The 115343-nt window shown below is 65.0% G+C and carries 88 protein-coding genes (1 of these 88 running past the window's edge); 54 read left to right on the plus strand and 34 right to left on the minus strand.

Annotated elements, in window-relative coordinates; translation table 11 throughout:
• Window positions 1-181: 181 nt before the first annotated feature.
• Entirely contained in the window at window positions 182-2200 is a 2019-nt protein-coding gene (locus ABIE56_RS14985; protein ID WP_429244586.1) for an FAD-dependent oxidoreductase, read from the minus strand.
• Between the two features lie 322 nt (window positions 2201-2522).
• On the opposite strand from ABIE56_RS14985, the gene ABIE56_RS14990 reads away from it, so the two are divergent.
• The 6 genes from ABIE56_RS14990 (at window position 2523) to ABIE56_RS15015 (ending at window position 7691) form a co-directional block, all read left to right on the plus strand.
• Entirely contained in the window at window positions 2523-3455 is a 933-nt protein-coding gene (locus ABIE56_RS14990) for a hypothetical protein (protein WP_429244587.1), read from the plus strand.
• An 87-nt stretch (window positions 3456-3542) separates the two neighbouring features.
• Window positions 3543-3908 carry a hypothetical protein gene (locus tag ABIE56_RS14995; RefSeq protein WP_429244588.1) on the plus strand — a complete coding sequence of 122 codons (366 nt, stop codon included), beginning with the start codon at window positions 3543-3545 and terminating at the stop codon, window positions 3906-3908.
• Window positions 3908-4591 (plus strand): C39 family peptidase, encoded by a 684-nt coding sequence (locus ABIE56_RS15000; RefSeq protein ID WP_429244589.1) that lies wholly within the window; start codon window positions 3908-3910, stop codon window positions 4589-4591. Before ABIE56_RS14995 ends, ABIE56_RS15000 begins: the two co-directional genes overlap by 1 nt.
• Complete coding sequence (locus ABIE56_RS15005) at window positions 4588-5175, plus strand: hypothetical protein (RefSeq protein WP_429244590.1); 588 nt, start codon at window positions 4588-4590, stop codon at window positions 5173-5175. Before ABIE56_RS15000 ends, ABIE56_RS15005 begins: the two co-directional genes overlap by 4 nt.
• A gap of 3 nt (window positions 5176-5178) precedes the next feature.
• Entirely contained in the window at window positions 5179-6579 is a 1401-nt protein-coding gene (locus tag ABIE56_RS15010; RefSeq protein WP_429244591.1) for a coiled-coil domain-containing protein, read from the plus strand.
• A gap of 257 nt (window positions 6580-6836) precedes the next feature.
• A complete protein-coding gene (locus ABIE56_RS15015) occupies window positions 6837-7691 on the plus strand; it encodes an outer membrane protein (RefSeq protein WP_429244592.1) in 855 nt (284 codons plus the stop codon).
• A gap of 75 nt (window positions 7692-7766) precedes the next feature.
• On the opposite strand, the gene ABIE56_RS15020 is transcribed toward ABIE56_RS15015, so the two are convergent.
• Complete coding sequence (locus ABIE56_RS15020; protein ID WP_429244593.1) at window positions 7767-8453, minus strand: TerC family protein; 687 nt, start codon at window positions 8451-8453, stop codon at window positions 7767-7769.
• 290 nt (window positions 8454-8743) lie between these two features.
• Between ABIE56_RS15020 and ABIE56_RS15025 the strand changes: the two genes are divergently transcribed.
• A complete protein-coding gene (locus ABIE56_RS15025; RefSeq protein WP_429244594.1) occupies window positions 8744-10195 on the plus strand; it encodes a bifunctional 2-methylcitrate dehydratase/aconitate hydratase in 1452 nt (483 codons plus the stop codon).
• Window positions 10196-10393: 198 nt separating this feature from the next.
• Window positions 10394-11491, plus strand: coding sequence for an OmpA family protein (locus ABIE56_RS15030; protein WP_429244595.1), 1098 nt, complete (start codon window positions 10394-10396; stop codon window positions 11489-11491).
• An 84-nt stretch (window positions 11492-11575) separates the two neighbouring features.
• On the opposite strand, the gene ABIE56_RS15035 is transcribed toward ABIE56_RS15030, so the two are convergent.
• Genes ABIE56_RS15035 through ABIE56_RS15045 form a run of 3 tightly spaced genes read right to left on the minus strand, consistent with a single transcriptional unit; the run spans window position 11576 to window position 13641 of the window.
• On the minus strand, window positions 11576-12262 hold the full coding sequence (locus tag ABIE56_RS15035; protein ID WP_429244596.1) for a MarC family protein: 687 nt from the start codon (window positions 12260-12262) through the stop codon (window positions 11576-11578).
• Window positions 12259-13239: a formylglycine-generating enzyme family protein gene (locus tag ABIE56_RS15040; protein WP_429244597.1), complete on the minus strand. Its 981-nt coding sequence runs from the start codon at window positions 13237-13239 to the stop codon at window positions 12259-12261. Before ABIE56_RS15040 ends, ABIE56_RS15035 begins: the two co-directional genes overlap by 4 nt.
• Before the next feature lie 9 nt (window positions 13240-13248).
• Window positions 13249-13641, minus strand: coding sequence for a DUF1622 domain-containing protein (locus ABIE56_RS15045; RefSeq protein ID WP_429244598.1), 393 nt, complete (start codon window positions 13639-13641; stop codon window positions 13249-13251).
• 266 nt (window positions 13642-13907) lie between these two features.
• Here ABIE56_RS15045 and ABIE56_RS15050 point away from each other — a divergent pair, with 266 nt between their 5' ends.
• From ABIE56_RS15050 to ABIE56_RS15095, 10 genes are all read left to right on the plus strand, one after another.
• Window positions 13908-14849: a SphA family protein gene (locus ABIE56_RS15050; protein WP_429244599.1), complete on the plus strand. Its 942-nt coding sequence runs from the start codon at window positions 13908-13910 to the stop codon at window positions 14847-14849.
• 11 nt (window positions 14850-14860) lie between these two features.
• Complete coding sequence (locus ABIE56_RS15055) at window positions 14861-15535, plus strand: response regulator (RefSeq protein ID WP_429244600.1); 675 nt, start codon at window positions 14861-14863, stop codon at window positions 15533-15535.
• A gap of 21 nt (window positions 15536-15556) precedes the next feature.
• Complete coding sequence (locus ABIE56_RS15060; RefSeq protein ID WP_429244601.1) at window positions 15557-16132, plus strand: hypothetical protein; 576 nt, start codon at window positions 15557-15559, stop codon at window positions 16130-16132.
• Window positions 16133-16153: 21 nt separating this feature from the next.
• A complete protein-coding gene (locus ABIE56_RS15065; RefSeq protein WP_429244602.1) occupies window positions 16154-17212 on the plus strand; it encodes a haloacid dehalogenase-like hydrolase in 1059 nt (352 codons plus the stop codon).
• Between the two features lie 12 nt (window positions 17213-17224).
• Window positions 17225-18370, plus strand: a complete 1146-nt coding sequence (locus ABIE56_RS15070; protein WP_429244603.1) for a hypothetical protein — start codon at window positions 17225-17227, stop codon at window positions 18368-18370.
• 127 nt (window positions 18371-18497) lie between these two features.
• On the plus strand, window positions 18498-28481 hold the full coding sequence (locus ABIE56_RS15075) for a VCBS domain-containing protein (RefSeq protein ID WP_429244604.1): 9984 nt from the start codon (window positions 18498-18500) through the stop codon (window positions 28479-28481).
• On the plus strand, window positions 28456-30039 hold the full coding sequence (locus ABIE56_RS15080) for a TolC family protein (RefSeq protein ID WP_429244605.1): 1584 nt from the start codon (window positions 28456-28458) through the stop codon (window positions 30037-30039). Before ABIE56_RS15075 ends, ABIE56_RS15080 begins: the two co-directional genes overlap by 26 nt.
• Window positions 30020-30784: an efflux RND transporter periplasmic adaptor subunit gene (locus ABIE56_RS15085; RefSeq protein WP_429244606.1), complete on the plus strand. Its 765-nt coding sequence runs from the start codon at window positions 30020-30022 to the stop codon at window positions 30782-30784. The genes ABIE56_RS15080 and ABIE56_RS15085 overlap by 20 nt, the downstream gene beginning before the upstream one ends.
• Complete coding sequence (locus ABIE56_RS15090; RefSeq protein ID WP_429244607.1) at window positions 30781-32124, plus strand: efflux RND transporter periplasmic adaptor subunit; 1344 nt, start codon at window positions 30781-30783, stop codon at window positions 32122-32124. Before ABIE56_RS15085 ends, ABIE56_RS15090 begins: the two co-directional genes overlap by 4 nt.
• Window positions 32124-34220: an HlyD family efflux transporter periplasmic adaptor subunit gene (locus ABIE56_RS15095; protein ID WP_429244687.1), complete on the plus strand. Its 2097-nt coding sequence runs from the start codon at window positions 32124-32126 to the stop codon at window positions 34218-34220. The genes ABIE56_RS15090 and ABIE56_RS15095 overlap by 1 nt, the downstream gene beginning before the upstream one ends.
• Window positions 34221-34232: 12 nt before the next feature.
• Here the strand turns inward: ABIE56_RS15095 and ABIE56_RS15100 are convergent, their stop codons facing one another.
• From ABIE56_RS15100 to ABIE56_RS15125, 6 genes are all read right to left on the minus strand, one after another.
• Window positions 34233-35204 (minus strand): hypothetical protein, encoded by a 972-nt coding sequence (locus ABIE56_RS15100; protein ID WP_429244608.1) that lies wholly within the window; start codon window positions 35202-35204, stop codon window positions 34233-34235.
• Window positions 35194-36870 carry a mechanosensitive ion channel family protein gene (locus ABIE56_RS15105; RefSeq protein WP_429244609.1) on the minus strand — a complete coding sequence of 559 codons (1677 nt, stop codon included), beginning with the start codon at window positions 36868-36870 and terminating at the stop codon, window positions 35194-35196. The genes ABIE56_RS15100 and ABIE56_RS15105 overlap by 11 nt, the downstream gene beginning before the upstream one ends.
• Window positions 36871-36883: 13 nt before the next feature.
• Window positions 36884-37705: a transporter gene (locus ABIE56_RS15110; RefSeq protein WP_429244610.1), complete on the minus strand. Its 822-nt coding sequence runs from the start codon at window positions 37703-37705 to the stop codon at window positions 36884-36886.
• Window positions 37706-37722: 17 nt separating this feature from the next.
• Entirely contained in the window at window positions 37723-38199 is a 477-nt protein-coding gene (locus tag ABIE56_RS15115) for a hypothetical protein (protein ID WP_429244611.1), read from the minus strand.
• 21 nt (window positions 38200-38220) lie between these two features.
• Window positions 38221-39750 (minus strand): arylsulfatase, encoded by a 1530-nt coding sequence (locus tag ABIE56_RS15120; RefSeq protein WP_429244612.1) that lies wholly within the window; start codon window positions 39748-39750, stop codon window positions 38221-38223.
• Between the two features lie 105 nt (window positions 39751-39855).
• Window positions 39856-40287 (minus strand): YidH family protein, encoded by a 432-nt coding sequence (locus ABIE56_RS15125; RefSeq protein ID WP_429244613.1) that lies wholly within the window; start codon window positions 40285-40287, stop codon window positions 39856-39858.
• A gap of 238 nt (window positions 40288-40525) precedes the next feature.
• On the opposite strand from ABIE56_RS15125, the gene ABIE56_RS15130 reads away from it, so the two are divergent.
• A complete protein-coding gene (locus ABIE56_RS15130; RefSeq protein ID WP_429244614.1) occupies window positions 40526-41359 on the plus strand; it encodes a hypothetical protein in 834 nt (277 codons plus the stop codon).
• Between the two features lie 11 nt (window positions 41360-41370).
• On the opposite strand, the gene ABIE56_RS15135 is transcribed toward ABIE56_RS15130, so the two are convergent.
• Complete coding sequence (locus ABIE56_RS15135) at window positions 41371-43809, minus strand: TonB-dependent receptor plug domain-containing protein (protein ID WP_429244615.1); 2439 nt, start codon at window positions 43807-43809, stop codon at window positions 41371-41373.
• A 297-nt stretch (window positions 43810-44106) separates the two neighbouring features.
• On the opposite strand from ABIE56_RS15135, the gene ABIE56_RS15140 reads away from it, so the two are divergent.
• Window positions 44107-44568 carry a DUF3574 domain-containing protein gene (locus ABIE56_RS15140; protein WP_429244616.1) on the plus strand — a complete coding sequence of 154 codons (462 nt, stop codon included), beginning with the start codon at window positions 44107-44109 and terminating at the stop codon, window positions 44566-44568.
• The gene (locus ABIE56_RS15145) at window positions 44568-46157 is read left to right on the plus strand and encodes a hypothetical protein (RefSeq protein ID WP_429244617.1); all 1590 of its coding nucleotides are present in this window, start codon (window positions 44568-44570) and stop codon (window positions 46155-46157) included. Before ABIE56_RS15140 ends, ABIE56_RS15145 begins: the two co-directional genes overlap by 1 nt.
• Window positions 46158-46179: 22 nt before the next feature.
• Here ABIE56_RS15145 and ABIE56_RS15150 read toward each other — a convergent pair whose 3' ends face one another.
• Window positions 46180-46620 carry a hypothetical protein gene (locus ABIE56_RS15150; RefSeq protein WP_429244618.1) on the minus strand — a complete coding sequence of 147 codons (441 nt, stop codon included), beginning with the start codon at window positions 46618-46620 and terminating at the stop codon, window positions 46180-46182.
• Between the two features lie 316 nt (window positions 46621-46936).
• On the opposite strand from ABIE56_RS15150, the gene gloA reads away from it, so the two are divergent.
• Together gloA and ABIE56_RS15160 are read left to right on the plus strand one after the other, a co-directional pair.
• Window positions 46937-47467: a lactoylglutathione lyase gene (gene gloA, locus ABIE56_RS15155; RefSeq protein WP_429244619.1), complete on the plus strand. Its 531-nt coding sequence runs from the start codon at window positions 46937-46939 to the stop codon at window positions 47465-47467.
• Between the two features lie 25 nt (window positions 47468-47492).
• Complete coding sequence (locus tag ABIE56_RS15160; protein WP_429244620.1) at window positions 47493-48143, plus strand: rhomboid family intramembrane serine protease; 651 nt, start codon at window positions 47493-47495, stop codon at window positions 48141-48143.
• 5 nt (window positions 48144-48148) lie between these two features.
• Here the strand turns inward: ABIE56_RS15160 and rapA are convergent, their stop codons facing one another.
• The 3 genes from rapA to ABIE56_RS15175 form a co-directional block, all read right to left on the minus strand.
• Entirely contained in the window at window positions 48149-50980 is a 2832-nt protein-coding gene (rapA, locus tag ABIE56_RS15165) for an RNA polymerase-associated protein RapA (RefSeq protein ID WP_429244621.1), read from the minus strand.
• A 101-nt stretch (window positions 50981-51081) separates the two neighbouring features.
• The gene (locus ABIE56_RS15170) at window positions 51082-51759 is read right to left on the minus strand and encodes a Fe2+-dependent dioxygenase (protein WP_429244622.1); all 678 of its coding nucleotides are present in this window, start codon (window positions 51757-51759) and stop codon (window positions 51082-51084) included.
• 20 nt (window positions 51760-51779) lie between these two features.
• Window positions 51780-54080 carry a catecholate siderophore receptor Fiu gene (locus ABIE56_RS15175; RefSeq protein ID WP_429244623.1) on the minus strand — a complete coding sequence of 767 codons (2301 nt, stop codon included), beginning with the start codon at window positions 54078-54080 and terminating at the stop codon, window positions 51780-51782.
• A gap of 703 nt (window positions 54081-54783) precedes the next feature.
• On the opposite strand from ABIE56_RS15175, the gene ABIE56_RS15180 reads away from it, so the two are divergent.
• Window positions 54784-54915 carry a hypothetical protein gene (locus ABIE56_RS15180; RefSeq protein WP_429244624.1) on the plus strand — a complete coding sequence of 44 codons (132 nt, stop codon included), beginning with the start codon at window positions 54784-54786 and terminating at the stop codon, window positions 54913-54915.
• Window positions 54916-55382: 467 nt separating this feature from the next.
• Here the strand turns inward: ABIE56_RS15180 and ABIE56_RS15185 are convergent, their stop codons facing one another.
• On the minus strand, window positions 55383-57509 hold the full coding sequence (locus ABIE56_RS15185) for a M13 family metallopeptidase (RefSeq protein ID WP_429244625.1): 2127 nt from the start codon (window positions 57507-57509) through the stop codon (window positions 55383-55385).
• Window positions 57510-57750: 241 nt separating this feature from the next.
• Here ABIE56_RS15185 and ABIE56_RS15190 point away from each other — a divergent pair, with 241 nt between their 5' ends.
• Together ABIE56_RS15190 and ABIE56_RS15195 are read left to right on the plus strand one after the other, a co-directional pair.
• On the plus strand, window positions 57751-59433 hold the full coding sequence (locus tag ABIE56_RS15190; protein WP_429244626.1) for a phospholipase C: 1683 nt from the start codon (window positions 57751-57753) through the stop codon (window positions 59431-59433).
• Window positions 59426-61048, plus strand: a complete 1623-nt coding sequence (locus tag ABIE56_RS15195) for a multicopper oxidase family protein (protein ID WP_429244627.1) — start codon at window positions 59426-59428, stop codon at window positions 61046-61048. The genes ABIE56_RS15190 and ABIE56_RS15195 overlap by 8 nt, the downstream gene beginning before the upstream one ends.
• Window positions 61049-61123: 75 nt before the next feature.
• On the opposite strand, the gene ABIE56_RS15200 is transcribed toward ABIE56_RS15195, so the two are convergent.
• Complete coding sequence (locus tag ABIE56_RS15200) at window positions 61124-62908, minus strand: M14 family metallopeptidase (RefSeq protein ID WP_429244628.1); 1785 nt, start codon at window positions 62906-62908, stop codon at window positions 61124-61126.
• Between the two features lie 81 nt (window positions 62909-62989).
• Between ABIE56_RS15200 and ABIE56_RS15205 the strand changes: the two genes are divergently transcribed.
• The 5 genes from ABIE56_RS15205 to ABIE56_RS15225 all read left to right on the plus strand — a co-directional run bounded on the left by ABIE56_RS15205 (window position 62990) and on the right by ABIE56_RS15225 (window position 66846).
• Window positions 62990-63520, plus strand: a complete 531-nt coding sequence (locus ABIE56_RS15205) for an RNA polymerase sigma factor (protein WP_429244629.1) — start codon at window positions 62990-62992, stop codon at window positions 63518-63520.
• On the plus strand, window positions 63510-64127 hold the full coding sequence (locus tag ABIE56_RS15210) for a hypothetical protein (protein WP_429244630.1): 618 nt from the start codon (window positions 63510-63512) through the stop codon (window positions 64125-64127). Before ABIE56_RS15205 ends, ABIE56_RS15210 begins: the two co-directional genes overlap by 11 nt.
• Window positions 64128-64189: 62 nt before the next feature.
• Window positions 64190-64855, plus strand: a complete 666-nt coding sequence (locus ABIE56_RS15215) for a response regulator (protein WP_429244631.1) — start codon at window positions 64190-64192, stop codon at window positions 64853-64855.
• The gene (locus ABIE56_RS15220; protein WP_429244632.1) at window positions 64852-66246 is read left to right on the plus strand and encodes a sensor histidine kinase; all 1395 of its coding nucleotides are present in this window, start codon (window positions 64852-64854) and stop codon (window positions 66244-66246) included. The genes ABIE56_RS15215 and ABIE56_RS15220 overlap by 4 nt, the downstream gene beginning before the upstream one ends.
• An 81-nt stretch (window positions 66247-66327) precedes the next feature.
• Complete coding sequence (locus ABIE56_RS15225) at window positions 66328-66846, plus strand: Dps family protein (RefSeq protein ID WP_429244633.1); 519 nt, start codon at window positions 66328-66330, stop codon at window positions 66844-66846.
• Between the two features lie 207 nt (window positions 66847-67053).
• Here the strand turns inward: ABIE56_RS15225 and ABIE56_RS15230 are convergent, their stop codons facing one another.
• Window positions 67054-68928, minus strand: a complete 1875-nt coding sequence (locus ABIE56_RS15230) for a M61 family metallopeptidase (RefSeq protein ID WP_429244634.1) — start codon at window positions 68926-68928, stop codon at window positions 67054-67056.
• Window positions 68929-69059: 131 nt separating this feature from the next.
• Here ABIE56_RS15230 and ABIE56_RS15235 point away from each other — a divergent pair, with 131 nt between their 5' ends.
• Window positions 69060-69509 carry a DUF4442 domain-containing protein gene (locus ABIE56_RS15235; RefSeq protein ID WP_429244635.1) on the plus strand — a complete coding sequence of 150 codons (450 nt, stop codon included), beginning with the start codon at window positions 69060-69062 and terminating at the stop codon, window positions 69507-69509.
• A gap of 57 nt (window positions 69510-69566) precedes the next feature.
• Entirely contained in the window at window positions 69567-71591 is a 2025-nt protein-coding gene (locus ABIE56_RS15240; protein ID WP_429244636.1) for a beta-L-arabinofuranosidase domain-containing protein, read from the plus strand.
• A 284-nt stretch (window positions 71592-71875) separates the two neighbouring features.
• Here ABIE56_RS15240 and ABIE56_RS15245 read toward each other — a convergent pair whose 3' ends face one another.
• From ABIE56_RS15245 to ABIE56_RS15255, 3 genes are all read right to left on the minus strand, one after another.
• Window positions 71876-72289 carry a response regulator gene (locus tag ABIE56_RS15245; RefSeq protein WP_429244637.1) on the minus strand — a complete coding sequence of 138 codons (414 nt, stop codon included), beginning with the start codon at window positions 72287-72289 and terminating at the stop codon, window positions 71876-71878.
• 83 nt (window positions 72290-72372) lie between these two features.
• Window positions 72373-73026 (minus strand): response regulator, encoded by a 654-nt coding sequence (locus ABIE56_RS15250; protein WP_429244638.1) that lies wholly within the window; start codon window positions 73024-73026, stop codon window positions 72373-72375.
• Window positions 72996-74567, minus strand: coding sequence for an ATP-binding protein (locus tag ABIE56_RS15255; RefSeq protein WP_429244639.1), 1572 nt, complete (start codon window positions 74565-74567; stop codon window positions 72996-72998). Before ABIE56_RS15255 ends, ABIE56_RS15250 begins: the two co-directional genes overlap by 31 nt.
• Before the next feature lie 239 nt (window positions 74568-74806).
• Here ABIE56_RS15255 and ABIE56_RS15260 point away from each other — a divergent pair, with 239 nt between their 5' ends.
• A complete protein-coding gene (locus ABIE56_RS15260) occupies window positions 74807-77041 on the plus strand; it encodes a patatin-like phospholipase family protein (RefSeq protein ID WP_429244640.1) in 2235 nt (744 codons plus the stop codon).
• 13 nt (window positions 77042-77054) lie between these two features.
• Here the strand turns inward: ABIE56_RS15260 and ABIE56_RS15265 are convergent, their stop codons facing one another.
• A complete protein-coding gene (locus ABIE56_RS15265; RefSeq protein WP_429244641.1) occupies window positions 77055-77543 on the minus strand; it encodes a YidH family protein in 489 nt (162 codons plus the stop codon).
• A gap of 271 nt (window positions 77544-77814) precedes the next feature.
• Here ABIE56_RS15265 and ABIE56_RS15270 point away from each other — a divergent pair, with 271 nt between their 5' ends.
• Entirely contained in the window at window positions 77815-79404 is a 1590-nt protein-coding gene (locus ABIE56_RS15270) for an arylsulfatase (RefSeq protein ID WP_429244642.1), read from the plus strand.
• Between the two features lie 66 nt (window positions 79405-79470).
• Here ABIE56_RS15270 and ABIE56_RS15275 read toward each other — a convergent pair whose 3' ends face one another.
• The 4 genes from ABIE56_RS15275 to trxA all read right to left on the minus strand — a co-directional run bounded on the left by ABIE56_RS15275 (window position 79471) and on the right by trxA (window position 83043).
• On the minus strand, window positions 79471-79704 hold the full coding sequence (locus tag ABIE56_RS15275) for a hypothetical protein (RefSeq protein WP_429244643.1): 234 nt from the start codon (window positions 79702-79704) through the stop codon (window positions 79471-79473).
• Between the two features lie 38 nt (window positions 79705-79742).
• Entirely contained in the window at window positions 79743-80633 is an 891-nt protein-coding gene (locus tag ABIE56_RS15280; protein ID WP_429244644.1) for a DUF2950 domain-containing protein, read from the minus strand.
• Between the two features lie 9 nt (window positions 80634-80642).
• Window positions 80643-82043: a DUF3300 domain-containing protein gene (locus ABIE56_RS15285; RefSeq protein WP_429244645.1), complete on the minus strand. Its 1401-nt coding sequence runs from the start codon at window positions 82041-82043 to the stop codon at window positions 80643-80645.
• A gap of 121 nt (window positions 82044-82164) precedes the next feature.
• Window positions 82165-83043, minus strand: a complete 879-nt coding sequence (trxA, locus tag ABIE56_RS15290) for a thioredoxin (RefSeq protein WP_429244646.1) — start codon at window positions 83041-83043, stop codon at window positions 82165-82167.
• Window positions 83044-83215: 172 nt separating this feature from the next.
• On the opposite strand from trxA, the gene ABIE56_RS15295 reads away from it, so the two are divergent.
• Genes ABIE56_RS15295 through ABIE56_RS15310 form a run of 4 tightly spaced genes read left to right on the plus strand, consistent with a single transcriptional unit; the run spans window position 83216 to window position 86707 of the window.
• Window positions 83216-83827 carry a paraquat-inducible protein A gene (locus ABIE56_RS15295; protein WP_429244647.1) on the plus strand — a complete coding sequence of 204 codons (612 nt, stop codon included), beginning with the start codon at window positions 83216-83218 and terminating at the stop codon, window positions 83825-83827.
• Window positions 83824-84444, plus strand: a complete 621-nt coding sequence (locus ABIE56_RS15300; protein ID WP_429244648.1) for a paraquat-inducible protein A — start codon at window positions 83824-83826, stop codon at window positions 84442-84444. Before ABIE56_RS15295 ends, ABIE56_RS15300 begins: the two co-directional genes overlap by 4 nt.
• Window positions 84441-86120: an intermembrane transport protein PqiB gene (locus tag ABIE56_RS15305; protein ID WP_429244649.1), complete on the plus strand. Its 1680-nt coding sequence runs from the start codon at window positions 84441-84443 to the stop codon at window positions 86118-86120. The genes ABIE56_RS15300 and ABIE56_RS15305 overlap by 4 nt, the downstream gene beginning before the upstream one ends.
• Entirely contained in the window at window positions 86117-86707 is a 591-nt protein-coding gene (locus ABIE56_RS15310; protein ID WP_429244650.1) for a PqiC family protein, read from the plus strand. Before ABIE56_RS15305 ends, ABIE56_RS15310 begins: the two co-directional genes overlap by 4 nt.
• A gap of 379 nt (window positions 86708-87086) precedes the next feature.
• Here the strand turns inward: ABIE56_RS15310 and ABIE56_RS15315 are convergent, their stop codons facing one another.
• Window positions 87087-87218, minus strand: a complete 132-nt coding sequence (locus ABIE56_RS15315) for a hypothetical protein (RefSeq protein WP_429244651.1) — start codon at window positions 87216-87218, stop codon at window positions 87087-87089.
• A 584-nt stretch (window positions 87219-87802) separates the two neighbouring features.
• Between ABIE56_RS15315 and leuS the strand changes: the two genes are divergently transcribed.
• The 9 genes from leuS (at window position 87803) to ABIE56_RS15360 (ending at window position 99720) form a co-directional block, all read left to right on the plus strand.
• Window positions 87803-90550 carry a leucine--tRNA ligase gene (gene leuS, locus ABIE56_RS15320; RefSeq protein ID WP_429244652.1) on the plus strand — a complete coding sequence of 916 codons (2748 nt, stop codon included), beginning with the start codon at window positions 87803-87805 and terminating at the stop codon, window positions 90548-90550.
• Window positions 90551-90552: 2 nt separating this feature from the next.
• Complete coding sequence (lptE, locus tag ABIE56_RS15325) at window positions 90553-91092, plus strand: LPS assembly lipoprotein LptE (RefSeq protein WP_429244653.1); 540 nt, start codon at window positions 90553-90555, stop codon at window positions 91090-91092.
• 14 nt (window positions 91093-91106) lie between these two features.
• Window positions 91107-92117: a DNA polymerase III subunit delta gene (holA, locus tag ABIE56_RS15330; RefSeq protein WP_429244654.1), complete on the plus strand. Its 1011-nt coding sequence runs from the start codon at window positions 91107-91109 to the stop codon at window positions 92115-92117.
• On the plus strand, window positions 92114-92755 hold the full coding sequence (nadD, locus tag ABIE56_RS15335; RefSeq protein WP_429244655.1) for a nicotinate-nucleotide adenylyltransferase: 642 nt from the start codon (window positions 92114-92116) through the stop codon (window positions 92753-92755). Before holA ends, nadD begins: the two co-directional genes overlap by 4 nt.
• A 74-nt stretch (window positions 92756-92829) precedes the next feature.
• Window positions 92830-93219: a ribosome silencing factor gene (gene rsfS / locus ABIE56_RS15340; RefSeq protein WP_429244656.1), complete on the plus strand. Its 390-nt coding sequence runs from the start codon at window positions 92830-92832 to the stop codon at window positions 93217-93219.
• A 7-nt stretch (window positions 93220-93226) separates the two neighbouring features.
• On the plus strand, window positions 93227-93697 hold the full coding sequence (gene rlmH, locus ABIE56_RS15345; RefSeq protein WP_429244657.1) for a 23S rRNA (pseudouridine(1915)-N(3))-methyltransferase RlmH: 471 nt from the start codon (window positions 93227-93229) through the stop codon (window positions 93695-93697).
• Between the two features lie 11 nt (window positions 93698-93708).
• Entirely contained in the window at window positions 93709-94266 is a 558-nt protein-coding gene (locus ABIE56_RS15350) for a Maf family protein (RefSeq protein WP_429244658.1), read from the plus strand.
• A 54-nt stretch (window positions 94267-94320) separates the two neighbouring features.
• On the plus strand, window positions 94321-95808 hold the full coding sequence (gene rng / locus ABIE56_RS15355; protein WP_429244659.1) for a ribonuclease G: 1488 nt from the start codon (window positions 94321-94323) through the stop codon (window positions 95806-95808).
• A gap of 15 nt (window positions 95809-95823) precedes the next feature.
• On the plus strand, window positions 95824-99720 hold the full coding sequence (locus tag ABIE56_RS15360) for a YhdP family protein (RefSeq protein ID WP_429244660.1): 3897 nt from the start codon (window positions 95824-95826) through the stop codon (window positions 99718-99720).
• 91 nt (window positions 99721-99811) lie between these two features.
• Here ABIE56_RS15360 and ABIE56_RS15365 read toward each other — a convergent pair whose 3' ends face one another.
• Entirely contained in the window at window positions 99812-100984 is a 1173-nt protein-coding gene (locus ABIE56_RS15365) for a sterol desaturase family protein (RefSeq protein ID WP_429244661.1), read from the minus strand.
• A gap of 201 nt (window positions 100985-101185) precedes the next feature.
• Here ABIE56_RS15365 and ABIE56_RS15370 point away from each other — a divergent pair, with 201 nt between their 5' ends.
• The 4 genes from ABIE56_RS15370 to ABIE56_RS15385 all read left to right on the plus strand — a co-directional run bounded on the left by ABIE56_RS15370 (window position 101186) and on the right by ABIE56_RS15385 (window position 110858).
• Window positions 101186-101464, plus strand: coding sequence for a type II toxin-antitoxin system RelE/ParE family toxin (locus ABIE56_RS15370; protein WP_429244662.1), 279 nt, complete (start codon window positions 101186-101188; stop codon window positions 101462-101464).
• 11 nt (window positions 101465-101475) lie between these two features.
• A complete protein-coding gene (locus ABIE56_RS15375) occupies window positions 101476-101823 on the plus strand; it encodes a HigA family addiction module antitoxin (RefSeq protein ID WP_429244663.1) in 348 nt (115 codons plus the stop codon).
• 85 nt (window positions 101824-101908) lie between these two features.
• On the plus strand, window positions 101909-103348 hold the full coding sequence (gene tldD, locus ABIE56_RS15380) for a metalloprotease TldD (protein WP_429244664.1): 1440 nt from the start codon (window positions 101909-101911) through the stop codon (window positions 103346-103348).
• 427 nt (window positions 103349-103775) lie between these two features.
• A complete protein-coding gene (locus ABIE56_RS15385; protein ID WP_429244665.1) occupies window positions 103776-110858 on the plus strand; it encodes a beta-1,3-glucanase family protein in 7083 nt (2360 codons plus the stop codon).
• A gap of 88 nt (window positions 110859-110946) precedes the next feature.
• Here the strand turns inward: ABIE56_RS15385 and yjgA are convergent, their stop codons facing one another.
• Both yjgA and ABIE56_RS15395 read right to left on the minus strand, forming a co-directional pair.
• Window positions 110947-111483, minus strand: a complete 537-nt coding sequence (gene yjgA, locus ABIE56_RS15390; protein WP_429244666.1) for a ribosome biogenesis factor YjgA — start codon at window positions 111481-111483, stop codon at window positions 110947-110949.
• A complete protein-coding gene (locus tag ABIE56_RS15395) occupies window positions 111480-111704 on the minus strand; it encodes a DUF1653 domain-containing protein (protein ID WP_247434137.1) in 225 nt (74 codons plus the stop codon). The genes yjgA and ABIE56_RS15395 overlap by 4 nt, the downstream gene beginning before the upstream one ends.
• A 120-nt stretch (window positions 111705-111824) precedes the next feature.
• Here ABIE56_RS15395 and pmbA point away from each other — a divergent pair, with 120 nt between their 5' ends.
• Together pmbA and ABIE56_RS15405 are read left to right on the plus strand one after the other, a co-directional pair.
• Window positions 111825-113174 (plus strand): metalloprotease PmbA, encoded by a 1350-nt coding sequence (gene pmbA, locus ABIE56_RS15400; RefSeq protein WP_429244667.1) that lies wholly within the window; start codon window positions 111825-111827, stop codon window positions 113172-113174.
• Window positions 113175-113280: 106 nt separating this feature from the next.
• Entirely contained in the window at window positions 113281-113685 is a 405-nt protein-coding gene (locus tag ABIE56_RS15405) for a DUF4870 domain-containing protein (protein ID WP_247434143.1), read from the plus strand.
• A 448-nt stretch (window positions 113686-114133) separates the two neighbouring features.
• On the opposite strand, the gene ispA is transcribed toward ABIE56_RS15405, so the two are convergent.
• The 3 genes in view from ispA to tilS are tightly spaced (at most 32 nt apart) and all read right to left on the minus strand, a layout consistent with a single transcriptional unit that may run on beyond the window.
• Window positions 114134-115036: a (2E,6E)-farnesyl diphosphate synthase gene (gene ispA, locus ABIE56_RS15410; protein WP_429244668.1), complete on the minus strand. Its 903-nt coding sequence runs from the start codon at window positions 115034-115036 to the stop codon at window positions 114134-114136.
• Window positions 115017-115277 carry an exodeoxyribonuclease VII small subunit gene (locus ABIE56_RS15415; RefSeq protein WP_429244669.1) on the minus strand — a complete coding sequence of 87 codons (261 nt, stop codon included), beginning with the start codon at window positions 115275-115277 and terminating at the stop codon, window positions 115017-115019. The genes ispA and ABIE56_RS15415 overlap by 20 nt, the downstream gene beginning before the upstream one ends.
• Window positions 115278-115309: 32 nt before the next feature.
• On the minus strand, window positions 115310-115343 hold the 3' portion of the coding sequence (gene tilS / locus ABIE56_RS15420) for a tRNA lysidine(34) synthetase TilS (RefSeq protein ID WP_429244670.1). Its footprint extends 1256 nt past the window's final position; the window shows 34 of its 1290 coding nt (coding positions 1257-1290); its start codon lies off the right edge, out of view; the stop codon is at window positions 115310-115312.

Consider the following 115343-nt stretch of genomic DNA (forward strand, 5'->3'; position numbering starts at 1 on the left):
GACCAACGGACAGGTCCCGCCAGCCATCCACGAGCTACAGGCGGCGCGATAAACCACCCTATCGGGTGTCTAGAAAGACTTGACCACGACAGGGCACCGAGGGCTCTCCGCCCATACGCTCAAGTGTACAAGGCGATGGCAAAGCCGAGCCCCCAGAGCGATGCCGAAGGCGAGCCCTTTGTCAGAGTGCCGCAGCGAGGCGCGTTGCCTGGTCGATCGCGCGCTTCGCATCCAGCTCGGCCGCCACATCCGCGCCGCCGATCAGGCGCACATCAACGCCACGCGCCACCAGGCCATCGTGCAACGCACGGTTCGGCTCCTGACCCGCGCACACGATCACGTTATCCACCGGCAACACATGCTTCTCACCCGCCAGCGTCACATGCAGGCCCTCGTCATCGATGCGCTCATACGACACGCCGCCGAACATCTGCACCTTCTTGTTCTTCAGCGTCGCACGATGCACCCAGCCCGAGGTCTTATTCAGGCGCCCGCCCGGGCGGCCCTCCGTACGCTGCAGCAACCACACCTGGCGCTCCGGCTTTTCAGGCGTTGCCGGCATCAGGCCGCCCGGCGTCGCCATCGTCATGTCCACACCCCATTCCTTCGACCAGCGCGCCACGTCGGTGGTGGGGGAGGGTGCTGCTTCGGTCAGGAATTCCGCCACATCGAAACCAATGCCACCTGCGCCGATGATCGCCACCTTCGCGCCCACCGGCTTATTGCCCTGCAGGACATCCAGGTACGACAGCACCTTCGGATGCGAGGCACCCTCGATGCCTAACCCACGTGGCATGACGCCCGTTGCCAACAGCACCGTATCGAAGCCACCACCGGCCAGCGATTCCACGGACGCCTCGGTACCCAGGCGCTGTTCCACGCCCGTCGTATCCAGGCGGTGGCCGAAGTAGCGCAGCGTCTCGTGGAATTCTTCCTTGCCCGGAATCCGCTTGGCCATGTTGAACTGGCCGCCGATTTCCGTAGCGCGATCGAACAGGGTCACGGCATGGCCGCGCTCGGCGAGTGTGGTTGCAGCGGCGAGCCCGGCGGGGCCTGCGCCGATCACGGCCACGCGCTTTTTCGTCGACGTGGGCAGGATCTTCAGCTCGGTTTCGTTACATGCGCGCGGGTTTACCAGGCACGAGGCCTTGCGGTTGGCGAACACATGATCCAGGCACGCCTGGTTGCAGGCGATGCAGGTGTTGATCGAGACCGCCTTGTTCGCCGCGGCTTTGTTCACCCACTCCGGATCGGCCAGCAACGGCCGGGCCATGGAGACCATGTCGGCATCGCCGTTGGCCAGGATGCGTTCGGCCACGTCCGGCATGTTGATGCGGTTCGTGGTGACCAGCGGGATACCCACGTTGCCCTTCATGCGCTGGGTCACCCAGGTGAAGGCGCCGCGCGGCACGCTGGTGACGATGGTGGGCACGCGCGCTTCATGCCAGCCGATGCCGGTGTTGATGATCGTCGCACCCGCGGCTTCGATCTTCTGGCCCAGGGTGACAATGTCATCCCACGGCTGGGCGTTATCCACCAGATCGAGCATGGACAGGCGGTAGATGATGATGAAGTCCTTGCCCACCGCCTCGCGCATGCGCCGCACGATCTCGATGGGGAAGCGCATGCGGTTCTCCGCGCTGCCGCCCCATTTGTCCTTGCGCTGGTTGGTGCGCGTGGTAAGGAACTGGTTGATGAGGTAACCCTCGGAACCCATCACCTCGACGCCGTCGTAGCCAGCGTCGCGGGCTAGCTTCGCGCTGCGCACGAACGCCTTGATCGTGCGTTCAACCCCGCCAGCGCTCAGGGCCCGCGGCGTGAACGGCGTGATCGGGGATTTGATGGCCGAGGGCGCGACCGATAGCGGGTGGTAGCCATAACGGCCGGCGTGGAGGATCTGCATGCAGATCTTGCCGCCCTCGGCATGCACCGCCCGGGTGACCTTGCGGTGGCGGGCCACCTGCCAGGGCATGGCCAGCGTGCCGGACATCGGCTTCAGCCAGCCGCGCAGGTTGGGCGCGATGCCGCCGGTGACGATCAGGCCGACGCCGCCCGCCGCGCGCTCGGCGAAGTAGGCAGCGAGCTTGTCGAAATCGGCCGCCTTGTCCTCCAGCCCGGTATGCATCGAACCCATGAGCACGCGGTTGCGCAGGGTGGTGAAACCGAGGTCGAGCGGGGCGAGGAGGTGCGGGTAGGACACGGGCGGCGGCTCCGGTTCAAACGATCGTTCGAATCATCCGGGTTGGCGGCCCGCAGGGCAAGGGCTGGCGCAGCAAAGGCTGCCGCGACAGCCAGCGAGACCGCCGCCCCAAGGGCGTTACGGCGTGTATCAGGCCCTTTACAAGGGCACCGATCCATTCAGTTTGCGAAAACCGCGCAAACCGCGCTGCGGCGCGATCTCGCCCCCTGAAAGACCGAAGGCACGCAACTTGCTCCCTCCAGTGACCCGGCACGTTGGCAGGACGTCTGGGTTTCCGGAAAGAAACAGGGGTTCACGTCGCTCGCTCACAGGAGACTCTCCCATGCGTAAGACCCTCATCGCTTCGGCGATCTGCCTCGCCATCGGATTCGCGCTGCCGGCCATGGCCGACGATACCCAGACCGGAGGCGCAGGTCCTTCGGCACAGCGCCACTCGGTCGCCAAGGCCTGGACCGATAGCAACAACGACAGCTCGACGAACACGAACACGAATACCAGCAACTACACCGCTACCAGCTCGTTCAACACCAGCACCAGTAATGCGGTAAACGATGTCACGCTGAACGGCGCGGTATCGGGCAACGAGACTTACAACTTCGGCAACATTGCCTCGAATACCGGTAATGCGAATGGTGGACGGGGCGCATCGGGCGGCGACGCCTGGGGTGCCAACGGCCGCGGCGGCAGCGGCGGTGATGGCGGTAATGGCGGACGCGCGACGGCGCGCGGCGCGGTGGGTGGCGATGCTGACAGTTCCAACGGCGGATCACTGGGCTCCAGTTACGCTGATGGCGGCAACACCAACGGCGATGGCGGCAACGCCGGACGCGGCAATGCCAGCTCGCGTGCGAACGGCCGCGGTGCTGATACGTCAACGGGCGGCTCCACGGCTAGCACCGGTGGCGCATCCGCCAGCACGGGCGGCTCGACCGCTTCAGGCGATTCCTCGCCGACATCGGCCGGTGGCGCAGCAACGGGTGGCGCAGGCGGCATGGCGTCGGCAACCGCAGGCGCAGGCGGCTCCGCAGGTGCGGGCGGCGCGGGTGAAGGCGGCGCGAATGCCGGTGGCAGTGGCGGTAGCGGTGGCATGGGCGGCTCGAACGCCGTAACCACGGGCGACTTCAACATGTCCAACACCATGAACGCGTCAGCGTCCGGTGCGGCGGGCGTGCTGAACCTTGCACAGAGCTCCGGTGCGAATGCGTTGATCCAGCAGGCCGTGAACGTCCAGGCGAACCTAAGCGTCGGCCCATAAACGGTTAGTACGTCGCATAAAGGAGCCACGAGGCGCTAACGGCGCCTCGTGGCACACGAAGGGGATCCCCACCTCAGGAGCACACCCATGCTGATGTTCCGACCCCACGCCGCTTATATCGCACTGGTATGCCTGGTTACTGCGGCTGCTGCCTGCGCGGTGCATGCGACGCCGCCGGGTGACCAGCCGCCGCCGTCGTTCGGCGCCGCCACCCCCGTGGATCAATTGCAGGACATGACGGGCGGGACGGATACCCACGTCACCAACAACAATCTCACCAAGCAGGAAAGCAATGGCACCGTCGATAACAACACAAACTTCAGTATCGGCAACGGCGCCAACAACATGGGCGATGCGGCCCTGAGCGGGACCGGGATCATCACCGGTATCCAGAACTCGGGGAACAACGTCCTCATCCAGAACAACACGATCGTGACGGTAAGGATGCAGTGATGAAGGCAGCCTGCGTCCTCGCTGTCGCACTTGCCCTGGCGAGTCCACTCGCCATCGCTGGCAAGGCCGAGGTGCAGACCAGCCCCAGCGTGTCATACCCGATAAAGATGACCAGCCTCAAGGAGGCCCGGTTCCGCAACACCATTCGGCAGAAATACGACTTCAGCTGTGGCTCCGCCGCAGTTGCCACGTTGCTTACCTATCAATATGCCTACCCGATCGACGAGCAGTCGGCGTTCGACATGATGTATGCGAACGGCGATCGCAAAAAGATCGCGCACGAAGGGTTCTCGTTGCTGGATATCAAACGGTTCCTGGCTTCGCGCGGTTTCCAGGCAGATGGCTTCGACGTGCCACTGGAAAAGCTGGATGAAGAGGGTATTCCCGCAATCGTCCTCATCAATGAGCGGGGCTATCACCACTTCGTCGTCGTAAAGGGCTACAAGAACGATCGTGTGCTGATCGGCGATCCCGCCCGTGGTACTCGATCCATGTCCAAAAGGCGCTTTGATGACATGTGGAAAAACCACATTGTCTTTGTGATTCATAACGAGCGCGACCGCGCCATCTTCAATAGTCCACGCGATTGGGCCGTCGCCCCGGCGGCGCCGATTTCCGAGGGAATCGAACGCAATAGCCTGGGGCCCATCGTCATGCCTAAACGCGGACCGGGGGATATATGAACGCCCGAAGATTCCTGATCGCCACGGCGATCGCCATGGCTGCGTGCGGAAGTGCGCACGCAGCCGACTTCCCCGTTAACTATGCCGTGCCGGATTCGCGGTTGGATGCCATCCGCGGCGGCTTTGATGTTGGCTCGTTGCAGGCATCGCTCGGGCTGGAACGCACGGTAATGATCAACGGCGTAGAGGCGATCCGGCAATCCATCAACATCCCCGATGTCGCGAAGATCACGGCCGACCAAGCCAGCGCACTCCGGGCATTGATGGCCACCACTATTGTTTCGAACAACGCGGGCAGTGCCGGTGGCATCAGTACTGACGCGGTTGCCAACGGTAGCCAGGCCATACCGGCCATAACCGTCGCCAGTTCCAACAGCCAGGCAGCCCTGTTGCCGTCATCCCTTACTAGCGTGACATCGCCTTCGGGCCTTTCACCCGGGCTGGTGGTGCAGAACTCCCTGGATAACCAGGCCATCACGGCCACCACCAAGATCGACGCCTCCGTAAATACCTCGCAGATGTTGCAAAACATGCGCATCGACGAATCGATAAAGGATGCGGTGATCCAGTTCCGGGGGAACTAACGCATGTATCGCAATGGCAGGGTGATGCAGGCAAAGGCATGCGTGGGCGCGCTATCGCTCGCGGTCTTACCCATGTGGATCGGTGCATGCCTCGCGCAGGAATCCGCGACGGTGGATCCCGCACTACGCGAGAAGATCGAGGCGCAGGGCCGCAAGATCGACGCGATGCGAAGCCGGATGGCGGAGCAACTCGCCGAACTTGAGCAGATGAAGCGTGAGCTTGCGTCGCAGGAGATCGCTTATAACGACCTGCGCAAAGCCGTAGGCATGACAGCGCTGGAGGAGGCGCGCGCCACGGGATCGCCCGCGGTCGCTGGCGCGCAAAGCGCCGCCCCGCCACAAGACCAGGTGCCCCCGGGCACGCCAGCGCCAGGCGCACCTAATGCGCCGACGTCGCAGCCGGTCGCGGCCACGCAGCCGGTGGGCAAGCGTCCGGAGGAGGACGAACGGCCGCCGGAAGTGGCGCCCATCTTCGACCAGCCGGGCGTGCTGACGCCTCGCAACAAGCTAATTGTCGAACCATCGTACCAATACGGGTATTCGTCGAGCGATCGCGTGGCGCTGGTAGGTTACACGGTCATTCCGGCCATCCTGATAGGTCTGGTAGACGTGCGCCAGGTCAAGACGACGACGCAGACCGGTGCGGTGGCGTTCCGCTACGGCCTTACCAACCGCATGGAACTGGAAGTACGCGTCCCCTATGTGGATACGCACACCGACACTATCAGCCGCGAAATCTTCACGGGGACGGCGCAGGACAACCTGTTCACTACGAGCGGCAAGGGCCTTGGCGACGTTGAGGCGACGCTGCGTTATCAGATCAACGACGGCGGTGCCGACAAGCCGTATTACATCGGCTGGTTCCGCGCGAAATCCCGCACCGGCGAGGATCCGTTCGAGGTCACCAGTGATTGCGTGACGCGTTGCCTTGAGAACGTGACAGGTACGGGCCTTCCTCTTAAGAGCCCCACGGGCTCGGGCTTCTATTCGGCGCAGTTGGGTCTCACCTGGCTATATCCGTCGGATCCGGTCGTGTTCTTCGGCAACTTCAGTTACCTGCATAATTTTGAACGCAAAGATGTAAGCCGCAACGTACTTGGTTCAGGCAAGCAGTTCCTCGGTGACATCAAGGCGGGTGATATTGCCGACATAAGTATCGGCATGGGCCTGTCCCTGAACGAGAAGGCGTCCATCAGTATTGGCTACGACCAGGCCTTCGTAGGTCGCACGCAACAAAACGGTCATCCGCTTGCCGGTTCTGCACGCTCAACACTCGGCTCGCTTCTGATCGGTGGTTCCTATCGATTCAACGACAAAGAAACGATGAACATCACGCTAGGCGTGGGTGTGACGCGCGACACACCTGACACCACCGTGACCGTGCGTGTGCCGATTACCTTGTAGGCAGAGCATCGCCGACAGGGTCGCTCTCACCAGGGGAGCATGCAGAAGGGCCAGGATCCTCGCATCCTGGCCTTTTTGTCTGGTGAGTCCGGCCCTGTCGGCGATGCTCTTTCACCGCATGTTGATTGTTGTGATGATGAACACGTTTCAAACATCCGAGAGTTCCCATGCACGCTCTGCACACACAAGGCGTCGTTAAGATTTCAAACGGGGGTTTTACTTAACGACTATAAAAGCTGCAGGGAGTTTTTCTTAACATGCGCATTCGCAATTTCCGTTACGGCAAGGCCGCCACGGGCCTCGCACTTGCATCGTTCGCCTTCTTCGGTGTTGCCGCGCATGCGCAGGACAGCACGAAGAAGTCCCAGTCCCCCGCGCTCGACAACATCAGTGTCTGGGTGGGCGGCTACTACACCAACAACGACACCACGCTCGGCGGGCAAACGCCGATCCTGAACAGCAGTGGTGATGTGAACCTCGAGAAGGATCTCGACTTCAAGAAGCACAAGACCGTGCCGCGTGTTCGCCTGGATTTCCTGATCGGCGAGCACCAGGGCTTTGCATTCGACTGGTACGAGGTCGATCGCTCGCACTCAAAGACGTTCGACGAGTCGGTGAATGTCCTTGGCCAGCCGGTTACCGCCTCGGCGTTCGCCAAGGGTGACCTGAAGTTCAGCTTCGGCAGCGCGGCATACAAGTGGTGGTTCGGCACGGGTGATGACGTGTTCGGCGTCGGCCTGGGTGCCGCGTACTACAAGGTGCGTGGCAGCATCGATGCGTCGCTGACCGCGCTGGGCCAGACGCAATCTCAGAGCTCGTCCACCGATCTCGATGCGTGGGCGCCCAACCTGCAGCTCGGCTGGCGCCACGCGTTCAACGATCAGTGGCGCATGTACATCAATGCCTCGGGCGTGAAGAAGAACGGTGGCCAGCTCAACGGCCATATCTACGATACGGCGATCGGCCTGGAATGGTTCCCGTGGCAGAACGTCGGCTTCGGCGCCGAATACGCGTATACCCGCATCAAACTGCACCAGGACAAGAGTCGCTACGATCTGGACCTGGACATGAAGCTCAACGGACCGGCCGCGTACGTACGCTTCCGGTTCTGACCAGCCGGTTGGCGGCGGGCCCATGGCCTGCCGCCTTGCCGGGGGGAATCCGAGGCCGCCCACGGGCGGCCTTTTTTATGCGCGCTCGGAAAGCGCGGCCGGGCGTTTGCGCTGCGAGAACCAACCCAGGGCGATGACACCCACCACGAGCACCGCATCGAGCGTCCAGGGCGCCCACGGGCGGGCGTCGAACCACGGGGCCAGCAGGTGGTCGTGGGCGATCATGCGTGCGGCGGTCCAGGCGATGGCAGCGGCACCCACGTAGATCACGATGGGGAAGCGCTCGATCAGGCGCAGGATGAGCGTGGAGCCCCACACCACCAGCGGCACGCTGATGGCGAGGCCAAGCACCACCAGCACCATGTGACCCTTGGCGGCTCCGGCGATCGCGAGGACGTTATCCAGGCCCATCAGGGCATCGGCCACCACGATGGTCCGTATGGCGGCCCAGAAGCCCTTCGCCGGGGCGATATCCGGATCGTGGTCTTCGTGCTTGAGCAGCTTCCACGCGATGGGGATGAGCAGCAGGCCACCCGCCAGCATCAGGCCGGGCAGTTTCAGCAGCCAGATCACGGCGAAGGTCAGCAGGATGCGGATGGCCACCGCGCCGAAGGTGCCCCAGAAGACGGCTTTCTTCTGCAGGTCGCGGGGAAGGTTGCGAGCCGCCAGGGCAATGACGATGGCGTTATCGCCCGCCAGCACCAGGTCCAGCAGGATGATGGCCGCGAGGCCGGAGAAGAATTCAGGGGTGAGGAAATCCATGGGGCTGCCTTAGCGCGTGTGGGCGGACCAATGCGGCGGCGACGGGTACGCGCGCCCGTCGTCACCACAAAAGTCTCGTTCCCGGCGCTGGCCGCCGCGACGCCCGGGGTGCTGTGGCACCCGTATTGACGATACGTCGCGCACGGGGCCGAACTGCCCCGCGGAACTACTCCCTTTTGGGTTGTAGTGGGGCCATTCTCCCGTTTCAGCTGCGGCGCGGCAAGACACCCCCGGGGGGTGACCGGTTAAAATCACCGGCTTTCCCAACCACCCCCTCGCGAGTGAAGCCCATGAGCGCACACGATATCCGTTCCGCCACGCGTCCCGACCCGGACCAGCCGATGGTGGACATTGCCAACTACGTGGCCGATTACCAGATCGACTCGCAGGAGGCCTACGACACCGCGCGCTACATGCTGCTCGATTCGCTGGCGTGCTCGGCGCTGGCCATGAAGTTCCCGGACTGCGTGAAGCACCTGGGCCCCATCGTGCCGGGTATCACCATGGAAGATGGCGTGCGCGTGCCGTTCACCTCGCACGTCCTGGATCCGGTCCAGGCGGCCTTCGCCATTGGCACCCAGGTCCGCTACCTCGACTTCAACGACACCTGGCTGGCCGCCGAATGGGGCCACCCCTCGGATAACCTGGGCGCCATCCTGTCGGTCGCCGATTACCTGTCGCGCAAGGCGGTGAAGGAGGGCGGCAAGGCCCTCACCGTGCGCGATGTGCTCGGCTACGCCATCAAGGCCCACGAGATCCAGGGCTGCTACGCCCTCAAGAACAGCTACAACCGCGTCGGCCAGGACCACGTCATCCTGGTCCGCCTGGCCTCCACGGCGGTCACCACGGCCATGCTGGGCGGCAACAAGGAGCAGATCACCACCGCGGTCTCGCACAGCTGGATCGATAACGGCGCGCTGCGTACCTACCGCCACGCCCCGAACACCGGTCCGCGCAAGAGCTGGGCCGCCGGCGACGCCTGCCGCCGTGCCGTCACCCACGCCATCAATGCGGTTTACCGCAACGTGGTCGGCTACCCCTCGGCCCTGTCGGCCAAGACCTGGGGCTATTACGACGTGGCCTTCAAGGGCAATGCGTTCGAGTTCGAGCGCCCGTTCGGCAGCTACGTGATGGAAAACGTGCTGTTCAAGATCAGCTTCCCGGCTGAATTCCACGCCCAGACGGCCGTGGAATGCGCCATGAAGCTCCACGCCGAGGTCGGCTCGCGGGTGGACGAGGTGGAGAAGGTGGTGATCGAGACCCAGGAAGCCGGCGTCCGCATCATCGACAAGACCGGCCCGCTGGCCAACTACGCCGATCGCGACCACTGCATCCAGTACATGGTGGCCGTGCCCCTGATCTTTGGCCGTCTCACGGCCGATGATTACAATGACAATATTGCCGCCGATCCGCGTATCGACGCGCTCCGCGACAAAATGACGGTGGTCGAAAATCCGCAGTTCACCAAGGATTATTTCGACCCCGAAAAGCGTTACATCGGCAATTCGGTGCAGGTTTTCTTCAAGGACGGCACGAGCACGCAAAAAATCTCGATCGATTACCCGATCGGGCACCGTAATCGCCGGGCCGAGGGCATTCCGGTTCTGCTCAAGAAATTCGAGTCCGCCCTCCGCGCCGAGTGGCCGGCGGAGCGGGTTGAGAAGGTTCTGAGCGTCACCCAGAACCCCGAAAAACTCGATGCCATGCCCATTCACGAGTTCATGACGCTCTTCACGGCTTGATAATGGCCGTGACTCAAGTATGAACGGCTGGCGGCGGCATGCGCTCAATTGTTGGATTTTTGCTAAACTGCCGCCGCCCGTTGAAGGGGTAACAAAAGCGAGGGACAGCAGAAGTCCCCGGATTCGACAAGAGTTTTGACGCGCGATTTCCGTCTGGGGTGGAGCGCGGACGCGAATACCAATAATGAGGAGACACCGATGAAACGTAAGGGCTTGTTTTTGCTGATCGGCTTGGCCCTGGGCGGCGTGGGTGCCGTTCACGCGCAGGAGTCCGCTGACACCGCGGGTAACGGCTATGACGGCCGCTGGTACATCGCCCCGACGGTTGGCGGTTACTACAACGACACCGACCGCAACACCAACAGCCGCCAGGTCTACTACGGCCTCGGCGTTGGTAAGTTCATCTCCAGCAACGCGTCGATCGATATCTTCGCTGATCGCACCAAGCGCGATAACGATGGTACCGGCCACTGGTCGAACAACAGCTACGGCGTTGCCGCTCGCTTCTACGCTGGTGCGTGGGACAGCTGGCGTCCGTACCTGCTCGCTGGCGTGATGGGCTCGTACCACCACAACCCGTCCGACAACGGCTGGTCGCCGGCTGCCGAACTGGGCGTTGGCGTGTCCAAGACCATCACCGACAGCTCGGACTTCCGCGTTGAAGCCGGTTACCGCTATGACTTCGACGACAAGTCGCAGGACAGCGAGAACGGCTACGGCGACTGGTTCCTCGGCTTCTCGATCGTTTCGCGCTTCGGCGAGCCGCCGGCTGCTCCGGCTCCGGCCGCTGCTCCGGCCCCGGCTGCTCCGGATTGCTCCACCCTCGACAGCGATGGCGACGGTGTGAACGATTGCGACGACAAGTGCCCGGCCACCCCGGCTGGCACCATCGTCGGCCCGGATGGTTGCCCGCAGAAGGTCGTCATCGACCTGCGCGGCGTCAACTTCAAGTTCGACCGTCCGAAGAAGGGCGAGACGAACATTGGCCCGACCCTGCAGGAGCCGACCAGCGAATCGCTGGGCGTCCTCGACCAGGCTGTCGACACCCTGCAGCGTTACCCGCAGGTCAAGGTCACGGTTGCCGGTTACACGGATAGCGTCGGTAAGGATGCTTACAACCAGTCGCTCTCCGAGCGTCGCGCCAAGATCGTGTTCGATTACCTGACCTCGCACGGCATCACTGCCGATCGCCTGGAAGGCCCGATCGGCCACGGCGAGAACAACCCGATCGACACCAACGACACGGCCGAAGGCCGCGCTCGTAACCGTCGCACGGAACTGCAGGTTCAGCAGTAATCCGGTCCTGATCGGTAGCAACAAAAAGGAGCCCGGCGAAAGCCGGGCTCTTTTTTTGTGCCCATGAGGCGCTGGCGTGTGGCGCTACGGGTTCATGGCCGTGTGGAACGCCAGGATCAGCATCTGTATCGACAAGCCGACGGTCAGCGAGCCGATCACCACGCCGAACAGCCGGAACGGCATGGGCCCGATGCCGCGCACGATGGGGCCGGCAAACAGCATCGCCAGCAGGTGCAGGAAAACCACCAGCAGCACCAGGGCTACGATAGCCAGCGTGCGTTCCAAGGAGTGGCTGGAGCCCAGCAGGATGATCAGGCCGGCAAGCCCGTAAGGCGTCACGATCATGGGCACCGCCAGTTCAAACGCGGTAGGCAAGGCGGGCTTCTCAGGCACCGTGCCGGGCGGCACCGGTTGCGGATGGGCGGGTGCGCTGTACTGCTCAAGTACCGTGCGCAACGACACGATGAGGAAGATGATGCCGCCCGCGAACAGCATGGCCGCCGGCGATATCTGCCAGTTGTGCTGTAGCGACAGGCCGAGGAAGCCACCAATGAGTATCGCGACGGCTGCCAGCGCGGCACTTTTGCAGGCGAGGCTTCGCCGGGTGGGGTGGTCGTACGGCAGCATGCGCGCGTAGTACACCAGCGGCGTTTTCAATGGCGGCCCCATCACAACGAACAGCAGGACGAACACCTGCATGAGGTTGAGCATCGGTTGCGGCGCACCGTCCGGCACAACGATCGCACCCTGGAGGAAGGCAAGCGCACTCATGGGCTTTCGCCGTTGGGCATATCAGCCACGCAACGGAAACCGACATGGCTGGTGGAGGTATCGACCGGGTGCGGATAGCGCGCGGCGGGCCGGTAACGCTGGCAATAGTTGGGCGCGCACAGATGCGAGCCGCCCTTGAGCACGCGGCGTGGAATCACCAGCTCGCCCGGGCGCGGGTCATGGCTGTTTTCCATGCAACCGCCCCGTGGGTTCGCGGGCACGCAGCAGGCGCGGGCTACTTCATCAGCATGCCGGGCGCTGTACCAGTCGGCTGTCCACTCCCAGGTATTGCCGATCATGTCCATGAGCCCGTACCCGTTCGCCGGGTAGGCGCCTACCGGCGAAGTGCGCTCATAGCCGTCGTCGAGCGTGTTCTCGTACGGAAAACGGCCCTGCCAGTAGTTGGCGAGCAGCGCGCCATCGGGCGCGAGGGCGTCGCCCCATGCGTAATCCTCGCCATCCAGCCCGCCGCGTGCGGCGTATTCCCACTCCGCTTCAGTGGGCAGGCGCTTGCCGGCCCAGTGGGCGTAGGCTTCCGCATCGGCTGCCGCCACGTGCACGACAGGATGATCATCCAGGCCGTCCAGGCTACTGCCCGGGCCGGTGGGGTGCCGCCAATCGGCACCGAATACGTAGCGCCACCAATGGCCCAGTTGCATCGGTACCGGCCCATCGGGTTTGACGAATACCAGCGACGCGGGCTGGAGCATTTCCGATAGCGCACCGGGGTAGTCCTCGGCGCGCGGTGCGATCTCCGCGACCGTGATGTGGCCCGTTGCGTCGATGAAACGGGCGAACTGCGCGTTGGTCACGGGTGTGCGATCGATCAGGAAAGGATCCACGCGCACGCGGTGCACGGGGCGTTCCTCCGGGTAGAAGTTCTCCGAACCCATCCGGTAGGTTCCGCCTTCCATCCGCACCATGCCCTCGTGGCGCGTACCGTGGTCGAGGGGGCGGGCCGGGAGCATAAGGGTCATGGGTGGTCCTCAGGGTGGGTGGGGCGGGGTTTTAGGGGCGTCATCCGGCTCGCTCTTCCAGGGCCAGCGGCCCTCTACTTCCAGGATCAGCGACCAGCTGAGGAAGGTGCGAACGACGACGAGCAGGCCCAGGGCGACCACGCTGATCAGCGTGCTGTCGAGTGCGATGGTGCGGACGATATCCGCTGCCACGAGGATCTCCAGGCACAGCAGCAATGCCCGGCCAAGGCGTTGCTTGTACTGGTTGTACTCGTTGGGATGATCCAGGCCCTCGCGGAACAGCGTGACCAGGTACATGGCCGTGGCGGCGAGGATGGCCACGATGATCAGGACCGTTGCCAGCAGCTCGACACCCAACGCAGCCATTTCGATCCACGCGTGGGCTTGTTCGGTGAAATCCATGCCAGTGCCCCTCGATCGCGCGGCGGGAAAGATTCAAAGGCATGGTGCGGCGGGTACCGAAGGGTCGCGACCGAGGATCTACGGCATGCCCTTGAGTAGATCTACGGAGAAGGCCACGCCGGGGCGCAAGCGTGGACACGGGCGGCGGCTATCGCCCTCTCCGCGCAGCGTAGTTTTACCTACGGTTACTGGGTGGAAATTCGCTTAACGCCGTGATGCGCGAACCGCACTCTGCAAGAACTTGCCATCCCGTGCGGAATGCCATCATGAAGGGTCGATTCGCTTGCGCACTGATCGCGTGCCTTGGGTTGGGCAGCGTCCATGCCACCGAAGGGGCTATGGGCCGGTCCATCACGGGCTCGCAGATCACGCCCTATGTCGGGATCATCCCGCCAACACCGGGCCTCAACGTATCCGTCAGCTACATCAACTACGACGGCGATATAGGCCATAGCAGGCAAGTGCCGATCGCCGGCACGGCCGCCCTGGACCTGCACGCAAAAATCGATCTGTTCGCCGCGACCTTCGCGTACATCTGGGATACCGGCAAGGGGCGCTGGAATTTCGCCAGCATGATCACGGTGCCGTATATCCGGCCCACGGCGCGGGCATCGCTTGCCGTAGGGGAGGCGCAGCGTACGGTGAATGATCGCGCATCCGGCCTGTTCGACCTGTACTTCGCCCCCGTGATCGCCAGCTACCACGTCAGTGAAGTGGAGCACTGGTCGTTCGGCGTGTATGTGTACGCGCCCACCGCCGATTACCAGAAAGGGCGCCTGGCGAACAAGGGTCTCAACGTGTGGACCTATTCGCCGGCCGTGGGCTATACCCACCTGTTCAACAAGGGCACGCTCGAATTCAGCGGCCTCGCCGGGGTGGATTTCTATTCGAAGAACCACGCCACCGATTACCAGAACGGCTCGGTGTTCCGCCTCGACCTGATGCTCATGCAACGTACACCGTCCGGGTGGGGATTTGGCGCAGTCGCGGGCTGGATCCAGCAGCTCGAGGACGACGATGGCCCGACCGCCGATCGGCTCGGTGGCTTCTCGGGACACTCGATGGGCGTGGGCCCCGCCATCGCCTACAAAAAATCCTTCAGCAAGGAGAGCAGCATTGATTTCACCCTGCGCTGGGTGAAGGAGTTCGACGTGAAGAACCGGCTCGAAGGTGAGCCGCTTGTCCTCAACGTCGCCTTTGCGTTCTGACCTGCCTTTGCGTGACGACTCGTATGGGCCCCGCTGAGCACGAACGCCTTCCGGTCCATGTCGTGGTGGCCGACCACCACCGCATGGTGGCCGAAGGCGTGGCGGCATTGCTCGAGCCACACGTGTTGACCGTGAAGGTCGTGCACTCGGCGGAGCGGCTGTTCGAGATCGTGGAAAGCGGCGACATCGTGGTGGGTGATATCGACCTGCCTGACATGCCCGGCCTGGAGCCGCTACGCCGCCTGCAGATGCGCGGCGGCATTCGCTTCATCGTGCTGTCGGCGCACGAAGAGCCGTTGATCGTGCAGGACGCCATGCAATCTGGCGCGTGGGCCTATGTCCAGAAGCAATCGCCCCGCAACGAACTGCTCGATGCCGTCGGCGAAGTGGCGCGCGGCCTGCGTTACGCAAGCCCGGGCCTCATGGCCGCGCTATTGAATGCGCCGGCGCCGGCGCAGCGCCTTACACCGCGCCAGCGCCAGGTGCTCGAGCGCATGGCCAGGGGCATGCGTGCCAGCGAGATCGCCGCCGATCTGGCGATCTCCGTGCGCACCGTCGAAAGCCACCGCCAGTCGCTGCTCGATCTTTTCCATGTGCACAGTGGTGTTGCCCTGGTGCGCGAAGCCATACGCGTCGGCCTTATAAGCGAGATCTCGCCGGGGCCGCCTTCCAGTAGCAGTAGCTGACCCCTCGACGAGGACGTTCCCATGAAAGCGTTGCTCTCCGCCGCCACCGTACTGCTGGTCGCCTCATGCGCTTCCGTCAGCGTGACCAACCAATGGAAGGACCCCAGCTGGTCAGGGCCGCCGGCAACGAACGTGCTGGTCATCGGTGTATCCCGCAGTGACACCACCCGGCGGCTGTTTGAAGACACCTTCGTACGCGACCTGACGGCAGCAGGCGTTCGCGCATCGGCAAGCTACGCGTCGATCCCGCCGGGAGATGGCGGCTCGGCAAAGCTCGGCGATGTCGTGAAAAGCACGGGTAGCGATGCGGTGCTGGTGACGCGTGTGCAGCGTGTGGAGGATCGGATCAACGTGACGCCGACCGGGCCGGGTTACGGTGGGTTCTATGGCTGGTACGGCGGTGCGTGGGCCAGCACACCCGAGGTCACCCAGACCACCCTGGTGACGCTTGAGACCAGCGTGTGGGATCCACGCACCGAGAAGCTGGTGTGGACCGTGACGACGCGCGGCGTGCTCAGCAGCGATATCCCGCGTACCACCCAACAGCTCTCCGCCACGCTCATCCCGAAGATGAAAGCGGACGGCATCATTCGCTGATCCGCCACGGAGGCATCCCACATGCTTGGTTACCGTTGGGAATGGCGTCACACGTTGGCATCGACCGTTGCACTGGTTGCGCTGGCGACGACCGGCCGCGCGCATGTCGATCCGGCCGCCGAGGTCCTGCCTTCGTGGAGCGATGGCCCGACCCGTAGTGCGATCGTCGCCTTTGTCACGGCCGCGACCCAGCAGGATGGGCAAGGCTACATTCCGCCCGAAGCGCGGGTGGCTGTGTTCGACATGGATGGCACGCTCATGACCGAGCGCCCGCTACCGGGCGCGGTGCTGCCGGTGGTAGCCGACGTCAAGGCGGCGGTCGCGAAACATCCGGACCTGGGTGAGCAGCCCGCGGTGGCGGCGCTGCTCCGTGGCGATGTGCACGCCGTGCTTGCCCAGGGCGAAACCGGCCTGGCCCAGGTGGTGGCCGCCGCCATCGACGGCCGCGACGCCGACCAGGTCGCGGCGGACATGGCGCGTGAAGAACGCAGCCTGCCGAACGCGCGTTATCAGGTGCCGTACTCCCGCCTGGCGTACCGGCCCATGCTGGAGCTGCTGCGTTACCTGGAAGCCAATGGATTCCAGACGTGGATATGCAGCGGCTCGCCGCTGGCTTACACGCGGGGTATGTCGAAGGAGGTGTTTGGCATTCCGCCCGAGCGGGTGATGGGCAGCGCGCTGCAAACCCACGTGGAGGAGCGCGATGGCAAGCTGGTGCTCGCGTACACGGGCAAGGTCGAGCATGTGACCGATCGCGAAGGCAAGCCGCCGGTCATCCACCTTGCGGTCGGGCGCCGCCCCGTGTTCGTCGGGGGAAACGTCGGCGGCGTGGGTGATGTCGCCATGATGCGCTACGCCATGGACCGTGGCGGCCCGTCGTTTGCGCTACTGATCAACCATGACGATGCGGGGCGCGAGTTCGCCTACGCGGAAAAGGGCGGCGAATCGCTCGCCGCCGCGGCGCGCTACCACTTCCACGTCGTGAGCATGAAGAACGATTGGCAAACCGTGTTCGATCCCTCGATCAAGCTGCCCGGGCCGCCGCAAGGGCCGGCCGATATCGCGAACGTTGCACCCTGAGCGGAGTGGACCATGCCATCGACACTGCTCTTCGCCGAGGCCACGCACATCAAATTGTTGCGGCGTGCGCGTCTTATCCCTGTGGAGGATCGCCATGAGGCGGCCCGGCGTTGCGTCCTGCTGTTTGCACTGGCATGGCTGCCGCTCGCCTTGCTGGTGCTCACCCAGGCGGGTGCCGCGTCACTGTTTTTCCGCGATATCACCGCACAGGTGCGCTACCTGGTGGCACTGCCGTTACTGGTCGTTGCCGATTACATCGTACTGCCGCGCGCTGAAGCGCTCGGCCGGTATTTCCTGGAGTCATCGCTACTGCCGCCCTCCATGCGCGAGGCGTACCGGGATATGGCATCCGCCGTGCGTAAACGTAGCGCGGGCCCGCTGACGGCGCTGGGCATAGCCGCCGTCGTCTACGCGAGCATGCTGGCCATGTACTTCATTTTGCCGGGGCCGCAGTGGGCGGCATGGCAGCGCCAGGCGAGCACGGGTGCCTTTTCACTGGCCGGCTGGTGGCACCTGTTGGTGAGCCTGCCGATCCTGCTGGGCCTTATCCTGAGTTGGGCGTGGCGCTGGTTATTATGGGTGCGGCTACTGTGGTGGCTCGCCCGCGCGGGGCTGGTCCTCATGCCATCGCACCCCGATGGCGCGGCGGGCCTGGGGTTCCTTGCGGATTCGCCACGCATGTTCATCCCCGTGGTGATACCGCTGGCGGTGGTGGTCGCGGCGACGCTGGGCCACTCGCTGGTGCTGGAAGGTGTGACGGCGGTGGGCCATGAGGCGACGCCGTTGATCACCGCCGGCCTTGCCATCGTCGTGTTTGCCAGCCCACCGCTGCTGTTCGCCCGTGTGCTGGTCGCGGCACGCCACGACGGCATGCTGGAGTATGGCGAACTGTGCCGGAACGTGGGCCTGGTTTTCGAGCAGCGCTGGTTGGGCGGTCGCACGCCCGTGGATCCCGGCGTGCTGGAGCGCCCGGACTTCTCCGCTACGACCGACTTGTACGGACTGTCCGTCAACGTGTTCGAAATGAAGCTGCTGTTGGTGGATTACCCCACCCTGGTCGCTCTTGCCCTGGCCAGCGTGCTGCCTTTCGCACCGCTTTGGCTCGCGGCCGTTCCATTCCATGCGGTCGTGGATCACATTGTGGGCATGCTGGTTTAGCACTCGGCAATTCTGCGCATGCCCGGTAGGCCTTTTTACTGATTACGACCGCGCGGGTTAGCGCAAACATCCCGTCATGGAGCGCTTACAGCCACGTTCCCAAGCACTCGCCCTGGAACCCCGCGTCATGTTCGATGGCGCGGCGGCGGTAGCGGCGGATCACCAGCATGCGGCAGCCAGCCACGACCCCGCCGCGACGCCCGCGGCCGATACGGCGGCACGTGCAGCGCCGGTGACACAGGGTGATTCCTCCGCGCACGCCCAGGCGGCGAGCGCTCCGCGCACGCTGGATAGCCCGGCCGAAAAGGCCGACAGCGCAGCGCGACCCCTTGCCGTTGCCGCGGCGGCCGGCGCGGCACCCACGGTAACCCTTTCCGAAGGGGCGACCGATGCGTTGCTGGGTGGCAACGTGACGTTCAACGCGTCGTTCGATAACACCAGTGCGCAGGTGGGCTATGCGCCTTACATCGACCTCTTCCTGCCGGCGACCGGACGTGACGGGAACGACGGCCTGTCGTTCGTATCCGCGACCTACCTCGGCCAGGCGGTGAAGACCTTCACCGTGACCTTCGATGCGAACGGCAATGCCACGCACCCCCTCGCCCTGGATGCCAGCGGCAACGCGGTGATCCTGCACGCTGCGGATTACGGCATGCGCGCGGGCGACCAGGTCATCGTGGTCAGGTTGCCGTACGCGGATATCTCGGCGGACCAGCCGGCCGTGGATATCCAGATCACCGTGCACGTCAGCGACCTGGCGGACACCAGCTTCTCGGATGGATCGCCCGACCTCGTGTTGCGGGCACGAGGCGGGTTTGAGCTGGGCAACGATGCGGCAAGCAACCCGACCGTCGATCCCAGTGTGGTCGAAGGGCAATTGCACGATCTTTCCGTCCATCCTACGGTCGTGACGCTCACCCAGGCGCTGGATGTGCCGGACGGGAAGACCGTTACCGGTCCAAACTACGAGCGCAGCTTTACGCTGACGGCCACGGCCGCGCCGGGACAAAGCCTTTCCGATGTGGTGATCACGCAGGATATCCCTGTGGAGATGCGTGTCACCGCCATCACGCCGGGCGCGGGCGGCACGCTGGAATCCATCACGCTGCATGGTGGCCGCGTGCTCACCTCGCCGGCCGCGATCCAGGCAGCGCTCGCGGGTGGCGCTTCGATCGATGCCTTTACCGTGAGCTATGCCGCGCTCACTGGCGCGGTGGATACCACGGTGCGCTTCTACGTTCCGCAGGCGGATGCGAATGGCAACCCGGTGATCGACCCCACCACGGCAGCGCCGCATGAGGTGATCGTCGCTGGGGGCACCGCGACGGGCGAATGGCAGCCGCTTGACCCGCGTGATCGCCAGCCCGACGGCAGCCCGGTCGATCTCAGCGGCACGGGCACGGGCGGCCAGTTCCTCGTCGAGGCGGCGGCGCTCTACAAGCAGGTCGCGGTGCAGACCGATACCGGCACACCCGGGCCCACCCCGGGTGACACCCTCAGCTATACCGTTCAGGTCCAGCTCTCGGATTACTTCGCGCTTGGCCAGAATACGATCGGCGAAGGCCAGTTCACCGTGCGCGATGCGCTGGGCGATGGCCAGACCCTGGTTGGCACGCCCACCATGACAGTGTCGTTTGGTGGCGCGACATACACGGTGGGCGTGATCACGATCCGCACCACCAACGCCGATGGAAGCACGTCGCTCATCTTCGATATCGGGCAGTCGCTGCGTGCAGCGGGGCTGGCAACCGGTGCGCTTGCAGGTGACCTGGCCTTCGAGGATGTGCTGCAGGGAGCGACGCAACTGCAGATTACCTACCTGGCACTGGTTGGCCAGGCGTACACCACGCCTTACCGGCAGAGCGAGATCAACGAAGGCGACAGCGTGGGCAATAGCGCCACGCTCGGCGCCTCCGTGCTCGTGGATCCGGTGAACCTTTCCGGGGCCACCGTGACCGACCAGGATGCATCCGTGGCCACGGTGCCGACATCCACCGTGGATATCGAACTGGTATCGGTCAATGGCACGACGCCCGCTTCAGGCGACCTGCACCCCGGCGACGTGGTGACCTTCCAGCTCAGTTACGACCTGACCACCGGTGACTACGAGCAATTCCGGTTGACAGGCTACATGCCGTTGCCGCTGTTCGATGTATCCGGCGTGACCTGGACCCAGGGTACTGGCGTCGGCCAATGGCAGTTCGGTGCGGGCAATACGAACGGCGATACCAGCGTGACCGTGACCAGCGCGGCAGGCAACGCCGTGGTCTTTGATTTTGGTGACTACGCAACCAGTGCGATCGGCGGCAGCCGCATCGTCCTCACCTTCACCCTGCGCGTGGGCGACCAGGCCTTTGCCGACCAACGCTCACTCAGCGTGCTGGCGCAATCGGATCAGCTGACAACCGTCGCGGGCAATCACCTGATCTCGTCGGATGTGGCGCTGATCAGTTCGATCGCGGAGCCGGTCGTATCGATCGACCACGGTGTGGTGTCGACCACGCACGGGTCGGTCGATGGGAGTACCGGTACCTGGGCGGCGCCGGGAACCGGCGGGGTACCGTTCACCGGCACGATCACGGATGCGGCCGCGGTCGATGGCAATGTCAGTGGTATCGATGCCGGCGACCTGCTGCGCATGGCCACGGCTCTGGAGAATACCGGCGGTGGTGGTGCATTCGACGTGGTGACAATGATCGCGCTACCTACGGGCCTCCAGTTCGCGGGTGGCTCACTGGCTGCGGCGAACCTGGGTGTCTTCCGTGGTGACGGTACACAGCTGGTGCTGGGCGTGGATTACAGCGTGAACGGCAATACCATCACGTTCCTCGATGCCGGCGGCGTTGCCACGCTTGCCGCGGGGCGCCCAGGCACCGCGGCGGATAACAGCGGCGCCAACGTGATTGTCATCACTTACGATGTGGTCGTGGATGGCAACGTGCCGGCAAGCAGCACGCTGGGTAGCACGGCGACGCTTAGCAACTACGCCAGTGTCGACGGCGGTGCCGATTTCACGCCGGTGGATGCCACGGATACGGCGGTGGAGCAGGTCGCGGCCCCCTCGTTGAGCGTCGTTTACGCCGGCGGTACGCTGGATGACGGGGATTCCAGCGCGGCACATACGACCGGCAGTGATCTTGTCGTCGGCGAATCCATGCTTTACGACATCGTCGTGACCTTGCCTGAAGGCAGCACCGGCAGCCTTGATATCGATAGCCTGATTCCCGCCGGCATGCGCCTGGATACCTCCTTCAACGGCACCGGCTACGCCATCATCACGACGCGTAACGGCAGCCAGGCGCTGCTTGCTGATTTCAACGGCACGGTGACCCTGGCCAGCTTCAGCGGGATCGGCGGCATGCTGGGCGTGGATGGCATCAGCGGGCGCTTTACGTTCAGCGCGAGCCTGGCCGCGGGCGACAACAACGAGGCCAACAACCAGTTCGTTATCCGGGTGCGCCTGGTGGCGAGTAATACCCTGGATAACCAGGCCGGCCGTGTGCTGGAAGCGAATGCCCAACTCGATTACTCCGATCCGGATGGCGATGCCGTTGGCGGCACTGCCGTGGATCGGCAGGTCGGTGCAACAGGTACGCTGCCCGATGTGACCGTGCGGGAACCCACGCTCGTCATCGCGCAGACCGCGGGTCCCGTGCCGCAGATTGGCGTGGACGAGGGCGATACGCTCACCTACGAAATCACGCTTAGCAACGGCACCGGTGCCAGCGACTTCAACGCGTACGACATCACGTTCAGCGATACCTTGCCGACAACGTTGCAGAACATCGTGCTCCTGGGCGTCACGTATGCCGGTGGGGCGACACACGATGGCAGCAGCACGCCCGATGCCGGCTTCATCATCGTCAACGGGGTGCTACGCAACGCCGACGGATCCGCGATCGATATCCCCAAGGGCGGCAGCATCGTGCTGCGCTTCAGCGGGCAGGTCACCGCCGATGCCGTGAACGGAAACGCCATCGACAACACGGCGTCGGTTCGCTGGACCAGCCTGGATGGTGCGGATGCCGGTGAGCGCACCGGTGAGGACGGGACGCTGGGTAGCGGTGTGCTCAACGATTACCGCAGCGATGCCGTCAGTGTGGTTCCCGTTGCACGCGGCGTGTTCCTTTCCCGCGTTGGCGGCTTGGACAGCACCACGCCGGCGAACCCCACCAATGGCGACAGCGAAGACGTGGCGGTAGGCGAAGTGATTCGCTACCGCGCCGTTTCGGCCATCGGCGAAGGCACCACGGCGGACTACAACGTTTCGGTCACGCTGCAGAACGGCCTGTCGTTTATCGACGATGGCACGGTGCGGATCGCCTTTGTTTCCAACAACGGCATCACGACGACCGTGACGGCTCTGGTGACGGGCGGGACGCTGCAAATCTCCGGCAACGAGGATAGCGACGTCGCGCTTCCGCTGACCGCCAACCTGTCGAACGACACCCTCACCGGGGTGCTCAGCCGCGTGCAGTACGACGTGACGACGGATGCGCAAGGCAACACGGTGATCACGTTCCACCTCGGCACGCTCACCAACAGCGATTCGGATGCCGATCTCGAGGGTGTCGTCATCGAGTTCAACGCCCGCGTGGCCAACCAGGGGACGGTCATCGCGGGGACGCTGCTCGGGGCCACGGCGACGGAGCGGGCCGGCACCACGGTGCTGGCGACATCGACCACGATCCACGAGCGCGTCGTCGAAGCCTCGTTCGCTGGCCTGGACAAGCAGGTCACCGCGTTCGATCCGAACCCGGGTGGCACCACGGGGACGGCGGATGTCGCCATCCGCTTCACACAAGGCGGCAGCGCACCGGCTTATGACGTCCGCCTGGTGGATGCATTCCCTGGGGGTTCCGGCTATGCCTTCGATAGCATCACGATCAATGGCACGACCTACACGGATATCGCGGCCTTGCCGGCGGGCGTCCAGGTATCCGTGGACACGGCCAGCGGCGTGGTGGTGAGTTTCGACCGGATCGACCCGGGCACGACCGTGCAGGTGAACTACCACGTAGCCCTGCCGAATACCGTCACCACACCCGATAGCGATGCGACGCTGACCTGGAGCAGCCTGCCCGAGACCTTCACCTCGTACGCGGGCCCCACCGTCGGCGCCGATGGTGCGCCGGACGGGGAGCGCACGGGTAGCGGCGTGGGTCCCAACACGTACGTACGCACCGAGGGCGCGGGGCTGGGCATCATCCAGGGCACGCTATGGGACGACACGTTTAGCGCCACGCAGGACCCGACACCCGATGGCACGCCGCTGGCGGGGCAGGTGGTGACGCTGACCTGGGCCGGCCTGGATGGCGACCTTGCCACCACGGGCGACAACGCGGTGTTCACGACAACGACCGGGCTGGATGGCCGGTACACGTTCGGCGTGCTGCCTGCTGGCGTCTACCGGATCGATGTCCCAGCCGGCACGATCACTGACGCGACCCTGGGCGGGCTTCGCGTACGTATCGATAACGATGCGGCATCCCCCGTCGGCACCGTCGGTGTCACGCTGGGGGAGGCGGCGACAGGCGAGGCGGACGCCGGCTTCGTCCAGCAAAACGATGCCCCGGTAAATACGCTGCCCGGCGCGCAGGCCGGCCTGGAGGATACGCCGCTGGCCATCGCGCCCATCCGCGTCGGCGATATCGACGCCGGGGGCGGCACGCTGGATGTGGTGATCAGCGTACTGCACGGCACGATCACCGTAGGTACGTTGCCGCCCGGGCTGGTGGTGAGCGCCAATGGCACGGCGTCGGTCACGCTCAGTGGCACGCTGGATACGCTCAATGCCGCGCTGGCCAGCCTGGTCTACACCGGCGACGCCAACTACAACGGCACCGACACGCTCACCGTGCGGACCAGCGACCGTGGCAACACCGGTGACGCGAACGGCGATGGCATTCCGAGCCAGCCGGCGGATGCCCTGACCGATACCGATAGCGTGCAGATCACGCTGGCCGCCGTGAACGACACGCCCGTCGCCGTCGCCGATACCGATGATGCGACGGAAGCCGGCGGCAAGGCGAACGGCACACCGGGCGTCGATCCGGTGGGCAACGTCCTCGCCAACGACACCGACGTGGATATCGCGACGAACGCCGACGTGCTGCATGTCGCCAACGTACAGGCCGAGGGATCGAGCAGCCCGGTGGTGCCCGGCGCGGATACACCAGCCGTGATCACGGGGCGGTATGGCACGCTGTTCATGGCCGCAGATGGCAGTTACCGCTACGTCGTGGATAACGACAACGCCGCCGTGCAGGCACTGCGCCTGCAAGGGCAGGTGCTGGTCGATGTGTTCGATTACACCGTGGCGGATCTGGCCGGTGCGCAGAGTGCCTCTACGCTCACCATCACGATCCATGGCGCCAACGACACGCCGGTGGCGCAGGACGACACCGGCGTGGCAACCGAGGCGGGTGGCGTGGCGAACGCGACGCCCGGCGCTGATGGCACGGGGAATGTGCTTGATAACGATAGCGACGTGGATGGCGTGGCGTTGGGTGAGACGCGCGCGGTCACGGGCATTCGCGCCGGACCGGAGACGGATGTGGGGCCATTCACGAACGTCGCCGCGGGGACCGCGAGTGGCAATGGCACGTCCGTCGCCGGCTTGTACGGCACGCTGGTGATCGGTGCGGATGGTACGTGGCGGTACGTGGTCGATAACGGCAATGCCACCGTGCAGGGCCTTGTCGCCGGCCAGTCCTTGCAGGAGACCTTCAGTTATCGCGTGTCGGATGCGGGTGGCCTGAGCGATCTGGCGAATCTCGTGGTGACGATCCAGGGCGCCAACGATAACCCTGTCGCCAGCGATGACGTGGGGAATGCGCAGGCCGGTTCGGATGACGGCACCACGGCCGAGGTGCCAGCCACGGGCGACGTGTTGCATGTGGCGAGCCGCCCGGGCACGCCGACGCAGCCGGGCGGTAATGGCATCGACACCGATGTGGACCTTCCGGATCAGGTGCCCGGCGCGCTCACGGTGACACACATCGGCATGGGCAGCGAAAGCGCGCCGGCCGCGTGGTCGGATGTTGCGGCAGGTACTTCGTCTGCCAACGGAACGCTCATTGCCGGGCTGTACGGCACCCTGCGCATCGGCGCCGATGGCACGTACAGCTACGATGTCGACAGCGCCAATCCAACGGTCAAGGCGCTGCCCCCAGGCGGCACGATCACGGACACGTTCACCTATGAAGTGACCGACACACGAGGGCTCACGGATCGCGCGCAACTGGTGATCACCGTTCGCGGCGCGAACGACGCCCCGTCGCCCGTCAACGACAACGCCGATGCGATCGAGGCAGGGGGTGTGGCGAACGGCACGCCAGGGCTTGATCCGGTGGGCAATGTGCTCGGCAACGACAGCGACCCGGATCCCGGCGATACGCTGGTCGTGACCCAGCTGGCGCATGGCGCCACATCTGTAGCAGCGGGCATCAGCCTTGCAGGCGACTTTGGCACGCTGACGCTCGGTGCCGATGGCAACTACCACTACGTGGTCGATAACAGCAACGGGCTGGTGCAGGCATTACGGCTCGATAGCGATCATCTGACGGATACGTTTACTTACACGGTGCGTGATAGCGCGGGATCGACCAGCACCGCCACGCTGACGGTCACGATCCATGGGCGCAACGACGCACCGGTTGGCGTCGATGACTCAGCGGCCGCGGACGAAGCGGGCGGCACCGCGAACACCGAGCCCGGGACGGACCCTGGTGGCAACGTGCTGGCCAACGATACTGACGTGGACGCCGGTGATTCGCACGTCGTCGCCGGCGTGCGTGCCGGCGCGGAAACCGCGGGAGGCGCATTCACCGGCATACAGGGGCCTACCCAGGTCGCCGGGCTGTACGGCACGCTGCTGATGTCGGCGGATGGCATTTGGCACTACAGCGTGGATAACGCGCTCGCTATCGTGCAGGCGCTGCGGCCGGGACAGCAGCTGCAGGAAGCGTTTACGTACCAGCTGCGTGACCAGCAGGGCGCGGTCGATACCGCGCAACTCACCGTCACCATCGATGGCGCGTGGGATGCACCGGTGGCCAATAATGATTTTGCCTACGCCGTGGCGGCGAATCACGGGGGCACCGGGCGCGATCCGACCGGCACGGTGCTGGCGAACGACACCGATGTCGATGCGCAGGACCAGCTCGCCGTGACGGGCGTACGTAGCGGCAACGAGGGCGCGGGCGGCGCCATCGCCAGCGTCACGCCTGGCACCGGCATGGCCGACGGAACGGTCGTGGTAGGGCTGTACGGCACATTGCGCCTCGGCGCTGATGGTACCTACCAGTACCTCGTCGATGGATCCAATCCCGTGCTGCAGGCGCTGGGGCCGGCGCAATTCGTCACCGAGGTCTTCACCTATCGCGTCGGTGATCTTGGCGGCCTCACCGACCTGGGCCAGCTCACGATCGTGGTGCGCGGCCAGAACGCGGCACCCACGCCACATGGCGACACCGGCACCGCGGTGGAAGCGGGCGGTGTCGACAATACGACGCCCGGCGCGGACCCTGGCGGTAACGTGCTGGCAAACGACACGGATATCGAAGGCGATGCCCTCACCGTGACGGCGGTGCGTACCGGCGGTCTGACTGACACTGGCCGTACCGGTGCGATCGGCGCGACGCTGCGCGGGCAGTACGGTGACCTGACCCTGGGCGCCGACGGAACGTGGCACTACACGCTGGATAACAACCTTGCGGCGGTACAGGCACTACGCACCGCCGGGCAGCACCTGGTGGATACCTTCACGTATACGGTGACCGATTTCTGGGGCGCTTCCGCCACGGCGGAACTGGTGGTCACAATCGATGGCAGTAACGACACCCCGGTGGCGCACGACGACACCGCCATCGCCGTGGAAGCGGGCGGTATCGCGAACCACACACCCGGCGTATCGCCTTCGGGCAACGTGCTTGATAACGATACCGACGTGGATGGCGTGGCTTATGGCGAGTCACGCAGCGTCGTCGCCTTTGCAAGCCAGGAGGGTGCCGGTGCGCAGGCGGGCCAGCGCCTGGCGGGACGCTACGGCTGGCTTACCCTGCAAGCCGATGGCTCGTATGTGTACGAGGTTGATAACGATAACGCCGCGGTGCAGGCGTTGCGGACGAGCGCGGAAACACTGGGTGACTCCTTCACGTACACCATGCGTGATGCGGCGGGCGCCATATCGGTCGCGCACCTGGCGATAACGATCCGCGGGGCCAACGACAACCCGGTCGCAGTCGATGACCACGGCATCGCCGATGACCAGGTGCCCGCGCCGCAAACCCGCGGTAACGTGCTCGATAACGATAGCGACGTCGATGGGGGGGATGCACGGCAGGTGGTCACGGTGCATGCCGGTGGCAACGATGCTACGGGCGCCTCGGTCACCGCCGGGCAAGCGTTGGCCGGGCGGTACGGTACCCTCGTGCTGCAGGCCGATGGCAGTTACACCTACACCATCGACATGACCAACGCGGAGGTCCTTGCCGCCGCGGGGCTGGGCCGTGTGTTGAGCGATACGTTTACCTACACGGCGCGCGACCTGGCCGGTGCCGATGCCCAGGCGGTACTGACGATCGAACTGGATATCGCCGCACCGTATATCCCGCCGCCATTCCATCCGGTGTTCGGACCCATCGGTCCGAATCCCGGGCAGGCGCTCTCTGCGATCTTCGGCGGGCAGGGCCTCCCGGATGTGCAGCCCATCGTCTATGTGGGCCCCGCCGTCGAACGCGATGCGATCGTCCAGGGCGTGACCATGCCCGATACCGCTGGCAGCTTCGTGGCATTGCGCGTCACGCGGGAGCGGAGCGCGTCCATCGGCGCCGGGCTGGGCAGCGTCGATGGCCAGTACGTAGGGCAGGCAGTGCGGCAGAGCCAGTTGCGCAGCGATGTTGATCTCGCGCGGTTCCTCAGCCGCCACGGACGGGTAAGCCTGAGTGCGGATGGCTTGCTCTCGGATCCGTCGCTGTTTGCACGCACGCCTGACGGGCTGCTTGGCCGGGACGTCGCCTGGCCGACCCAGGCAGCGAAGAACACCGCGGAAGGCTTCCAACGGCAACTCAAGGAGGCGGCGCGTGCGCGACAGTCCTTTACCCATTGATGAGCGCGCTACGTTCAGCCTGGTCCATTGTCAGCAACGGCTGGCGCTGGTCCTGGCGCTCGCCATCGCCGTGTTCGCGGCCGGCTGCGCGGGCACGAAGCCCCGGCCCTACACCGAGGACGATGTGAAGGCGCGCGTCGCGGCCGACCAGCAGGCAATGTACGCCGGCCAGGAACCCGTGACGGGACCCATCACCTTCTACGAGGCCGCGGCCAGGGCACTCAAGTACAACCTGGATTACCGGCTGAAGCTGATGGAAAGCGCGCTGGCGTCGGACCTGCGCGATGTGTCCAGCCACGAAATGCTCCCGCGCCTGGTCGCATCGGCGGGTTATGTGGATCGCAGCAACGATTCCGGCGGTACCTCGATCGGCATCGAGGACCGCCAGGAAAGCCTGCGCGCATCGACCTCCGAGGAACGTTATCGCATCCTGGATAGCCTGGGCCTTACCTGGAGCCTGCTGGATTTTGGCGTGGCGTACTACCGCACGCAGCAAAAGGCCGACCAGATCCAGATGGCGGAAGAACGCCGTCGCAAGGTGGCGCAGAACGTGCTGCAGGATGTGCGCAACGCCTACTGGCGGGCGCTGGGTGCGCAGCGTTTGCTTCCGGAAGTGGATGGCTTGCTGGCGCGGACGAAACAGGCATTGGCCAACGCGCGTGAAGCGGAGACCAAGGGCCTGGCGCCACGCGAGCAGGTGCTCGCTTACCAGCGTTCCCTGCTCGATGCCGTGTACCTGTTAACCGAGCGCCGCCAGGACCTGGAGTTCGCCCAGGCCGAGCTTGCGGCATTGATGTCGCTGCCACCCGGCTCACGCATGGAACTGGCCGATTCGCCAGACGCGCCGCTGCCGGCGGCAGTGGCCGATACCGCGCAGCTGGAGCAGGTCGCGCTTGAACAACGGCCCGAGATCATGGAGGAGTGGTATCGCAAGCGCGTGGACATGAACGACCTGGCGATCGCCAAGGCGCAGCTGTGGCCGAACGTCAGCATCACTGCCTCGGCGCAATACGACTCCAACAAGTACCTTTATAACAACCACTGGTCAGAGACCGGGCTGCAGGTATCGATCAACCTGCTGCGCCTGCTGCAGCTTCCGTCGCTTAATCGCGCACAGGCTTCGCAGGAACAGGCCAGCGATATGCGCCGTGTCGCCTTGTCGATGGCCGTGCTCACCCAGGTGCGCGTGGGCGTGCTGCGCTACGACCTGGCGCGCCAGGAAATGTCCTTCGCGGAAGAAAGCCTCCGTGTGGATGGCCGCCTTTACGACTATGCGAAGGCGGCGCGTGGCACGGCGCTGGGTTCGGAGCTGGAAGTCATTCGAGCGGAAGGACGCTATTTGCTTTCACGCTACCAACGCGAAGCGGCGTACGCCGACGCGCAAGCCGCGTGGGGCCGTCTGTATAACTCGGTCGGCCTCGACGTGTTTCCCGACGAGATCCGCAGCCACGACGTAAAGACGGTCGCGGCCGCTATCCAGCAGACCATGGCGCGCTACGAGCGCAGCGATGTCCTCCAGTCACCTGCGGAGAACCCCGGTGCGCCTGCCTCGCCGTGAATCCACCTGGGCGTGGCCCGTGCTAACGCTACTCGGCTTCGCGGCCCTGGCTCCGGCGGCCGATGTGCCGCCCCCGGCGCCCGGCGATATCCGTGTGCTGGTCACGGCGGCGCTCGAGACCACGCTTTCCTCGCAGATGAATGGCACGCTGGGCGACCTGCATGCATCGCTGGGTACACGGGTGGAGAAGCGCGCGTTGCTCGCGCAGTTCGATTGTGCCGAAGCGCAGGCGCGGGCCAAAGTTGCGGTCGCTGAACTGGGCATGGCGCGGCAGAGCCTTACCGCCAAGCAGGGTATGCGCAAGCTGAATGCCGTGGGTGATGTGGAGGTCGCCCAGGCCGAGACCGACGTGGAGAAAGCCACGGGTGCGCGCAGCCTCGCCGTCACCCAGGCCGGGTACTGCCAGGTGCGTGCGCCATTCGCCGCACGCATCGCCAAGGTGTACGTCAAACCTTTCCAGACCGTGGCGGAAGGTACGCCGCTATTCGACCTGGTCAGCGACGGTGACCTCAAGATCCGGCTCAACGTGCCGTCGCCATGGCTGGCGCGGCTGAAGGAGGACATGCCGATCCAGGTGCGCCTGCTGGAGACCGGCAAGACCTATCCAGCGCACATTAGTGCGATCAATGCGCGGGTCGATGCCGTGGCACAGACCATCGAACTGGAAGCCCGCTTCGACGAAGCGCATGCCGACGTTCGCCCGGGCATGAGTGGTGTCGCCCAGCTACCCGGCACCCCGCCATGACCGCGCCGCTATCGCCAGCGCGCCTGCTGTTCGATCTGGATACCCTGCGCGACCACGCCATGGACGCGGAAACCCTCAACGCGCTGGCCTTCGTCATGGCCAACGAGTTGTACCCGCTGCTGGCGTTTCGGCAGGCACTTGTCTTTGAGTGCCGCGGCGACGCCTGGACGATGCGGTGTGTGTCGGGCCTGGCCACGCCGACGGAAGACTCACCGTATCTCGTGTGGCTGGGCCCCGCGATGCGCTGGCTTTCCACGCAGGTGGCCGATGCCCGGCCCACCTGGGTAGCGAGGGATGCGGTAAGCGCGCCGCCCCGTATCGACGAAGGCTGGCGTGAGTGGTGGCCCGCGGGAGCGTACGCGGTGCCCATGCAGGCGCGTGATGGTTCGCGCCTGGGCATGCTGGTGTTCCTGCTTGAGGCCCCGCCACCCGCGCCATTGCCCGATGTGCTTCACGGGCTCTGGCGTACCTTTGCTTATTGTTGGGAAACGCTATCGGGAAAGCGCCGGCGCGGGCGCCGCTTTTCGCGCCGGCAGTGGTCCATCGTGGCGGCCTTGCTCGCGGTGCTGATGCTGGTGCCGGTCAGGCAAACCGCCCTGGCGCCGGCCGAGATCGTTTCGCGCGAGGCAGAGGTGGTGAGTGCACCGATCGATGGCGTGGTAGCGCGCATGCTGGTGCGGCCCAACCAGCCGGTCACGGCGGGAATGCCACTCTTCGCGCTTGACGAGACGACCCTGCGCAGCCGCGCCACGGTGCTGTCACGCGAGGTGGATGTGGCCGATGCGGAACTCGCCGCGGCCACCCAGCAGGCGTTCGATAGCCCGCAAAGCAAGAGCCAGCTTACGTTGCTGCAAGGCCGCGCCCAGCAGCGGCGAGCGGAACTGGAGGAAGTCACGGCGCAGCTGCAACGTACCCGCGCGCTGGCACCCCGCGCGGGCGTGGCCGTGTATGCCGATCCCAACGACTGGATCGGCCGGCCCGTGACCACGGGCGAGCGCGTGCTGCAAGTCGCCGATCCATCGCGGCCTGGCGTGCTCGTTCAACTGCCGGTCGCCGACGCGATCTCGCTTGAGCCGGGCGCGCGGATCACGCTGTATCTATCGGCATATCCGCTTTCGCCGTTGCACGGGCACATCGTCGAGACCAGCTACGAGGCGCGGCCCAGCGACGACAGTGTCGTGTCGTACCGCTTGCTGGCCAGTATCGACGACATACCGTTGCCCGCGCACGCCCGGCTTGGATTGCACGGCACGGCCAAACTCTATGGCCAGCGCGTGGTGCTCGGTTATTACCTGCTGCGGCGACCGCTGGCCGCGCTGCGCGCATGGACGGGCTGGTGATGGATCCGCTGGCCGACCTGCCGCTGCCACCCCTGCGCGACGACCTGAGCCTGAGCGAGGCGGCCAGTGGCGTGAGTGGCGAGCCGGCGTGGATGATCCTCGACCCGGTCGTCAACCGGTTTTATCGGATCGGCTGGCTGGAATTCGAATGCCTCGTGCGCTGGGGTGCTTCGGCGCGTGCCGTGGCCGAGCGCGTTGCCCGCGAGACGGCGCTTGCGGTCGACGCACGCCAGGTGGATGCATTGCGCCGATTCCTGGAAAGCCATCAATTGTTGCGTCCCGGCCATGAGGCGGTCCGCCGTATGGCGGCATCGAGCGAGGGCGTGCAGTGGCTCACCTGGCGCTGGTGGCTGCACCACTACCTGTTTTTCCGTGTTCCGCTGGTTCGTCCGGGCCAGCCGCTGCGCTGGCTGGCCGCACGGTTGGGCTGGCTGTTCACCCCGTGGGTTGCCATCGCCGTGGTGGTGGCCACGCTCACCGGGCTGGTCATGGTGGCCCACCAGTGGGACACGTTTCGCGCCGCGGTAGCGGATGCCTTCTCCGCCGAAGGCATCCTGGGTTTCGCCGGCGCCTTGATCATCGGCAAGACGATGCACGAGCTTGGCCACGCGATCGTCGCGACGCGCCTTGGCTTGCGCGTCGCGCACATGGGCGTGGCCTTCGTGGTGATGTGGCCCATGCTTTACACCGATACCAGCGAGGCGTGGAAGCTGCCCACGGCACGACAACGGCTGGCGGTGGCCGGTGCGGGCATCGTGACCGAACTGGCCCTGGCGGGGCTGGCCACGCTCGGCTGGGCATTGTGCGAACCGGGTGCGCTGCGCAGCGGCCTGCTCTACCTTGCCACCACCGGCTGGGTGCTTTCGCTCACGCTCAACGCCAGTCCGTTCACCCGGTTCGACGGCTATTTCATTCTCTCCGACCTGCTCGATGTGCCGAACCTGCACGATCGCTCGTCGGCGCTGGCGCGCACCGCCTTGCGCCGTAGCATCCTTGGCCTGGACGAGCCGTGGCCGGAACCTTTTCCTGCACGGCGCCGGCGCCTGCTCATCGGGTTTGCCTTCGTCACCTGGGTGTATCGATTCGCGCTGTTCCTGGCCATTGCCGTGGCCGTCTACCTCATGGTGTTCAAGGCGCTGGGCATCGTGCTATTCGCCGTGGAGGTCACGTGGTTCATCGCCCGCCCAATCACCACCGAACTTCGCTACTGGTGGCTGCAGCGGAAGCGGATCGGGCGGCGCCGCTACCGGATCGCCGCTGTCGTGGCCTTGCTGGCGTGCGTGGCGCTGGTGGTGCCCTGGAATACCCACGTGCCGGCCTACGGGGTGGCACGCACCGCCCAGCAGCTGAAAGTATTCGCACCCTTCCCGGCGCGCCTGGTGTCGGTGCACCCCGTGGGCCGCGTCGCGAAGGGCGAGCCGCTCGTGGTGCTGGACCAGCCGGAGATCGGCTTGCGCCTTACCAGCAGCGAGGCGGGCGCGGCCGTGCTGGAAGCGCAGCTCAGCGGGCTCATGGCGTCACCTGACGGCTCGAGCGAACGCGCGCCCGTGCTTCAACGACTTGGCGTGCAGGTGGATGAAGCCCAGGCGGCGAGGGCGGAGATCAGGCGCATGACGCTTATCGCGCCGTTCGCGGGTCGCTGGCTCGACGTGAACCCGGAATGGCGTGGCGGGCAGTGGGTAGGGACACGACTGCCGCTCGGGGTGCTGGTCGATAGCAGTCACTGGGAGGTCGATGCCTACGTCAGGCAGGATGACGTGCAGCGGATTCGCGATGGCGCCCATGCGACGTTTTATCCCGAGGGTGAGTTCTCGCCGATCGCGGGCGTGGTCCGGTCCATCGCCAGTACGCGCGTCTCATCGCTGGCGCAGCCCATGCTGTCGGCGCGCTACGGCGGCCCGCTGGCGACGTCGCGTGATAACGACAAGCTGGTGCCGACCGTGCCTGTGTTCCACGTGGTCGTCGCGCTGGAAGGCGCACCGCCGACCGATCGTGAATGGCGCGGGCGCCTGCAGATCGAGGGGGAACGTCGCAGCCTGCTCAGTGAGGGCGTGACGCGCGTGGCGGCCGCCTTCCTCCGTGAAAGCGGCTTCTGAACATTGCCCTGGCTAATCGAACGTCACGGCGATGCCAAGGGATACGCCATGGACGTTCTGGCCGTAAACGTAACGAACGACCGCCCGTGTGCGCGATATCCATAGTGGGTTGTACTTGCTGCTATCCAGCTCTACGCCCACGCCGAACGAGGTGAGGTGGTTGATGCCGACAACGTCGGTCTCGTCGCCAAGATAGGTGGTATGGGCGAGCTCCAGTACGTAGCGGAACGGCCTTCCCAGCGCGTGCCAGTCATCGATCGGTGCGCGCCAGCGTGCCCACAGGCTTGCGTTCTGGTTGCGGGCATGGCCGCTGACGGCGCGGTATGAGTTGTTGACACTGTGCAGTTCGATATCCGTATAGCGCAGCTCCACGTCGATCTCGTGCTTCGGCTGGTAGTTCTCGTAATCCAGCATGACCGATCCACCCATGCCGGCCGCATCGAGATGCCCGCGGGCAAGGAAATCGAGGTTGATGTCGGTACGGTTCGTGACCACCTGGCTACCGATCGAAATGTCGCTGCGCAGGCGACCGTAGCTGCCGTTAAGGATGGGGCGAAACACGAGATGCTGGGACAGGCGGAAATCCCAGCCGATGCCGACGGTGGCGACCGCACTGTTCCACTTTGTGGGGATCTCCCGCGATTCAGCGCCCTGCGTTGCAACGAACTTGGGATCGTAGCGCGCCCAGCCCAGCGTGCCTTCCATGTACAGCGGCACGCTATCGCTGATCGTGAAGCCACCGCCCAACGAGGTGTTGTTGAACGATGGATTACCGGTGGCGGTGTTCCTGATCGACAGCGCGCCGGAGGTGACATCGGGCGTTTGCGAGTAGCCCATCAGTGCCATGACACCGTGTGCGCGTTTTTGCAGGCGTGCCTGGGCCGCATTGACAAGCTGCCCATCAGCGGCGGCGGCCGTCGTCGCCGCGACCAGGCCAAGGGCTAGCCCGACGCAGGCGCGGGCTAATCCGGGATCACGGTTCATCCTGGCGCACCTCCGCGGGCGGCGCGGGCGGTTCATGCCATTGCCCGGCAGGCACCCACACTTTGTCATGGGGCTGGTGGTGGAAGTGCGGCGACATGATCTGGACGCCGAACTCGTTAAAGGCATCGATGATGTTGCGGTTCAACGCGGATTCGGTCTTCAGGTGCTGCGAGGGCTGCAGCGTGGCGACATTGAGCTGGTACTCGATGTAGTAGTCCGACAGCGATGTTTGCAGGACGAACGGCCGTTGCGTCGCGAGCAGGCCTTGGGTGCGCGACGCGGCAAGCTCCAGCAAGGCCACGACCTGCCGCCATGGCGTGTCGTATCCGATCGTCACCGACGTCGTCAGCAACAGCCCGTCCTTGCCGGTCTGCCGGGTCAGGTTCTGCAACGATGACGATGAGAGCACCGAGTTCGGTACCGTGATCTCTTCCCGCTTTCGCGTGATCAGCTTCAGCGACAGTGCGCCAAGGGTCAGCACCGTGCCCTCGTGGTCGCCGACACGGATGAAATCACCTGCGCGCACGGCCCGGGAGTAGAGGACCACCAGTCCACTCATCACCTGGTTCACGATGCCTGCGGATCCTAGTGAAAGCATGAGGCCAAGGAACACGCTGACGCCCTTGAAGGCATCGGTATGGGCACCCGGAATATAGGGGTAGGCGACGATCAGGGCGAATAACCAGATGAAGAACCCGACAAGGCGCCGCGTCACAGCGGCGGTGGGTGCCTCCAGCCAGCTGACCTGCACCGTTCCTGCCTCCACTGCGCGGAACCAGGCCCCCACGATGCGAACCAGGCCACGGGTGACCAGGAAGATCACGATGAGTGTGATGAGGTTGGGGATCTGGCCTACGAAGGCCGTGGCGACGCCCGTGCCCACATCGACGAGGTAGCCGCCGAGCCGGGTGCCCCATGGCCGGCTGTACGGAAACTGCCGCAACACGAAGCTTAGCCACAGATAGCCGGCGAACAGGACGAGCAGCAGGTGGATGAGCCCGGCGGTCCGGCGGAGCAGCGACCACATCACCGGGCGCAGGTCGTAGCCGCCAAACGTCAGCTTCAGCCTGGCCTGGGCGATACGGATCAACATGGCCTGCACCTGGCGGTTGATCCAGCCAAGCCCCCAGCCGATCAGCACCAGTGCGATGGTCGCCACGATGGAGAGCGCGATGGCCCACGCGAGTTCCTGTGGGCGCCGGGCTTCGGCGCGTTCGGCCAACACGGCGCGCAGGCGATCCAGTGCCTCGTTCGCCGCGCGTTCGATGGTTGGCCGGTCATCGCTGTCCACATCGCCAGGCAATACGGCGAACAGCACCAGGTTGTTTCCACGCACGACCGCGCCGTGGTCCGCGCCGACCTCGGTCCAGCCCACGGTGAGCCCATCGGCGCGCAACGTATCCAGCACGCCGTTGATGCGCAGGCTCGCGGCGCGTGCCCGTTCATCCGGCGGCGTGCCGCGGAATGGTGCGTGCAGATCGATGATCTTCCGGTTCCACACCATAAGCGGTGCCGCGGGTGGTTGTTCAACCGACGCGGCCGACGATGCGGCGGCGGGCGCGGCTGAGGCGGCTTGGGCCGGTTCTTGCGCAAGCGCGCCCGGCGCCGCGATCACCAGGATCAGTAGCGTGAACCATGCAGCGGTACGAGCGCGGAGCATCGTCATGCGCGTGCGCCTTCTATTTCGGGAAAAGCAGCGTGATTACGGCGCGGAATCCCCACCCGTGTGGCCCGGCGTCGGCGCCATGCAACCAATAACGAACGCCGCCGGTGAAGCTGATCGGCATGCCCGCGGCCTTGGTCAGCTTGCCGACAGTGAGGTTCAGCGGCACCGACGCTTCACGGGCGTGCCAGTTGTAGCTCGATTCCAGGTTCACGCCATAGGTCCAGGCCGTGGGCGTGGTATAGGAAACGAACGGCTGCAGGAACAGGCTGCTCACGGGTGGCCGTTCGTGGTACCCACCCACCGTCGCGAACGACCAGATCTGATTGGCGAGAAACCCGTAGGTGACGCCGTGTGCCTGCCGCAGCACGACGATGGTTGGGCCCACGCCCCACTTCTTGGCGCCGAGCTTGTCGTCCGTGGCGGTGGGCACGAGGAACGCCGGGCCAACACCCCAGATCGTCCCGCCCGCTGTCGGTGCCTTGGGCGAGAAAAACAGGCTCTGGGTAATGTCTCCCAGCCCAAACTCGTCGTCACCGCGGGCGGAGACGCCCACCTGTCGCTCGACCGGAAGGATGGTTCGCGAAATCATGTTCCAGTCGTCACTGATGGGGACGGGCACCACCGGCTGCAGGTTCATGCTGAGCCGGTGGCCATCCTGCCCCGGGCCCAGTCCCTGGTCGTAGTTGAACTGGAAGGGGACGCTGATCAGCGAGGCGACCGGATTGGATAGCTTCTGCGCGAGATCCGCAGCATCACCACCCGGTGGCGCCGCCTGCGCCAAGGCAGCAACGGGTAACAGGATGCTGGTAAGGAAAAGCAGTCTTCCGGGCATCATGGTCGGCTCCGTCTTGCCTAGAAGTGGTCGCGCCGCTTCAGGTCTATCTCGATCTCTCGTGGCTGGCCATCGACCCGCAGGGAAAGCAGGATCGAAGAGGCATCACCGAGCACCTTTACTGCCTTTCCCATGGCCTGGATGTTCCAGTGCAGATCCAGCGGCTCGCGCGCATCGATCACCTTGCCGTTGTCCACGTCAGCGACGGGTGCGATGTCCCGGCCGTTCAATCGCCATCGTGCCGATGCCACGTGCACTTCGTGGTCGTGCGGTTCAATCGTGATCGATGGATGCAGGGTGATGTCACTCTTGTTCACCACGAGCACGGGGAGCCGCACCGTAACGCCTGACTCATCATGGAAATAGGAGCCGTCCTCGACCACCTCCTGGTAGCCCTGCGGTACATACACGGCCTGGCGGATGCCGCACGCCGTGGCGATCGATGCGATCGCCACGGCGCAGGCCAGGCGCACGGGCAGGGCAGGTGGCCGGAACATACGCGCGTGGTCGTCCGCCCGTCAGTTGGTCTTCATGGTTTCGAGGTCTTTCAGCCGCTTTAGCGCGGCTTCCTTCTGCAGCAGGCCGTAGTTGATGCCGCTGGGGTTCAGCGACGAGCCCGGCTGATATGGGTAATCCGCAAAGTCGGAGAAGAACTGCTTGATCTGGGTCTGGATCGGCACCAGCAACCACATCTGCTGCCCGAAGAACTCCAGTGCCTTGCCGCCTTCTTCCATTCCGCGTTCGTACGGATCCATGCGCAGGTTGGTGATCAATGCCCACGATGGGGTTTCGCGCTTGGCCGTGGCGATGTTGCCGTGGCTGGCGACGGCGAAGCTCACCTTCCAGTCGTCGTAGCGGACCGCATTGAGGTTGCCGCCCTGGTCGAAGTAGTAGAGCGCGTGGCGTGGCCCCTTCTTCTCGTCGCCACGGAAATAAGGCCCGAAGTCGTAGCCGTCCAGATGCACCTTGAACGTCTTGCTGCCGGCCTTGAAACCTTTCTTCATCTTGCCGACCACATCATCGACACCCGCCGCAGCACACAGCGTGGGGAACCAGTCGATGAGCGAGATGACATCGTTGTAGGCCGTTCCGGGTTTGATGACCCCGGGCCAGCGCACCATCATCGGGATACGCATGCCCCCTTCCCACGTCGTGCCCTTCTCGCCGCGGAAGGGCGTCATGGCGCCGTCGGGCCACATGGCGATCTCGGCGCCGTTATCCGTGGTGTAGAGCACAATGGTGTTCTCGGCGATATCGAGCTTGTCGAGCAGGTCAAGCAGTTCGCCGACATGCCCATCGTGCTCTGCCATGCCATCGGCATGCAGGCCCATGCCCGTCCTGCCCACCGATTCCTTCTTCAGGTGGGTGAAGATGTGCATGCGCGTCGTGTTGAACCAGACAAAGAACGGCGTATCACCCTTCACGCTCGTCTCGATGAAGCCCTTGGCGGCCTTCAGGAACTCTTCGTCGACGGTCGGCATGCGCGCCTTGTTCAGCGGGCCGGTGTCTTCGATCTTCCCACCCGCCTTTGAATGGATGACGCCGCGCGGGCCGAATTTCTTCTTGAACTGGGGATCTTTGGGATAGAAGTAACCTTCCGGCTCTTCCTCGGCATTCAGGTGGTAGAGGTTCCCGAAGAACTCATCGAAGCCATGGTTGGTCGGCAGGTGCTGGTCCTGGTCGCCGAGGTGGTTCTTGCCGAACTGGCCGGTGGCGTAGCCGGCTGTCTTCATGACATCGGCGATGGTTGGCATCCATTCGGCGATGCCGTGGGGATCGCCGGGCATGCCGATCGTAAGGAGGCCGGTGCGGAACGGTTCCTGGCCCAGGATGAACGATGCGCGCCCGGCCGTGCAGCTCTGCTGGCCGTACGAATCGGTAAACAGCGCGCCTTCGTTGGCGATGCGGTCGATATTGGGCGTCTGGTACCCCATCAGCCCGCGCGTGTAGGCGCTGATCTGCGGAATGCCAATGTCATCACCAAAGATGACGAGGATGTTCGGCTTATCACCATTCTTCGCTTTCGCTTTCGCTTTCTTCTCAGCCACGGCACGCTCCAGGGGTCGATGAGCCTTTTGGGGAGGCTCATGCTGGCGCGCGCCAATACCGTTGAACAATCGTAATTCGCTCCCGGAAGGGCTGGGTACTTCTACCTACTTCGCATCGGAGAAGAGCCACAGTGCAGTGAGGCCACCCATGAGCAGCAGGCCGATCGTGAACAGGCTCGTGGCGCGATGGCGTGGCTTGATATGGCCACGTTCGATCTCCAGGCTCACGTGCCAGTAGCGCAACAACGACCACACCAGCAGGGCCAGGCCCAGGATGACCATGCCATAGCCGGCGTTACCGGCATCGTGGAGCATGACGCGGCCGCCCTTGGGTGCCTGGTCGTTCTGGATGAGGTAGGTACTGAAGCGGTTGATGGTGATGCCAAAGCCGATCAGCGAGACGGTTGTGCGAAGGTAGGCCAGATGCGTGCGTTCGTTGGCCATGTGGGTGCGGCCGCGCGCGTAGATGTTCGAAAGGGGTTCGCCGGCATGCGGGTCGGTCGCGGGTGATGTGCCATCGGATGATTGCTGCGCCATGGCAGGCGTTCCTCTGCGTACGCGGGGATCGCGTGGACACCCAAGGCTAGGGCGGAGCCGGGCGTGGCCGAAGCGAAAGGGTACGCGCGCGTACCTGCGTAGTTGTACTGGGTGCCATGCCGCTGGCTTAGGTAGTTTCGCCGGGCAACGCCTCGGCGGAAGTGCGCTGTGCATTGCCCTCGGGGTCGGGAGAATGCACACGTCCCCATGACACCCGGCAGCTGCCAGGAGTGTGCCCATGACCATGCGCCTGCGCTTTCGCCGTGTGTTGGTAACCGCGTGTGCGGCGGTCCTGGTCGTTCCCTTGGCCAGCCACGCATCGGATGCCGATCCGTGGGATGGTGCCTGGCATACGTCGCTCTCCGTGTATGGCTGGCTACCGGGCATTTCGGCCACCATGCGTTACCGACTACCCAATGGCACGATCTTCACCAATCGCTCGGATAGCGGGTTGCTGAGCAAACTGAGTGGCGCCTTCATGATGGACGTGACCGTGCGCAAGGGACGCTGGGGTGTCTACGCTGATCTTGATTGGGTGAAGTTTTCCGACGAAGACGGGCGCGTCGCCCAGGTCGGCGGCCGCTGGATTGGCGCGGATGCGCACCTCGATACCCGGTGGAATGCGAAGGGTGGCCTCGCGACCCTCGCCGGTGTCTACACCCTCGGGCACAGCAGCCAGGGCTACGTGGATCTGTTGTTGGGCGCCCGTTACCTGTGGCTGAAGGGCAACGTGGGCTGGAACTTCGGTATTGAAGGTACCGGTGGCCGCTTTGGCATCGAGGACAGCGGCCACCTGAACCGGCAGACCCACGTCACCGACGGCATCATCGGCGTGCGCGGCCGGTGGACGCCATTCCCGAGCCACGCGGTCTTCATCCCGTACTACTTCGATATCGGCACGGGAAGCTCGGACCGAACCCAGCAATACGTGGCGGGCATCGGCTACGCGTTCCACTGGGGCGATATCGCGCTGAACTATCGCGACGTGGAATACCACGAGCACGGTAGCGATGCGTTCCTGCGCGATGTTCGCCTTAGCGGCCCCAGCCTCACATTGAGCTGGACATTCTGAGCGCGGCGCGGTTACCACGCATAACGCAACCGCCCATACCAGTACGCACCATTGCTCCCAATCGGCGAAATGACGTCGTAGGGAAAGTTGCCTGCATAGGCGATGTCGGGGATCGAACGCTTGGGGTACTGGTCGGTGATGTTCTGGCCGCCCAGGGCGATCGACAGGCGTTCGGTCGCGTGCCATTCGGCTTCGGCGTCGATCTGCCAACGCGCACCGTAGGTCTGTTTGGGCACGAACCCATCCCCGAAATCGAAGACGCGGGTGGTGGCACCCTGGCGCGTGGCGCGTCCTAGCAGCGACCAGCGCGCACTATCCCAGCGTGCGGTGAACGAGCCGCGCTGCCGCGGCGCTGCATCGGTCAGCGTATTGCGCTCTTCCACGCCGAATAGCACGGCATCCGCGCCAAGCTCTGCGAGGGCGGCGGGCGTATCACGCACCTTGCGGATCGATGTGCGGTTATAGCTGTACGTGGCCGTCAGCACGAGGTTGCCGCCGTACGCTGGCTGCCGATAATTGGTCACTAGCTCAGCGCCACGCGTACGCGTATCCACCGCGTTGGTGAAGAACGCCACGCTCTGTACGCCCGGGACGCCGAAGCGCGCGGCGATCAGGTCCTCCAGGCCGTCGGGGGCGATGGTTTCCGACAGGGTGACGCGGTGGTCCACGTCAATGCGGAAGATGTCCAGCGAGGCATCGAAACGATCACCGGCGCGTGCCGTGAGCCCCAGACTGAAATTTCGCGACTTTTCCGCCTTGAGGTCGGTGGCACCAAGCCCTCGCGCGATCGGGTTGTTCACCGATAACACGCGGCCCTGCACGAGCTCGCCGTTGGCACCGTAGCCCGTGGACGTGGATTCGAAGCCGATCTGGCTGAGCGAGGGTGCCCGGAGGTTGTTGGAAACCGCACCGCGCAAGGCGATCGCATCGTTGAACGCGTAGCGGCCACTCAGTTTGCCGGTCCAGGCGCCACCGAAATCGTTGTAGTGCTCGTAACGTGCCGCGGCATCGGCGAAGAGCTGCTCGCTCACGTCCCCGGAAAAGTCGATATACGTGGCGGCGACATTCCGGTGCAGGTCGGCCGTGTCCTGGGGCGTCAGGCCGCCGCCGGCCTGCGCGCCGGTGGGAGCGCCCACGATCGGGCCGACGGCATACGACGCGGGGTCGCCGGCGAACGTCTGGAAGCCTTCGTGGCGGAACTCGGCGCCGGTGGCCAGGGTGAACAGCTGGCTGCCCACGCCCACCGTGCGGGTGAGATCCAGGTTGGCGGTACCCTGTGAGTTCTCGTATTTACCCACATCGAAATGCGTGGGGCTGGCATCGCCCAGCGAGACATTCACCGAGTCGCGCAGGTCGTAATCAAACGTATTGCGGCCCCACGTCAGGCTGGCGTCGATATCCCATTCCCCCGCACGGCCACGCGCACCGGCGGTCAGGTTGATATCGGTGTTGTAGCCGAGCGATGCCGGCCGGTAGCCCTCCGGATAGATCGACGGAACGTTGGCATCGCTATCGGGGTAGCGGAAGTAGTTGTCGCCTACCGTGCGGCGCCGGGTATAGGTGCCGAAGGCGTAGCCGCGCACGGTATCGCCCAACCCCAGCTCACTGTTGAACCAGCCGCTGTAGTTCTCGTTGCGGGGATCCCCGGCGGCGTAGTTGCGCTTGCCCTGCAGCGCGAGGTTGGCGGGGGAGGGGTTCTCCCATGAAGGAATCTGGTCCGGGCCGGCGCGGTTGGTCGGCTCGCGGTTGTTACCCTCGATGCCGGCGCGGAAGAAGCCGTCCGCGCCGAGTTTTGTGCCTGCCTTCGCGCTGACGTAGCCGCTCTGGCCATCGGTGAGCTCCCGGTTACCGGGGCGGAAGTTCGTGTGGTATGCACCGTAGGTAGCATTCACCTCGCCGCCTTCAGGCGCATCATCAAGGATGATATTGACCACGCCAGCGATCGCATCGGAGCCGTACTGCGCCCCCGCGCCATCACGTAGCACTTCGATGCGCTTAATCGCGCTGATCGGGATCGCGTTGAAATCCACGGGCGTGGTGCCGCGGCCGATCTTCGTATCCGTGTTCACCAGCGCCGAGGTGTGGAACCGCTTGCCGTTCACCAGGACCAGTACCTGGTCCGGGCTCATGCCGCGCAGCTGGGCTGCGCGTACATGGTCAGAGCCGCCGGAGTTCGATTGCCGCGGGAAGTTGAACGAGGGCAGCAGCGTGGCCAGGGCCTGGCCCAGTTCGCCGTTGACGGCACCTGCGGAGCGCAGGTCCTCGGGCGTGAGTACATCGATCGGCACGGGCGAATCCAGCACGGTGCGGTCGCGAGCGTGGGTGCCGGTGACAATCACCTGGTCGAGCGTGGTGGCGGCAGGCTTGTCGGCCTGCTGGGCGCTGGCAAGCGGGGCTGCCGCGGCGGCAAGGACGGCCGTGATGGCAAAGGAAAGGCGGGAACGGTGCATGCTGGATCCTGGAAAAGAGGCGCGTGCGCGGGCGCCCGCCAGCGGGCGGGTAGCGCGGGGCGGAGACGAACGGTGGGGTTTTAGCGGTGAGCCACGCGGCCGCCGCGACATCGCCCGCAAGCCGCAAAGCGGCCCGGCATGGCATGCTGCAGGGAAGGGGTGCGTGTCATCGGTTGCCCTGGCTCCGTAGGAACGTACGGAGAATGCGACATTTGTTGCATCGCAGTGTAGGCTGTGTCAATAGCACGGACGTCTGGCCGTATGGACGTCCATAACCACATACCTTCCGGAAACCGCATGAAAACGCTCGCAGGCATTGCCTTCGTCGCCTCGCTCTTCCTCGCTGGCTGCGCTACGCCGCCTTCCCACGCGCCCGTTGGCAGCGGCACTTCTGCCACCCTGGCCGGCGATGCAGCCCACCCGGGCAGCACGGCAGGCTGGGTGCGTACGGAGCTGTACTTCGGGCTGGGGCTCGAGGGGGGGAACGGGGGCGTCGACGAGGCCGGCTGGCGCGCTTTCCTGGATCGCGAAGTGACCTCACGCTTCCCCGATGGCCTCTCGGTGGTGGATGTGTACGGCCAGTGGCAGGGCAAAGGCCAGGCCCAGCCGGAGCGCCTGCGTTCGAAGCTGCTGCTGTTGCTTTACCCCGACACCCCGGCGCACCGGGAGGACGTCGAGGCGATCCGCGTGGCATGGAAGGCGAAGACCGGTGACCAGTCGGTGCTGCGCGTGACCCAGCCTGCGGACGTGTCGTTCTGATGGCCGCGCCCGTTGCTCCCGTTCGTCGCCGCGCCTTCGGGGGCGGAGACCTCAACGGTGTCCTTGGCCTCGTTGTCGATAACCTGTCGATCCTGGCGTTCCTTGCCACGGCGCTGATCGGCATCTTCGGCATGCCCGCCGATATCGTCTACCGGCGCATGTTCCCCGGCACCGCGCTGGGCGTGTTATTGGGCAACCTGGCCTACACATGGATGGCCAGGCGGCTCGCCGGCCGGACGGGCAGGGCGGATGTCACCGCGATGCCCCTGGGCCTTGATGCGCCCACCAGCATCGCCATGGCCTTACTAGTGCTCGGCCCCGCGTTCGCGGGCTACCGCGCCGGTGGCATGGACCCCGCCGCGGCGGGCGAGGCCACCTGGCGTCTGGGCATGGCCTCGCTGGTCGTCATGGGCGTACTGAAGTTCGTGCTGTCGTTCTTTGGCGCCTGGGTGCAGCGGAACGTGCCGCGCGCCGGGTTACTTGGTTCCATCGCCGGCATCGCGCTGGTGCTGATGGGCTTCCTGCCGCTGGTCGAGATCCTGCGTGTGCCGGTGGTGGGCTTCGCCGGGCTGGGCATCGTGCTTTACGCCCTGGTGGCGAAGCGGCGGTTGCCGTTCGGCACGCCGGGCGTGCTTGCTGCGGGCGTCGTGGCGGTGGTGCTGTATTACTCGCTCGGCCCGCTGGGCCTGCTTGGTACCGGCTACCACGCGCCGGCCGCGTGGGAGTGGCGGCTTGGCTTCCCGTGGCCATCCCTGGGCTTTATCGATGGATTGCCCGCCACGGTTCCGTACCTGCCGTTGATTCTGCCGTTTGGCTTGCTCATGGTCGTGGGCGGCATCAATGTGACCGAGAGTGCACGCGCCGCGGGGGATGACTACCCCACCCGCGACATCCTGCTGGTCGAGGCGCTCGCCACCCTGGTGGCAGGCATCTGCGGCGGCGTGGCCCAGACCACGCCCTACATCGGCCAGCCCGCCTACAAGGCGATGGGCGCACGGACGGGCTACACGTTGGTCACGGGCCTCATCATCGGCCTGGGTGGCATCTTCGGCTACCTCTCCAACCTGGTCGAGCTGCTGCCGGTCGCCGTGCTGGCGCCCATCCTCGTCTTCGTCGCCATCGGCATCACCGTTCAGGCGTTCGAGGCGGTACCGCTGCGCTACGCGGCGGCCGTGGTGTTCAGCTTCTTCCCGGCCATTGCACGCATGGTCGCGATCAAGCTGGGCGATCCCTCCATTGTCGATCCCGAGCATTTCGCGGCGTTGTACGCCGATGGTTCGCACGGTGTCTCCGCCATGGCCACCATCGTGATCCTCGGCAACGGCTTCATCATCACATCCATGGTGTGGGCCAGCTTCGTCGTGGCGATGATCGACGGGCACGTGCGCAAGGCGGCCGGCATCGTTGCCCTGGGCGGCGTGCTCACCGCCTTCGGCATCATCCACTCGGTACAGCCCATCGGCGCCGTCTACCTGCCGTGGCTGCTCGATCCCATGTCGCGATCGCTGGTGTGGCAGTTTGTCGGGTCATACGCGGCCTTGGCTGTTGTGCTAGGGCTGCTCGGTATCACGCAGAAACAGCCCGCCTAAAGTGGCGGGCTGTTCTATCTTTTTACTGTCGGTGGGCCATCCGCTCGCGGCGCGCCCGCGACGACTCTATGAACGTCTCGACGTCGGCTTTGCTGTAACCGAGTAGGAAGCCGACCATTCGGTAGTAGTCGTCGAGGGTAAACGATGGGAACTTCAGATCGGCATCCTCACTCTTGAGAGCGTGCATTGCCTTGATGCGCCACGTTTCGGTCGGCAACGCGTAATAATGCCGTGTATAGCTTTCATCGGGATAGTGAATTCCTTCATAGACGAGCTGCCCCCGCTCTACGAAGGTCGCAAACTCTTCGTCGCCCACCTCATCGCGGGCCATGTCATCGGTTTGCCCGAACATGGCGAAGGGCTTAATCCCTTCGAGCATCAAGGCCAGCTCCTGACCTCCGTGAGGGTTGATTCGACCACCCGTCGTTGCCGACGAGAGAATATGTACGGGATCGTTCGGCATTTGCTTTTGTATGACCCGACGCCACCTGGATCGTGGCTTGGGAATGTTTCTGCCGAGCATAGTTGTACGTCCTTCCGTGTGACGGTCGAAGATGTCGGGTCATCGTCGTTCGGCACAGGAATGGACGCAGTCAGGCCCGGTCGACAGCGCGGGTAGGGGAATGCCCCGACCTACGGTATCGGGGGTGCCCGTGAAGGCGGCGCCCGCGCGGCGGTGTAGGTGTTCGCCTTATTTGTGTAGCGGCGGTTTGTCGCGCTTGAATTGGGCGGGCGGTGCGGCCACCCTTGGAGATTGTCCCCCCAAGGAGCCTATCCCCATGCCCCTTTCTGACTTGACCTCGTTGCCGGGTGTCACCGCTACGCCGGATATCGCCACGCGCCGGTATGTCTTCAACCACACCATGATCCGCGTCCGCGATCTCGATGTATCGCTGGATTTCTACACCCGCGTGCTCGGCTTCACGCCCGTGTACAAGAACGTGTTCGAGGAGGCGAAGTTCACCATCGTCTACCTTGTGCTCGTCGGCGATCGCTCGCTCATCCCCGATGACGACGAAGAGCGCAAGCGCTGGGTGCTGAGCCAGCCGGGCGTGCTGGAGCTCACTCACAATCACGGCACCGAGCTCGAAGCGGAAACCCCGTACCACAACGGCAACACGGAGCCGCGCGGTTTTGGCCACCTGTGCGTGAGCGTGCCCGATGTCAACGCGGCCTGCGCCCGTTTCGAGGCCCTGGGCGTCACGTTCCAGAAGCGCCTGACCGACGGCCGCATGCGCCACATTGCGTTTATTCGCGACCCGGACGAATACTGGATCGAAATCCTCCAGCCGACCCCGCTGTCGGTCTGATCCAGCACCACCTCCCGGAGCCTCCATGTCCCCGCGCTTGCCACCGGTTACCCGTAACCTGCTTATCGCCAATATCGTGCTGTTCGCGTTGCAGCAACTGCTCGACGATGACAACACCCTGGCGGTCACGCAGTGGCTCGCACTGTGGCCCATCGGCCACGATATGGCGGTGAACGTGGGTGGCAACGTGCTGGGGCTGGGTTTCCGGCCCTGGCAGCTGGTCACTTACGCGTTCCTGCATGGCAGCGTCATGCACATCGTGCTGAACATGTACGCGCTGTACATGTTCGGGGGCCTGCTGGAACGCGTGATGGGCGCGCGCCGCTTCACCATCTACTACTTCGTATGCCTGGTGGCGGCGGGTGTGGCGCAGCTGGCGGTGCTGTACTTCTTCCAGCCGGACAAGATGTACCCGACGGTGGGTGCGTCGGGTGCCATCTTCGGCTTGCTGGCGGCATTCGCCGTGCTGTTCCCGCGGGAGAAGCTCATGCTTATCCCCATCCCGGTGGGTATTCCCGCGTGGCTTTTCGTCACGCTGTACGGTGCCGCCGAACTGTTCTTCGGCGTCACCGGCACGTTGGCGGGCATCGCGCACTTCGCCCACCTGGGCGGCCTGGTGGCCGGCCTGGCACTGCTGTGGGCGTGGGGTGTCAGGCCACCACGCCCCGGTCACTAAGCGGCTTAGCGCAACGCCAGGAAGTCCGGGCTCACCACGAATCGCACCGCATCCAGGCGCAGGCGCGCCTCGGGCAGGGCATCGAGCAAGGCGCTGCGTTCGGCGGCCACGGCCTGGATCTCGGCTTCGGTAATCGACGGATTCACGCCACGCAGGGCCAGCAGGCGGCTGAACTCGCCATTCAGCACTTCCGTCGCCATCTCCACTGCCTCGATCTTCAGCACCTCGGCACGGCCTTCGGCCAGGTCCTTCGCGTGCTCGAGCATTGGCGGCACCAGCTTCGACAGGAACTTGCGGTAGCGGGCCACATCGATATTGCGATCGGCCGCGCGGCGCAGGGCCACGTCGCTGGGGCGGAAGTTCGGGCGCTCGGTGAGCTTGGTATCCACCGAGATCATCAGCGGCGTGGTCGGCAGGAACCGGCCCGCATCCAGCTTGCGATCGGCGACCACTTCCAGCACGTACACCGACTGGAGCAGGGCGGTGCGTACCGGCAGGTTATCGTCGACGAGGAACGCGGCATTGCCCGTTTCGCCCGAAACCAGGAGGTCCACGGCGGCCAGCACCATCGGGTGGTCAAGGCGGAGCAGCGGCAGGTCTTCGCGGGCCAATGCGGTTTCACGCGAGAACGTCACCGAGAGCGGACCATCGGCGAAGCCGGGCAGGCCATCGGTCGAGAGGTACTGCGGATCGAGCAGGGTGATGTCTTTCGCCAGTTCTTCGGCGTGCACGCCGTACATCTCGAACAGGCGCTGGATAAAGGCATCGCGCGACGGATCGTTGTCGTCGCGGGCGAAGCTGCTGGCCAGCTCATCGGCATGCGGATCGCGGCTGGCGGCCAGTTCGAGCAGGTGATCGCGGCCTGAGTGGATCAGCGCCGAGAGTTCTTCGTGCGCGCCGCGCGTCTCGGCGATGAGCGCATCGAGTTCCTGGTCGCGGTTGTCGTCTTCGCGGGCGTGCTCATCGGCCAGCGACGAAAGCAACGGGCCAAAGCGGCGCAGTAGTTCGCGGCCATCGGCCGGGCTGGTGCGGAACGCATCCAGGCCTTCGTCGTACCAGCGGGCGAGGATGTGCTGGGCGCTTTCCGAGACCACGGGAACGTGGATCACGATGTCGTGCTTCTGGCCAATACGGTCGAGGCGGCCGATGCGCTGCTCCAGCAGGTCCGGATCGAGCGGCAGATCCCACATGACCAGGCGGTGCGCGAACTGGAAGTTGCGGCCTTCGGAACCGATTTCCGAACAGATGAGCAGGCGCGCGCCATCGGGCTGGGCGAAGAATGCCGCGTTACGGTCGCGCTGCACGATGCCAAGGCCTTCATGGAAGCGGGCCACGCCGACCCCGCTGCGCGTACGCAGGGCATCTTCGATCGCCATGACCTTGCCCTGGCTACGGCACAGCAACAGGAATTTGTCGTTCGGGTGCGCGTCGAGCAGGCCGATCAGTTCGGTGATGCGCGGATCATCGGAATAATCGACTTCCAGTGGCGCAGGCGGCTGCTGGATATCCGAGCGGAACTCGGCCAGGAGCGCGTCGCGGCGCCCGGGAGCCAGCGTGCCCGGATCGATTTCGAGCACTTCCGGCACGCGGCGCGGGAACCCACCGATACCGGCGCGGCGGTTGCGGAACATGGCACGGCCGGTGCCGTGGCGGTCGATCAGCGCGGCGAGCAGGGCCGCGCTGCTGTTCGGCCGGTCGAGCAGGGCAGACATCTCACGATCACCCTTGAAGCGCTCGCTCAGCAGCGCCCGCTGCGCGGGCTCCAGCGGCGCACCTTCGGCGAGCGTGGTGGCAAGCTCGGACACCGGGGCAAACTCGGCCGACTCGGCCAGGTATGCATCCAGGTCGCTGTAGCGCTGCGGATCGAGCAGGCGCAGGCGGGCGAAATGGCCCGCGCGGCCCAGCTGTTCCGGCGTGGCGGTGAGCAGGATGACACCCGGCGTGGCCACGGCCAGTTCTTCAACGAGCTGGTAACGCGGGCTTGCGCCTTCCGGCGTCCACTCAAGGTGGTGGGCCTCATCGACCACGATCAGGTCCCAGCCGGCGTCCATCAACTGGCGTGCACGCTTGGGCGCGCTCTCCAGGAAGGCGAAATCGGCGATGACCAGTTGCTCGTCTTCGAACGGGTTACGGCCGTCGTTGCCCTGTTCAATGGCTTCGCAGCGTTCTTCATCGAAGATGGAGAACGACAGGTTGAAGCGGCGCAGCAGCTCCACGAACCACTGGTACACCAGGGTTTCGGGCAGGAGCACCAGCACGCGCTCGGCACGGCCGGCGGCAAGCTGGCGGGCCAGGATCATGCCGGCCTCGATCGTCTTGCCCAGGCCCACTTCATCGGCCAGCAGTACACGTGGCGGCCGGCGCGACGCGGCGATGCCGGCTACGCGCAACTGGTGGGGCACCAGGCCGATGCGCGACGATTCCAGGCCCCACGAGGCGGACTTGCGTGCCTCCGCGCGGCGGCGCAGGCCTTCGGCGCGCAGGTCGAACTTGTCGTTGGTGTCGGTGCGGCCACCGATCAGGCGGTCATCCGCCTGGGACATGGCCTGCTCGTCATCCAACTGGCCTTCTTCCAGCTCGCGGCCTTCGCCGCGGTACACGAGCAGGCCCTCGCGGGTCTCCACGCGTTCCACCAGGAAGGCGATGCCTTTGCCGGATACGCGCTGCCCGGCGCGGAATTCCGCGCGAACCAGGGGGGCACTATCGACGGCGTAAGGGCGCAAAACCCCGGCCTTGGCGAACAGGACCTGCACGCCGCGCCCTTCGACGCGGAGGATGGTGCCGAGACCTAGCTCGGGTTCGGCGGTGGAGATCCAGCGTTGACCGGGTTGAAACATGCTTGATAGGGCTACGACATTGGGGGGGCGGACGATTATCCCGCCCCGGGGGCCCGCGTGCCTACCTTTTCGTTAAATACCAGCAAAAACCCGCTGCAAACTCAGGTTTCCGCCCATCGGCGCAGCAAGTTGTGGTAAACGCCCGTCAATTGCAGGATCGATGCCTGGTCGGCGCCATCGGCGGAGAGCTTGCGGATCGCCGTATCCATCTCAAGCAACAGCCGGCGCGCGCTGTCATCGCGCACCAGGCTCTGCACCCAGAAAAACGAGGCGATGCGTGCGCCGCGCGTGACCGGCGTGACCCGATGCAGGCTCGATGAGGGATAGACAATCGCATCGCCAGCGGGCAGTTTCACTTCGTGCTCGCCGTACAGGTCGCTGATGATGAGTTCGCCGCCGTCGTATTCCTCCGGATCGGCGAGGAACAGCGTGCACGAGACATCGCTACGCACATGCGCTTCGCCATCCACGGCCATCACGGCGCCATCGATATGGAAGCCATACTCACCACCGCCTTCGTAGCGATTGAAGCGGGGTGAAAGTGTACGCAGCGGCAGCACCGCGGCGTGGTAGAGCGGGTGGCGGCCAAGCGCCGCCACCACCTGGTCGCCGAGTGCCTTACGCAACGGCGATGCCTGCGGAAGCTGCAGGTTCCGCTTAACCCTGGCGCCCTGCGGACCGACAGTTTCCCTGCCATCGGTCCACCCGGCACCATCCATCTGCTTTCGCATCCCTGCGACCTCATCTGAGGTGAGCACGTCGGGAATGTGCAGGAGCATGATGGATAACCTCGGGGCGATCAGAACCGGAAGTTGGCGCTCAGCATGGCCGAACGCGGCGTACCCGGAGTGTAGCGATAACCGCTCTTGTTGATCGCCGCCACGTAGTTCTTGTCGAACAGGTTGTAAACGTTGAGCTGCAGGTCCAGGTTGCGGTTGACCGGGTAGCTGGCCATCGCATCGAACACCCAGTAGCTCTCGGTGTGGTCGGGCGTGCCCACGGCGCCATCGGTGCCGCGCTTCATTTCGCCGTTGTAACGCGCGCCGCCGCCGACCGTGAGGTTGAACGGCAAGTGGTACGTGCTCCACAGTGTGAACGCCTGCTTCGGCGTGTAGGCGAGGTCGGAGCTGCCGTCCTGCGACACATTCGTGCCGGTTTCCACCTTGGCGTTCATGGTGGTGAAGCCGGCACTGATCGCCCAGTCATCGGTGATCTTGCCCACGGCGGTGATTTCCACGCCCGTCACGCGCTTCTTGCCGATCTGGTAGTACAGCAGGTCGGTGGGATCCTGGACCAGGTCATTGGTGACGGTGGTGCGGTAGAGCGCGCCGGTGAGCAGCAGCTTCGAACCGAGCAGGTCCCACTTCGTACCCACTTCGGCGGTGCGTGCCTTCTGCGGGTCAAAGCTCGGGTTGTCAGCGCTGTTGGTGGCGCTTGAAAGCGTCAGCGTGTTGCCGCCCGGGGGCTGCTGCGACTGCGCGAAGTTGGCGTAGATGCTGCCATTCGCCGCCGGCTTGTACAGGATGCCGAGCTTGTAATTCTTCAGGTTGTCGCTGGTCTTCGCATCCACGCCTCGCACGATGCTGCCCGTGGGCAGGCGGCCGCAGACCGGCCCGTTACGGGCACCGCAGACCACGAGGCTGTTGAAGTCGGTCTTGTAGTGATCAAGGCGCAGGCCTGCGTTCACCTGCCACTGCTCGCCAAACTTGATCGTGTCGAAGAAGTACGCCGCCGCGGTATTGGTCTTGCCGTAGCTGCTGGCGCCGTTCTCGGCGTACTGCAGGCCGCGCACGTCGGAATAGGGCTTGTACAGGTTGGCCGCCGGCCAGGTGCTGCCGGTGAGCGCGGCGATGCCGACGGTCTTGGCCACTTCCTGGGTGAGTTCGATACCGGCGCTGATGTCCTGCGTGACCGCGCCTTCACCGATCGACGCCGTGACGTTGGTCTGGTTGGTGGCGATGCGGTTGGACTGGTGCTTGAAGGTCGGCGAACTGCGCGCGATGGTCCAGGTGGACGGATCGGTCGGGTTCGGCGTGAGCAGGTTGGCGGTGGCCCCCATGAACGAGGTCAGCAGGTAATCCTGCTGCGTGCGGCCCCAGCGCGAGGTGTTGTGGATCGCGACCTTGTCATTGAAATCGTGCTCGACGATGACGGTGAACAGGTCCTGCGTGTTGTTATCGTGGTCCTGCGCGGTACCGTAGAAGTTATCCGTATCGACCTTCGGCGCATTGTTGAGGAACGCGCGCGTATCCGGCGAGGTGTAACCCGGCAGGCCGATGGTGGGGATACCGCCATCCGGTGTATTGCGCTGCTTCACGTGCAGGTAGTTCAGGTACACACGGGTGGGCGTGCCCAGGCCGAACGCGAGCGAGGGGGCGATGCCCCAGCGGTTCTGTTCGATCTGGTCGCGGCCGGCGACGCCGCTGTTCTGCTTCAGCACGTTGAGGCGGAAGGCGCCCGTGTCGCCCATCTGGCGGTTGAGGTCGGCGGTGGCGCGCTCGCGCGAACCGCTGCCGCCCTGCACGCTGCCGCTGATGCCGTTGCCGAGCACGGGCTGCTTGGTAACCAGGTTGATGGCGCCGGTGGGCGCGGTGCGGCCGTATTCGGTGCCGTCCGGGCCCTTGGTGACTTCGACCTGTTCGATGTTGAACACATCGCGCGAGACGGTGCCGAGATCGCGCACGCCATCGACGAAGATGCTGCCGGAGGTATCGAAGCCGCGCATGTAGATGGCATCGCCGGTGTTGGTGGTGCCGTTCTCACCCACGTAGAAGGTGCCGACGCCGGGGCTGTTGCGCAGTGCCTCGGTGAGGGTGGTAGCGCCCTGCTGCTGGATCAGTTCCTTGCCGATGACCTGGATGGACTGGGTGGTGTCGAGCAGGGACTGGCTGAACTTGGGCGAGGAGACTTTTTCGACGCGGTAGTCCGAGGAGCGGTCGGCTTCGACCTGCATGCCGGGCAGGGCCTGTGCGTCGTTCACCTTGGCCTGCTGCGGCGGCACGTCGGCAGCTGCGGCGGTGTGGGCGAGGGTGAGGAGGACGGCGGCACCGACGGTGCGCGCAGCGGGCACGGGATGCTTGCGGCTCTTGATGTGGGCCATGGACGCTTTCCTTGGAGGGGCATGGGAAACGGTTTGGGCTGCCGCGGGCACGAGCTGACCCGCGCAGGCTGGTGGCCCGCGGTGGGAGTTGGCTCGGGTTGTCCCTAGAAAACGCAGGGTGCGACACCTACAGAACGCGTATCGTAAAGAGAATGAGAACGAGTTGCAATTACTCTGTGGTTGCCATCAACGACACGTGTAGGAGCGCGCTCGCGCGCGATAAGCCAACGAAGCGGTGACGCCGAATGCGGTTGCCGCTTCTTAATCGGTTCATTCGCCGTGGGCGAATGCGTGTAACCAGCGGCTTGGGCCGCCTCGCTCGTGAGGGCTTGAGGCACAGAGCCGTCGGTGCCCACCCTCGCTGCTCAGACAGGTCCTCCGCGTTCGGACCGGATGGCCGCTAACGCGGCCCGTGTACTTATTTGGCCTACGGCCGCTCTCTTGTGCGGAACTCGCCTCGAGGGTGGGCACCGACGGCTCTTTTGATCCATGAGGTCTATTGATGGAGAGCCGGTGCGTTGTCTGCGGTGGGCGTGGGTGTCCGGACAGGATTCGTCCGCGGACACGCGGTGCGCGTCGGGGCACATCGGTTGAAATGGCTTAGTGGCGCCGTTTGCGCGGTATCGCGAGCGTTGGCATGGGGGATGCAACGTCTAGGGCAAAGGGGCTCATGCCTCACCCGATATGCCCAAGGAGAACCACCATGAAAGTCGAGACCTTCTTGCTGAAGACCTTCTTCGCTGCTGCCGTGCTGACCTGTGTGTTGACGATGGGGGCGTTTGTGACCGCAGGCCCCTCGCAAGTGCAGGCGACGCTGGTGGCGACGGCACAGTGACTTAATACGGCGTCATCGCTTTGTTGGTTGATCACGCGCAGGTCCTGCGGCGGTGTCGCGAAAGCTGTCGGCCACAGGGTGGCTCCTACAAGGGCGGGGCGCTACCGGGCCCGGGCTCTCCGCTGCGCAACCTCGGTGTATCAGAGAGACCTTGGTGCCCACCCTCGAGGCGAGTTCCGCACAAGAGAGCGGCCGAAGGCCACATAGGTAAACCATGCGCCGGAGGCGCATTCCGCACCGAACGCGGAGGACCTGTCTGAGCAGCGAGGGTGGGCACCAAGGTCTCTTCGCCTCAAGCCCACCAGCAAGAGGCGGCGCAAGCCGCTGGTTACAGGCATTCGCGCTAGCGAATGAACCGATTCACTAGCGCGAGGCCGAAGGCGAGCCGCTCAAGAGCCACAAAGAAAAAGGCGCCGCATTTGCATGCGGCGCCTTTGCTTAACGCAGAGCGGGATCGGTAACGCGAGTTACCAGATCTTCACCTGCTTATCGCCCTCGCGGATCATCTTCGCGCCCGGCTTGCACTGGAACGCCGTCGCGAACGACTCCATGTTCGACGGTGCGCCAATCGCGCGCAGCGACGCCGGAGCGTGCGGATCCACGTTCAGGTACAGCTTGGCCTGCTTGTCACGGACCGAGCCGCGCCACACGCGCGCCCAGTTCAGGAAGAAGCGCTGGTCCTGCGTGTAGCCATCGATCTTCGAATCCGCTTCCTGCGGGTTCTTCTTCAGCGCTTCCTGCAGCGCATCGTAAGCCACGTTCAGGCCACCCAGGTCGGCGATGTTCTCGCCCAGGGTCAGCTTGCCGTTCACGTGCAGGTCCGGCTCGCCCTTGATCGGCGCGTATTCGTCGAACTGCGCCACCAGCTTGCCGGTGCGCTCCTCGAACTTCTTCTTGTCCGCGTCGGTCCACCAGTTCTTGTTATTGCCTTCGCCATCGAACTGGCTGCCTTCGTCATCGAAACCATGGCTGGCTTCGTGGCCGATCACCGCGCCGATGCCGCCGTAGTTGATCGCGTCATCGCCGTTGGCATCGAAGAAGGGCGGCTGCAGGATCGCGGCCGGGAAGTTGATCGTGTTGTCGGTGGGGTTGTAGTACGCGTTCACCGTCTGCGGGGTCATGCCCCACTCGAGGCGGTCGGTCGGCTTGCCGATCTTCGCAATATCGTAGTGGTAGTTGAACTTGCTGGCCGATTCCACGTTGCCGAAGTAGTTCGTGCCCGTCACTTCCAGGCCCGACCAGTCACGCCACTTGTCCGGGTAGCCGATCTTCGGCAGGAAGGTGTTCCACTTGGCGATGGCCTTCTGCTTGGTCTCGTCGCTCATCCAGTCGAGCTTCTCGATGCGCGCCTTGAGGGCGTTGCGCACGTTATCGACCAGCTCGTTCGCGCGCTGCTTTGCTTCCGGCTTGAACACCTTGGCCACGTACAGCTGGCCGAGGCCTTCACCCATCGACGAGTTCACCGTGCCGAGCACGCGCTTCCAGCGCGGCTTCTGCTGCGGCTGGCCGGCGAGGGTCTTGCCGTAGAAATCGAACTTGTTGTCCTGGAAGGTCTTGGACAGGTACGGCGAGGCGCTATCGATCGCGTGGAAGCGCAGGTAGGCCTGCCAGGTGCTGACCGGGGTGCTGGCCAGCATCTTGTCGAACTGGGCGAAGAACTTGGGCTGCGAAAGCGAGAAGCCCTTGTCGATCGTCACGCCCTGGGCGGCGAAGAACTTCTCCCAGTTGAAGTGCGGGGTGATCTTGTCCGCTTCCTTCACGGAAACGAAGTGGTACTGGTTTTCCGGCGCGCGCAGTTCGACCGGTGCCAGCGACGCGGCGGCCAGCTGGGTTTCGAACTTCATGATGTCGTCGGCCTGCTTCTTCGCATCGGCGTCGGAAACGCCGGCGAGGGTCAGGGTCTTGGCGATGTAATCGACGTAAGCCTTGCGGTTATCCGCCTGCTTCGGGTCGGTGTAGTAATCCTTGGTCGGCAGGCCCAGGCCATCCTGCTGTGCGTAGCCGATCTGCACCTTGGCGTTCTGGAAATCGGCGCCCGCGCCGAAGCCGAACACGTAGCTGTTGCCGTCGTTGAAGCTGGCATCGAGGAAATCGGCGATGTCCTGCGGGGTCTTCAGCGCATCGATCTTGGCCAGTTCCGGCTTGAGCGGTTCCACGCCGGCCTTCTCGATGGCGTTCTCGTCCATGCCCGAGCGGTAGATCAGGCCGATCTTCTGCTCGATCGAGCCGGCCTTGGCGCTATCGGCGCCCTTGTCGGCGGCGTCGACGATATCGTGCTGGGTGTTGAGGCTGTTCTCAGCCAGCTGGTCGAACGCGCCCCAACGGGTGCGATCTTCCGGAATCGGGTTCGCGGCGACCCACTTGCTGTTGACGAAGCCGTTGAAGTCGTCGCAGGCATTGATGCCGGAATCGAGCTCGGATACGTCGAAGGTCGGCTTGGCGGGCGCGGCGGCAGCGGCCGGGGCGGTGCTGGCAGCGGCCGGCTGGTTGGCTGCCGGAGCGGCGGTTTCCGCATCATCGTGCTTGCTGCACGCGGTGCCGACGAGCGCAACGCTCAGTGCCAGCGCGAGCGGCTTCAGGTACTGCTTGGTCATGGATATCCCTCAGTGGATGGTCACGAAACGGCACTCCCCGGCGCCGCCCCCGCCCGAGGATAGTCCTTGCGGGGTCCGCCGTGGGCCGACCGTGACGAAAGTCATGGTTTGAGAAATAACGCAACGAAGGGGTCGTTTTGTCCTGCGCCTGTCATAACAGGTTCCTACGCTCCGCCTTACCGCATGACAGGGGATGCGGCCTCTAGCCAGTCGGCGTTACAACCACCGAGGAGCCACTGTCATGCGCAAGATCCTGGCCGCAGGCATCGCCTGCGTGCTATCCCTTTCGGCCGCCACCCTGGTGGTCGCCCAGCAGAACGCTCCGGCGGACGCGGCAAGCAGCGCGCTCGGGTTTGGCTGGGGCCACGGCGGGCACGGCAACGACCCGCGCACCGCCACCCCCATCAAGCACATCGTGGTGATCTTCCAGGAGAACGTCTCCTTCGATCATTACTTTGGCACCTACCCCTACGCCGGGAACGGACACGGCGAACCGGCCTTCTATGCGCGGCCGTTCACCCCCGGCGTCAACGGGCTGGACCGCAAGCTGCTCACCCGTAACCCGAACGCCACCAACAGCGCCAACGGCGATGCGGCCATCAACCCGTTCCGGCTGACCCGCGCCCAGGCGGCCACGGCCGACCAGGACCATGGCTACACCTCCGAGCAGCGCGCCTTCCACGGCGGCAAGATGGACCTGTTCCCGCTGTACACCGGCCACGGTGAAGCGCTGCCGGGTGGCGAAGCCTCGGAAGAGGGCCAGGGCCAGGTCATGGGCTATTACGACGGTAACACCGTCACCGCCTACTGGAACTATGCCCAGCATTTCGCCATGAGCGATAACAGCTACGGCACGGTGTTCGGCCCGTCGTCCCCGGGTGCGATCAACCTGATCTCGGGCCAGACCGCCGGTGTGGTCGACACGCTCAACGGCACCGGTGCGGAGACCGACGATGGCCACGGCGGCCTGACCATGATCGGCGATCCGGACCCGATCGGTGATGTGTGCTCGTCGCCCACCTCGAACCAGGCCACGATGGGTGGCCGCAACGTTGGCGACCTGCTGAACGATCGCAACGTGACCTGGGGCTGGTTCCAGGGTGGCTTCGACCTGACCCGCACCAATGCCGATGGCAGCACGGGCTGCGCGCGCCGCACGCTCTCGGCGGTGACCAAGACCAACTCGAACGATTACAGCCCGCACCACCAGCCGTTCCAGTACTACCCCTCCACGGCCAACCCGACGCACGCCCGCCCGACCTCGGTGGCGATGATCGGGAAGACCGATGCAGCGAACCACCAGTACGACATCGAGGATTTCTACGATGCGCTGGATGCGGGCAACCTGCCGGCGGTGAGCTTCCTGAAAGCGCCCGCTTACCAGGACGGTCATGCAGGTTATTCCGATCCGCTGGATGAGCAGGCCTTCGTGGTGAAGGTGATCAACGCCCTGCAGCAGAGCGGCGAGTGGAAGGACACGGCCGTGGTCATCGCGTATGACGACTCCGATGGCTGGTACGACCACCAGGATCCGCCGCACGTGCACGCCTCGACCGGTACCACCGATGCGCTCGACGGCGACGGTGTCTGCAAGGGCCGCACCGTGCTGCCGGGTATCGATGGCAAGACGCCGGCCATGGGCCGCTGCGGCTTCGGCCCGCGCCTGCCGCTGCTGGTCGTCTCGCCGTGGGCCCGCGATAACTTCGTGGACCACAACGTCACCGACCAGAGCTCGATCACGCGCTTCATCGAAGACAACTGGCTCGACGGAAAGCGCCTGGGCGGCGGTTCCAGCGATGCCACGGCGGGGCGTATCGACGCCATGTTCGATTTCTTCCTGCCACGCCTGTTCGAGCGCAAGCTGATCCTGGACGAGAAGACCGGCCAGCCCACCGCGTGGCCGTACGGAAACAAGCATGGGTGATCGCCGTCGTTTCCTGAAGACGGTGGGTTGCGTGGCCGCGACGGGATGGATCCCGTCGCGGCTTTTTGCGCATGACATGAAGCACATGCAGGCCGCGCCCGCGGGCAAGGTCGGCAACGACCTGTGCATGCACGCCATGGGCGATACCACCCACATGCCGGGACTGGTCGATCCGGCCAAGCTCGCGGCGTTCGTCGATCCGCTACCCATCCCACCTGTGTTGCGCCCGGAGCCGGGCAAGCTCCTTACCGTGCGCATGGCGGCCAGCAGCCAGAAGCTGCACCGCGATCTTGCGCCCACCGAATTGTGGACCTACAACGGCAGCTACCCCGGGCCGACGATTGAGGCGCGCAGCGGCCAGGCGTTCGACGTGGCCTGGGACAACGCGTTGCCCACGAAGCACTTTTTGCCAGTGGACCACAACATCTGCGGCGCGGAAGCCGACAAGCCCGAGGTGCGCGCGATCACCCACCTGCACGGGGCGAAAGTACCGCGCAAGGACGATGGTTATCCGGAAGATTGGTACGTGCCGGGGAAATCCCGCCGCCACCATTACCCGAACGCGCAGGACGCCGCCACGCTGTGGTACCACGACCACGCGATGGGTATTAACCGGCTGAACATGTACGCCGGGCTGATGGGGCTGTACCTGCTGCGCGATGAGCACGAGCTCTCGCTGGGCCTGCCTTCGGGTGAGTTCGAGTTACCGCTGATCATCGCCGACCGCTGGGTGCGCAACGACGGCCGGCTGTATTACCCCGATTCGGGTGACGCCAGCGCGCCATGGGTGCCGGAAGTGTTCGGCAACCTGACGTTAGTCAACGGCGCGATCCTTCCGCGTGCCGATGTGCAACCACGGCGCTACCGCCTGCGCGTGGTCAACGCGGCCAACGGGCGCTTCTATCATCTCCGCTTCAAGGACGGCCGGCCGTTCCAGGTCATCGGTTCGGATCAGGGCCTGCTCGCCGCACCGGCAACCCTGCGTGCCATTTTCCTCGCGCCTGGTGAGCGTGCCGACATCGTGGTGGACTTCGCCGCCCTCCGCGGGGGTACCGTGGAGCTGATGAACGACGCGCTGCCGCTGATGCGTTTCGCGGTGGGGCAGGGCCAGGTACAGGACGACAGCCGCGTGCCCGATGCGCTGCGTGACATCACCCGCTTTACTGAAACGAGTGCGGCGAAGACCCGCGAGATGACACTCGACGAATACAGTGATTGCGTGGCCACGCCGATGCTCATGCTGCTCAACGGCAAGCGCTGGCACGATCCGGTGACCGAGACGGTGAAGCTGGGTTCCACCGAGATGTGGAACCTGGTGAACCTCACCGAGGATACCCACCCGGTACACCTTCACCTGGTGCGGTTCCAGATCCTGGACCGGCGCCCGTATGACGTCGACGAGTACATGGAAAAGAAAACCATCCGCTACGTCGGCCCTGCCCAGCCACCCCCGCCGCACGAGCGCGGCTGGAAGGATGTGGTGCAGGCCTATCCCGGCATGGTGACGCGCATCGTGGCGACCTTCGATGGCTACGCCGGGCGATATGCCTGGCACTGCCACCTGGCCGAACACGAGGCCAACGAGATGATGCGGCCGTTCGAAGTGGTCGCGTAACGCTTGTGTAGGAGCGCGCTTGCGCGCGATCGGGCCTGCTGCAAGCACCCATCGCGCGCAAACGCGCCCCTGCATTTATTTGATTTGCTGTAGCGCGGCGTTATCCAGGCGAACCACGGGGTACGCACCCACCTTCTGCGCCGTGTACCACGGGCTGCGTTCGAAGAAGAACGACAGGCGTGCGCGCGGGCTTGCGGCAAACGCGGGATCAGCCGCGACCTTCGCGTCAAACTCGGCCTTGAGCGCAGGATTTTCCGCAATCATCTTGCGCGCCAGCGCTTCCATCACGCGCGGCTCGCCGTATTCCTTCGGTTCGAAGATCGCATCGAGATAGCCCCAGCGCAGCAGGGAGTCCGGGGCGCGCGCATCCAGCAGGTTCGCAGCGAGCACGGCCTCGGCATCGTCGGTGCGCACGATGACCGTGCCCGCGGGCAACGTCACCGTGGGCGTCGAAGCGGTGATGGTCACATCGCGCAGCATATGGTGGCCCTCGAACGGCTTCTCCGCCCACTTTGGGTCGGTAAGCATGTCCTGGGTCACCGGCACCTTCGCCGCCGCCTGTGTCCGGGTGTACGGGATGTGGTGCGCATCGAGCCGGGCGATGATCTTGGTCCATTGGGCCGGGATGGCCCACGCGGCCGGCAGCGGCGCGGCCACGTCGGGCTGCAGGTCGAGCCAGCTCTGGATCGCGTAGGTCTTTTTCTTCGTCGGGTCGTACTGGATCCACGTGTCGCCGGAGATGTCGCTCTTCGTCTGCGTGAACGCAAAGCCCTTCAGCGTGAACGGCTTCGGCGTGGGATCCGCCTTGAAGGTGACCGGGATCGATGCGCCCGGCGCCGCAGCGAGCGATGCCGCCCAGGCATCGGCATCCTTCGATGTCTTCAGCAGGGCCGCAGGATCCTTGTTGATCCCGCCGAGCACGGCGCGCACCACGTCGTAGGTGCCCTGCACACGCACGGCATAGGGCTTGAGCATGTGGGTCTCAACCAGCAGGCCGGCACGGTTGCGGATCGCGGCATAGCCGGTGGAGAAGCGCGGACCTGAGCCGAAGTTCTCGATGCCCTTGGTCGGGTCGCGCCCATCCTTGAACTCAAGGTAGGGCGATGCGAGGTGGCCCATCTTCTCGTAAGCCGGTATCGCGTCGCCTTCGATGACGTTCTTCTGCCATGCCGCTACAGAGGGCGGCAGTTTGTGTGCATCCTCGGTGTAGTAAGTCAGGTCGTACTGGTAGTCCGCACCGTCGGTGGTGTGGATATCGATCAGCAGATCGGGCTGCCACGTGTTCCACAGCTGCAGCCACGCGCGGGTTTCCGGGGCGTCGGCCTTCACGTAGTCACGGTTGAGGTTGAGGTACTGCGACTGGCCGCGGAAACCCATCTCGTCCGGGCCATTCTGGTTGATGCGGAAGTACGGGCCTGAATTCTCATGGCCATCCACGCTGTACACCGGGATGAACACCAGCACGGCGTGGTCGAGCAGGTGGGCCAGCTTGCCGGTGACGGCAAAGTCGCGCAGCAGCATCAGCCCCGCATCCTTGCCTTCGATCTCGCCCGGGTGGATGCCGGCCTGTAGCAGCACGATGGGTTTGCCCGCGGCACGGGCCTTCTCCGGGGTGAGGTCCCCATCCTTTGCCGCGACCACCACGGTCATGGGCCGGCCTTCTGGTGTGGTGCCGAAGGTCTGCATGGTCACTGTGCCGTGCGAGGCATCGGCCACGCGATGCAGATAGGCCACGGTATCGGCGTAGGAAGGCGTGGTATGGAAGGCGGAGGCCTCGGCCGGGGTGGTCCAGGCATCCTTCGCCGGGAGCGAGAGCGGGGCGGCGGCGAGTAGGGCAAGGAAAAGGCGGGTAGCGCGCATGGAACCTTCCGGGACGGGGAATCCGGCCATTGTGTGATTTTTTTCCGCGCCGGGCGAATCATGGGGGAAAGAGGAGGGGCCATGGCCGACGAGGAACGCCGACGACGATGTGAAACGCTGCTGCACGAGCACCGGCGGATCGTGTTCAAGGTGGCGGCCGTGTACGCCCGCCATGCGGATGACCGCCAGGACCTGGCGCAGGACATCGCGCTGCAGGTATGGCGATCGTTCGGTAGCTACGACCCGGGCCGCCCATTTGCGACCTGGATGTACCGGGTAGCGCTGAACGTGGGCTTGTCGCACGCACGCCGGGAGCGGGAGAAGCCGGCCCTGCTGGGTGCGGACGTGCTCGATGCGCTGGAAGGTGGCATGCCCATCGCCGAGCCGGACGAGCGGCTGGCGCAACTGGCCCGCGCGATCGAGGCCCTGGAGCCACTGGAGCGTGCACTGGCGCTGTTGTACCTGGATGAACTGCCCTACGCGGAGATCGCCGCCGTATTGGGCCTTAGCGAGACCAACGTGGGCACGCGTATCGCGCGCCTCAAGCAGCGCCTGCGCCGTCAGCTTGCCGGCCCGGCACCGGTTGAAAAGGGAGTACCGCATGGAACTTGATGAACTCAAAGAGGGCTGGGCGATCCTGGATCGGCGCCTGTCGGCGCTGGAGGTATCGCTGGTTGCCGGACGGGCCGTCTCCGGCGTGCGTTCGGAGCTGCGTCCGTTGCGCTGGGGCCAGGCCATGCAGGCCGCGCTGGGCGCCGGCCTGGCCCTGGCAGCCGGATCATTCTGGGTCGATCACCGCGATGCCGCGGGGCCGCTGGTGGCCGGGCTGCTCCTGCATGCCTACGGTATCGCCATGATCGTGGCGGCGGCGCGCAACCTGGTGCTTGCCGCACACGCCACCGAGACGGCACCGGTGCTCACGCTGCAGAAGCGGGTGGCCGAACTGCGGGCGTGGCGGATTCGGGAGGGCTACTGGTTTGGCGTCGTGGGGTGCTTTATGTGGGTACCAATGCTGGTCTGGGCGTTTGCCCTGCTGGGCGTGGATATCGTGGCCGCGCGCCCGGTCTTCATGGGGTTCAACGTGTTGGCGGGGTTCGTTTGCCTCGGCGGCTTCCTCGTCCTTTCCCGGTACATCAAGGCGCCCGAAGGTGGTTCAGTGCGGCGGGCCGGTGAGCGGCTGGAGGAACTCGCCCGCTTCACGGACAGTGGGCCGGTGTAAGGAGGCGCTAAGCTGGCTCTCCCGATAATCCGCCGTGTCCCTCTTTCCAAGGCCATGCCCGCGTGCACATCCTCCTCGTCGAAGACGACGCCCAGCTTGGCGACGCTATCCGCCGCGCGCTGGAACGGCTGGCGCACACCATCACGTGGCTGCGAGACGGCGAGGAGGCGCTGGCGGCCCTGCGTGAGCAGGAGGCCGACCTGGTCCTGCTGGATCTGGGCCTGCCGGGCAGGGATGGCCTGGACGTGCTGACCGAAGCACGCCGCCTGCGGGTTACCACGCCGGTCATCGTCATGTCCGCGCGCGATCAACTGGATTCGCGCATCCAGGTGCTCGATGCGGGCGCGGACGATTACCTGGTCAAGCCGTTCCACCTGGATGAACTCGCCGCGCGCATCCGCTCGCTATCGCGCCGCGCCCGTGGCGAGGCGGTGAACCGCCTCGAGGCTGGCGCGCTCAGCCTCGACCTGGGTACGTTCGATGTGACCTGGCGTGGCGCCAAGGTGGATCTGACCCGGCGCGAATTCGCGTTGCTGCAGGCGTTGATGGAGCGGGCAGGGCGAATCGTCCGCCGTGAGGCGCTGGAAACCACGCTGTATGGCCCGGATAACGCGGTAAGCACCAGCGCCCTCGAAGTATTGGTGCATGCGCTGCGCCGCAAACTGAGCCCGGAGGCGATCCAGACGGTGCGCGGCTTTGGCTATATGGTTCCGCGGGAGCCCACGTGAGGTCGTTGAGCCTTCGCTCGCGGTTGCTGCTGCTCATCATCGGCGTGCTGGCCGCCGTGCTGCTGCCGCTAGGCATGCTCAGCGCGCAGCGCACCCTCGAAGAAGTGGATGAACTTTCCGATGGCCGCCTGGCCCAGGCGGCGCGTACGCTTGAAGTGCTGGTGAACCGCATTGGTGTCACCCAGTTGCGCGAACAACGCACCGCCCGCCTGCTCGTCCCCAGCGTCTCCAACCATCCTGCCGAGCTGACCGTGCAGGGGCGCACTTACGAATCCGAAGTGGGCTTCCAGGTGTTTGACCGCGACGGCACCTTGCTGATGGCCACCGAAAATCTCTCGGGCGTGCCACGCACCCACGTGCCCGATGGCCAGTTCGAGGACATCACCCACGGCCGCTACACGTGGCGGGTGTTCACCCTGATCATGGAAGAGCAGGGCATCACGATCCGCGCCGGGGAGCGCTACGACAGCCGCCACGAGATCACCCACGCATTGTGGCTGGAGCATGGCCTGCCCACGTTGCTGGGCCTGCCCCTGCTGGCGTTACTGGTGGGCTGGGCCATTCGCCGCGGCCTGGGCCCGCTGGAGGATCTCGCCCACGCTCTCGCCGATCGTGAGCCGGGAAGCCGCGCACCCATCCACCTCGACGATGCGCCGGAAGAACTGAAACCGGTGATGGCGGCGCTGAACGACCAGATTTTCCGGCTGGAAAGTGCGCTGGAGCGCGAACGCCGGTTCAGTGCGGATGTGGCCCACGAGCTGCGCACGCCGCTCGCATCGACCATGATCAACCTGGAAAACGCACTGGCGTCGGCACGCCCGGATGAAGCGCAAGCCGCGCTGGAGGCGGCGCGCGAATGCCTGGTTTCGCTGGCTCGCCGCACGGAACAGCTGCTGGCGCTCGCCCGCCTGGAAGCCGGCGCCGCCTCCGGCCCGCGCGCGCGGGTCGATCTCGCGGCGCTGGCGCTGGATGTGGTGGACGAGCTCTCGCCGGTTATCGCGCGCGGTAACGTGGAACTGGCCATCGATCATCTGGAGGATGGGCTGGTGGTCGAGGGCTATCCGGTCGCCCTGGCCGCGTTGCTGCGTAACCTCCTCGATAATGCGTTCCGGCATGTTCCTGCCGGCGGGCATGTCGCCCTTTCCATCGCGCAGCGCGATACGCACGCGGTGATCGAGGTGGTGGACGATGGCCCGGGCATTCCCGCCGACCGCCGCGCAGGCATGTTCGGTCGTTTCCAGCGCGGCGCCGACACGCACGGCACCGGTTATGGCCTCGGACTTTCCATCGTGCAGCGTGCCGCGGAGTTGCACGGCGCTTCCGTCGAGCTGTTGGACCGCGACCACGGGCGCGGCCTGCGCGTGGTTGTGACGCTGCCATTGCAGGGCTAAAGGCCCCCAAGTCGGTTCATCCAAGCTTTTGCCGGTGCCGTGCGTGCATCCTCGGGAGCCACCCCCGTAGGAGCCAACGCGATGAAGAACACCGAAGCCGCCAAGACCCGCCGCAAGGGCGACCTGCTGACCCCCAGTGGTCTCGGTGCCGACGCGACGCGCGATATCTCAGCCGAACTGAATGCGCTGCTTGCCGATACGTTCGCGCTTTACCTGAAGACCAAGAACTTCCATTGGCATATGTCCGGTCCGCGCTTCCGTGACCTGCACCTGCTGCTGGATGAACAGTCCGACCAGATCTTCGCCATCACCGACGATATTGCCGAGCGCGTACGCAAGATCGGTGGCACGACGGTGCGTTCCATCGGCCATATCAGCCGCTTGCAGCGCCTTTCCGACAATGATGCGGATTTCGTCACGCCGCAGGACATGATCGCCGAGCTGCGCGAGGACAACATGCGCTTCATCGCGGCGCTGCGCGAGACGCATGGCGTGTGCGATGAGTATGCCGACGTGGCCACGGCCAGCCTGATCGAAAACTGGATCGACGAGGCCGAGCGCCGCGCATGGTTCTTGTTCGAGATTGCGCGCGAGAAATAAGCGTTCGCGCATGTCGAATCGCGTGCAAGCACGTCGGGAGGTTGCGGCTTCGCCGCCGTGTTTTTGAATCGCGTGCAAGCACGTCGGGACGCTGCGGCTTCGCCGCCGTGTTTTTGAATCGCGTGCAAGCACGCTCCTACAAACGCCGCTTCGTTGGATTTACGAGGACGCAAGTGTGGGAGCGCGCTTGCGCGCGATCGTTTTACCTCATTTCTTTGGGGTGGCGATGGCGCCGATCAGGTCCTTGCCTTCGCCGCGCACCAGGTGCGGGTACTTCAGGCCACCGTGGTAGTCCACCTTGATCGTCTGGTAGTCATCCACGTTCTTCACCAGGAACTCGATCGGCGTGGTCGTGTTCTTGCCATCGGCCACGGCATCCTTCAGCACCTGGCCTGAGAAATCCTTGCCGTTCACGGCCACGATCGTGACACCGGGAACCAGGCCCGCCTTCGCGGCGATGCCTTCCCACTGCGCATCGCGCACTTCGCCCTTATCCGAGACCTGGATGCCGAGCGAGTAGGACAGGTTGATCGCCTTGCGCAGCTTTTCCTGGGTCTGCGCGAACTCGCTCGGCTTGTCGTCGAACGCCAGCTTCCAGCCACCGCCTTCGATGCCCTTCTCAGGCATGGTATCGCCGGTGTAATCCAGGCGCTCGCGCAGGAACTTCGCCCAGTCGTACGGCTGCACGTCGTTAAGGGTCTTCACCACGTCATCGAACGTGTAGGTCTTGGGCGTGTAGTTGCCGCTATCCATGCCGAAGAACGCCTTGGCGAACTCATCCAGGGTGTGCTTGCCGCCCGAGAGATCGCGGATCTTCGTATCCACGTCCAGCCACAACATCTGGCCTTCCGGGTAGTAATCCGAGCTGCGGCGGAAGTTCACCCAGCCCGACGAGCCACGCGACGAAAGCGGGATGCCATCGGCCGTATCCTGCAGCGAGCGCCACTGGCGGCCCGTGCGCGCGCCCATATCGGCGGCGATCGAGGCCAGCGAATCGCGCCACTGGTCGGTCGTCCAGATGCCCGAGCGCGCGGTGAGGACACCGGCCCAGTAATCGGTCATGCCTTCGTAAACCCAGAGCAGGTCATCCTGCATCGGCTCGGTGAAGGTCGGCGTCCACAGATCGGCCGGGCGGCGGAACTTGCCGTTCCACGAGTGGATGTACTCGTGTGGCAGCAGTGTGCCGGCGGCGGCGTGCACCTTGGGATCGGTCAGGAAGTTCGCGAACAGGCGATCATCGCTGGACTGGTGGTGCTCCAGGCCAAAGTGGCCCGTATGGTCGGAAACGACCAGCAGGAAATCGTAATGGCCGTAGTGGTGTGCGCCGAACAACTTGTTCGCCTGTACCACCAGGTTGCGCTGCGGCGCGATCTGCTTGTCGGTGATCTTCACGCTCTCGGCGGTCTCACCCACGATATCCAGGTGCACCGGCACGGACTGGCCCGGGGCAAGATCCACGCGGTTGAAGTACTGCCCGGCGATCAGCGGGGAATCCACGAAGTTCTCGTAGCTCACCGGTTTGAACTTCACGGTATCGCCATCCTGCGATGCGGTTTCCAGTGCGGTGGCGAACTTCCAGCCCGCCGGCAGCTTCACGCTCGGCTCGATGTTGATCTTGCTGGTGTAGTAGCCAGCGGGGTAGAACGATACCTCGTTGAACTCCAGCGGGATGTAGTGCGGCGTGGCCGAATCCAGGTAATCGAAGCTCAGGTCGAGCCTGTCCACGCCCTCGGGTACATCGACGTGGAAGGCGAACATTTCCTTCAGGTCGCGGCGCCAGGGGATCTTCTTGCCGTTCGCCGTTACCTGCAAGCCGGCGACATTGGCCAGCGGGCCGCTCGGGCCGTGCTCGCCGGGAATCCACTTCGGGTAGTACAGGATGGTGTGGCCGGGCGACACCGGAATGCTCTCGCGCACGTGCAGCAGGTGGCGCGCCTGGTCCGTAAGGTCCACGGTGACCGAAAGATTGCCCTTGTAGGCCTGGTCCACCGGGGCGGGAAGCTCCTGGGCGAACGCGGCGGGGGCGGCGATGGCAAGCGCAAGGGCGGAGGCAAGCGTGGCACGGCGAAGGGTAAAGCGCATGGGGTGGATCCCGGCGGCGGATGAAGCCCCGATGGTGGAACGGGTGGACCCGGCGACGTATATGCCAGAGGTCACGGGCGTTTGAAACGGGGGGCTTCGACCAGGCTGGCAGCGCCGCTACGATGGCAGGCATGAAAGCACCCACCCTCCGGCGCATCCTCAACGCCTGGCCCCCGTTCCTGTTTGCCGGCATCCGCGTCCTGCGGTTCGATGATTACCGCTATGCGAAGGTGAAGCTCAAGCTCGCCTGGTACAACCGCAATTACGTGCGAACCCAGTTCGGCGGCAACCTGTTTTCCATGACCGATCCGTTCTGGATGATCATGGTGCTGAAGAGCCTGGGCAACGATTACATCGTATGGGACCAGGCCGGCGAGATCCGCTTCGTGGCCCCTGGCCGTGAAGACGTCTATGCGGAATTCCGCGTGGAAGACGCCATGCTCGACGAAATCCGCGCCGAGTGCGCCGATGGGCAGAAGCACCTGCGCTGGTTCGATACCGATATCCGCACGGCCTCGGGCGAGCTTATCGCCACGGTGCGCAAGCAGCTGTACGTGAGGCGGAAGAAGCCCAAGGGGTGACGTAAGCCCTTGCGCCTGCCAGTATCGATGACCGGGACAACCACGGGATATCGATCGATGGGTGACGCCGTTTCGAGCCGCCGCGCCTTCCTGCGCGCTTCCGCCATGGGCACGCTGGCCTCCTTCGTGCCGTTGGCGGCCACTGCTGCGACAGGCGCGCCGGGCGCCGCCACGCCGGGCAAGGCCGCACCCGCCACGCCACTGTTTCCGCCCGCACCACTCGCGCCCCAGCCGCTGCAACTTCTGCCGGCCGGCTCGATCGCACCCGCCGGGTGGCTCCGCCGGCAGCTGCAGATCCAGGCGGATGGCCTGGGCGGGCATGTCGACGAGACCTGGCCCGATCTGGGCCCCGAAAGCGGCTGGCTCGGTGGCAAGGGCGAATCGTGGGAGCGAGGCCCTTACTTCCTCGATGGCCTGCTGCCGCTCGCCTGGCAACTGGATTCGGCACCGTTGAAGGCCAAGGCGCAGCGCTTCATCGACTGGACACTGGGCAGCGCGCAACCCAACGGCATGTTCGGCCCGCGCAGCAATGACGACTGGTGGCCGCGCATGGTGATGCTGAAGGTGCTCGCGCAGTACCAGGAGCTCACCGGCGATGCGCGCGTCATCCCGTTCATGACGAACTACTTCCACTACCAGCTCCAGGCCATGCCGGAGCGCCCGCTGCGCGACTGGGGCCGCATGCGCTGGCAGGATGAAGTGGCCGTGGTGCTCTGGCTGTACACGCGCACACAGGACCCAAAGCTGATGGAGCTGGCGCACTTGCTGAAAAAGCAGGGCTACGACTGGCAGGGCATGTTCGCCAACTTCACGTTCAAGGAAAAGGTGGACGTGAAGGCGCTGGAAGCGAAGATGCGCAGCGGCGGCGACGTGTTCATGGTGGACGACGGGCTGCAGGTGCATGGCGTGAACAACGGCCAGGCCCTGAAGGCTTCGCCGGTGTGGTCGCTGGTATCGCGCAGCGCGGATGACCGGGCCGCTATCCATCACCAGCTGGCGATGCTTGATACCTACCACGGCCTGCCGAACGGCATGTTCTCCTGCGATGAGCACCTGGCCGGGCGCAGTCCCTCACAGGGTGTGGAACTCTGCACCGTGGTCGAGGCGATGTACTCGCTGGAGATGTCACTGGCCATCACCGGCGACGCGGCGCTGGGCGATCGCATCGAACGCATCGCCTACAACGCCCTGCCCGGTACCTTCACCGACGACATGTGGGCCCACCAGTACGACCAGCAGCCCAATCAGGTAGAGGTCAGCCTGCACCGCCGCCCGTGGACGACCAATGGCCCGGAGGCCAACCTGTTCGGCCTCGATCCGCACTTCGGCTGCTGCACCGCCAACTTCCACCAGGGATGGCCCAAGCTCACCGCCGCGCTGTGGATGGCGACGAGCGATGGTGGGCTCGCGGCAACGGTGTATGCACCGTGCAACGTATCGACGGTGGTCCGCGACGTGCCGGTTGCCATCGAACAGACGACGGACTACCCGTTCCGCGGCGATATCGCGATCACCCTATCGCCTGACCATGCGCTGGCGTTCCCGCTTCGCCTGCGCGTACCGGCATGGTGCAAGCAGCCATCCATCAAGGTAAACGGCGCGGCCGTCGCGGTGAAGGCCGGGGCCGGCTTCCACACGATCGAGCGCACGTGGAAGCCGGGTGACCGCATCGCGCTGTCGTTCCCGGCGGAGGTGGTGACGGAACGGGGCTACAACAACGCCGTGACCTTCTTGCGCGGCCCGCTGGTGTTCTCGCTGCCGATCGGCGAAGCATGGGTGAAGTGGCGCCCGCGTGGCTTGACCAACGATTGGCAGGTGTACCCCACGACGGCATGGAACTATGGCGTCGCGCTTGAAGCGGATGCCGAGGAACACCCGATCGGCGCGCGTCCGTTCGCAGGAGCAACGCCCGCAGTGACGCTGAGCGTGCGCGGCCGCCCGGTGGCGTGGAAGGCGGAAGAGGGTGCGGCGGACCCGGTGCCTGAGAAAGTCACAGCCACCAGCGAACCGGAAACCACGCTGAAGCTCGTGCCTTATGCGGGCGCCAAGCTGCGTATCACCGCGTTCCCGGCCATCGCATAACGGTGCCCGCATAACCCTGTAGGAGCGGGGGGGGGGGGGGGGTGGGGGGGGGGCGGGGGGGGCCCCCCCCCCCCCCCCCGCCCCGCCCCCCGGGGGGGGGGGGGGGGGGGGGGGGGGGGGTTTTTTGTTTTGTCGGTATATGTGGCGCCCCGCCTGGCCCTCCCTCAGCGCCCCCCACACCCCCCACACCCCCCCCCCCCCGGCTTGGGCGGGGGGGGGGGGGGGGGCCGCCCCCCCTCCCCCCCCCCCCCCCCCCCCCCCCCCCCCCCCCCCGCTCCTACAGGTTACCTGGCTAGCCAGCGGGAGACGAACGCCTCGCCACGTAGCGCGGCGTGAACCGCATCCACCAGTTCATCGCCGGCGGCGGCCTTGATGACGAAGCCGCGCCCGACCGCTAGCGCATGGCGCACAATCTCGGGATCGTCGTGCACGCTGACGAAGACCACGGGCAACCCCGGTAGCGAACGCACCAGCTGGCTGGCCGCTTCGATGCCATCCAGGCCCGGCATGCCGATATCGGTAACGACCACGTCCGGGCGCAGGCGCGAGGCCAGCGTAACCAGCGATTCGCCATCGGTGACCGCGGCCAGCAGGTCAAAATCGGCCGTTAGCAAGCTTACGATCGCGCGGGCGATCGCAGGGTGATCTTCCGCCAGCACGAGGGTAGGGCGGCGGGAAGGCTGGGCACAGGCTTCCATGGATCGACTGTGGATCCGTACCCTGCTTTCCAACAGCGTAAACGCACGCCCCGCCCACTGCGTAGATCTACTCCCGGCAGGGCCTAGAAAAACAACCCAAGCTCTTCCGAACGGCGCACCAGTTCCAGGGTGCTGTGGACATCCAGGATCTGCATGATCGTGTACTTGTGCGCCTCTACGGTACGCACGGAAAGGCCGAGTTGCGCGGCGATCTGCTTGGAGCGCAGTCCCGTGCCGACCAGCCTGAGTACTTCGCGCTGTTTGGGTGTGAGTTCGTGCAGCTCGCCCAGGTGGCCGCGCAGGTAACGGGCGCCTAGTGATGGCGTGACATAGCTGCGCCCCTCCAATACCTGCTGCAGGGCCAGTAGTAGCTCCTCGCCGGCAGCGAGCTTGAGCACGTATCCGTTGGCTCCCGAGCGCATGGCCGCAGCCGCCAGGGCGGGCTCGGCATGCATGGTCAGGAACACGAAGGGCACGGTGTTGCCTTCCGCGCGCAGGATCTTAAGCACATCCAGCCCGTTGCAACCGGGCATGTTGATGTCGGAGAGGACGAGATCCGGCGCCTCGCTACGCACGTGGGCCAGCAAGGCATGGCCATCCTGGGCCAGGGCCGCCAGGTCGAAGCGTTCATCCAGCAGGCGGGTGATGCCCTCGGCCACCATGCGGTGGTCATCGGCAAAAACGACGCGAGCTCGCGTCGCACACATCACATCGTTTTCGTCGGAATCCGGATACATACATCTACTCCCTTCCCAGGTGTGCTGGATATATCAAAGCTGCCCCCCAGCAGCTTCGCCCGTTCATTCATGCTGGTGATGCCGATACCCGTGCGCGCGGCAGGGCACGGTGGTGAGGTAAAGCCCTGTCCATCGTCGAGCACCTGCAGCGTGGCGATCCCTTCGTCCACCATCGCCCGCAGGGTGATCTCGTTCGCGCCGGCGTGGCGCACGGCATTGGCCAGGGCCTCCTGCGCTACGCGGTAGAAGCACAACGCGATCTCTGGCCCAAGCTCATTCACGGCATCGTCGGCCAGTACCCGCACGCGTGGCCACGCGTGGCCTGCGGGGTGCCTGCACAGGTTTTCCAGGGCGCTGCGCAGCCCTACATGCTGCAGGCAGCTGGGGTGTAGCTGGTGGGAAAGCTGGCGCACGTCGTCGCACAGGGCCACGATCCGGTCCTGCAGGCCACTCACGTCGTCGGTGTATTCCGGCGCAAGGCGCTTGCGCAACGTGGAAAGATCGATCGAGGCGGCGGCAAGTCGCTGGTTGATATCGTCGTGCAGATCGCGCGCCAGATGGGCGCGTTCCTGTTCCTGCGTGGCGATAAGACGCCCCGCCAGTTCGCGCAACTCGACGTGCGCGGCAACGAGGGAACGCCGCCCGGCGAAGCGTTGTTCCACGACGACGGCGACCGCGAGGGCGGCGATCGCTGCCAGCAGGCTCCACAACTGCAGTGCCAGGGTGGTGGCCTGGGCTGAGTCGACCGTAAACGGACCATGTCCGCGCGATGTCATGTGCGCGGCAATGACGGCGATGACGAACATCGTTACGGAGCTGCCCGGCATCTGCGCGTAGAAGATAGCGGCGATCACGATGGGCGTCGGCGCCAGGCAAAGCAATGGCCTGAACTGCTGCTGGTCGCCATAGGCATACCACAGGATGACCAGCAGGACGATGGCCAGCACCAACAGGATAAGGAAGCCGATATCGAGGCTGCCCACATCGCGCAGCGCCGATTCGTGCGCTCGCAGGCTGCACCAGGCGGGCACGTAAAGGGCGTAACCCAGCGCTTGCGCCGTGATCAGGTTTTCCCATCCCGGGATGATCATGTCGTTCAGTGCGGTGAACCGGCCAAGCACGACCGTTAGCCCGACCGCCATGACGGGAAGTGCGATGATCGCCAGCAGCGTAAACACCACCAGCATGCGAAAATCCTGCAGGGCCGGTACACGTCGCGGCAGCTTTCGCATGCACCATGCAACGACCGGAATGAGCGCGATGTTGGGCAGGGCGACCAGGCCTACATCGGCGAGAGGCCATCCGAACGCGCTCACGGTGCCCACCAGGCCCGCATAGCCAGCCGCAAGCAGCGCTGGCCACATGGCAACCGGCGTGGCCAACAGGACACCCAGCAACACCGCGCCGGGAAACCACACCACGTGCGTACCGTTCTGGTGATCCCAAAGTGCCGTGGATACCAGCTGCGCAGCGACGACCCCGGCGCAGGTGAGAGCGCACCAGGTGGCAACCTGCCGATGGTCGGATGCCCGTGTCGCCATCACCGTCGCTCCCGGCACACCGCTAAGGCGTGCTTCCTTTCCGGTGTGATGTTGCACTGGCGGCCCCTGCGTCGCCTCGGTTGATACTAGCGATTGCACGGATGTTCGGAAAGGGCAAAGTTCGTTGTAAGTCGCAGTTTTTTCTAAGTAGTTATGCGTGGTCGTACCGGCCTTTTCTTCGCTGCCTTGGTGCACGCCGACGGGGGAAACTGCACGAATTCCCGGGTGGAGGCGCGCATATGCGCAGGTCATGGCTGGCGATCACGGTACTGTGCGCCTTCACGTCCGTGACGGCTGTGCACGCGGCAAGCCTGCAGCCTTCGCCGTGCATCGGGTTGGTGCTCGGCGGTGGCGGGGCGCGTGGCGCGGCGCACATCGGCGTCATCCAGGTGCTCGAGCGCGAGCACATCCCCATCTGCAAGGTGGCCGGCACGAGCATGGGCTCGATCGTCGGTGGGCTGTATGCCGCGGGCTATTCCGCCGATGAGATGGAGCACGTGATTGGCGAGCTGGACTGGAAGGACCTGTTCTCCGATGACCCCGACCGTGCCGAAGAGCCCATGCACCGCAAGGATGCCGACTACCGGTACCTGCTGAACTTCGAGGTGGGCTACAAGAATGGCCACATCGTGACGCCTGCGGGCGTGGTGCAGGGGCAAAAGCTGCTGCTCCTCTTGCGCCGCCTGCTGGTCTCCACGTGGAATGTGCATGACTTCAACGACCTTTCCATCCCGTTCCGCGCCGTGGCAACAGATATCGTCGTAGGCAAGCCGGTCGTCTTCGCCAGCGGCGACCTCCCCCTTGCGATCCGCTCAAGCATGTCGGTGCCGGGCGCCTTCGCCCCCACGAATGTCGAGGGCAAGCTGCTCGTGGACGGTGGCCTGATGGATAACGTGCCTATCGACGTTGTGCGTGACATGGGGGCGGACAGGCTGATCGTGGTCGATGTCGGCTCGCCGCTGGCCGAGGAATCGCAGCTGAGTAACCCCGTGGCGCTGCTGAACCAGATGGTCAGTGCGTTGATGGCCGAGAAGACCGATCGGCAACTGAAAGCCCTGTCTGGCCAGGACATCCTGATTCGCCCGGCACTCGGCAAGCTGGGCGCGGGAGAGTTCAACCGCGCCGAGGAAGCTATTGCGATCGGCCGTGCCGCGGCCGAAGCGGCGCTTCCCCGGCTTCGCGCACTCTCCGCATCGCCGCAGGCGTGGCAGGCGTTCCTGGACAACCACCGCCAGCGCGATTTCGATCCCAAGCTGGTGGCCTTTATCGATGTGGATGAGCGGCACACCCATAGCGGCAAGTTCGCCGGCGAGCAGCTACAGCCTGAGGTGGGAAAGCCGTTTGACGCCAGGGATGTCGAAGCGCGCATCGGTACGATCTACGGCCAGGGTAGCTACCAGCAAGTGGATTACCACCTGGTGCAGCGTGATGAGGACCGCGGCATACGGCTCACGCCGGTCGACAAGGCGTGGGGGCCCATCTACGGGAAGATGGGGTTCCAGCTGGATGATGATTTCAACGGCCGCAGCGAATACCTGCTCTCCGCAGAGATCACCGCTACCAATCTGAACGACAGCGGCGGCGAGTGGCGGAATACCCTGTGGAGCGGGCGCATTGGTGGCATCCGCTCGGAGTTCTTCCAGCCGTTTGGCCAGGGATCCACCGTGTACGTGATGCCGACGATCACGGCGCGCAACGAAGAAGTTCCGGTCTTCGATGGCAAAGGCGACAAGCAGCTGGCGGAATACCAGATCCGCCGGCGGGGCGGCCAGCTTGAGATCGGCTGGACACCCAAATCGTACTGGCGCATTTCCGCATCGGTGGCGAGGGGGCGGGATTCGGGTGATCTGCGGGTGGGCGAACCCTCGACATTCCCCAATGGCACCTCCGACTACGCGTCGCTGGGGCTCGGCCTCGATTGGGATAGCCTGGATAATGCGCAGTTCCCGACACGTGGCAGCCATATCAATTTCCGCTACACGAGCTACCGCACCTTCATGGGCGGGAAGGTGGATGGCGATGTCGCCAGGCTGGTGGCCGACTGGATCCCGGATTGGGGGCTTAGCACCGGGCGCTATCACCTTCTGCTCGGGCTGCGTGCATCCAGCGCGCTGGATAACACCAACTTCTTCGAATCGCAGGCCTTCCTGGGTGGCTTCCTCAATTTATCCGGCTACGGTGAGCGTTCGCTCTACGGTACGCAGTCGGCACTCGGTCGCGCGGTGCTGTACCGGCGCACGGGCAATCTCGATGCGATCTTCTCCACGCCCATCTATATCGGCATGAGCCTGGAAGCAGGCAACACATGGCGCGACAAGAATGATGTCCGCCTGGGCTCACTGATCTACGCCGGGAGCATCTTCGCGGGCGTGCAATCGCCACTGGGGCCCGTATTTCTCGGGGTGGGCCACGCCGAGGGCGGCCATACCGCTGTGTATCTCACCTTCGGTTCGCTCCTGCGCCCGGGCTTGTAGCCACGGCACGTGATCAATCGAACGGCCCCACATGGCCCGTAAGGCTGATGACGGCAAGGATGCCGATCACCAGCAGCACGAGGCACACCAGCAACGTCAGCGATACGGGGTAGGGGGATTCGCCGTGGATCAACCCTTCGTGCGCCATCGATGCGCGCTCGCGGCGCAGGTAATTCATGTAGTGGATGTGATATCCGATCCCCAGCACCAGCATCAGTATGCCAAGCGACACCAGCGCGACGCCGAAGTGGCGTGGCGCGCTACTATCCTCCGGTAATAGCTTCGCACTGCGCAGGTGTTGGAAGAACTGGGCGATGGTGAACCCGAAACTGATCAGCGATACCGACGTGCGCATGATGGACATGAGTGTTCGGTCCGTACTCATGCGCGTTCGCTGGAACGACATGCCGGTGCGGCGTGCCGATAGTTCCACGGCCGGATCGGGCCGGTCGCCCTCGAGTGCCGCCGGCACGTAATCGAATTTGGCAGGTTCGGTACTCATCGCAGTCTCCAGGCGTCAACGCCCTGCGTTGCCCAACGACAGGAAGTACTGATCCTCGGCCTTGTATCGCCAGGGTCACAGCGCAATTGTTCCGTCGGCCGGTGGGTAGTTCTACCTAGGCGAAAGCGCGCGTAGATTTACCTAGCCGGGTATGGGCGCGACTACGCTTTATGGCGCCGGGAATTCTTCCGAGTATCGACACGTACAGCTGTCGGTGAATGCGCGCGCACCGAACCCTCCACGACGCGCCCGGAGTGTTACGGGAGATACCATGGCAACCAGCAAAGCGAACAAGGCACCGGCGGCAAAGGCCGCCGGGGGCAAGGCAGGTAAGCGCCCCAATATCCTCGTGATATGGGGAGACGATATCGGCATCACTAACCTGAGCTGCTACAGCCACGGTGTGATGGGCTACCAGACGCCCAATATCGACCGACTGGCCCACGAAGGCATGATGTTCACCGATTCCTACGGCGAGCAATCGTGCACCGCGGGCCGGTCGTCGTTCATCACCGGGCAAAGCGTGTATCGCACCGGTTTGTCCAAGGTCGGCTTCCCCGGCGCGCCGGTAGGTATGTCCGACAAGCTCGTCACGATTGCCGCCGTGATGAAAAACCAGGGGTATGCCACGGGCCAGTTCGGCAAGAACCACCTGGGCGATCGCAACGAGCACCTGCCGACCAACCACGGCTTTGATGAGTTCTTCGGGAACCTCTATCACCTGAATGCGGAGGAAGAGCCGGAGATGTACGACTACTTCCCGGAGAAGGATTTCCCCGACTTCGTCAAGACCGTCCGCCCCCGCGGCGTGATCCACTCGTGGGCTACCGACAAGGACGACGCGACGAGCGACCCCCGCTTCGGTCGGGTTGGCAAGCAGAAAATTGACGATACAGGGCCGCTCACCGCCAAGCGCATGGAAACCTGTGATGACGAATTTGCCGCTGCGGCGAAGGACTTCATCAAGCGCCAGGTAGACGACGACACGCCGTTCTTCGTGTGGCTGAATTTCACCCACATGCATATCTTCACGCATACGAAGAAGGAGAGCCTTCGTCAGTCGGGCCGCTGGCAATCGCCTTACCATGACACCATGATCGACCACGATCGTAACGTGGGTGAACTGCTTGATTACCTGGATGAGCTGGGTATCGCGGATGATACGTTCGTCATGTACTCGACGGATAACGGGCCGCACCGGAACTCATGGCCCGATGCAGCGACAACGCCGTTCCGTAGCGAGAAGAACACCAACTGGGAGGGTGCTTTCCGCATCCCCATGCTGGTCCGCTGGCCAGGACACATCGAACCGGGTCGTATCTCCAACGATATCGTGCAGCACCACGACTGGCTGCCCACGTTTGCAGAAATGGCCGGCGCGCCCGGCGCCGTCGATGAACTCAAGAAGGGCTACAAGGCGATAGGCCGAACGTACAAGAATCACATTGATGGCTCGAGCCTGGTGGAGCACCTCACTGACAAGAAGGCGGTGAGCCCGCGCAAGCTGTTCATTTACCTGAGCGACGATGGCGATGTACTCGGCCTGCGCTTCGATAACTGGAAGGTGTTGTTCATGGAACAGCGCTGCAGGGGCACCATGCAGGTGTGGGCTGAGCCCTTCGTACGCCTGCGCCTGCCTAAGGTGTTCAACCTGCGTACGGATCCCTTCGAGTTTGCCGACATCACGTCGAATACCTACTGGGACTGGTTCTTCCATCACGACTACATATTGTTCGGCGCGTGGGCGCTCATGGATAAATGGGTGGCGACATTCAAGGACTTTCCGCCGGTGCAACACCCGAACAGCTTCACGATCGATGAGGCGCTGAAGGTGCTCAGCACGTCGGGGCGCGCGGATTAGCGGTTCGTTGAAACGAGACAGGAACGGCGCCGCAAGGCGCCGTTCTCTTGTGCCGATGTGTCGTTGCTATGTCTTGGCCTGGGTCCGGCGTAGCTCACGGATCACCTGGCGCGCGGCATCCACCGCGTCATCCTCGGCGGCCTCCACGTAGCTGTGCATGCGCTTGCCGGGCAGGTGGGCCAGTGCGTTCCCCGCGGCATCCCGTACGACGGCATCCGCAGTGAAACAAGTCACGTCGTTCTCGCCCACGTGGCGGATCGTGGTGATCTCGTACGAGTAGTCCAGCGGTTGGCGTTGCATGGCAGACCTTCTGCGGTGGGCGGGCGATAGCCTAGGCATCACGGGGTGACGGGCACTTCAGTCCAGCTCGAATCGGGATCGAACCGCTGGATACGCGTGGCAGCCGCGGCCGTGTCCTTGCCCAGGTCCTTCTGGAACACCTGGCCATCGTGGCTTATCTCGAAGGTCATGACGCCCGTCTCGCCGTAGCTCGCAGGCCATGCGAGCAACGCGAAGCCATTGGCCATTTTTCCGCCGGCCACGTAGTTGTAGGCACCGCCCGGAGCCGATGGGCCCTGGGCTGTGAGGATCCGGTAGTGGTATCCGTAGTACGTGTCGCCGGCGACCTTTTCGGGCGCGAGGTACGGGCCAAGCGGGCTTTCTGGCTGGCCCTGTTCCGGCGGCCAGTACAGCCCATCGTGCTGCCCGGGGCTGCTGCGCAGCTTGCCGGCATAGTGCGGCACGGTGTCCTTGTCATGCAGGCCGGCCGCGTACTCGCGCTGGGCGTCGTAATAGGCGAGCAGCACCTTGGTCACCGCCATCTCGTTGTGCCCGACCTGGCGCGCCACGATCTCCTCATGCCCCGCGGTTACATCGAAGTGCCACCCCTGAGCATCCTTCACCAGCGGGATCGGAAGCTGCCACCCCGAAGGCCCCACGGTAATGTGCGTCGTTCCGCCATCGGTAGCCAGGCGGTGACTGCTGGCATAGTCATCAACGAACGCGTCGACATCGGCACGTTCGACGCCATCGGTGGGTATGTACGTGCGCCAGTCGTTACCCAGTACCTTCGCGAGTGCGGCTTCGTCATGGTCTTTCAGCGCCGCCACGAACGCATCGGCGGCGGCTTCGGCTGTCGGGTAGCTTGCCGCTGCGGCCCATGCCCCTGCACAAGCCAGCAAGCTGGCGCCGAGCAGGGTGCGGGCGAGGGTTTTGCCAGTCACGGTCATGGCGTGCTCCTAGCGGCGATGGAATCCGCCGGCGCGGTTAGGCACCTGGCGGTTGACGGGGTGTGCGGCGGCGGCACCGGCGCCCGGGCGGCTGCCCGCGCTGTGCTGCAGGCTGGCCTGGCCACGCTGGCGTGCGGCACCTGCATCACCGGGCGAGCGCACGCCGGAGAACGCATTGGCACGGGCTTCGCCGCCGCCCTGGCGTTGGATGCCGCCACCGCTGGCGCCTGGACGGTTGCCCGGCGATCGATCGGCGGCGGCACGGTTGCCAAGGTCACGGTTACCGGCGTTGGCGCCCCGGCTATCGCGGTTGGCCAGGTTTCCCGCGGCGCCATCGCGATGACCGGGGTTGCCGGAAGCGGCACCCCGGTTCCCGAGGTTGCCCGCATCGCCACGCTTCAGGGCGGGTGATGCACCGCCCCCGGTGGAACGGTTGAAGCTCTGCAGGGCCTGGTCGCGGTTGGCATTACGGGCGGTGTCGTTGCCGCGGAATGCCTGGCGTTGCTGCGCGCCGCCCACGCCCTGGTTAAAGCGTGCCTGGGTGGCGGAATTGCGATACGGCGTGCCACGCCGGTTGGCGGGGTTGTGGTTCCAGTTAACGTTGCCATTGCCGCTGATGCGGTTATTCACATTGATGTTGTTGTAGCGGTTGACGTCGATGTGCACATCGTTGTGGCCCCAGTCGAAGCCGCCCCACAGCGAGTTGGCGATGGCGACGCCGGTACCGAAGGCCAGTCCGCGCGCGAGGGCGCCTGCCACCGGGTACTGGTAGCCAGGCGGTGGGGGCCAATACGGCGGGGGGTACGCGGGGTACGCCCAGGTGCCGTAAACGACCGTAGGGTTATAGGTGGGGACGTAGACGACCTGTGGGTTCGCGGGCTCGATCTGGATCACCGTGGTTTCCGGTGCCGATTGCTGCACGACGACCTTCTGCTGCTCGTTCGATTTGAGCGTGCCGGCCTTTTGCGCCTGCGCGCGAAGGCGCTGCACGGAGGCCATGACGTCATCGGGCTGGGCCAGGAAGGCGTCACCGACGTTGCGTACCCACTCCGGCTGCGAGCCCATCTGGGCGAGGACCTGTGGGAAGGCCACGAGCGACTGCACGCTCGGATCCCACGGCTTGGAAGCGACCTGTTTGACGGCGGCATCGCCGGTCGCCTTCGGGTTCTGCTTCGACCAGGCGGCGGCATCCGCGACATCCGCAGGGTAGGTACAGGCCATCAGGATCTGCGAAAGCAGGGCATCCGGGTACAGCGCCACCGGCGCCATGAACTGGTCGATCTGCTCTTTCGGGAACGTGTTGCCCGGGGCTGCTGCGCCCGCATCCTGGGCGCTGGCGGCCACGGCGCCCAGGGCCAGCATGGCTGCGACGGCGTAGCGCAGCAGTTTCGCGAACAGGCGTGTGTTCACGGGACCTCTCCAAGGCGAATGTCATTCGCAGCATCCGGCTGCGCCCACCTGCCCGAAAGCGCAGATGTGCGTAGCCGGTAACCGCAAAACTACCTATGGAGTGGCCGGTTTTTGGGGCGGCTCAGAAGACGAGCGATGCCATCTTCCTGCGGTACCCGCCCACGAGCTCAGCATCGTCGAGCGTGGCAAATGCAGCGAGCAGGCGCTTTTTCGCCTGGTTATCGTTCCAGTCGCGCTGGCGCTTGAGGATATCGAGGAACTGGTCGAGGCCAGCCGGGGCATCGCCCTCGATCAGCAGGCGCACGCCCAGCAGGTCGCGGGCTTCCCAGTCATCGCCGTTCGCTGCAACGCGCTGGCGAAGCTCGGCAAGGGATGGCGCGCCGGCAAGGGCACGGGCCAGATCGAGCTGGCTGCGCAGGCGTACCGCGCGGGCATCCGTGGCCAGGTTCGCGGGCAGGGCGTCCAGCTCGGCCTGGGCCGGGCCCACCTGGCCAGCGCGGAGCAGGGCCAGCGCCAGGTCGAGCTTCAGCTCGGCACGGGCCGGCTCGGCGGCGATGGCCTGCTGCAGGCGGTTGATCGCTTCCTCGGCGGTCTCGGGCTCGGCTTCGATCACCTCGGCGCCGGCGGCGGCCTCACCCGTGGCCGGCTGGATGCCGTTGCGGGTAAGGAATTCACGGAGCTGGCCCTCGGGCAGGGCACCGGCAAAGCCGTCGGCCATCTGCCCATCCTTGATCAGGATGACGGTGGGGATGCTGCGCACGCCGAACATGGCAGCGAGCTGCTGCTCGGCATCCACATCGATCTTGGCCAGGCGGAAGGCGCCGTTGTACTCAGCGGCCAGCTTTTCCAGCATGGGCCCCAGGGTTTTGCAGGGGCCGCACCATTCGGCCCACAGGTCGACCAGGATGGGGGTCTGAAGCGAGGCCTGGATGACATCGTTTTCGAACCCGGCCGTGGTCGCGTCGAAGACATGTTCGCTATGGGTCTGGGCGCTGCTCACGGAAGGCTCCTGCGGGGATGGGGAAAGATGCCCCCTAAATCGGGGAAGTTCGGCAGCATATCAAGGTCATGCCGCCCTTTAGGAGCACTCCGTACGCGCCCGTCATGCGCCGTTTACGCGGATTTGCGATCATATCGGCATGGGCCATACCGGCCTTCCCGCGCCGGCGTGCATGCAAAAAGTTCCTGACCTCATTATTTGCGAACACTGCGATACCGTTTACCAGCGGCGCCACCTGGCGCGGGGCGAGGTGGCGCAGTGCGTGAATTGTGGCGCGGTCCTGGAACGCCACCAGTGGCTGGGCCTCGATGCGCAGTACGCCCTGATCGTGGCGGCTGCCATCGTGTTCGTTATCGCCAACGTCTCGCCCATCGTCACCCTGGGCTTCTCGGGCATGTTTGCCGATACCACCCTGTGGGGCGCGGTTATCGCCATGTGGAACGATGGCGCGCAGATCGTGGCGGCGCTCACCGCCCTTACGCTGTTTTTCTTCCCGCTGGTGCAGATCGCCCTGTTTGGCTGGGTGCTGGCCTTTGGTCGGCGGGGCGTGAGGGCGCCGGGCTTTGGCCTGGCCATGTCGACGCTGGTGCACATCAAGCCGTGGAGCATGATCGAGGTATTCATGCTTGGCGTGCTGGTGGCGGTGGTCAAGGCCCACACCTATTTTGACGTGGTGCCGGGCATTGGCGTGTGGGCGTTTGGCTTCCTGACGGTGCTGATCACGGTGTTTGCCAGTCACGACCCGCGCAACCTGTGGGACGTGACCCGCGAGGTGCGCCGGTGAGCGAGATGCTGCGAGCGAAGGACCTTGGGATCATGGGCTGCCACGTGTGCCGCCTGGTCACCACGTATACGAACGACCCGCATGCCCGCTGCCCGCGCTGCCACAACCCGCTGCATGCGCGGAAAGCGGGCAGCGTATCCCGCGCGTGGGCCTTCCTGGTCGCGGCAGCCATCTTCTATGTGCCGGCCAACCTGTTTCCGATCATGCGGACGCAGAGCCTGTTCAGCAAGGACGACAACACGATCCTGAGCGGTGTATTCGAGCTGTGGCGCAACGGCTCGCCCGACCTGGCGATTATCGTCTTCACGGCCTCCATCGTGGTGCCCGTGCTGAAGTTCTGCATCATGGGCTACCTGCTGGTGTCCGTGCAGCGGGCCAGCGATTACGGCCCCCGCCAGCGGGCCAAGTTGTACCGCTTCGTGGAGCTGGTGGGTTACTGGTCCATGCTCGATGTTTTCGTGGTGGCGATTCTTTCCGCGCTGGTGCACTTCAAGGTGCTGTCGCGCGTTGAGCCGCTGCCTGGCGTTATCTATTTTGGCATCGTCGTGGTGCTGACGATGCTGGCGGCGATGAGCTTTGATCCCCGCCTGATCTGGGACAAAAGGAAGGCGAAATGAGCGATATGCAAGAAGGGAACAAGCCGGAAGGCGAAGACCTGCCCCAGCCCGAGGTGCGCCGGTCCAAGATGGGCGTTTCGCTCATCTGGCTCGTGCCGATCATCGCCGCGCTGGTGGGCATTTCGCTGCTGGTCAACCACTACATCTCGGCAGGCCCGCAGATCGAAGTGACGTTCCAGACCGGCGAAGGCATCGAAATCGGCAAGACCCAGGTCAAGTACAAGAACGTCGTGATCGGCAAGGTCACGACCATGCGCCTGTCGAAAGATCGCACGCATGTGAAGGTAACGATCGACCTGGAGAAGAACGCGTCGGAGTTCGCCACCAAGGGCACTCGCTATTGGGTGGTGCGCCCGCGCATCGGCGCAGGCGGCGTTTCCGGCTTCGATACGCTGCTTTCCGGTGCGTTCATCGGCGCCGACACGGGTACCTCGGATGAGGACCAGAGCGACTTTACTGGCCTGGAGACGCCGCCGGCCGTGACCCACGGCGCACCGGGCCGCCGCTTCCAGCTGCACACGGCCGATCTGGGTTCGCTGGATATCGGCTCGCCGGTGTACTTCCGCCGCATCCAGGTGGGCCGCATCGTGTCGTACGAACTGGACAAGGACGGGAAGGGCGTTTCACTGCAGTTGTTCGTGGATGGCCCGAACGATCGCTTCGTTACCAAGGATTCGCGCTTCTGGAATGCCAGTGGCGTGGATGTGTCGCTGGGCGCCGATGGCCTGAAGTTGAACACCCAGTCGCTGGCCACGGTGATCGCTGGCGGCGTCGCGTTCCAGGATCCGCTGGGGCCGCATGATGAAACGCCCGCGCCGGAAATGAGCGAATACACGCTGTTTGCCGACCAGGGCACCGCGCTGGCGCCGCCGGACGGCAAGCCGCGCTACATCCGCATGCGCTTTGAGCACTCGCTGCGCGGCCTGAACGTGGATGCGCCGGTTGAAATGCTTGGCGTGAAGGTGGGCAAGGTCGTGTCGGTCAACCTGGACTATGACCCGGTGAAGAAGAGCTTCCCGGTGATTGTCGGCGCATTGGTGTACCCGCAGCGCCTGGGCAAGGCGCATGACAAGCTGGCCCAGGTACTGGGTGGCGACGAAGATACGTTGTTCCCGCGGATCATGAAGGGCCTGGTGGAGCATGGCCTGCGTGCGCAGGCGCGCTCGGGCAACCTGCTTACCGGCCAGCTGTATATCGCGATGGATGTGGATCCCAAGGCGCCCGCGGTGCCCTTCGATGCCGCTGGCAAGCCGCTGGAAGTACCGACGGTGCCGGGTGATTTCGATCACCTGCAGGAGCAGCTGTCGAGCATCGTGGACAAGATCTCGAAGATCCCGTTCGATTCGATCGGCAAGAACGTGGATGGCAGCCTGAAGGAGTTGAACGGCACGCTGCGCCAGGTGAATACCGAACTCTTGCCGGAGGCGAAGAAGACGCTGCAGGGCGTGAACCGCACGGTGGGCACCGCGAACGATGCGCTGAGCGAGAACTCGCCGTTGCAGCAGAACATTGCCAACACGCTGGAAGAACTGCAGCGCACGGTCCGCTCGGTGCGTGCATTTACCGATTACCTGGGCCGCCACCCGGAGGCGCTGCTGCGCGGCCGTGGCGCCGATGCACCGCCGCCGGCCACCGCGCCGTCGTCCCCGAAGCAGGGCAAGGAAGGACAGCCATGATGAAGTTCACCCGCCACGCCGCTTCGGCGCTGATCGTCACGGCCCTGGCTGCCTGCTCGTCGGCGCCGGTGCATTTCCATACGCTGGTGCCACCTGCGGCCGCACAGGCCAGCACGGTGGCGCCGTTTGCGATCGATGTCCTGGCGGTGGGCGTGCCGCCGCAGGTGGATCAGCCCTCGATGGTGCTGCGTTCGGGCAGTTCGTTGGTGAGCGTGCTGGATGGCGAGCGCTGGGCGTCGCCGCTGGGCGATGAGATCCGCTCGGCGCTGGCGGCGGACCTGTCGTCGCGGCTTGGTACGCACGATATCCATGGCTTGCCGCGGGCGAAGGATGCGAAGGTGGTGGCGGTGCAGGTGGATGTGCGCCGTTTCGACTCGGAGCTGGGCGGCAGTGCGACGCTGGAGGCATCGTGGTCGGTGCGTTCGGGTGAGCAGTCGGCGAACTGCGCGTCGCGCGTGGTCGAACCGGCGGGCGGCAGCTACGACGCGCTGGTGGATGCGCACCAGCGCGCGTTGGGCCAGCTGGCCGATCAGATCGCCACCGCCAGCCGCTCGCTAGCCGCCGGCCAGCCCGGCACCTGCCGCTAAGCTCGCCTTCGCGCCAGTGAACCGGTTCATTCGCTGGCGCGAATGCATGCCACCAGCGGCTTGCGCCGCCTTGCTCTTGTCCGTTGAGGCACAGAGCCCTTGGTGCCCACCCTCGCTGCTCAGACAGGTCCTCCGCGTTCGGTGCGGAGTGCCGCTGCGCGGCATGTGTACTTATTTGGCCTACGGCCGCTCTCTTGTGCGGAACTCGCCTCGAGGGTGGGCACCAAGGTCTCTCTGATACACCGAGGTTGCGCAGCGGAGAGCCCGGGCCCGGTAGCGCCCCGCCCTTCTAGGAGGCGACCCTGTGGCCGACGGCTTTCGCGACACCGCCGCAGGCCCTGTGCGTGATCAACCATCAAAGTGATGACGCCGGATCAGCTCACTGTGCCGCTGCCACCAACGTCGCCGACAGCTGTGCCGGACTCGCCGTCACAAACGCCCCCATCGCCAACACACAGGTCAGCACGGCAGCAGCGAAGAAGGTCTTCAGCAGGAAGGTCTCGACTTTCATGGTGGTTCTCCTTGGGCATATCGGGTGAGGCATGAGCCCCTTTGCCCTAGACGTTGCATCCCCCGTGCCAACGCTCGCGGCACCTCACAAACGGCGCCACCAAGCCATTCTCAGCGACCTACCGCGCCGCGCCCCACGTGTCCGCGGACGCTTCCGTGTCCGACCGCCCATGTCCACCGCAGATAACGCCGCGGCTCTCCCACCACCCAACCTCTAGGATCAAAAGAGCCGTCGGTGCCCACCCTCGAGGCGAGTTCCGCACAAGAGAGCGGCCGTAGGCCATATAGGTAAACCATGCGCCGTAGGCGCATTCCGGTCCGAACGCGGAGGACCTGTCTGAGCAGCGAGGGTGGGCACCGACGGCTCTTCGCCTCAAGCCCTCACGAGCGAGGCGGCCCAAGCCGCTAGTTACATGCATTCGCCAAAGGCGAATGAACCGCTTCCAAAGCGCAAGACCGCACCCGAGCCAAACCCGCTGGACAGCAACCCGAGGTTGCCCCCCAATACCTCGTGGGATAGTCTCCCGCGATTGAGCGCCGCGTTCTTACGCAGCCCACCCGAGCACCCATCCGGTACCAGACACCATGCAGGACAGCAACGACCAGGCCACCCGCGAGCAGGGCGGTTACGCCCCCGACGCCGTAGAAACCGCCGCCCAGCGCTACTGGAGCGACACCCGTGCCTTCGAAGTCACCGAAGACACCGGCAAGCCCAAGTACTACTGCCTATCGATGCTGCCGTACCCCTCCGGTGCCCTCCACATGGGCCACGTCCGCAACTACACCATCGGCGACGTCATCAGCCGGTTCCAGCGCCAGCAGGGCAAGAACGTCCTCCAGCCCATGGGCTGGGATGCCTTCGGCCTGCCCGCCGAGAACGCCGCGATCAAGAACAAGACCGCGCCGGCCAAGTGGACCTACAAGAACATTGAACACATGCGCGAGCAGCTCAAGCGCATGGGTTTCGCCTACGACTGGACCCGTGAGGTCACCACCTGCCGCCCCGAGTACTACCAGTGGGAGCAGCAGATGTTCACCCGGCTCATGAAAAAGGGCCTGGTTTACCGCAAGAACAGCGTCGTTAACTGGGATCCGGTCGACCAGACCGTGCTCGCCAATGAGCAGGTCATCGACGGCAAGGGCTGGCGCTCGGGCGCCGTGGTCGAAAAGCGCGAGATCCCGCAGTGGTTCCTCAAGATCACCGCCTATGCGCAGGAACTGCTCGACGGCCTGGACACCCTGCCGGGCTGGCCGGATGCCGTGAAGACCATGCAGCGCAACTGGCTGGGCCGTTCCGAGGGCCTGGAGATCACCTTTGATGTGGACGGCCAGGCCGAGCCGTTGAAGGTGTTCACCACTCGACCGGACACCTTGCTGGGTGTGTCCTACGTCGCCGTGGCTGCCGAGCACCCGATTGCCACGCGCGCCGCCGAAGGCAATCCGGGCCTGGCCGAGTTCATCGAAAGCTGCAAGGCCGGCGGTGTCTCCGAGGCCGAGCTGGAAACCCAGGAAAAGCGCGGTTACTACACCGGCGTCGATGCCGTGCACCCGATCACCGGCGAAAAGGTGCCCGTGTGGGTCGCCAACTTCGTGCTGATGGGGTACGGCACGGGCGCCGTCATGGCCGTGCCTGGCCATGACCAGCGCGACTGGGAATTCGCCCAGAAGTATTCGTTGCCGATCAAGATGGTGGTCGTGGACCGCGGCGTGGTCGATGCACTGGCCGAGCTGAGCCGCGACCTGGCCAAGGGCGACGGTACCGATGCCACCCAGCATGCACTCGAGGGCGGCAGCACCGATGCCTACGCGCCGTCGGCCGCCGTGGAAACGGTCAAGGCATTTGAAACGGGCATCCAGGAGGCTGGCGCCTACACCGAGCACGGCTACCTGGTGAATTCGGGCGAGTTCGATGGCCTGGACTTCGACGAGGCGTTCAACGCCATCGCCGCCAGGCTCCAGGCCGCCGGCCGCGGCGAGCGCCGGGTGAACTGGCGTATCCGCGACTGGGGCGTCAGCCGCCAGCGTTACTGGGGCTGCCCCATCCCGGTCATCTACTGCCCGCAGTGCGATGCCGTGCCCGTGCCGGAAGACCAGCTGCCGGTCGTGCTGCCGGAGGACGTGGAGTTCTCTGGCGTGCAATCGCCGATCAAGGCTGACCCGGAATGGCGCAAGACCACCTGCCCGAACTGCGGTGGCCCGGCCGAGCGCGAAACCGATACGTTCGATACCTTCATGGAATCGAGCTGGTACTACGCCCGTTACACCAGCCCCGGCGCGAACGCGCAGGTGGATGACCGTGCGAAGTACTGGACGCCCGTCGACCAGTACATCGGCGGCATCGAGCACGCCATCCTGCACCTGCTGTATTTCCGCTTCTATCACAAGCTCATGCGCGACGAGGGCCTGGTGGCCAGCGACGAACCGGCCACCAACCTGCTGTGCCAGGGCATGGTGATCGCCGAGACCTATTTCCGTAAGGAAGCCGACGGCCAGTTCACCTGGTTCAACCCGGCTGATGTCGATGTGCAGCGCGACGAAAAGGCGCGCATCGTCGGCGCGACGCTGCGTACCGATGGCAAGCCGGTGGAAATCGGCGGCATCGAGAAGATGGCCAAGTCCAAGAACAATGGCGTGGACCCGCAGGCGATGATCGGCAAGTACGGCGCCGATACGGTCCGCCTGTTCTCCATGTTCGCCGCACCGCCCGACCAGTCGCTGGAATGGAACGAGGCGGGCGTGGAAGGCATGGCCCGCTTCCTGCGCCGCCTGTGGCGCGATGTGACCACGCATGCCGAAGGCGGCAAGGGGCAGGGCGCGAACCCGGCCGGCGAGGCGGCGCGCAAGACGCTGCGCCGCCAGTTGCACGAGACCATCCAGAAGGTCACCGATGACATCGGCCGCCGCCAGTCCTTCAACACGGCCATTGCCGCGCTGATGGAGTTGCTGAACGCGCTGAACAAGTTCGATGACGCGAGCGAAGAGGGCGTGGCCCTGCGCCAGGAAGCCTTCACGGCGGTGGTGCAGCTGATCAACCCGTTTACCCCGCACGTATCCCACGCCCTGTGGCAGGCGCTCGGCCATGGCGAGGCGCTGGTGGAGGATGCCGGCTGGCCGGCCGTTGATCCGGCGGCGCTGGTCCGCGATTCGCTGACCTATGCGGTGCAGGTAAATGGCAAGCTTCGCGCTACCATCGAGGTGCCGGCCAACGCTTCGAAGGACGAAGCCGAGGCCATGGCTCGCGCCGTGCCCGTCGTGGCGGCGCAGCTGGAAGGCCTGACCGTGCGCAAGGTGATCGTCGTGCCCGGCAAGATCGTCAACATCGTCGCAGGATAACCATGAGCCCGAACGTTCTCCGTATCGCCCTGGCCATCGCCGCCACCGCCCTGCTGGGCGCGTGCGGATTCCACCTGCGCCAGTCGGCGGCCCTGCCTGCGGGCATGGAGAAGGTGCACCTCACCGTGGTCGGCGGCGGGCGCCTCGAGCGTGAGCTCTCGCGTGCACTGGGTAATTCCAACGCCACGGTGGTGGATAAACCGGGCGCGGGCATTGCTGAGCTCGCCATCACCCAGAATTCGTTCCGTACCGATTCGCTCACGGTGAGCGGTACCGCGCGCGTGACCGAATACGCGGTGCGCTACCACGTTGAGTTCAATGCCAAGGGGCCGGATGGCACCCTCCTGGTCGCCCCGCAGCAGGTCGATATGTCGCGCGAGTTCAGCTACGACGCGACGAACACGATCGGTACCGCCGCGCAGACGGAGGAGTTGCAGCGCAGCCTGATCGGCGACATGGTCCAGTCGATCCTGTTCCGCCTGCAGGCTGCCCGTACCCACCCACCGGCGCCCGACGCGGCCCCGGCACCCTCCGCTCAGTAACGGGCGGAGCCGCGGTGCCCATGCAGCCCGCCCAGTGGCATAAGCACCTTGCCGGCGACCGGATGGCGCCGGTGTACCTGCTGGTGGGCGAGGAACTGCTGGTGCTGGAAGCGGCCGACGCGCTGCGGGCCATGGCCCGCAGGCTGGGTTACAGCGAGCGCGAGGTGCTTGAAGCCGATAGCCGCTTCGACTGGGATGACCTGGCCCGTTCATCCGCGGGCCTTTCCCTGTTTGCCACGCAGCGCCTGCTGGACCTGCGCCTGGCCGGGGGTCGCGCGGGCAAGGAGGGGGGCGCTGCCATCACCGCCTTTGTCGATAACCCCCCGCCGGATACCACGCTGCTGATCTCCGCCACCGAGTGGAGCAGCAAGCACGAAGCCGCCTGGACGAAAGCCGTGGACCAGGGCGGGATCCAGGTCGTCTTCAATGCCCCGCGTCCCAATGAATGGGGCCAGTGGATCGGCCAGCGCCTGTCTTCCCGCGGGCTGCAGGCCACGCCCGATGCCATCGCCATGCTGGCCGAGCGGGTGGAGGGCAACCTGCTGGCCGCCGCCCAGGAGATCGACAAGCTGGTGGTGCTGGCAGGCGATCGCCGGCTGGATGCGGCGACGCTGGAGAGCCTGGTCGCGGACAGTGCCCGCTTTGACGCGTTCAAGCTCACCGATGCGGCATTTGCCGGTGATGGTGGGCGTGCCCTGCGCATCCTGGCGGGGCTGCATGCCGAGGGCGATGAGCTTATCGCCCTCATGGGCTGGCTGGTGAATCAGCTGCAGCTCGCCCTGCGCCTGGCCAACGCGCGCGATTTCGCAGCGCAAGCCAAAGTAGAGCGGTTGTGGCCGGCGCGGGAGCAACTCTTCCGCAAGGCGTTGCGCCGTGCGCCCCGTGAACATTGGCTGGCCTGCCTGGCCCGCGCCGCCCGGATCGATCGCATGGCCAAGGGCCGTGAGCAGGGCGATCCATGGCTGGAGGCCGAACGGCTCATCGCCGCGATCGCCGAGCCTCGCGCTGCGGCGGCTTTCGCATGAGCCATCTGCGCCCCCTCGCCATTCTCGGCGGCACGTTCGATCCGGTTCATAACGGCCACCTGCGGGCGGCCTGGGAAGCGGCGGAGGCGCTCGACGCCGACGTGCGCATGGTGCCGGCACGCACCCCGCCGCACCGGCCGCCGCCGATCGCCGATGCCGTGGGCCGGGTGGCCTTGCTGCGCGCCGCGCTGGCGGGGCAATCCCGCCTGGTCATCGATACCCGGGAACTGGACCGCGATGGTCCGTCCTACACCGTGGATACCCTGGCGTCGTTGCGCGCCGAGGTGGGCCCGGACCGGCCGCTGGTACTGCTGGTCGGTGCCGATGCCTTTGCCGGCCTGGCTTCCTGGCACCTTTGGCGCGAGCTTTTCGCCCTGGCGCACATCGGCGTGCTCACCCGCCCTGGCGGTGACCATGCGCTTCCGGCAGAACTGGCCGCCTTCGTGGATGGCCGGCGCTCGCCGCGCCTGGCCGGGCCGGCCGGGCAGGTGATCGATATCGCCATCACACCACTGGATATTGCCGCCACGGCCATCCGCGAAGCCTTCGCCGCAGGCAACGAACCGCGGTACCTGATGCCGGAAACCTGCTTCGGCGATCCCGCGCTCCTCGAACCCTACCGCGCACTCGCCCTTTAACCTTGACGCAGCCCGGCCCGGCCGGGGGTATACTGGCCCCACCCCGGCACTCCGCCGCACGAGGTTTCCGTATCTTGAGTTCGTCCGCATCCCGCAAGGCCAAGTCGCCCGCCAGCAATGAGATTCTCCGCAAGCGCGTGATCGCGGCCCTCGAAGACCTCAAGGCCAAGGACGTTCGAGAAATCGACGTTCGTGGCAAGACCTCCATCGCCGACATCCTGTTCGTCGCCTCCGGCACCTCCGCACGCCACGTGAAATCCATCGCCGATGAGGTGGTGAAGTTCGCGAAGGAAGCCGGTGTGATGCCGCTGGGCGTCGAAGGCCAGACCGAAGCCGAATGGGTGCTGGTCGACCTGGGCGATATCATCGTCCACGTCATGCTCCCGCGTATTCGCGAGTTCTACGGCCTCGAGCGCCTGTGGACGGTGGGCGACGACGCCCCCGACGACGCCGCCAACGATTGATCGCGCCGTGAAGGCGCGGCTAATCGCGGTCGGCGAACGCATGCCCGCCTGGGTGGCGGAAGGCTTCGCCGAATACCGCAAGCGGCTGTCGCACGAGCTGCCGCTGGAGCTCATCGAGATCAAGCCGGGCGTTCGCGGCAAAGGTCGCGATGACGCGCGCGCCATCGTGGATGAGGGCGCCGCCATCCTCGCGGCGCTGCCGCGCGATATCCATGTGATCGCCCTCGATGGCCGCGGCAAGCTGTGGTCCAGCGAGGAGCTGGGCGTGCAGCTTGAGCAATGGCGCATGGGCGGCCGCGATCTTGCCTTCCTTATCGGCGGCCCCGATGGCCACGCGCCCGATGTGCTGGCGCGGGCCGACCAACGGTGGTCACTTGGCCCGCTTACCCTGCCGCACATGCTGGTGCGCCTGGTGCTCGCCGAGCAGCTGTACCGGGCCACCACGCTGGTGGCCGGCCATCCCTACCACCGCGCGTAAAGGAATGCCCCGTGCTCTACCTGGCTTCGCAATCACCGCGCCGACGTGAACTCCTGGACCAGCTGGGCGAAAGCCACCGCACGCTCGATGTGGATGTGGAAGAGCGCCGCCAGCCGGGTGAACTGCCGGAGGCCTATGTGAGCCGCGTGGCACGCGACAAGGCCCTGGCTGGCCTTGCGCTGGTCGCCAGCGAAGCCGGCGCGCGGGTCCTTGGCGCGGATACCGAAGTGATCCTGGGCGACGAAGTGTTTGGCAAACCACGCGATGCCGCCGATGCCGCCGCGATGCTGCGCCGCCTTGCGGGCCGTGAACACCGCGTCGTGTCTGTCGCCTGGCTGGTCGGGCAGGGCGTGGAACGCTGCACTACGTCGGTATCCACGGTGCGCTTCGCGGCCCTGGACGAGGCCGGCATCGCCGCCTACGTCGCCACGGGCGAATGCATGGGCAAGGCAGGCGCATACGCCATACAGGGCCGCGCCGCCGCTTTCATCGAACACCTCTCCGGCAGCTATTCTGGCGTCATGGGGCTGCCGCTCTACGAAACTTCGCAGCTCCTGCGGGGTCAGTGACATGTTGTCGCCACGCAGTTATAAAGCGCGATGGCTTAAGGAAAAGGGGTGCCGGTGAGCGAGGAAATCCTGATCAATGTCACGCCGCGTGAGACGCGGGTGGCGATCGTCGAAAACGGCATGCTCCAGGAAGTGCACGTAGAGCGGGCGACCAAGCGCGGCTACGTGGGGAATGTCTACAAAGGGCGCGTGCAACGCGTCATGCCCGGCATGCAGGCGGTCTTTGTCGAGATCGGCCTGGAGCGCGCCGCGTTCCTGCACGCTTCCGATATCGTGCGCCCCTCGCTGCCAGCGACGGATGCGCCCGAGGGCGGCAAGTCCAACGGCCATGGCCCGGTGCCACCCATCAGCGAACTGGTTCACGAAGGCCAGGAAATCGTGGTGCAGGTGGTGAAGGACCCAATCGGCAGCAAGGGCGCGCGGCTTTCCACCCACCTCTCCATCCCTTCGCGTTACCTCGTACTCCTGCCGCATTCGCGCACGCTAGGGGTGTCGGTGCGCATCGAGGACGAGGCCGAGCGCCAGCGGCTGAAGGACATCATTACGCCCCTGATCGGCGAAAACCACCTTGGCTACATCGTCCGCACCAATGCGGAAGGGCAGTCCGAGGAATCGCTGGCGTTCGATGTGACCTACCTGAGCAAGGTATGGCGCGTCGTGCAGGAAAACATCCAGAAGGCGAAGCTGGGCGAGCGCGTCTACGAGGAGCTCTCGCTCCCGCTGCGCTCGCTACGCGATTCACTCAACGATGGCATCGAAAAAGTCCGCGTGGATTCACGCGAGACCTACGAGAAAACGGTCAAATTCGTCCAGAAGTTCATGCCCGTGCTCTCCGATCGCGTGGAGCATTACTCGGGTGAACGGCCGATCTTCGACCTGTACGGCGTGGAAGACGAGATTCAACGGGCGCTGCGCAAGGAGGTGCCGCTGAAGTCGGGCGGGTACCTCATCGTGGACCAGACCGAGGCGATGACCACCATCGATGTGAACACCGGCGGGTACCTTGGTACGCGCAACCTCGAGGAAACGGTGTACCGCACGAACCTGGAGGCGGCCCAGGCGGCCGCGCGCCAGTTGCGCCTGCGTAACCTCGGCGGCATCGTTATCATCGATTTCATCGACATGGTGGATGACGAGCACAAGCGCCAGGTGCTGCGCATGCTGGAAAAGGGCCTGTCGCGTGACCACGCCAAGACCACGGTTTATCCCATGTCGGCCCTGGGCCTGGTGGAGATGACCCGCAAGCGCACCACCGAAAGCCTGGAACGCCAGCTGTGCGAGCCGTGTCCCGCGTGCAGTGGCCGTGGCACGTTGAAGACGGCTGAAACCGTTATCTACGAGATTTTCCGCGAGATCACGCGAGCGGTACGCCAGTTCAATGCGCAAAAGCTGCTGGTGATGGCAAGCCCGAAAGTCGTGGGCCGTATCCTCGAGGAAGAGTCCGCTGCGGTGGCCGAACTCGAGGAATTCATTGCCAAGAGCATCCGCTTCCAGGCGGAAGAGCACTATTCGCAGGAACAGTTCGATGTTGTTTTGCTCTAGGCGTGAGCCTCGTCGATGCGCGGGCCGGTGAATCCGGCCTGGCGCCATCGCGCACGTCGCCTGCGGTTTTTCCTAATCGGGTTGGTCGCAAGCGTACTGGTCGCGCTCGCGATCGTGATGGCGCTCGGCCAGCTTCTGCTGCCGCTGGCGGCACGCTACCCCGCGCGCATCGCGGCGATGCTGAGCGAGAAGGTGCACAAGCCGGTGCAGTTCGCCTCCCTGGAGGGGTTCTGGCGCCCGACCGGCCCGCTATTCGTCCTGCGCGATGTCACCATCGGTGGCGATCCCGGTTCGCCGCCGCTGCGCCTGCCGCAGGCTGCCGTGAAGCTCGATTTTGGCGGCCTGGTGCTGCCGTCGCGCCACCTGATCAACCTTCGCTTGCAGGATCTCCGGCTCGGTCTTCGCCGGGCGCCGGATGGCCGCTGGAGCATTGATGGTTTCGCCGCGGGTGGCACAACCCAGAAGGTATCGTTCGGCAACATGTCGGTGGACCTGTGGCTTACCAATACCCACATCGATATCGCCGATGAAACCACCCACCACGATTTCGGCCTGGTGGCCGACCAACTCCGCCTTAGCTTGCAAGGCCAGCTGGTACGCGTAGGCGGCACGCTGCGGCGCGAGAACGCGAGCGGCCTGCTGACGGCCGCGGGGCGCTTTGCCGCCGATGGATCAAGCGGCAAGGTGTACGTGAAGGGTGCCAACGTCGATTTTGCCGCCCTGACCGGAGATTTCGTTGCTGGCGGCTACGCGCTGGCCGGTGGCAAGGGCCGCTTTGAAACCTGGCTGGACTGGCGTGATGCGCATGTGGTGCGCGCCACCTCGAGTATCGATCTGGATAACCTCGCGGTGCGCGGCCCGGCGCGGACGGTCAGCACGGCCGGCCTGCACGGCATTGTCGACCTGCACCGCTTCGCGAATGGCCAGCGCATTGACTGGATGGGGCGTGATGGCAGCGATGCCGCCATCGTGCTGCGCACCAACGGTGATCGCAGCGAGGGTACGCTGGTGGCACGCAAGCTCGAGCTTGCCCCGCTGGCACCGTGGGCGGGCCTGTTGCCGCAGGTATCTCCGGCGCTGGCGCGCTGGCTGGGCGGCGGCAGGCCGCGTGGCCGTTTCGATCAGCTGCGCGCCGACTGGAATTCAGTGGATGGTCTGCGCTTTGCGCAGGCCGCGTTCTCCGGCCTGGGCATTGATGCCAGTGGCAAGCTGCCGGGCCTGGCCACGCTAAGTGGTGAGGTGTTCGGCGATAGCGAGGCCATCGTGCTCTCGCTGCCAAAGCAAGCCACCACGATCGACGCCACGGGTGTCTTCCGCAAGCCGTTCGTCATGTCGTCGCTGGGTGGCGATATCGCCGTGTTCAACGACGATGCCGGCTGGCATATCGGCGTCGATGCACTGGATTTCCGCGGCGAAGGTTATGGCGGCCAGGCGCGTGGCGAGATGGTGGTGCCGGCGAACGATACCGGCCTGTTCATGGATATGTACGTTGCGCTGGGCGAGGGCGAAGTGCCGGCGGCCAAGCTGTTCTGGCCCATTCACTCCATGTCCGAGAGTGCGCAGAACTGGCTCAACCGCGGCCTCGTCTCGGGCCATATCGTCGGCGGCTCGGCCATGATCCGTGGCAACGTGCGCGATTTCCCGTTCAAGAACCAGGAAGGCCGTTTCGAAGCGCGCGCCCTGATCGACGATACCGTGCTCGACTACGGCGCGGGCTGGCCGAAGGCCGAGGGCCTTACGGCCGTGGCCAACTTCATCGATAACGGCATGTACGTGGAAGCCAGCGAAGGACATTCGCTGGGCAACGCCGCCAGCTCAGCGACGGCTGCGATTCCTGACTTTGCCGATGGGGTGCTCGACCTGCGGGTGAGCGGCGCGGGCACCGGCGGCAGCTTCATGGATTTCATCAAGAATAGCCCCATCGCCAGCAGCAGCCGCGAGGAGCTCGACAAGCTCAAGCTGGGTGGCACCGGCGAGTTCGGCTTCAACCTGCTGCTGCCGCTGAAGGAATCAAAGGATTTCACGCTGGAGGGCAGGGCGAGCATCAAGGATGCCGACCTCGTTTCCGATGAGTGGAAGCTGCACCTGGACAAGATCACCGGCCCCATGACCTTCGATGGCAAGGGCTTTGTCGCGAAGGGGCTGCAAACCCAGTTTCATGGCCAGCCGGCCAGCCTCGACCTGGCCATTGCCGGTGGCACGGGCGATCCGGCCAAGGTGCTTAGCACCGCGGTCACCGGTGCGTTTACGGTCGATGAAATGGTGTCGGACTACCCGGACCTGAAATGGCTGGGCGACATCGCGAAAGGCCGCGGCAATTTCCGCGTGGGTTTCGACCTCGCCCATACCGGCGACAAGAACGAACTGAGCCAGGTACTGGCCGTCGATTCCGACCTGCGCGGCGTCGAGATGTTGATGCCCACGCCGGTGAAGAAGCCTGCGACGCAGCCTTTGCCACTTTCCGTGAAGCTTGCGCTGCCGATCGACGGCGCCCGCCTCGACATCGCGTTGGGTGACATCGTGCGCGGGCGCCTGCGCCTGGCGAACAGCCGCAATAACACGCCTATCGCTGCGGCATTCAATCTGGGCACCACGCCACCGGACGTGATGCCCGCACAGGGTTACCTTTTCAGCGGGCACGCGGACAAGCTCGATGTCTCCGGTTGGGTCCAGTACGTGGTGGGGCTTTCGACGGGATCGAGCGGTCCGGGCCTGACTGGCCTGGACCTCATGACCGACGACGCCGAGGTGTTTGGCCAGCACTTCAGCAACATGCATATCGTGGCCCGCCCGGGCCCGCGCGAGCTTAGCCTGCGCGTGGACAGCGACGGCCTGGCCGGCGCCATGACCGTGCCAAACGACGACTTGCGGCGCCGCGGCATCACCGCGCGCATGGATCGGATCTATTGGCCCTCATCGGATGATTCGGCGGATGCGGCGAAGAAGGGCCGCGCCACCGCCGGGCAGGTGGCGACGGCGGCGGTGACGGTCGCCCATGCGGAGGAAGCGAAGGACAAGAGCGGCAAGCCGCCGGCGAACACCAATGAAGCCGGTGTCGCGCCATCAAGCCTCCCGCCGCTGCACCTGCAGGTCACCGACATGCGGCTGGGCAAGGCGCGTTTGGGCGAAGCGCGCCTGGAAACATGGCCGACGGATGAAGGCCTGCATATCGACCAGTTGCGTGCCCAGTCGAAGAACGTGCAGATCACCGCCACGGGTGACTGGAACGGCGACGAGAAGACGAGCCACACGCACCTGTCGATGGACTTCGCGTCGGAAGACGTGGCGCGCATGCTCGATGCGCTGGGTTTCGCCGGCATCATGTCGGGTGGCCGTACCGAGGCGCGCCTGGATGCGACCTGGCCCGGTGGCCCCTCGGCGCTGGCGCTGGCGAACATGGATGGCACGCTGAAGATCAATGTCGCGAACGGCCGCATCCTCGAAGTGCAGCCTGGCGTGGGCCGTCTGTTTGGCCTGGTGTCGATCACCGAATTGCCACGGCGCATGGCGCTCGATTTCGGCGATGTGCTGGGCAAGGGCTTTGGCTTCGACGCCATCACGGGCGATTTCAATTTCGCCCACGGCAATGCCAGCACGCAGAACCTGAAGATCCGTGCACCCGCCGCTGAGATTTCGATCACGGGTCGCGCCGGGCTGAAAGCACGCGACTATGACCAGGAAGTACTCGTGGTACCCCACGTCGGCAACAGCCTGCCCATCGTGGGTGCGCTAGCGGGCGGTCCGGTGGGCGCCGCGGCGGGCCTGGCGGTGCAGGGCATCCTGGGCCATGGCTTGAACCAGGCGGCGCGCAAGCGTTACCACGTGACTGGCACGTGGGATAAACCGGTATTCACTCCGATCGACAAGGGCTTGCCGAGCACGGCAACCCCACCCGTCCAGCCCGCCCCGTAGTCCGTTCCTCGCCGGCGCAACGCGTTCCGTGCAGGAACGCGCCCGCGCGCGATCGGATCCGCCGAGCCCGCAAGGCGCCCAGCGCGTCCGACTACGTCTTCGGCTTCCGAAACGGAAACATCTGCTGCTTCACGAACCCATCCGGCATGTAATCGCCGACCACGCCGTACTTCTCCGGAAACACCTTCTTCGATTTCACCGCCGTGCCAAACAGGTAATCAAGGAACGCATAGTGCGCGGCGTAGTTCTTGTCGATCGCCTCGTCATCGGAGGCGTGGTGCCAGTGGTGGAAGTCAGGCGTGACGATCAGGTACCGCAGCGGACCCCATGGCAGGTGGACGTTGGCGTGGTTGAACACGGCCTGGAAGCCGACGACGATGATGTAGGCGTTCATCACCGCTTCGCTGAAGCCCAGCACGTAGAGCGGGGCGAGCACGCAGACGCGGGTGAAGATCAGCTCGAGCATGTGTTGGCGCGAGCCGGCCAGCCAGTCCATGGTTTTCACGCTGTGGTGCACGGCATGGAAGCGCCACAGGAACGGCACCTCGTGGTACGCGCGGTGGGTCCAGTACTGGGCCATGTCCGCCACAAGGATGCACAGCAGCAGCTGCGGCACGAAATAAATGGACGCCACCATGCGCTGGAAATCGCTGTTCACCAGCCATCCGAAAGCGTGGTGGATCAGGAAGTTCACGATGAGCAGCGCAAGGCCCACGATGAAGTGGTTCACCGCGAAATGCTTCATGTCGGTCTGCCACTCGAACCGGAATAGCGACTGGCCACGGTAGAGGGGGAACAGCTTTTCGAGCACCACGAAGACCAGCGTGGAGCCCAGCAGGTCGAGGATGAACCAGTCCAGGCCGATGTAGGGCGTGTGGTCGGGGAAACTTCCAACCGGTACGCGTGCGCCACCCAGCGCAACAGCGGCGAGTACCAGCACGAACGCGCCGATGTTCAGGTTCCGACGTCGGCCCAGGATCACGTTCGCAAGCGATAGCCCGCCCGAGATCAGCAGGGCACCCAGCAGCAGCTGGCGCAGCACATCGACCGAGTACTTGTGGCGCAGGTCGGGCGTGGTCAGGTACTGCGGGAAATGAAAGGCGATGACGGCCAGCAGGGATAGGAACGCCAGCGAGATGGCGATGGCCGTGCTGACCATGGCCTTACCCGGGTCCAGCGATCCACTGGCGTGGAGCAGGTCCACGGTTTCATCGACCACGGCCTCTGCCCGGCGGGCGGGCGCGGTGGCAACACGTCGGGCCACGGCCCGCTTTTTCCCCTGACTCATCGGCTCTCCTTACCGTTGGTATGCGGGCCGCATCCTACCATCGGCCGGGCAACGTGCTGGGTCGTATGGGGAAGGGCGCGGTGCGTTCCTACGAGGAATGGTGTCTTTGGCTGGCAGGCAATTCGCTTTCTTGTGGATAGTATCGTTGTACGTTAATATTGTGCGGCGATACTAGACATGATCAAGTCGTTCGGTGACACCGATACGTATGATCTCTTTCGAGGGTCCGGGTCGAATCGATGGATAAACATTCGATGCGTTGCGATGCGGAAGCTGGTGATGCTGGATTCTGCGACCCGTCTTGACGAGCTTCGCATTCCCCCGTCGAACCGGCTTAAGCCCCTCAAAGGTGATCGCTCTGGCTTCCACAGCATTCGTGTGAACGATCAGTACCGCATTGTGTTCGTGTGGAAAGACGGAGCGCCACACGGGGTCACCATCGTTGATTATCACTGAGCGGAGGAGCCGTGACTCGCGATTTTCCTTATCCCCATCCCGGCGAGATTCTTCAGGAAGAGTTCCTCACGCCGATGGCCATTACCAAGTACAGGCTGGCCAAGGCGATTGGCGTTCCGGCACCGCGGATAGGCGAAATTATCGCCGGCCGCCGCGCGATTACAGCCGATACCGCATTGCGCCTCGCGAAGTTCTTCGGCCAGTCCGATGAATTCTGGTCCAATATGCAGGCAGGCTATGACCGGGAGATGCTGCGCCCGCAGATTGAGCGGGAGCTCATCGCGATTGTGCCGTGGGCGGCCATAGAACAGCCTCAACCGCCTTCGCGACCCGCCCCGCGCCGCCGCCCCAAGACCTGAGTCGCTCGCCACCTACGCCTGCGGGGTTTAAGCTTGAGGCTTAAGCCCCTATTTACAGGGTCTATACCCCTCACCGGCAGCCCTGATGGATTCCCTGATCACCCTCGCCGAACGGCGCCTGCTCGCCCCGGGCGGCCTCGCTTCCTCCGACCTCGACCGCGTCTTCTCGCAGCTGATGGGCCCCTCCATCGACGCGGCGGACCTGTACTTCCAGCATTCGCGCAGCGAATCCTGGGTACTGGAAGAGGGCATCGTGAAGGATGGCAGCCACTCGATCGAGCAGGGCGTGGGCGTGCGGGCCATTTCCGGCGAGCGCACCGGCTTCTCCTACTCCGATGAAATCGTGCTGCCGCAGCTGCTCGAGGCCTCGCGCGCTGCACGCGCCATCGCCCAGGGCGGCGCTGGCGCCGGCAAGCCGTTGGCCCTCGCCACCGGCCGTGGCCTGTATCCGGCCATCGACCCGGTCGAGAGCCTGCCGAACGAAGAAAAGATCGCGCTGCTGCGCGAGGTGGATGCCTACGCCCGCGCGCGCGATCCGCGCGTCAAGCAGGTGGTGGTAAGCATCGCCGCCACCATGGATACCATCCTGGTCGCAGGCTCCGATGGCACGCTGGCAGCCGACGTGCGCCCCCTGGTGCGCCTGAACGTGCAGGTGATCGCCGAGCAGGGTACCCGTCGTGAGCAGGGCCATGCGGGCGGCGGTGGCCGCTACGGCTACCGTGAGCTCATGGAAAACGGCCGCGCGCTGGCATTCGCCGAGGAGGCCGTGCGCCAGGCGCTGGTCAACCTCGAGGCGGTGGATGCGCCGGCGGGCAGCATGACCGTGGTGCTCGGCCCGGGCTGGCCCGGTGTGCTGCTGCACGAGGCGATCGGCCACGGGCTCGAAGGCGATTTCAATCGCAAGGGCAGTTCCGCGTTTGCCGGCCGTATCGGCCAGCGCGTCGCCGCCGAAGGCGTCACCGTGGTCGATGACGGCACGCTGCCGGGCCGCCGCGGTTCGCTGAGCATCGATGACGAGGGCACGCCGACCGAATGCACCACGTTGATCGAGAACGGGATCCTCAAGGGTTACATGCAAGACAAGCTCAACGCGCGCCTTATGGGCGTGAAGTCCACGGGCAATGGCCGCCGCGAATCGTTCGCGCAGCTGCCTATGCCACGCATGACCAACACCTACATGCTCGCCGGCAATCGTGAACCGGAGGAGATCATCCGTTCGGTAAAGCGTGGCCTTTACGCGGTGAACTTCGGTGGTGGCCAGGTCGATATCACCAACGGCAAGTTCGTGTTCTCCGCCAGCGAGGCCTACCTGATTGAAGACGGTAAGGTCACGCGCCCGGTAAAGGGTGCCACGCTGGTCGGCGCCGGCCCCGAAGTGCTCACGCGCGTATCGATGATCGGTAACGACCTCGCGCTCGATGAAGGCGTGGGTGTATGCGGCAAGGATGGCCAGAGCGTGCCGGTTGGCGTGGGCCAGCCGACGCTTCGTGTCGATGGCATGACAGTCGGCGGCACGGCTGCTTAATCGCCGACAATAGTTCCGCCCGATAGCTGCTCTCTGTAGGAGCGCGCTTGTGCGCGATGGGTTCGTGCCTCGAGCACCCATCGCGCGCAAGCGCGCTCCTACATTGTTTTTACGGTCTAGGACGAAACGTGCACGTGTCGACCAAGCGCGACCCACGTCACGGAACGCACGCGTACGGTACGAAAAGCCTCAGTTAGAGTGCACTTTAGTATTGTGGTCGTCATTGCTGCGGCGCGATGATCCGCCCGCAGACGGCGTATGGACGGCCAAATATCCAATAGCCACGGGCCTTTGGCGCGTGGCGGGAATTTGACTCCCACCCTTATCACGAAACGACGAAGTACGGCTGGCGCATGCGCCGGCCGGCGGTGTCGTGCGTGCGTGGAACGCCGCTGCTAACGGGCCAACCCACAGGGGACACTCCTCCATGACAATGCACCCCGCAGCACCCCCGGGGCATGCGAAACGAGCGCGGTTATCCGCCGTGCTCGCAGCGCTATGCCTGGGTGCGACGGTGACGGCACACGCCGTGACCCTCGCGCCTTCCGATCGCGTGGATGTGAACCTCGGCGCGCAGCCGTGGAAGTACATCAAGCAGTACCAGAACCAGACGGGCCACGCACAGGTACCCAATGGGGACGATGGCGCGGCCATCAACTTCGATGATTCGACGTGGGAAACCGTCGGCATTCCCCATGCCGCGAACGACTTCACCACCTTCATCAACCAGGAATCCGGTGGTGGCCAGGGTAGCCTCGATGGCGAAACCAGCTGGTACCGTACGACGCTGAAAGACAGCGCGAGCTACGCCGGCCGCAAGGTGATGGTGGAGTTCGAAGGCGCGCACACCGGTGATCGCGTTTACGTCAACGGCCATTTCATCAAGGGCACCGGCGCACTGAACCAGGATGGCCAGGTCGATGCGAACGCGACCCACGTCATCGGCTTCATCCCGCACATCGTCGACCTCACGCCGTACCTGAAGTACGACGGTACCGATGTGATCGCAGTGAAGGTGAGCCGCAGCGGCGGTGGCTTCTTCCAGGACCCGGGCTTCTCCGGTTCGTTCCGTTTTGGCCAGGCCGAAGCGGGCCTGTTCCGCCCGGTCAAACTGCATGTCACCAACCTGGTCCACATTCCGGAAAACGTGTACGCGGGCCAGAACACCTGGGGCACCTACGTCGGCACCGAATCGCTGACCGACGACCACAAGAGCGCGGTGGTTCGCGTACAGACCAACGTGGTGAACGATCGCGAGGTGCCGGTAACGGTAACCCTCACCACGCAGATCGTGGACGCCAACGGCACGGTGGTCGCCAGCGACCAGCAGCAGAAGCAGCTCGCCCCGCACGTCGCTCCGGCGGATACGACGCCGGTGTTCGATGAAAAGCTGACGGTGAACAGCCCGACGCTGTGGTACCCGAACAACAGCATCTACGGCAAGCCGTACATGTACAAGGTGCTGCACACCGTCAGCATCGACGGCACCGTGGTGGATGCGAAGCAGAGCCCGCTCGGCATTCGTGTCATCACCTGGGATAAGGATTTCCCCTACGTCAACGGCAAGAAGCAGTACACGTGGGGCGCATCGGGCCGCTACGACTACCCGGCGCTCGGTTCCTCCGTGCCCGAAGAGCAGCAGTGGCGTGACCTGCAACAGCTGGCGGCCGCCGGTGGCAACCTGTGGCGCCCGGGCCATTCGCCGTCCAGCCCCGAGTTCGTCGAGGCCGCGGATGCGCTGGGCGTGTTCATCGTGCAGCCCAGCGGTGATGGCGAGAACGGCTTCTCCAACCGTTGCGCCGCCGGTGACGATGCCTGCGTGAACATGTGGAACATCAAGCGCGAACTGCATCGCGACCTGGTGATCCGCGACCGCAACCATCCGTCGATCCTTGCCTGGGAATCCAACAACGGCAAGATGGACACCAACTTCGCGGTAGAGCTGCGCACGATGGCCCGTAATTGGGACAGCATCGCGCCGCGTGCCGCCGCCGACCGTTCGCCAGACCCGGCCAATGGCGACATCCTGAGCTGCAGCAAGGCAGGTTGCGAAGAGGGCGTGCACCAGCAGTATCCGAACAAGCCCGCATGGGGCGCGGAGTACTGGGGCATCGGTTCGCAGCGCCATGCGTTTGACTATGAACTCTCGTATGCGCTGAATTACCTCGTGCCGTATTCAAAGGGCCGCAAGGCGGGCACCTTCGGCATGGCCCAGTGGTACTTTGCCGATACCCCGGGCGAAACCATCGAGTTCGACGAGGGCACCGAGGACGCCACGCACTTCACCATCGCCAAGGACACCGGCGAGAAGCAGTTCGTGCACAACGTGCGTTCGATCGGCAGCTCCATGGTCGACCAGAACCGCTTCCCCCGCATGATGTATTACATCTACCAGTCGGTGTGGACGCCGTTCGAAGTGAAGCCGGTGGTGAAACTGGCGCATCACTGGAACCGCTCCGGCGATATCCAGGTGAACGCGTTCAGTAACTGCCCGGCCGTGCGCCTGCTGGTAAATGGCGTGCCGCAGGGCAGCGACCAGAAGCCGAACAACTGGGATTCCATCGACCAGGCCAGCTACGACGTCGAGAACTCGGGCAAAGACCCGGATACGGGCCACATCAAGGGCTCGGCGCAGGCGCAGAAGACCACCGGTCTTCCGGGCCAGGTGCACTGGAACCTCACGTGGCAGGCGGGTACGGCGACTGCGCAGTGCATCGACGCACTGGGTGCGGTGGTGGACGACGCCAACGGTTCGCCGGTGCAGGACACGCTGACCACCGCCGGCAAGGCCGACCATATTGCGCTGAGCGTGGTGCCGGAGCTGGTGAAGCCCGATGGTACGGCGTTCGCCGTCACCGCCAATGGTTCGGATGCCGCCTTCATCGTTGCCCGCGTGGTCGATAAGGATGGCAACACCGTGCCGGAGGGCTCGGATGTCAACGTGACCTTTGAGGTCACGGGCGGTGCGTCGCTGGTGAACTACCAGGGCGGCACGCAGCAGTTGGTCGATTGGGCCGGTGGCCACACCCTCAACGGTGATGGTTCCGAGGAGCCGATTCACGGCTACCACTCGCCGGGCGACCACGAACTGAAGTTCGAAGGTGGCCTGCAGAAGATCGCGCTGCGCACGAAGTTCGATACGGGCACCGTGACCGTCACCGCGACGGCCGCTGGCCTGCTGCCGGGGAGCGCATCGTTCAACATTACCCCGGTGCCGAAGGCATCGCAGGGTGCGTCCGGCCCGCCGGCCATCATCGCCAACCCGATCGAAGATGACGTGACCCAGGGCTTCCCGGGGCACTTCTCGGTGACCGCCACGGGCGAAGCCCCGCTGACCTTCACCTGGAAGCGCAACGGCCAGGAGATCCCGGGTGCCAACGCCGCCAGCTACACCACGCCCGCTTCAGCCATGACCGACAACGGCGCGGCTTACACGGTGGTGGTGCACAACGCGAAGGGTGACCAGGAGTCCACGCCTGCGATCCTGAAGGTGTTCACGGCGCAGCAGGTGGTGATCAGCCAGCAGCCGGCGGCGCAGAGCGTCGATGTGGGCCAGCAGGCGCACTTTGCCGTGACCGCCACCGGTTCGCCGAAGGTGACCTACCAGTGGATGCGCGGCAACACCGCCATTGCGGGTGCCAACGGCCCGACGTACGACACGCCGGTGCTGACCGCCGCCGACGGCAATGTCGATTACGCCGTGGTGGTATCCAACCCGCTGGGCGATACACCGTCCACGCCGGCCCACCTGACCGTGAACGCGGCACGCCAGCCGGTGATCACCGGCCAGCCGGGCAACGTCCGCGCGAACCCGGGCCAGAGCGCCCAGTTCACCGTGGCCGTCGCGGGTTCCTCGCCGTTCCATTACAAGTGGACGCACGACGGCCAGCCTGTCGGCGACGACAGCGCCACGCTCACCGTTTCCAACGTGAGCCTGAGCGACGTGGGCAACTACGTCGTGGTCGTCACCAACATCCTGGGTGATACGGCCGCCGCGACCAGCAACGCCGCCGCGCTGACCCTGGCCCCGCCGGGTGCGAACCTGGCCCGCCAGAAGGTGACTTACGCCAGCGGCGTGGAGAACGTGCAGGGCACGCCGGCCGCCGGTGCGGTGGACGGTGATGACAAGGGCACGCGCTGGGCATCGGAGCAGAAGAACGATGCCGCCTGGTTCACGGTGGACCTGGGTGCGGTGCGCTCGTTCAACCGCGTGGTGATCAAGTGGGAGAACGCCCACGCCGCGCAGTACAAGATCCAGTACTCCAACGACAAGGACACCGGCTACCAGGATTGGGTCGAGAACGACACCAGCCTCGGCGGCACGGAAGACATGACGGACAAGCGCGTTTCGGCCCACTTTGTGCGCATGCAGGGCATCAAGCGCGCCACGGACTACGGCTACTCGTTCTACGAGTTCGAAGTCTACGACTCGCCGACCTGCTGCCAGGATGGCGATCGCTACACCGTGCAGGACACCAACCATGTCGTGGACCACTTCAGTGGCCTGACCTGGGAGCGTGCCCAGCGTGGCCTCGCCGACCAGGGTGCGCAGTACAAGCAGTCCAACGCGATTTCGGACTGCAAGGCCGCCACCGCCCGTCTGCCGACGCTCGATGAAGCGCTGGCCGTCGCGGGACAGAACCTGTCGACGAATGCGTTCCCGCAGGCGTGGACGATCTGGACCTCGACCGATGATCCGACCGATACGCAGTACGCGTACCAGGTCGCCTCGGATGGCTCGACGTTCCGCCTGGTGGCGGAGAACAACCCGTCACATGCGCTGTGCGTCACCGGTACCACGGTCGTGGCCCCGGCAATCACGGCGGACCCGGCCGCGCAGAAGGCAGGCGTGGGCCGTTCGGCACACCTGGCCGTTACGGCGACTGGCGACGGCCCGCTGGCCTACAACTGGTACCGCCACCTGCCGCAGGCCGATGGCACGTTCGTGGATGAACTCGCATCGTCGACGACCGATGGCACCTATGCCACCCCGGCGCTTGCCGCGGCGGATAACGGCACGCAGTACATGGTGCGCGTGGTGAGTGCAAAGGGCCTCACGACCCAGAGCAAGTTCGCCACGGTTACCGTGGATAACTCCACCGATGGCTTCGACCCGCCGGCATGGCAGCAGGGCACGGCCACGCAGCCGGGCAATGGCGGTACGGATCCTGGCCAGCCGGATAATCCCGATGGCCCGGGTACACCGGGTGACGGCCAGGGTGGCGTGAATGTCGCCGTGGGCGCGGGTGCCACTTCCAGTGGCAACGAAGACGACGGCTACCTTGGCCCGAAGGGCGCGGTGGACGGCGATTTCACCACGCGTTGGGGTTCCAAGTTCACGCCGACCGCGTGGATCCGCCTGGACCTGGGTTCGCAGAAGACGTTTGACCACGTGCTCCTGCGCTGGGAGCGCGCCCATTCGACGTCGTACATCGTCGAAGTGTCGAACGATGATGTGAACTACACCGCGGTCACCCCGCAGCCGGTTGCCGGCAAGGGTGGCGTGGAGCGCGTGGACTTCTCCGCGGTCACCGCACAGTACGTGCGCATGACCAGCCTGGCGAAGAACACCGACTATGGCGTATCGCTGTATGAGTTCGAGGTGTACGCGGCCGCCGCGCCGACGTTCGTGAGCCAGCCGCAGGCGCAGTCCGTGACTGCGGGCCAGCCGGTGACCTTCGCGGTCAGCGTCAAGGCCAACGGCAACGTGGGCTACCAGTGGCGTCGCAATGGTGCCGCCGTGGGTGGTGCCAACCAGGCCACGTACTCGTTCACGGCCACGCTCGCTAATGCGGGCAGCTACGACGTGGTGGTGAGTGATGCCGCTGGCCGCAGCGTGACCAGCCAGGCCGCGACGCTTGCCGTGCAGCAGCCGGTACAGCAGACGCCGCCGCCGGTGTCGTCCGATGCCAACCTGGCCCTGCACCAGCCGGTACTCGCCTCCTCGGAGGAGAACCCGGTGGCGTTCAAGGCCGCCAACCTGACCGATGGCGACACCGGTACGCGTTGGTCGTCGCAGTTCAATGATGATGAGTGGGTGCGCGTTGACCTGGGCGCTGTGAAGACGGTGAACAAGGTGGTGCTGACGTGGGAGAACGCCCACGCCGTGAACTACCTGATCGAGGTCTCGCTCGATGGGCAGTCCTGGCAGGTGGCCGATGCGAAAATCGGCAGCAACGGTGGCGTGGAAACGCTGTCGTTCACCCCGGTCTCGGCCCGCTACGTGCGCATGCACGGCCAGACCCGCAACACGCAGTACGGCTATTCGTTGTGGGAAATGGAGGTGTACGGCACGGTGGATAACACCGATCCGACACAGCCGCAGCAGCCGGTCGGGAACGATCCGTCGGAAGGTTTCAACTACGACACGTACCCGGGCTTCATCGGTACCCAGCTGCGCAATGCCACCAACGGCAAGTGGCGCGACGACCAGGTATACGTCGCTGTTATCGGCCGCGACCCGGTTACCCAGGTGTTCTCGTGGGTGAAGCCGGATGGCACGCTGACCGCCGCGAAGGTGGAAGACAACGACGGTGCCGGCCATCTCACCAAGAATGGCCAGAACTACCCGAACTACTTCTTCACGCTGGCCCAGGCGAAGTTGCTGAAGCTGCCTAAGATGGATTCGGGCCGTATCTTCGTGTCCGTCGGTGAGCCGATGTACATCAAGATCCTGAAGGCCGCTGACGATACGATCGGTTTTGCGGGCCCCAACCCGTTGAACGCCACCGATCCGAACATCGGCGTGTACTACGACTGGTACGAGTTCACCTGGAACAACGACGCGATCTTCATCAACACCACGCAGGTCGATCAGTTCTCCATCCCGCTTTCGCTGGATGTGTATGGCGGCAACAAGACGCGCCATGTGAACTCGGGCATTACCCAGACCCGCGCCGAGATCTTCGCGGCGTATAACCAGGAAGTACCGGCCGAGTTCCAGCTGACCGAAGCCGACCCGATCCGCATCCTTGCCCCGGGCAAGGCGCAGTTCGACGTGGGCAAGCCGCAGGAACATTACTTCGACGCGTACATCGACAGCGCCTGGACGTATTACCAGTCCCACGTGCTTGAGATGACGATCGGCGCCAAGCAGTTCGAAGGCACCGTGGTCGATGGCGTCCTCACGTTCCGCCACACCAACTGGGCGGATACCAAGGAAGCCAACGAAGCCGAAGGCATGCTGTTCAACGTGCAGAAGCCGACCACGCAGGATGTGCTGGAAGGCAAGGGTGCACTGGCCCGTTCGAACGACCCGTGGGGCGTCGAAGGCCAGCTCGAAGCGCAGATCTGCGCGGCGTTCAACCGCCACGTCATGGAAGATGCCGATGAGTGGAAGGATTCTTCCACGTTCTACCTGCAGTCGCCGGCGAACTATTACGCGCGGTTCTGGCACCTGCATGGCGTGAATGGCAAGGCGTACGGTTTCGCGTACGACGATGTGTCCGACCAGAGCTCGACGCTGATCGAGCCGCAGCCGGAGCATCTCGAACTCGGGATCGGCTGGTAACCAGCAACGTCAGTAGAACGAAAGGGCGGTGAGGGAAACCTCACCGCCCTTTTCTTTTAACGAGGCGCGCTGCAGCGCGCGCCAGGCATCAATCCTCGGAGGCTTCGAGTTCCTTCAGGATCCGGTAGATCTCGCGGAACGCATGCAGGGGCTTGTTGGCCTCGCGCTCGGCGCGGGCCTGGCGCACCAGCGAACGCAGGTGCTGGCGGTCCAGCTCCGGGTGCTTGTCGAACAGCTCGCCCAGCGCGGCATCGCCGCCTTCCAGCAGCTTTTCGCGCGCCGCTTCCAGGCGGTGCATGTGCGCGGCTTCCTGGCGCTGGCGGTCGCGGTCTTCACCGAGTGCGGCGCGCGCGTCGGTGAACGCCTCATCGCCATGCCGGCGCATCATCTTGGCCAGGTACGCCATCTGCCGCTTGCGGGCGATGTGCGCAGTGACCTTACGGGTACGCCCGATCTCGTCGATGATGTCTTCAGGCAGGTTCAGCTTGGGGATGCGCGAAGGCGGCAGGTCCACCAACTGGTTGGCCAGCTTGAGCATATCCAGCGCATTGCGGCGCTGTTCGCTGCGGCTGGGGCCGAAGTCCTCTTCATCATCGTTTTGCGGGCGATCGTCCCACGGCCTCATGGCGTTGCCTCCTCACCTTCGAAGGCAAAGCGCGGCTGCACGCGGCCTTCGTGTTCTACGGTTTCCGCGAACATGGCCGCGGGGCGCACCCACAGGCCGTGTTCGCCATACAGAGCCTGGTACACCACCAGCTCCTCCATGGTTTCGCTGTGCCGGGCGGTGCCCAGCACGCGGTAGGGCATGCCCTTGAAGTGGCGGTAGTAGCCGACACGGATGCTCATAAGGTTTCCATGGCACCATGGGCGGTGCGTTGCTTTGGATTCGGGCGGCGCGACCCCATTAAGGGGTATTCGGCCGCCTGCGGCCTGCCATTCTAACCGCCAGCCCCCCGGGAAGCCCACGTGAGCCTAGTTTCCACCCGCGACACCAGCCACCAGGACCTCGACCGCCTCGCCAGCCTGGCCGAGGATACGATCCGCCGGGCGCGCGCCGCGGGCGCCACCCAGGCCGAGGTCTCCGCCAGTGTCGATGTGGGCCTGAACGTGAACGTGCGCCTGGGCGAGGTGGAAACGGTCGAACACACCCGGGACCGCGGCTTCGCCCTTACGGTGTTTTTCGGCAAGCGCAAGGGCTCGGCCAGCACGGCGGACCTGAACCCGGATTCGATCCAGGCCACAATCGACCAGGCCTGCGCCATCGCCCGCTTCACCGAGGAAGATCCGGCCGCCGGCCTGGCCGATGCGGACCGCATGGCCACGGTGTTCCCGGACCTGGACCTATGGCACCCGTGGGATATCGACGTGGATGCCGCCATCGCGCTCGGCTGCGATATCGAGAACGCGGGCCGCGACCTGGATGGCATCACCAATTCCGATGGCGCCAGTGTCAATGCCGGGCAAAGCCTGTCGGTCTACGCCAACTCCCACGGCTTCCTGGGCCGGGAGCGCGGCACCCGGCACTCCCTGTCGGTGGCCCTGATCGCCGGCGATGACGACGGCATGCAGCGCGATTACTGGTACGACAGCGTGCGCGATTCCACCCAGTTCATGGATGCCGCCGCCATGGGCCGCAAGGCGGCCGAGCGTACCCTGTCACGCCTTGGTGCCCGCAGGCTCAGCACTCGCCAGGCCCCGGTCCTGTTCGCCCCCGAGATCGCCCGGTCCCTGATCGGTCATCTGCTGGGCGCGGTTAGTGGCGGGTCGCTGTACCGCCGCTCCAGCTTCCTGCTCGACCATGTGGGCAAGCAGGTGCTGCCGTCGTGGCTGACCATCGATGAGAAACCACTCATTCCGCGTGGGCTGGGTTCGTCGGTCTTCGATGCCGAAGGCGTCGCCACGATCGATTCGCCGCTCATCGTGGATGGCGTGCTTTCCCGCTACATCCTGGGCAGCTATTCCGCCCGCAAGCTGGGCCTGCAGTCCACCGGCAACGCCGGCGGCGTGCACAACCTGCTGGTGGGCAACGGTGGCGAAAGCTTCGAAGCCATGCTGAAGAAGCTCGGCACCGGCCTGCTGGTCACCGAGGTGATGGGGCAGGGTGTATCGATCATCACGGGCGATTATTCCCGTGGCGCCTCGGGTTTCTGGGTGGAGAACGGCGAAATCGCCTACCCGGTGGAGGAGATCACCATCGCGGCGAACCTGCGTGACATGTACACGAACCTGGTCGCCGTGGGCGGGGATGTGGATCACCGCTCGCACATCCTCACCGGCTCGTGGCTCATCGAAAACATGACCATCGCAGGCGAGTAAACCGCTGGCGGCCAGGCATGACTTCCAGCCCCCGTGCCGCAAGTCTTGTTGACACGGGCACGGGGCAAAGGGAGAGTGGGGCCGACATCGCCCAGGGAGTCGTGCCATGAGTACCCCGTCCGATCAGGTTCCGCCGCCGCCCGCGCCGCCGCCGTACGATCCCGTACCGCCGCCCGTGGCCGCCCCCAGTTCCGATGACAAAAACATCGCGATGCTCACGCATCTGTCGGGGCTGGTGTTTCACGTCATCGTCCCGCTGATCGTCTGGCTGGTCTTCAAGGATCGCGAAGACAAGCAGTACCTCGTGCGCGAGGCGAAGGAAGCCCTGAACTTCCAGATCACTATCGTGCTGGCCTATTTCATCGGCGGCATCCTCACCATCATCCTGATCGGTGGCCTCATCGTGTTCCTGGCCTGGATCGCGAACGTGGTGTTCTGCATCGTCGCTGCGTTGAAGGTCAGTTCGGACAACACGTATCGCTATCCGTATACGTTGCGACTGATCAACTGACCACGCCTACAAGGCAACGGAAGAGGCCCGCAGAAGCGGGCCTTTTTTGTTGGCATACGCCTACAGACGAACACGAGGCACCCCTGCTTAAATGCGTCTCGCGAACGGCCACGCTAACCCCACTGGCAATCATGTTGGGGGTACCTTGTTATGGGAACTGGCGTTTGTCGCGGCTCCGGTGCTCAGCGCAGGGCCTATCGTGTTCTGAATATGCCGCGCAGAGGCGGTAGCGTTACGAATGGCCGGAAAGGCATTCCTGCGCGGAAGCATGGTGTCGCTGTACCGCAAGGGTCTCATCAGCGAAGAAACGATGAACGAGTTCAACGCGGCGTGTCCGCTCCCCCTGCATGCGCCAACCACGCGTGGTGCCTGTCGCCTACGGGAGGCCCGCAGGGCTGACGAGGTCACCGAAACGGTGGAGTAATCGGCTTGCGCCGGGCCGCCGCGGTCAGTGGCCGCGTGCGGCCGAGTACCTTGCCAGGTCGGCAAGCCACTCGCCGCGGTCACCCAGCGGGGAGATGGCATCCAGTGCTTCATCGACCAGCGCCACCAGGCGCGCACGTGAGGCGTCCAGGCCGATGATGGAGGGGAAGGTTGGCTTGTCGGCCGCTGCATCTTTGCCTGCCGTCTTGCCGATGACCGCCGATTCGCCCTCGATATCGAGGATGTCATCCCGGACCTGGAAGGCCAGGCCCACGGCGTGGCCGTAGCGATCCAGCCGTTCGAGCAGGGCCGTATCGCGGCAGCCGGCGGCAAGCGCGCCAAGGCGGACCGATGCCCGGATCAGTGCGCCGGTCTTGTAGGCGTGCATGCGCTCAAGCTCTTCGAGTGTGAGCTTACGGCCCACGGCGGAGAGATCGAAGGCCTGGCCGCCCGCCATGCCCTCGGCGCCGCACGCAGCCCCCAGCGTGCGCAGCATGGCAATGCGTTGCGCCGGGTCATCGCCCTCCGGCGTTTCCGCCAGGATCTCGAAGGCCAGCGCCTGCAAGGCGTCGCCCGCCAGGATGGCCATGGCCTCGCCGAATACGATGTGGCAAGTCGGCCGGCCGCGGCGCAGGTCGTCGTCATCCATGGCTGGCAGGTCATCGTGGACCAGCGAGTACGCGTGGATGATTTCGACAGCGCAAGCGGGCGCGTCAAGGACCGGGCCATCACTTCCCAGGGCGTGGCCGGCCGCATATACCAGCAAGGGGCGCAGGCGTTTGCCGCCGCCCAGCACCGCGTAGCGCATGGCCCGGTGCAGTTCCACGGGGGGCAGGTCGTCGCCGGGCAGCGCGCGCGCCAGCGCGTCATCGGCCCGGCCGGCCAGCGCCTTCAGCGGCGCCGGCAGGTCAGTCGTTGCGGGAGTCAAAGGGTTCGGCGGTATCGGGGGCTTCGGGATCGAGCAGCAGGCGCACGCGCAGTTCGGCTTGCTCCAGCGCGGTCTGGCATTGCCGGTAAAGGCCGATGCCGCGCTCGAAGGATTTCAGCGAATCGTCCAGGCTGAGCTCGCCGCCTTCCATGCGCGTGACCAGTTGTTCGAGCTCATCGAGCGAATGCTCGAACTCGGCAATGGACGAGGCGGGAACGGGGGCGGCTGGGGACTTCGGCATGGCGGCAAAACTAGCTCACCTAGGCGTTTCGATCAATCGCCGCGATGCCACAGGGGCGCCATGCCG

This window comes from Luteibacter sp. 621, from assembly GCF_050435445.1.
Lineage (GTDB): Bacteria > Pseudomonadota > Gammaproteobacteria > Xanthomonadales > Rhodanobacteraceae > Luteibacter.

What these genes read in the sequence shown, in the direction of transcription:
- ABIE56_RS15090 (WP_429244607.1), top strand. Translation starts at nt 30,781, where the DNA reads ATGACCGCGCCGCTATCGCCAGCGCGCCTGCTGTTCGATCTGGATACC.
- ABIE56_RS15395 (WP_247434137.1), bottom strand. Translation starts at nt 111,704, where the DNA reads ATGAGCATCCGTGTCGGCTACTACCGCCACTTCAAGGGCATGCCCTAC.
- ABIE56_RS15295 (WP_429244647.1), top strand. Translation starts at nt 83,216, where the DNA reads ATGCAAAAAGTTCCTGACCTCATTATTTGCGAACACTGCGATACCGTT.
- ABIE56_RS15005 (WP_429244590.1), top strand. Translation starts at nt 4,588, where the DNA reads ATGAACGCCCGAAGATTCCTGATCGCCACGGCGATCGCCATGGCTGCG.
- ABIE56_RS15125 (WP_429244613.1), bottom strand. Translation starts at nt 40,287, where the DNA reads ATGGCGCAGCAATCATCCGATGGCACATCACCCGCGACCGACCCGCAT.
- tldD (WP_429244664.1), top strand. Translation starts at nt 101,909, where the DNA reads ATGGATTCCCTGATCACCCTCGCCGAACGGCGCCTGCTCGCCCCGGGC.
- ABIE56_RS15010 (WP_429244591.1), top strand. Translation starts at nt 5,179, where the DNA reads ATGTATCGCAATGGCAGGGTGATGCAGGCAAAGGCATGCGTGGGCGCG.
- ABIE56_RS15240 (WP_429244636.1), top strand. Translation starts at nt 69,567, where the DNA reads ATGGGTGACGCCGTTTCGAGCCGCCGCGCCTTCCTGCGCGCTTCCGCC.
- ABIE56_RS15185 (WP_429244625.1), bottom strand. Translation starts at nt 57,509, where the DNA reads ATGACCAAGCAGTACCTGAAGCCGCTCGCGCTGGCACTGAGCGTTGCG.
- ABIE56_RS15135 (WP_429244615.1), bottom strand. Translation starts at nt 43,809, where the DNA reads ATGCACCGTTCCCGCCTTTCCTTTGCCATCACGGCCGTCCTTGCCGCC.
- ABIE56_RS15360 (WP_429244660.1), top strand. Translation starts at nt 95,824, where the DNA reads ATGCGCGGGCCGGTGAATCCGGCCTGGCGCCATCGCGCACGTCGCCTG.
- ABIE56_RS15105 (WP_429244609.1), bottom strand. Translation starts at nt 36,870, where the DNA reads ATGACGATGCTCCGCGCTCGTACCGCTGCATGGTTCACGCTACTGATC.
- ABIE56_RS15160 (WP_429244620.1), top strand. Translation starts at nt 47,493, where the DNA reads ATGTCCCCGCGCTTGCCACCGGTTACCCGTAACCTGCTTATCGCCAAT.
- ABIE56_RS15370 (WP_429244662.1), top strand. Translation starts at nt 101,186, where the DNA reads ATGATCAAGTCGTTCGGTGACACCGATACGTATGATCTCTTTCGAGGG.
- ABIE56_RS15130 (WP_429244614.1), top strand. Translation starts at nt 40,526, where the DNA reads ATGACCATGCGCCTGCGCTTTCGCCGTGTGTTGGTAACCGCGTGTGCG.
- ABIE56_RS15100 (WP_429244608.1), bottom strand. Translation starts at nt 35,204, where the DNA reads ATGAACCGTGATCCCGGATTAGCCCGCGCCTGCGTCGGGCTAGCCCTT.
- ABIE56_RS15095 (WP_429244687.1), top strand. Translation starts at nt 32,124, where the DNA reads ATGGATCCGCTGGCCGACCTGCCGCTGCCACCCCTGCGCGACGACCTG.
- ABIE56_RS14995 (WP_429244588.1), top strand. Translation starts at nt 3,543, where the DNA reads ATGCTGATGTTCCGACCCCACGCCGCTTATATCGCACTGGTATGCCTG.
- nadD (WP_429244655.1), top strand. Translation starts at nt 92,114, where the DNA reads ATGAGCCATCTGCGCCCCCTCGCCATTCTCGGCGGCACGTTCGATCCG.
- ABIE56_RS15115 (WP_429244611.1), bottom strand. Translation starts at nt 38,199, where the DNA reads ATGTTCCGGCCACCTGCCCTGCCCGTGCGCCTGGCCTGCGCCGTGGCG.
- ABIE56_RS15070 (WP_429244603.1), top strand. Translation starts at nt 17,225, where the DNA reads ATGCCATCGACACTGCTCTTCGCCGAGGCCACGCACATCAAATTGTTG.
- ABIE56_RS15235 (WP_429244635.1), top strand. Translation starts at nt 69,060, where the DNA reads ATGAAAGCACCCACCCTCCGGCGCATCCTCAACGCCTGGCCCCCGTTC.
- ABIE56_RS15200 (WP_429244628.1), bottom strand. Translation starts at nt 62,908, where the DNA reads ATGCGCGCTACCCGCCTTTTCCTTGCCCTACTCGCCGCCGCCCCGCTC.
- ABIE56_RS15075 (WP_429244604.1), top strand. Translation starts at nt 18,498, where the DNA reads ATGTTCGATGGCGCGGCGGCGGTAGCGGCGGATCACCAGCATGCGGCA.
- ABIE56_RS15065 (WP_429244602.1), top strand. Translation starts at nt 16,154, where the DNA reads ATGCTTGGTTACCGTTGGGAATGGCGTCACACGTTGGCATCGACCGTT.
- gloA (WP_429244619.1), top strand. Translation starts at nt 46,937, where the DNA reads ATGCCCCTTTCTGACTTGACCTCGTTGCCGGGTGTCACCGCTACGCCG.
- ABIE56_RS15305 (WP_429244649.1), top strand. Translation starts at nt 84,441, where the DNA reads ATGAGCGATATGCAAGAAGGGAACAAGCCGGAAGGCGAAGACCTGCCC.
- ABIE56_RS14990 (WP_429244587.1), top strand. Translation starts at nt 2,523, where the DNA reads ATGCGTAAGACCCTCATCGCTTCGGCGATCTGCCTCGCCATCGGATTC.
- ABIE56_RS15030 (WP_429244595.1), top strand. Translation starts at nt 10,394, where the DNA reads ATGAAACGTAAGGGCTTGTTTTTGCTGATCGGCTTGGCCCTGGGCGGC.
- ABIE56_RS15025 (WP_429244594.1), top strand. Translation starts at nt 8,744, where the DNA reads ATGAGCGCACACGATATCCGTTCCGCCACGCGTCCCGACCCGGACCAG.
- ABIE56_RS15225 (WP_429244633.1), top strand. Translation starts at nt 66,328, where the DNA reads ATGAAGAACACCGAAGCCGCCAAGACCCGCCGCAAGGGCGACCTGCTG.
- lptE (WP_429244653.1), top strand. Translation starts at nt 90,553, where the DNA reads ATGAGCCCGAACGTTCTCCGTATCGCCCTGGCCATCGCCGCCACCGCC.
- leuS (WP_429244652.1), top strand. Translation starts at nt 87,803, where the DNA reads ATGCAGGACAGCAACGACCAGGCCACCCGCGAGCAGGGCGGTTACGCC.
- ABIE56_RS15000 (WP_429244589.1), top strand. Translation starts at nt 3,908, where the DNA reads ATGAAGGCAGCCTGCGTCCTCGCTGTCGCACTTGCCCTGGCGAGTCCA.
- ABIE56_RS15180 (WP_429244624.1), top strand. Translation starts at nt 54,784, where the DNA reads ATGAAAGTCGAGACCTTCTTGCTGAAGACCTTCTTCGCTGCTGCCGTG.
- ABIE56_RS15210 (WP_429244630.1), top strand. Translation starts at nt 63,510, where the DNA reads ATGGAACTTGATGAACTCAAAGAGGGCTGGGCGATCCTGGATCGGCGC.
- yjgA (WP_429244666.1), bottom strand. Translation starts at nt 111,483, where the DNA reads ATGAGGCCGTGGGACGATCGCCCGCAAAACGATGATGAAGAGGACTTC.
- ABIE56_RS15260 (WP_429244640.1), top strand. Translation starts at nt 74,807, where the DNA reads ATGCGCAGGTCATGGCTGGCGATCACGGTACTGTGCGCCTTCACGTCC.
- ABIE56_RS15060 (WP_429244601.1), top strand. Translation starts at nt 15,557, where the DNA reads ATGAAAGCGTTGCTCTCCGCCGCCACCGTACTGCTGGTCGCCTCATGC.
- ABIE56_RS15175 (WP_429244623.1), bottom strand. Translation starts at nt 54,080, where the DNA reads ATGGCCCACATCAAGAGCCGCAAGCATCCCGTGCCCGCTGCGCGCACC.
- ABIE56_RS15050 (WP_429244599.1), top strand. Translation starts at nt 13,908, where the DNA reads ATGAAGGGTCGATTCGCTTGCGCACTGATCGCGTGCCTTGGGTTGGGC.
- ABIE56_RS15190 (WP_429244626.1), top strand. Translation starts at nt 57,751, where the DNA reads ATGCGCAAGATCCTGGCCGCAGGCATCGCCTGCGTGCTATCCCTTTCG.
- ABIE56_RS15385 (WP_429244665.1), top strand. Translation starts at nt 103,776, where the DNA reads ATGACAATGCACCCCGCAGCACCCCCGGGGCATGCGAAACGAGCGCGG.
- ABIE56_RS15265 (WP_429244641.1), bottom strand. Translation starts at nt 77,543, where the DNA reads ATGAGTACCGAACCTGCCAAATTCGATTACGTGCCGGCGGCACTCGAG.
- ABIE56_RS15245 (WP_429244637.1), bottom strand. Translation starts at nt 72,289, where the DNA reads ATGGAAGCCTGTGCCCAGCCTTCCCGCCGCCCTACCCTCGTGCTGGCG.
- ABIE56_RS15250 (WP_429244638.1), bottom strand. Translation starts at nt 73,026, where the DNA reads ATGTATCCGGATTCCGACGAAAACGATGTGATGTGTGCGACGCGAGCT.
- ABIE56_RS15015 (WP_429244592.1), top strand. Translation starts at nt 6,837, where the DNA reads ATGCGCATTCGCAATTTCCGTTACGGCAAGGCCGCCACGGGCCTCGCA.
- ABIE56_RS15140 (WP_429244616.1), top strand. Translation starts at nt 44,107, where the DNA reads ATGAAAACGCTCGCAGGCATTGCCTTCGTCGCCTCGCTCTTCCTCGCT.
- ABIE56_RS15270 (WP_429244642.1), top strand. Translation starts at nt 77,815, where the DNA reads ATGGCAACCAGCAAAGCGAACAAGGCACCGGCGGCAAAGGCCGCCGGG.
- ABIE56_RS15145 (WP_429244617.1), top strand. Translation starts at nt 44,568, where the DNA reads ATGGCCGCGCCCGTTGCTCCCGTTCGTCGCCGCGCCTTCGGGGGCGGA.
- ABIE56_RS15280 (WP_429244644.1), bottom strand. Translation starts at nt 80,633, where the DNA reads ATGACCGTGACTGGCAAAACCCTCGCCCGCACCCTGCTCGGCGCCAGC.
- ABIE56_RS15110 (WP_429244610.1), bottom strand. Translation starts at nt 37,705, where the DNA reads ATGATGCCCGGAAGACTGCTTTTCCTTACCAGCATCCTGTTACCCGTT.
- ABIE56_RS15045 (WP_429244598.1), bottom strand. Translation starts at nt 13,641, where the DNA reads ATGGATTTCACCGAACAAGCCCACGCGTGGATCGAAATGGCTGCGTTG.
- ABIE56_RS15415 (WP_429244669.1), bottom strand. Translation starts at nt 115,277, where the DNA reads ATGCCGAAGTCCCCAGCCGCCCCCGTTCCCGCCTCGTCCATTGCCGAG.
- ABIE56_RS15205 (WP_429244629.1), top strand. Translation starts at nt 62,990, where the DNA reads ATGGCCGACGAGGAACGCCGACGACGATGTGAAACGCTGCTGCACGAG.
- ABIE56_RS15020 (WP_429244593.1), bottom strand. Translation starts at nt 8,453, where the DNA reads ATGGATTTCCTCACCCCTGAATTCTTCTCCGGCCTCGCGGCCATCATC.
- ABIE56_RS15170 (WP_429244622.1), bottom strand. Translation starts at nt 51,759, where the DNA reads ATGCTCCTGCACATTCCCGACGTGCTCACCTCAGATGAGGTCGCAGGG.
- rapA (WP_429244621.1), bottom strand. Translation starts at nt 50,980, where the DNA reads ATGTTTCAACCCGGTCAACGCTGGATCTCCACCGCCGAACCCGAGCTA.
- ABIE56_RS15035 (WP_429244596.1), bottom strand. Translation starts at nt 12,262, where the DNA reads ATGAGTGCGCTTGCCTTCCTCCAGGGTGCGATCGTTGTGCCGGACGGT.
- ABIE56_RS15255 (WP_429244639.1), bottom strand. Translation starts at nt 74,567, where the DNA reads ATGGCGACACGGGCATCCGACCATCGGCAGGTTGCCACCTGGTGCGCT.
- ABIE56_RS15275 (WP_429244643.1), bottom strand. Translation starts at nt 79,704, where the DNA reads ATGCAACGCCAACCGCTGGACTACTCGTACGAGATCACCACGATCCGC.
- ABIE56_RS15310 (WP_429244650.1), top strand. Translation starts at nt 86,117, where the DNA reads ATGATGAAGTTCACCCGCCACGCCGCTTCGGCGCTGATCGTCACGGCC.
- ABIE56_RS15230 (WP_429244634.1), bottom strand. Translation starts at nt 68,928, where the DNA reads ATGCGCTTTACCCTTCGCCGTGCCACGCTTGCCTCCGCCCTTGCGCTT.
- ABIE56_RS15315 (WP_429244651.1), bottom strand. Translation starts at nt 87,218, where the DNA reads ATGAAAGTCGAGACCTTCCTGCTGAAGACCTTCTTCGCTGCTGCCGTG.
- ABIE56_RS15150 (WP_429244618.1), bottom strand. Translation starts at nt 46,620, where the DNA reads ATGCCGAACGATCCCGTACATATTCTCTCGTCGGCAACGACGGGTGGT.
- ABIE56_RS15405 (WP_247434143.1), top strand. Translation starts at nt 113,281, where the DNA reads ATGAGTACCCCGTCCGATCAGGTTCCGCCGCCGCCCGCGCCGCCGCCG.
- ABIE56_RS15195 (WP_429244627.1), top strand. Translation starts at nt 59,426, where the DNA reads ATGGGTGATCGCCGTCGTTTCCTGAAGACGGTGGGTTGCGTGGCCGCG.
- ABIE56_RS15040 (WP_429244597.1), bottom strand. Translation starts at nt 13,239, where the DNA reads ATGACCCTTATGCTCCCGGCCCGCCCCCTCGACCACGGTACGCGCCAC.